103 protein-coding genes and 1 tRNA gene (2 of these 104 running past the window's edge) are annotated in these 115,343 nt (G+C 43.9%); 66 read left to right on the top strand and 38 right to left on the bottom strand.

The genetic code is table 11. The features are described from left to right. From ECHVI_RS11765 to ECHVI_RS11745, 5 genes are all read right to left on the bottom strand, one after another. On the bottom strand, positions 1 to 1,295 hold the 5' portion of the coding sequence (locus tag ECHVI_RS11765; RefSeq protein ID WP_245553297.1) for a family 20 glycosylhydrolase. It extends 922 nt beyond the left edge of the window; only the first 1,295 of its 2,217 coding nucleotides appear in the window; its start codon is at positions 1,293 to 1,295; its stop codon lies off the left edge, out of view. 179 nt (positions 1,296 to 1,474) lie between these two features. Continuing rightward, positions 1,475 to 3,874: a glycoside hydrolase family 3 N-terminal domain-containing protein gene (locus ECHVI_RS11760; protein ID WP_015266215.1), complete on the bottom strand. Its 2,400-nt coding sequence runs from the start codon at positions 3,872 to 3,874 to the stop codon at positions 1,475 to 1,477. Positions 3,875 to 4,450: 576 nt separating this feature from the next. Beyond that, positions 4,451 to 4,533, bottom strand: a tRNA-Leu gene (locus tag ECHVI_RS11755). Positions 4,534 to 4,649: 116 nt separating this feature from the next. After that, entirely contained in the window at positions 4,650 to 5,102 is a 453-nt protein-coding gene (locus ECHVI_RS11750) for a GNAT family N-acetyltransferase (RefSeq protein WP_015266214.1), read from the bottom strand. Beyond that, on the bottom strand, positions 5,102 to 5,563 hold the full coding sequence (locus tag ECHVI_RS11745) for a GNAT family N-acetyltransferase (RefSeq protein WP_015266213.1): 462 nt from the start codon (positions 5,561 to 5,563) through the stop codon (positions 5,102 to 5,104). Before ECHVI_RS11745 ends, ECHVI_RS11750 begins: the two co-directional genes overlap by 1 nt. Before the next feature lie 255 nt (positions 5,564 to 5,818). On the opposite strand from ECHVI_RS11745, the gene dinB reads away from it, so the two are divergent. Further along, a complete protein-coding gene (dinB, locus tag ECHVI_RS11740) occupies positions 5,819 to 7,015 on the top strand; it encodes a DNA polymerase IV (protein WP_015266212.1) in 1,197 nt (398 codons plus the stop codon). Positions 7,016 to 7,113: 98 nt separating this feature from the next. Continuing rightward, positions 7,114 to 7,896, top strand: a complete 783-nt coding sequence (locus tag ECHVI_RS11735) for a DUF3050 domain-containing protein (protein WP_015266211.1) — start codon at positions 7,114 to 7,116, stop codon at positions 7,894 to 7,896. Between the two features lie 225 nt (positions 7,897 to 8,121). On the opposite strand, the gene ECHVI_RS11725 is transcribed toward ECHVI_RS11735, so the two are convergent. Next, complete coding sequence (locus ECHVI_RS11725; RefSeq protein ID WP_015266210.1) at positions 8,122 to 9,255, bottom strand: MraY family glycosyltransferase; 1,134 nt, start codon at positions 9,253 to 9,255, stop codon at positions 8,122 to 8,124. A 488-nt stretch (positions 9,256 to 9,743) separates the two neighbouring features. On the opposite strand from ECHVI_RS11725, the gene ECHVI_RS11720 reads away from it, so the two are divergent. Further along, on the top strand, positions 9,744 to 11,204 hold the full coding sequence (locus ECHVI_RS11720; RefSeq protein ID WP_015266209.1) for a S41 family peptidase: 1,461 nt from the start codon (positions 9,744 to 9,746) through the stop codon (positions 11,202 to 11,204). Between the two features lie 60 nt (positions 11,205 to 11,264). Here ECHVI_RS11720 and ECHVI_RS11715 read toward each other — a convergent pair whose 3' ends face one another. From ECHVI_RS11715 to ECHVI_RS11705, 3 genes are read right to left on the bottom strand one after another with little or no spacing between them, the layout of a single operon-like run. Then, positions 11,265 to 11,975 (bottom strand): tetratricopeptide repeat protein, encoded by a 711-nt coding sequence (locus tag ECHVI_RS11715; protein ID WP_015266208.1) that lies wholly within the window; start codon positions 11,973 to 11,975, stop codon positions 11,265 to 11,267. An 11-nt stretch (positions 11,976 to 11,986) separates the two neighbouring features. After that, positions 11,987 to 13,417: a CCA tRNA nucleotidyltransferase gene (locus tag ECHVI_RS11710; RefSeq protein ID WP_015266207.1), complete on the bottom strand. Its 1,431-nt coding sequence runs from the start codon at positions 13,415 to 13,417 to the stop codon at positions 11,987 to 11,989. Next, positions 13,414 to 13,881, bottom strand: coding sequence for a hypothetical protein (locus ECHVI_RS11705; RefSeq protein ID WP_015266206.1), 468 nt, complete (start codon positions 13,879 to 13,881; stop codon positions 13,414 to 13,416). The genes ECHVI_RS11710 and ECHVI_RS11705 overlap by 4 nt, the downstream gene beginning before the upstream one ends. Positions 13,882 to 13,953: 72 nt before the next feature. On the opposite strand from ECHVI_RS11705, the gene ECHVI_RS11700 reads away from it, so the two are divergent. The 8 genes from ECHVI_RS11700 (at position 13,954) to lepB (ending at position 22,492) form a co-directional block, all read left to right on the top strand. Further along, positions 13,954 to 14,217, top strand: coding sequence for a hypothetical protein (locus ECHVI_RS11700; protein ID WP_015266205.1), 264 nt, complete (start codon positions 13,954 to 13,956; stop codon positions 14,215 to 14,217). A gap of 241 nt (positions 14,218 to 14,458) precedes the next feature. Next, entirely contained in the window at positions 14,459 to 16,081 is a 1,623-nt protein-coding gene (locus ECHVI_RS11695; protein ID WP_015266204.1) for a CTP synthase, read from the top strand. A 58-nt stretch (positions 16,082 to 16,139) separates the two neighbouring features. Then, positions 16,140 to 17,936 carry a membrane protein insertase YidC gene (gene yidC, locus ECHVI_RS11690; protein ID WP_015266203.1) on the top strand — a complete coding sequence of 599 codons (1,797 nt, stop codon included), beginning with the start codon at positions 16,140 to 16,142 and terminating at the stop codon, positions 17,934 to 17,936. A gap of 381 nt (positions 17,937 to 18,317) precedes the next feature. Beyond that, positions 18,318 to 19,097 carry a ParA family protein gene (locus ECHVI_RS11685; protein WP_015266202.1) on the top strand — a complete coding sequence of 260 codons (780 nt, stop codon included), beginning with the start codon at positions 18,318 to 18,320 and terminating at the stop codon, positions 19,095 to 19,097. Between the two features lie 15 nt (positions 19,098 to 19,112). Then, positions 19,113 to 20,042 carry a ParB/RepB/Spo0J family partition protein gene (locus ECHVI_RS11680; protein WP_015266201.1) on the top strand — a complete coding sequence of 310 codons (930 nt, stop codon included), beginning with the start codon at positions 19,113 to 19,115 and terminating at the stop codon, positions 20,040 to 20,042. 109 nt (positions 20,043 to 20,151) lie between these two features. Continuing rightward, positions 20,152 to 20,676: a DUF5683 domain-containing protein gene (locus ECHVI_RS11675; RefSeq protein WP_015266200.1), complete on the top strand. Its 525-nt coding sequence runs from the start codon at positions 20,152 to 20,154 to the stop codon at positions 20,674 to 20,676. Between the two features lie 5 nt (positions 20,677 to 20,681). Continuing rightward, positions 20,682 to 21,404, top strand: a complete 723-nt coding sequence (dapB, locus tag ECHVI_RS11670; protein ID WP_015266199.1) for a 4-hydroxy-tetrahydrodipicolinate reductase — start codon at positions 20,682 to 20,684, stop codon at positions 21,402 to 21,404. A gap of 17 nt (positions 21,405 to 21,421) precedes the next feature. Then, positions 21,422 to 22,492 (top strand): signal peptidase I, encoded by a 1,071-nt coding sequence (lepB, locus tag ECHVI_RS11665; protein ID WP_015266198.1) that lies wholly within the window; start codon positions 21,422 to 21,424, stop codon positions 22,490 to 22,492. Between the two features lie 104 nt (positions 22,493 to 22,596). On the opposite strand, the gene ung is transcribed toward lepB, so the two are convergent. Then, positions 22,597 to 23,259: a uracil-DNA glycosylase gene (gene ung, locus ECHVI_RS11660; RefSeq protein WP_015266197.1), complete on the bottom strand. Its 663-nt coding sequence runs from the start codon at positions 23,257 to 23,259 to the stop codon at positions 22,597 to 22,599. A gap of 71 nt (positions 23,260 to 23,330) precedes the next feature. On the opposite strand from ung, the gene apaG reads away from it, so the two are divergent. Further along, positions 23,331 to 23,717: a Co2+/Mg2+ efflux protein ApaG gene (apaG, locus tag ECHVI_RS11655; protein ID WP_015266196.1), complete on the top strand. Its 387-nt coding sequence runs from the start codon at positions 23,331 to 23,333 to the stop codon at positions 23,715 to 23,717. Further along, positions 23,717 to 24,493, top strand: a complete 777-nt coding sequence (locus tag ECHVI_RS11650; protein WP_015266195.1) for an O-methyltransferase — start codon at positions 23,717 to 23,719, stop codon at positions 24,491 to 24,493. The genes apaG and ECHVI_RS11650 overlap by 1 nt, the downstream gene beginning before the upstream one ends. On the opposite strand, the gene ECHVI_RS11645 is transcribed toward ECHVI_RS11650, so the two are convergent. Then, complete coding sequence (locus ECHVI_RS11645) at positions 24,487 to 25,086, bottom strand: methyltransferase (protein ID WP_015266194.1); 600 nt, start codon at positions 25,084 to 25,086, stop codon at positions 24,487 to 24,489. The two genes, ECHVI_RS11650 and ECHVI_RS11645, sit on opposite strands and share 7 nt — an antisense overlap. 42 nt (positions 25,087 to 25,128) lie before the next feature. Here ECHVI_RS11645 and ECHVI_RS11640 point away from each other — a divergent pair, with 42 nt between their 5' ends. From ECHVI_RS11640 to ECHVI_RS23660, 5 genes are all read left to right on the top strand, one after another. Further along, positions 25,129 to 26,049 (top strand): coiled-coil domain-containing protein, encoded by a 921-nt coding sequence (locus ECHVI_RS11640; protein WP_015266193.1) that lies wholly within the window; start codon positions 25,129 to 25,131, stop codon positions 26,047 to 26,049. Between the two features lie 436 nt (positions 26,050 to 26,485). Next, positions 26,486 to 26,857 carry a 30S ribosomal protein S6 gene (rpsF, locus tag ECHVI_RS11635; RefSeq protein WP_015266192.1) on the top strand — a complete coding sequence of 124 codons (372 nt, stop codon included), beginning with the start codon at positions 26,486 to 26,488 and terminating at the stop codon, positions 26,855 to 26,857. Then, positions 26,854 to 27,105 carry a 30S ribosomal protein S18 gene (rpsR, locus tag ECHVI_RS11630; protein WP_015266191.1) on the top strand — a complete coding sequence of 84 codons (252 nt, stop codon included), beginning with the start codon at positions 26,854 to 26,856 and terminating at the stop codon, positions 27,103 to 27,105. Before rpsF ends, rpsR begins: the two co-directional genes overlap by 4 nt. A 45-nt stretch (positions 27,106 to 27,150) precedes the next feature. Next, positions 27,151 to 27,594, top strand: a complete 444-nt coding sequence (gene rplI, locus ECHVI_RS11625; protein ID WP_015266190.1) for a 50S ribosomal protein L9 — start codon at positions 27,151 to 27,153, stop codon at positions 27,592 to 27,594. Positions 27,595 to 27,690: 96 nt separating this feature from the next. After that, on the top strand, positions 27,691 to 27,837 hold the full coding sequence (locus ECHVI_RS23660; RefSeq protein ID WP_157501360.1) for a hypothetical protein: 147 nt from the start codon (positions 27,691 to 27,693) through the stop codon (positions 27,835 to 27,837). A gap of 97 nt (positions 27,838 to 27,934) precedes the next feature. Here ECHVI_RS23660 and ECHVI_RS11620 read toward each other — a convergent pair whose 3' ends face one another. Then, on the bottom strand, positions 27,935 to 28,183 hold the full coding sequence (locus ECHVI_RS11620; protein WP_015266189.1) for a hypothetical protein: 249 nt from the start codon (positions 28,181 to 28,183) through the stop codon (positions 27,935 to 27,937). 194 nt (positions 28,184 to 28,377) lie between these two features. On the opposite strand from ECHVI_RS11620, the gene ECHVI_RS11615 reads away from it, so the two are divergent. From ECHVI_RS11615 to pfkA (ECHVI_RS11595), 5 genes are all read left to right on the top strand, one after another. Beyond that, entirely contained in the window at positions 28,378 to 29,358 is a 981-nt protein-coding gene (locus tag ECHVI_RS11615; protein ID WP_015266188.1) for a GSCFA domain-containing protein, read from the top strand. Positions 29,359 to 29,373: 15 nt separating this feature from the next. Next, a complete protein-coding gene (locus tag ECHVI_RS11610; protein ID WP_015266187.1) occupies positions 29,374 to 31,410 on the top strand; it encodes a thioredoxin domain-containing protein in 2,037 nt (678 codons plus the stop codon). Positions 31,411 to 31,415: 5 nt separating this feature from the next. After that, complete coding sequence (priA, locus tag ECHVI_RS11605; RefSeq protein WP_015266186.1) at positions 31,416 to 33,938, top strand: replication restart helicase PriA; 2,523 nt, start codon at positions 31,416 to 31,418, stop codon at positions 33,936 to 33,938. Positions 33,939 to 34,170: 232 nt separating this feature from the next. Beyond that, positions 34,171 to 34,557, top strand: coding sequence for a methylglyoxal synthase (locus ECHVI_RS11600; protein ID WP_015266185.1), 387 nt, complete (start codon positions 34,171 to 34,173; stop codon positions 34,555 to 34,557). Then, complete coding sequence (gene pfkA, locus ECHVI_RS11595) at positions 34,547 to 35,533, top strand: 6-phosphofructokinase (RefSeq protein WP_015266184.1); 987 nt, start codon at positions 34,547 to 34,549, stop codon at positions 35,531 to 35,533. Before ECHVI_RS11600 ends, pfkA (ECHVI_RS11595) begins: the two co-directional genes overlap by 11 nt. A 74-nt stretch (positions 35,534 to 35,607) precedes the next feature. On the opposite strand, the gene tamL is transcribed toward pfkA (ECHVI_RS11595), so the two are convergent. Together tamL and ECHVI_RS11585 are read right to left on the bottom strand one after the other, a co-directional pair. Next, the gene (gene tamL, locus ECHVI_RS11590; protein WP_157501357.1) at positions 35,608 to 37,914 is read right to left on the bottom strand and encodes a translocation and assembly module lipoprotein TamL; all 2,307 of its coding nucleotides are present in this window, start codon (positions 37,912 to 37,914) and stop codon (positions 35,608 to 35,610) included. Further along, a complete protein-coding gene (locus ECHVI_RS11585; protein WP_015266182.1) occupies positions 37,904 to 42,961 on the bottom strand; it encodes a translocation/assembly module TamB domain-containing protein in 5,058 nt (1,685 codons plus the stop codon). Before ECHVI_RS11585 ends, tamL begins: the two co-directional genes overlap by 11 nt. A gap of 288 nt (positions 42,962 to 43,249) precedes the next feature. Between ECHVI_RS11585 and miaB the strand changes: the two genes are divergently transcribed. The 8 genes from miaB to ECHVI_RS11545 all read left to right on the top strand — a co-directional run bounded on the left by miaB (position 43,250) and on the right by ECHVI_RS11545 (position 50,465). Beyond that, positions 43,250 to 44,710, top strand: a complete 1,461-nt coding sequence (gene miaB, locus ECHVI_RS11580) for a tRNA (N6-isopentenyl adenosine(37)-C2)-methylthiotransferase MiaB (protein WP_015266180.1) — start codon at positions 43,250 to 43,252, stop codon at positions 44,708 to 44,710. Between the two features lie 22 nt (positions 44,711 to 44,732). Continuing rightward, positions 44,733 to 46,034 (top strand): sigma-54 interaction domain-containing protein, encoded by a 1,302-nt coding sequence (locus ECHVI_RS11575; RefSeq protein WP_015266179.1) that lies wholly within the window; start codon positions 44,733 to 44,735, stop codon positions 46,032 to 46,034. Then, positions 46,027 to 46,563, top strand: a complete 537-nt coding sequence (locus ECHVI_RS11570) for an LptE family protein (RefSeq protein WP_015266178.1) — start codon at positions 46,027 to 46,029, stop codon at positions 46,561 to 46,563. Before ECHVI_RS11575 ends, ECHVI_RS11570 begins: the two co-directional genes overlap by 8 nt. A gap of 40 nt (positions 46,564 to 46,603) precedes the next feature. Next, complete coding sequence (locus ECHVI_RS11565) at positions 46,604 to 47,458, top strand: hypothetical protein (protein WP_015266177.1); 855 nt, start codon at positions 46,604 to 46,606, stop codon at positions 47,456 to 47,458. Between the two features lie 12 nt (positions 47,459 to 47,470). Continuing rightward, the gene (gene secG, locus ECHVI_RS11560; protein ID WP_015266176.1) at positions 47,471 to 47,845 is read left to right on the top strand and encodes a preprotein translocase subunit SecG; all 375 of its coding nucleotides are present in this window, start codon (positions 47,471 to 47,473) and stop codon (positions 47,843 to 47,845) included. Positions 47,846 to 48,017: 172 nt separating this feature from the next. Further along, complete coding sequence (locus ECHVI_RS11555; RefSeq protein WP_015266175.1) at positions 48,018 to 48,989, top strand: sterol desaturase family protein; 972 nt, start codon at positions 48,018 to 48,020, stop codon at positions 48,987 to 48,989. 317 nt (positions 48,990 to 49,306) lie between these two features. Then, positions 49,307 to 49,606, top strand: coding sequence for a hypothetical protein (locus ECHVI_RS11550; protein ID WP_015266174.1), 300 nt, complete (start codon positions 49,307 to 49,309; stop codon positions 49,604 to 49,606). Positions 49,607 to 49,787: 181 nt separating this feature from the next. Further along, a complete protein-coding gene (locus ECHVI_RS11545) occupies positions 49,788 to 50,465 on the top strand; it encodes a hypothetical protein (protein ID WP_015266173.1) in 678 nt (225 codons plus the stop codon). A gap of 142 nt (positions 50,466 to 50,607) precedes the next feature. On the opposite strand, the gene ECHVI_RS11540 is transcribed toward ECHVI_RS11545, so the two are convergent. Further along, complete coding sequence (locus ECHVI_RS11540) at positions 50,608 to 51,315, bottom strand: hypothetical protein (RefSeq protein WP_015266172.1); 708 nt, start codon at positions 51,313 to 51,315, stop codon at positions 50,608 to 50,610. 219 nt (positions 51,316 to 51,534) lie between these two features. Here ECHVI_RS11540 and ECHVI_RS11535 point away from each other — a divergent pair, with 219 nt between their 5' ends. The 4 genes from ECHVI_RS11535 (at position 51,535) to corA (ending at position 55,101) form a co-directional block, all read left to right on the top strand. Next, the gene (locus ECHVI_RS11535; protein ID WP_015266171.1) at positions 51,535 to 51,813 is read left to right on the top strand and encodes a co-chaperone GroES; all 279 of its coding nucleotides are present in this window, start codon (positions 51,535 to 51,537) and stop codon (positions 51,811 to 51,813) included. 51 nt (positions 51,814 to 51,864) lie between these two features. Beyond that, complete coding sequence (gene groL / locus ECHVI_RS11530) at positions 51,865 to 53,496, top strand: chaperonin GroEL (protein ID WP_015266170.1); 1,632 nt, start codon at positions 51,865 to 51,867, stop codon at positions 53,494 to 53,496. Between the two features lie 203 nt (positions 53,497 to 53,699). Beyond that, positions 53,700 to 54,095, top strand: a complete 396-nt coding sequence (locus ECHVI_RS11525; protein WP_015266169.1) for a response regulator — start codon at positions 53,700 to 53,702, stop codon at positions 54,093 to 54,095. Beyond that, on the top strand, positions 54,079 to 55,101 hold the full coding sequence (gene corA / locus ECHVI_RS11520; RefSeq protein WP_015266168.1) for a magnesium/cobalt transporter CorA: 1,023 nt from the start codon (positions 54,079 to 54,081) through the stop codon (positions 55,099 to 55,101). The genes ECHVI_RS11525 and corA overlap by 17 nt, the downstream gene beginning before the upstream one ends. Here corA and gloA2 read toward each other — a convergent pair. Beyond that, positions 55,098 to 55,487 carry an SMU1112c/YaeR family gloxylase I-like metalloprotein gene (gloA2, locus tag ECHVI_RS11515; protein WP_015266167.1) on the bottom strand — a complete coding sequence of 130 codons (390 nt, stop codon included), beginning with the start codon at positions 55,485 to 55,487 and terminating at the stop codon, positions 55,098 to 55,100. The genes corA and gloA2 overlap by 4 nt on opposite strands. A 372-nt stretch (positions 55,488 to 55,859) precedes the next feature. On the opposite strand from gloA2, the gene ECHVI_RS11510 reads away from it, so the two are divergent. Next, entirely contained in the window at positions 55,860 to 56,588 is a 729-nt protein-coding gene (locus ECHVI_RS11510; RefSeq protein WP_015266166.1) for a DUF6089 family protein, read from the top strand. A 25-nt stretch (positions 56,589 to 56,613) separates the two neighbouring features. Here ECHVI_RS11510 and rfbA read toward each other — a convergent pair whose 3' ends face one another. Together rfbA and ECHVI_RS11500 are read right to left on the bottom strand one after the other, a co-directional pair. Continuing rightward, the gene (gene rfbA, locus ECHVI_RS11505; RefSeq protein WP_015266165.1) at positions 56,614 to 57,471 is read right to left on the bottom strand and encodes a glucose-1-phosphate thymidylyltransferase RfbA; all 858 of its coding nucleotides are present in this window, start codon (positions 57,469 to 57,471) and stop codon (positions 56,614 to 56,616) included. Between the two features lie 177 nt (positions 57,472 to 57,648). Continuing rightward, positions 57,649 to 59,088, bottom strand: coding sequence for an alpha-L-fucosidase (locus ECHVI_RS11500; RefSeq protein ID WP_041738583.1), 1,440 nt, complete (start codon positions 59,086 to 59,088; stop codon positions 57,649 to 57,651). A gap of 334 nt (positions 59,089 to 59,422) precedes the next feature. Between ECHVI_RS11500 and ECHVI_RS11495 the strand changes: the two genes are divergently transcribed. Further along, positions 59,423 to 60,184 carry a creatininase family protein gene (locus tag ECHVI_RS11495; protein WP_041739744.1) on the top strand — a complete coding sequence of 254 codons (762 nt, stop codon included), beginning with the start codon at positions 59,423 to 59,425 and terminating at the stop codon, positions 60,182 to 60,184. 47 nt (positions 60,185 to 60,231) lie between these two features. On the opposite strand, the gene ECHVI_RS11490 is transcribed toward ECHVI_RS11495, so the two are convergent. Continuing rightward, complete coding sequence (locus ECHVI_RS11490; RefSeq protein ID WP_245553488.1) at positions 60,232 to 62,394, bottom strand: glutamine synthetase III family protein; 2,163 nt, start codon at positions 62,392 to 62,394, stop codon at positions 60,232 to 60,234. A 238-nt stretch (positions 62,395 to 62,632) separates the two neighbouring features. Here ECHVI_RS11490 and mtaB point away from each other — a divergent pair, with 238 nt between their 5' ends. Both mtaB and ECHVI_RS11480 read left to right on the top strand, forming a co-directional pair. Continuing rightward, positions 62,633 to 63,952 (top strand): tRNA (N(6)-L-threonylcarbamoyladenosine(37)-C(2))-methylthiotransferase MtaB, encoded by a 1,320-nt coding sequence (mtaB, locus tag ECHVI_RS11485; RefSeq protein WP_015266160.1) that lies wholly within the window; start codon positions 62,633 to 62,635, stop codon positions 63,950 to 63,952. Between the two features lie 157 nt (positions 63,953 to 64,109). Next, positions 64,110 to 64,463, top strand: a complete 354-nt coding sequence (locus tag ECHVI_RS11480) for a DUF805 domain-containing protein (RefSeq protein ID WP_015266159.1) — start codon at positions 64,110 to 64,112, stop codon at positions 64,461 to 64,463. 3 nt (positions 64,464 to 64,466) lie between these two features. Here ECHVI_RS11480 and ECHVI_RS11475 read toward each other — a convergent pair whose 3' ends face one another. The 4 genes from ECHVI_RS11475 to lpxK all read right to left on the bottom strand — a co-directional run bounded on the left by ECHVI_RS11475 (position 64,467) and on the right by lpxK (position 69,530). Further along, entirely contained in the window at positions 64,467 to 65,711 is a 1,245-nt protein-coding gene (locus ECHVI_RS11475; protein WP_015266158.1) for an ABC transporter permease, read from the bottom strand. A gap of 166 nt (positions 65,712 to 65,877) precedes the next feature. Further along, complete coding sequence (locus ECHVI_RS11470; RefSeq protein WP_015266157.1) at positions 65,878 to 66,489, bottom strand: MiaE family protein; 612 nt, start codon at positions 66,487 to 66,489, stop codon at positions 65,878 to 65,880. A 70-nt stretch (positions 66,490 to 66,559) separates the two neighbouring features. Then, positions 66,560 to 68,398 (bottom strand): putative porin, encoded by a 1,839-nt coding sequence (locus ECHVI_RS11465; RefSeq protein ID WP_015266156.1) that lies wholly within the window; start codon positions 68,396 to 68,398, stop codon positions 66,560 to 66,562. Between the two features lie 64 nt (positions 68,399 to 68,462). Further along, positions 68,463 to 69,530 carry a tetraacyldisaccharide 4'-kinase gene (gene lpxK / locus ECHVI_RS11460; RefSeq protein WP_015266155.1) on the bottom strand — a complete coding sequence of 356 codons (1,068 nt, stop codon included), beginning with the start codon at positions 69,528 to 69,530 and terminating at the stop codon, positions 68,463 to 68,465. 44 nt (positions 69,531 to 69,574) lie between these two features. Between lpxK and ECHVI_RS11455 the strand changes: the two genes are divergently transcribed. The 3 genes from ECHVI_RS11455 to ECHVI_RS11445 all read left to right on the top strand — a co-directional run bounded on the left by ECHVI_RS11455 (position 69,575) and on the right by ECHVI_RS11445 (position 72,445). Beyond that, entirely contained in the window at positions 69,575 to 70,675 is a 1,101-nt protein-coding gene (locus ECHVI_RS11455) for a Nif3-like dinuclear metal center hexameric protein (RefSeq protein WP_015266154.1), read from the top strand. A 3-nt stretch (positions 70,676 to 70,678) separates the two neighbouring features. Continuing rightward, the gene (locus tag ECHVI_RS11450; protein ID WP_015266153.1) at positions 70,679 to 71,455 is read left to right on the top strand and encodes a zinc ribbon domain-containing protein; all 777 of its coding nucleotides are present in this window, start codon (positions 70,679 to 70,681) and stop codon (positions 71,453 to 71,455) included. 564 nt (positions 71,456 to 72,019) lie between these two features. Then, entirely contained in the window at positions 72,020 to 72,445 is a 426-nt protein-coding gene (locus tag ECHVI_RS11445) for a hypothetical protein (protein WP_015266152.1), read from the top strand. Here the strand turns inward: ECHVI_RS11445 and ECHVI_RS11440 are convergent. Further along, positions 72,426 to 73,058: a histidine phosphatase family protein gene (locus ECHVI_RS11440; RefSeq protein ID WP_015266151.1), complete on the bottom strand. Its 633-nt coding sequence runs from the start codon at positions 73,056 to 73,058 to the stop codon at positions 72,426 to 72,428. The two genes, ECHVI_RS11445 and ECHVI_RS11440, sit on opposite strands and share 20 nt — an antisense overlap. A 157-nt stretch (positions 73,059 to 73,215) precedes the next feature. Between ECHVI_RS11440 and ECHVI_RS11435 the strand changes: the two genes are divergently transcribed. From ECHVI_RS11435 to menD, 3 genes are read left to right on the top strand one after another with little or no spacing between them, the layout of a single operon-like run. Then, positions 73,216 to 73,641 carry a hotdog fold thioesterase gene (locus ECHVI_RS11435; RefSeq protein ID WP_015266150.1) on the top strand — a complete coding sequence of 142 codons (426 nt, stop codon included), beginning with the start codon at positions 73,216 to 73,218 and terminating at the stop codon, positions 73,639 to 73,641. After that, complete coding sequence (locus tag ECHVI_RS11430; protein WP_015266149.1) at positions 73,641 to 74,843, top strand: chorismate-binding protein; 1,203 nt, start codon at positions 73,641 to 73,643, stop codon at positions 74,841 to 74,843. Before ECHVI_RS11435 ends, ECHVI_RS11430 begins: the two co-directional genes overlap by 1 nt. A gap of 7 nt (positions 74,844 to 74,850) precedes the next feature. Beyond that, positions 74,851 to 76,533, top strand: a complete 1,683-nt coding sequence (gene menD, locus ECHVI_RS11425) for a 2-succinyl-5-enolpyruvyl-6-hydroxy-3-cyclohexene-1-carboxylic-acid synthase (RefSeq protein ID WP_015266148.1) — start codon at positions 74,851 to 74,853, stop codon at positions 76,531 to 76,533. Between the two features lie 8 nt (positions 76,534 to 76,541). On the opposite strand, the gene ECHVI_RS11420 is transcribed toward menD, so the two are convergent. From ECHVI_RS11420 to ECHVI_RS11410, 3 genes are all read right to left on the bottom strand, one after another. Then, positions 76,542 to 77,156, bottom strand: a complete 615-nt coding sequence (locus ECHVI_RS11420) for a Uma2 family endonuclease (protein ID WP_015266147.1) — start codon at positions 77,154 to 77,156, stop codon at positions 76,542 to 76,544. A gap of 78 nt (positions 77,157 to 77,234) precedes the next feature. Beyond that, positions 77,235 to 78,527, bottom strand: a complete 1,293-nt coding sequence (locus ECHVI_RS11415; protein ID WP_015266146.1) for a serine hydrolase domain-containing protein — start codon at positions 78,525 to 78,527, stop codon at positions 77,235 to 77,237. Between the two features lie 70 nt (positions 78,528 to 78,597). After that, positions 78,598 to 79,431: a 1,4-dihydroxy-2-naphthoyl-CoA synthase gene (locus ECHVI_RS11410; RefSeq protein WP_015266145.1), complete on the bottom strand. Its 834-nt coding sequence runs from the start codon at positions 79,429 to 79,431 to the stop codon at positions 78,598 to 78,600. 226 nt (positions 79,432 to 79,657) lie between these two features. On the opposite strand from ECHVI_RS11410, the gene ECHVI_RS11405 reads away from it, so the two are divergent. The 5 genes from ECHVI_RS11405 to ECHVI_RS11385 all read left to right on the top strand — a co-directional run bounded on the left by ECHVI_RS11405 (position 79,658) and on the right by ECHVI_RS11385 (position 85,314). Next, positions 79,658 to 80,746 carry an AMP-binding protein gene (locus ECHVI_RS11405; RefSeq protein WP_015266144.1) on the top strand — a complete coding sequence of 363 codons (1,089 nt, stop codon included), beginning with the start codon at positions 79,658 to 79,660 and terminating at the stop codon, positions 80,744 to 80,746. 121 nt (positions 80,747 to 80,867) lie between these two features. Further along, positions 80,868 to 82,193, top strand: a complete 1,326-nt coding sequence (locus ECHVI_RS11400) for a cytochrome ubiquinol oxidase subunit I (protein ID WP_015266143.1) — start codon at positions 80,868 to 80,870, stop codon at positions 82,191 to 82,193. 3 nt (positions 82,194 to 82,196) lie between these two features. After that, complete coding sequence (locus ECHVI_RS11395; protein WP_015266142.1) at positions 82,197 to 83,222, top strand: cytochrome d ubiquinol oxidase subunit II; 1,026 nt, start codon at positions 82,197 to 82,199, stop codon at positions 83,220 to 83,222. 526 nt (positions 83,223 to 83,748) lie between these two features. Then, a complete protein-coding gene (locus ECHVI_RS11390; RefSeq protein WP_015264071.1) occupies positions 83,749 to 84,645 on the top strand; it encodes an IS982 family transposase in 897 nt (298 codons plus the stop codon). 231 nt (positions 84,646 to 84,876) lie between these two features. Continuing rightward, positions 84,877 to 85,314 (top strand): hypothetical protein, encoded by a 438-nt coding sequence (locus ECHVI_RS11385; protein WP_157501354.1) that lies wholly within the window; start codon positions 84,877 to 84,879, stop codon positions 85,312 to 85,314. Positions 85,315 to 85,404: 90 nt separating this feature from the next. Here ECHVI_RS11385 and ECHVI_RS11380 read toward each other — a convergent pair whose 3' ends face one another. Continuing rightward, positions 85,405 to 85,920 carry a gamma carbonic anhydrase family protein gene (locus ECHVI_RS11380; protein ID WP_015266140.1) on the bottom strand — a complete coding sequence of 172 codons (516 nt, stop codon included), beginning with the start codon at positions 85,918 to 85,920 and terminating at the stop codon, positions 85,405 to 85,407. A gap of 148 nt (positions 85,921 to 86,068) precedes the next feature. Here ECHVI_RS11380 and ECHVI_RS11375 point away from each other — a divergent pair, with 148 nt between their 5' ends. Both ECHVI_RS11375 and ECHVI_RS11370 read left to right on the top strand, forming a co-directional pair. Beyond that, positions 86,069 to 86,791 carry a YceI family protein gene (locus tag ECHVI_RS11375; RefSeq protein WP_015266139.1) on the top strand — a complete coding sequence of 241 codons (723 nt, stop codon included), beginning with the start codon at positions 86,069 to 86,071 and terminating at the stop codon, positions 86,789 to 86,791. Between the two features lie 79 nt (positions 86,792 to 86,870). After that, the gene (locus ECHVI_RS11370; RefSeq protein ID WP_015266138.1) at positions 86,871 to 88,112 is read left to right on the top strand and encodes an anthranilate synthase component I family protein; all 1,242 of its coding nucleotides are present in this window, start codon (positions 86,871 to 86,873) and stop codon (positions 88,110 to 88,112) included. 5 nt (positions 88,113 to 88,117) lie between these two features. Here ECHVI_RS11370 and ECHVI_RS11365 read toward each other — a convergent pair whose 3' ends face one another. The 6 genes from ECHVI_RS11365 to ECHVI_RS11340 all read right to left on the bottom strand — a co-directional run bounded on the left by ECHVI_RS11365 (position 88,118) and on the right by ECHVI_RS11340 (position 98,005). Further along, positions 88,118 to 90,559 (bottom strand): exopolysaccharide transport family protein, encoded by a 2,442-nt coding sequence (locus ECHVI_RS11365; protein ID WP_015266137.1) that lies wholly within the window; start codon positions 90,557 to 90,559, stop codon positions 88,118 to 88,120. Positions 90,560 to 90,562: 3 nt separating this feature from the next. After that, entirely contained in the window at positions 90,563 to 91,363 is an 801-nt protein-coding gene (locus ECHVI_RS11360) for a polysaccharide biosynthesis/export family protein (protein ID WP_041738578.1), read from the bottom strand. A gap of 176 nt (positions 91,364 to 91,539) precedes the next feature. Beyond that, positions 91,540 to 92,586, bottom strand: a complete 1,047-nt coding sequence (gene rfbB / locus ECHVI_RS11355; RefSeq protein WP_015266134.1) for a dTDP-glucose 4,6-dehydratase — start codon at positions 92,584 to 92,586, stop codon at positions 91,540 to 91,542. Positions 92,587 to 92,688: 102 nt separating this feature from the next. Further along, positions 92,689 to 93,729, bottom strand: coding sequence for an NAD-dependent epimerase (locus ECHVI_RS11350; RefSeq protein ID WP_015266133.1), 1,041 nt, complete (start codon positions 93,727 to 93,729; stop codon positions 92,689 to 92,691). Between the two features lie 212 nt (positions 93,730 to 93,941). Next, complete coding sequence (locus tag ECHVI_RS11345; RefSeq protein WP_041739741.1) at positions 93,942 to 94,886, bottom strand: PorP/SprF family type IX secretion system membrane protein; 945 nt, start codon at positions 94,884 to 94,886, stop codon at positions 93,942 to 93,944. Between the two features lie 32 nt (positions 94,887 to 94,918). Next, the gene (locus tag ECHVI_RS11340) at positions 94,919 to 98,005 is read right to left on the bottom strand and encodes a T9SS C-terminal target domain-containing protein (protein ID WP_015266131.1); all 3,087 of its coding nucleotides are present in this window, start codon (positions 98,003 to 98,005) and stop codon (positions 94,919 to 94,921) included. 329 nt (positions 98,006 to 98,334) lie between these two features. On the opposite strand from ECHVI_RS11340, the gene pfkA (ECHVI_RS11335) reads away from it, so the two are divergent. Both pfkA (ECHVI_RS11335) and ECHVI_RS11330 read left to right on the top strand, forming a co-directional pair. Further along, positions 98,335 to 99,309 carry a 6-phosphofructokinase gene (gene pfkA / locus ECHVI_RS11335; protein ID WP_015266130.1) on the top strand — a complete coding sequence of 325 codons (975 nt, stop codon included), beginning with the start codon at positions 98,335 to 98,337 and terminating at the stop codon, positions 99,307 to 99,309. 2 nt (positions 99,310 to 99,311) lie between these two features. Then, entirely contained in the window at positions 99,312 to 99,647 is a 336-nt protein-coding gene (locus tag ECHVI_RS11330; RefSeq protein WP_015266129.1) for a hypothetical protein, read from the top strand. On the opposite strand, the gene miaA is transcribed toward ECHVI_RS11330, so the two are convergent. Continuing rightward, entirely contained in the window at positions 99,632 to 100,549 is a 918-nt protein-coding gene (miaA, locus tag ECHVI_RS11325) for a tRNA (adenosine(37)-N6)-dimethylallyltransferase MiaA (RefSeq protein ID WP_015266128.1), read from the bottom strand. The genes ECHVI_RS11330 and miaA overlap by 16 nt on opposite strands. A gap of 50 nt (positions 100,550 to 100,599) precedes the next feature. Here miaA and ECHVI_RS11320 point away from each other — a divergent pair, with 50 nt between their 5' ends. From ECHVI_RS11320 to ECHVI_RS11300, 5 genes are all read left to right on the top strand, one after another. After that, complete coding sequence (locus tag ECHVI_RS11320) at positions 100,600 to 101,346, top strand: response regulator (protein WP_015266127.1); 747 nt, start codon at positions 100,600 to 100,602, stop codon at positions 101,344 to 101,346. 1 nt (position 101,347) lies between these two features. Continuing rightward, on the top strand, positions 101,348 to 101,731 hold the full coding sequence (locus tag ECHVI_RS11315; protein WP_015266126.1) for a response regulator: 384 nt from the start codon (positions 101,348 to 101,350) through the stop codon (positions 101,729 to 101,731). Between the two features lie 19 nt (positions 101,732 to 101,750). Continuing rightward, positions 101,751 to 102,029: a hypothetical protein gene (locus ECHVI_RS11310; protein ID WP_015266125.1), complete on the top strand. Its 279-nt coding sequence runs from the start codon at positions 101,751 to 101,753 to the stop codon at positions 102,027 to 102,029. Between the two features lie 108 nt (positions 102,030 to 102,137). Further along, positions 102,138 to 102,899, top strand: a complete 762-nt coding sequence (locus ECHVI_RS11305; RefSeq protein ID WP_015266124.1) for an MBL fold metallo-hydrolase — start codon at positions 102,138 to 102,140, stop codon at positions 102,897 to 102,899. Positions 102,900 to 102,901: 2 nt separating this feature from the next. Next, complete coding sequence (locus ECHVI_RS11300) at positions 102,902 to 104,470, top strand: NFACT RNA binding domain-containing protein (protein WP_015266123.1); 1,569 nt, start codon at positions 102,902 to 102,904, stop codon at positions 104,468 to 104,470. A gap of 944 nt (positions 104,471 to 105,414) precedes the next feature. Here the strand turns inward: ECHVI_RS11300 and pyk are convergent. Further along, positions 105,415 to 106,851, bottom strand: coding sequence for a pyruvate kinase (gene pyk, locus ECHVI_RS11295; RefSeq protein WP_015266122.1), 1,437 nt, complete (start codon positions 106,849 to 106,851; stop codon positions 105,415 to 105,417). Positions 106,852 to 106,870: 19 nt separating this feature from the next. Continuing rightward, positions 106,871 to 107,299 (bottom strand): IPExxxVDY family protein, encoded by a 429-nt coding sequence (locus ECHVI_RS11290; protein ID WP_015266121.1) that lies wholly within the window; start codon positions 107,297 to 107,299, stop codon positions 106,871 to 106,873. A gap of 151 nt (positions 107,300 to 107,450) precedes the next feature. On the opposite strand from ECHVI_RS11290, the gene ECHVI_RS11285 reads away from it, so the two are divergent. From ECHVI_RS11285 to ECHVI_RS11265, 5 genes are all read left to right on the top strand, one after another. Continuing rightward, complete coding sequence (locus tag ECHVI_RS11285; RefSeq protein ID WP_010855324.1) at positions 107,451 to 107,687, top strand: acyl carrier protein; 237 nt, start codon at positions 107,451 to 107,453, stop codon at positions 107,685 to 107,687. A 22-nt stretch (positions 107,688 to 107,709) separates the two neighbouring features. Continuing rightward, a complete protein-coding gene (gene fabF, locus ECHVI_RS11280; RefSeq protein ID WP_015266120.1) occupies positions 107,710 to 108,963 on the top strand; it encodes a beta-ketoacyl-ACP synthase II in 1,254 nt (417 codons plus the stop codon). 7 nt (positions 108,964 to 108,970) lie between these two features. Beyond that, entirely contained in the window at positions 108,971 to 109,714 is a 744-nt protein-coding gene (gene rnc / locus ECHVI_RS11275) for a ribonuclease III (protein WP_015266119.1), read from the top strand. A 90-nt stretch (positions 109,715 to 109,804) separates the two neighbouring features. Continuing rightward, positions 109,805 to 111,658 carry an NAD(+) synthase gene (gene nadE / locus ECHVI_RS11270; protein WP_015266118.1) on the top strand — a complete coding sequence of 618 codons (1,854 nt, stop codon included), beginning with the start codon at positions 109,805 to 109,807 and terminating at the stop codon, positions 111,656 to 111,658. 32 nt (positions 111,659 to 111,690) lie between these two features. Further along, on the top strand, positions 111,691 to 112,794 hold the full coding sequence (locus ECHVI_RS11265) for a prolipoprotein diacylglyceryl transferase (protein WP_015266117.1): 1,104 nt from the start codon (positions 111,691 to 111,693) through the stop codon (positions 112,792 to 112,794). Here ECHVI_RS11265 and yidD read toward each other — a convergent pair. After that, complete coding sequence (gene yidD, locus ECHVI_RS23310; RefSeq protein ID WP_015266116.1) at positions 112,791 to 113,012, bottom strand: membrane protein insertion efficiency factor YidD; 222 nt, start codon at positions 113,010 to 113,012, stop codon at positions 112,791 to 112,793. The two genes, ECHVI_RS11265 and yidD, sit on opposite strands and share 4 nt — an antisense overlap. Before the next feature lie 52 nt (positions 113,013 to 113,064). On the opposite strand from yidD, the gene ECHVI_RS11255 reads away from it, so the two are divergent. Further along, the gene (locus tag ECHVI_RS11255) at positions 113,065 to 114,549 is read left to right on the top strand and encodes a BamA/TamA family outer membrane protein (RefSeq protein WP_015266115.1); all 1,485 of its coding nucleotides are present in this window, start codon (positions 113,065 to 113,067) and stop codon (positions 114,547 to 114,549) included. A 77-nt stretch (positions 114,550 to 114,626) separates the two neighbouring features. Beyond that, on the top strand, positions 114,627 to 115,343 hold the 5' portion of the coding sequence (locus ECHVI_RS11250) for a PorV/PorQ family protein (protein ID WP_015266114.1). It continues 111 nt past the right edge of the window; the window shows 717 of its 828 coding nt (coding positions 1-717); it begins with the start codon at positions 114,627 to 114,629; its stop codon lies beyond the right edge, outside the window.

The raw sequence follows: 115,343 nt of genomic DNA, 5'->3' as shown, positions 1-115,343 counted from the left end.
ATATCCACGGTATATACTTTACGGAGAGTGCTCTTATCCGGGGCATAGTCAAAATAAAGCCCTCCACCCACAGGGCTCATGATAAGGTCATTGCCATTATTAGCCGCGGTGAACGGAGCATCCTTTACCCAACTACGCCAATACATCACATGGGCGGTAGGACTAATGCCTCCGGCCAAAGCATCATCCCAAACGATGAGCTGTTTGCCTTTCGATTTCACATAGGCTTCCATGTGGTTAACAAAGTAGCTTTGGAGCTTGTCCACATCCTCAATGCCATGGTCCTCCATCCATTGTTTGCACATGGAAGTTCCCCAAAACTCCCTGTCCACCTCATCAGCGCCAATATGAACATATTCACTTGGGAACAATTCCATCACCTCATCCAACACGCTTTCGGCAAATGCATAGGTACTTTCCTGACATGGATTGAGCGGGCTGCTAAACAATTCCCCCCAGTCTGTCTTCTGGTCGCCCGTCAAATACGGATAAGCCCTAACGGCAGCATTCATATGGCCCGGCATATCGATTTCAGGAATCACTTCAATGTGCCGCGCTGCAGCATAGGCAATGATTTCCTTCATTTCTGCTTGGGTATAAAAGCCTCCATACACTTCTTTACCATCCACTTCTTTGATATTCCAAGCATCGATTTCCATATCCGGATTGGTTTTAGCTCGTTCCCAACAGATGGAATCGTGATTGTTAAACGTCCTCCACGCCCCTATTTCGGTAAGTTTTGGCAATTGTTTGATCTCCAGCCGCCAGCCTTGGTCATCTGTCAAATGCAGGTGCAACTTATTAAAATGATAACGGGCCAGGCGATCTATAAATTTCTGGATATATTCCTTCGTAAAAAAATGGCGGGCCACATCAATGTGCATGCCTCTCCACTTGTATTTTGGGGCATCTGCTATCTTTACCGCTGGCAGGGACAGTGGTCCTTTTTCCCTTTTCTCCAACTGCACTGGAAACAATTGCCCCAAGGTCTGGATGCCCATAAAAAAGCCTGCATTGGTGCTTGCCTCTATCAACACTTGCGTTGGTGTGATCTCCAAGCGATACCCTTCCTTATGATCCAACGCATCCGAATAAGCCAAAACGATTCCTCCTTCTTCAGCCGTATGGGCTTCTAGCCGTTGAGCCGTCAGGAGTTCTTTGAGAAACGCCACTTCATTGGACAGGTCTAATTTGCCTGCCTTTACCACGATGGCGGTGGAAGCCGTCAGCTGAAACTCCCCTTGTCCTGCCTCCAATTGAGCAGGGAATGGAATGATCGGGAATTGCTTTCCCATGTCCGGAATAGACTGAGCAAAAGATCCCGACAAAAGAAGAAAAAGACCGCAGAATAAATAAATTCCTTTTAACATATTACAACTAATTACTGACCAAAGAGGCTTTTCCCAAAGGAATGCATTCCCATAGCTGTCGGCCTGGCCAAACATTCACTTTTTTTTATCCTTATCAAACCAAATCACTCCAAGATAAATTTCCCTTCCAGACGGATATCCCTGGAAGAACGGCCTACCAACACCTGAAAACTTCCGGGCTCCACTAACCAGTTCATATCCTGTCCAAGAACCTGCAGGTCTTCAGCCGTTAACATAAACGTGATTTTGCTGGACTCCCCAGCCGGCACCATCACCTTTTCAAACCGCTTCAGTTCTAGCAAAGGCCTTACGGTACTGCCAGCTTCATCCCTGACATACAGCTGCACCACTTCTTCACCGTCTACATTGCTGATATTGCTCACTTGAAAGTGTACCCTTACCGTGGGGGATCCTGCCATTCCGGAAGCCGTGACTTCCAGGTTATCATATTCAAAATCCGCATAGCTCAAGCCATGCCCAAAAGCATACAACGGCTCAGCACTGCCTTCCACATAATCGTGCCGCTTTGGATTCCGGTAGTTATAAAACACCGGTAATTGCCCAACAGACCGTGGCACAGAGATGGTCAATCTTCCGGAAGGATTGTAATCCCCAAAAAGCACATCTGCAATGGCATTGCCTCCTTCCTGTCCTGGATACCAAGCATCGACAATTGCCGGCACATGTTCATCTATCCAGTTGAGGTTTAGCGGACGTCCCTTGATCAATACCACCACAACAGGCGTACCAGTGGCCTGAACAGCTTGCACCAATTTGAGCTGATCACCCAACAGGTCCAGTGTCATCCGGTCAAAACCTTCCCCACTCTCCATATCACTGATCACCTGACCTTCTTCCGCCTCACTGACTTTCGCCGCTGCGGTTTCTTCATATTCTGTATCAAAGTCCCGTGCACTTGATCCGCCCAGCACCACTACCGCCACATCAGACCGAGCGGCCAAAGATGCTGCTTTGCCAATTTCACTTTGGGTGGTATCACGGATAGCACATCCTTTGACATAATTCACCCGAACATCCTTGCCTACTTTATTTTTTATCCCTTCCAAAACCGTCACCACATTTTCATTCGGCTGGGGAGCGGTATAGTCTCCTAGCTGGTTATACGTATTATCGGCATTCGGGCCGATAACTGCTATGCTATTTACCTTTTTCCGCAAGGGAAGAAGATCATTTTCATTCTTTAAAAGCACCACGGATTCACGGGCTACTTTTCGCGCCAACGCAATGTGTTTGGCTGATCTTACGAGGCTTTCTGCCTTTGAAGGATCCACATAAGGATTTTCAAAAAGCCCCATATCAAACTTCACCTTCAACACCCGGCGTACGGCTTCATCCAACACCTCTTGGGAAACGCCACCAGCCTGAACAGCCGCCAAGAGGTTCTTCCCAAACCCATAACCGCCCAAATCCGAATCCACTCCGGCATTAATGGCCAATTGTGCCGCTCCTTCTGCCGTTTCTGTCACATGGTGACTGCCACGCAGACCGCTAATGCTGCCCAAATCGGAAACTACAAAACCATTAAATCCCCAATCATCACGGAGGACATCATTTAACAAATGTCCGTTGGAGGTACACGGCACACCATCGATGGAGTTATAGGCTGTCATGACGGAAAGTGCCCCTTCCGCTACCGCTGCCTTGAATGGGGGCAAATAACTTTCATGCAGCTCCCGCTGCCCCACACTTACGCTGGTCCCATTATGCCCCCCCTCGGGCACCCCGTAGGCTGTGAAATGCTTTAGCGTTGAAATCACATTTTTTCCAGATGCAATGCTCTCCCCTTGAAACCCACTCACCATGGCCCTTCCCATCTGGCTATTGATATAGGGATCTTCTCCGTATGTCTCCTCCACACGAGACCACCGGGGCTCTCTCGCCAGGTCCAGCACCGGCCCATAGCCAATATGTCCTCCCTGCAGCCTGGCCTCCAAAGCAATCGCTGCCGCCATCTCCTGGATGAGCGCAGGATTCCACGTGCTTGCCTGACCGATGGAGGTAGGAAAAACCGTCGTGCCTATGGCCATGTGCCCATGCGGACATTCCTCGGCCAACATCATCGGAATTCCCAAACGGGTATTTTCAAGGACATATTTTTGCATGGCATTGGTTGCTTCCGCTGCTTGCTTGGGGTTCAGGCCCGTGACCAATGTCTTCTGTGTCCAGGGATCTGCTCGCAAAGTCGCCCACAGCATACCGATATGTTGCTGCTGCACCGCCTCTTCAAAGGCTTTGCTGACCTTGACATGATCGTCCCTTTTTTCATACATCTTCCATCCAAGCAAGGTAGACAGCTGCCCCACTTTTTCCTCCAGTGTCATCCTGCCCAAAAGGTCTTCCACCCGTTGGTCCACCGGAACAGTGGCCTGTTTGTACAAAGGCTCACTTTCCTCCTGCCCATAGGCCAAAAATGCCATCCCTAGGCACATAAACACAAACAACGGATATTTCAGTAATGACGAAAAGCTAAGATGTCTCCACATAACGATAAAGGGGATTAAATCAGGTACTACCTTGCAAATAGAATAACGAGGCCTCTATTTAGTTATTTTTTTAAAAAAGTAAAACCATAAAATTAAAAATATTAATACAAGTTTTCAATCTCTGTGTCAAAAGAAACCGAATGGAAGTTTTTTACCCTTTTCGAAAGAAAACAAAAACATCAATATTAAACTAAGGCACGTGCACTAATAGCTAAATCGATTTTTTATTCCTGACAAACCCTCGTTTGCAACGAGCGACTTACCGAGCAAGGCATTTGTAATGCGCTTGGAAATTCATCATGCACCACGCTTCTCGGGATTTGCCATCCTCCTTTAACCGGATTATAAATCCGAACCATTTGGGAGCCCTTTGGGGCTTTTGGCCTTTTTATTAAAATTATTTTAAGCCACGGATAAAAGGGATGAACACAGATTTGCAATACCTTAAGCTTCCTATCTGTGTTTATCAACGTTCATCCGTAGCCAAATAGAAACCAAAAAAGAACATGTTTCCCTCTTCTGCCTAGCTCCAAAAAACACAAAAGGCCCTTCGGTAATTACCGAAAGGCCTTTTTGTGCGCACGAGAGGATTCGAACCTCCACGCCCATAGGGCACCACCCCCTCAAGATGGCGTGTCTACCAGTTTCACCACGTGCGCAGGATAGGTTTGCAAAAGTAGAAAGATATCCTTTTTACTCCAAGGGATCAATCAACATTTATTCTTCAAAAAATCTTTGGTTATTTATGCAGGCCTGATAATCAGGCTGGTTCTCCCTAAATCTTTTTTTCCATGATAATTCTATGGTCCTCCGGCTTGTCCCGCTTGATCAGCTCGGTAATCATAAACCCTCGTTTCAGCCCAAACCGAATCATGTCGCTGTGGATGTTCCTGGTTTTGAACACCAGCTTTTGATAGCCCGATTTCTTCGCCCAGTCGGTCTGTACTTCCGCTAGGATTCCCGCTATGCCATTGCGCCGAAATGCCGGCAACACTCCCCCCATCCAGGAATAAAAGGTCTTTTCGTCCGTGGCATAGCCCACCTTAAACCCCACGAGCTTCCCCCCATACTCGGCCACCAGAATCAAATGGGGATTACTCTTCAACCGCTCAGCATAAGCTTCGTCCCCATAAGGCTGCTCAAACTCCGGTATGGCCACGCTCAGGGAGAGCACTTCTGCAATGGTGCCTCCCCGAATTACGATTTCTGGTTTCTCCTGGTTTTTCATCAAAGGTCTATTTCCATTTTAATATCACACCGGGCATATTTCCCTGCTTCGGGTACCACTTCTCTAAATCCCATTTTTCGGTACATATTGATCGCAGGGATCAGCTTTCTGCTGCTATAGAGCACCACTTTGCGGCCTCCCATTCCCCTGGCTACCTCCAAGATGGCCATTGCCAGGGCCCAACCTACCTTCTTGCCCTGAGCTGCAGGAACCACTCCCATTTTGGTCATTTCATAAACGCCGGCAGCATGCTCCTTTAAGGCCACGGTACCTACAATCTCCTCCTCCAATACCGCAAAAATCACCGCACCGCCTTTATCCAGCAAATTCTCTTGGGGATTTTCCAAAACGGCTATATCAACCGGTTCCAAGGTGAAATGTTCATTGATCCAAGCCTTGTTGATTGCTTCAAAATAAGGCTGCAGCGTAGGAGTAAAAGGAATAATACGAATAGCTTCCATATATCAAATCTAAAAATAATGGATAAAACATACCTCTCCAACATCCATCATAGGTGAATAGTTGCATTCTAGTAAAGTTATCCATAACCCTATTTGGTCAAAAACCGTCCAGCATTTTTATGACACCATTTCCCTTTTCCCTACAAAAACACTTCCTTTCTAGCCCTCAAAAAGACAGTAAGTGTCCCAATACCTTGGTGGTTACACTTGAGAAGTTTATATAATAAACTTAATTTTATTCATAATATAAACGTTATGGTCACTGCAAATAAACGAAGTATCGTCCATATGGACTTGGACTCATTCTTTGTTTCCGTCGAGCGCCTTTTTGACAACAGGCTTAAGGGGAGGCCCATTCTCATTGGCGGCACCGGAGATAGAGGCGTCGTGGCTTCATGCAGCTACGAAGCCCGCGTGTACGGCATCCACTCGGCCATGCCCATGCGGACCGCCAGACAGCTCTGTCCTGAAGCATTGATCATCAGGGGCGACAGTGAACGCTACAGTCAAAAATCCCATGAAATCACCGAGATCATTCGCGAAAGCGTTCCCTTATTCGAGAAATCCTCCATTGACGAGTTTTACATTGATTATTCCGGAATGGACCGTTTTTTCGGCTGTTTTAAAATGGCCCACGAATTGCGCCAAAAAATCATCAAGGAAACAGGGCTTCCCATTTCATTGGGGCTTTCTGAAAACAAAACCGTATCCAAGGTAGCCACTGGAGAAGCCAAGCCCAACAACGAAAAAGAGGTTCCTTATGGCAGTGAAAAACCTTTTTTGGCCCCTCTCTCGATAAGAAAAATCCCGATGATCGGCGAAAAGACTGCCCACAGCCTCTACGGAATGGGGGTAAAAAAGATCCAAACGCTGCAAACCATGCCACAAGAACTGCTGGAAAGTGCTTTTGGCAAAAACGGAAAATTACTATGGAACAAGGCCAATGGGATCGACAAAAGCCTGGTAGTGCCCTATTCTGAAGCAAAATCCATCTCTACCGAAAACACCTTCAGCCAAGACACCATTGATGTAAAAATGCTCGAGGCCACCTTAGTCGCCATGACCGAACAGCTGGCAACCAAGCTGCGCAAAAACCATCAACTCACCTGCTGCGCAAGTGTCAAAATCCGCTATTCGGATTTTGACACCCATACCATGCAACAACGTATCCCGTACACCGCAGCGGACCACACCCTTTTGCCGGTAGTCAAGGACCTGTTCAGAAAACTTTACAACCGCCGAATGCTTATCCGTTTGATAGGCATCAGGTTCAGTGCCCTGGTACATGGGCATTACCAGATCAACCTTTTTGAAGACACAGAAGACAGCATCAAGCTCTACCAGGCCCTGGATCGTATCAATGTAAAATATGGAGAAAAAACCGTTTGTAGGGCTGTAGGCATGAGCGTAGGAAGCAGAAATTTCAATCCTTTCAACGGAAACAGCCATTAGCACCGTTCTTTTTCGTGCCTTATGTTTGGACCAATTAACTTTTCACTAATTTTGCATGGAATTAAGAACACTATTGCTCCGATCATCCTTAAAACCCTATGGAAGAAATAAAGCACATCGAAACTGCCTTAGCTCCCCTCAAACGTAAGCTATCACAGCATCCCTTATATCAACAACTAAGCTCTTTAGAAGACATCAACACCTTCATGGAAGACCATGTCTATGCCGTCTGGGACTTTATGTCCTTGCTGAAGGCGTTGCAGCGGGAGCTTACCTGTGTAGCGGTCCCCTGGCTTCCCGCCCCCAATCCCAGCGTGGCCAGGTTTATCAATGAAATCGTATTGGGTGAGGAAACTGATGTAAATGAAAAAGGGGAAACCAAAAGCCACTTCGAAATGTACCTGGATGCGATGCACCAAACAGGTGCCCATACACCAAAAATCCAACATTTCACCTTTTTGCTATCCCAGCAAAAAACGGTAACAGAAGCCCTTGACACGGTGGGGGCGGATATAGCGGTGCAGGATTTTGTCAATTTCACCTTTAAAGTGATTGCTACAGGAAAGCCCCATCTCATTGCTTCGGCCTTTACTTTCGGCAGGGAAGACTTGATTCCAGACATGTTTATCGAGATCACCAAAGAAGCAGAACAAAATGACAACCGCTCGTACAGCAAACTCCTTTATTACCTCAACAGACATATCGAACTGGATGGAGATGAACATGGACCACTTTCCATGCAAATGATCGCTGAGCTCTGTGGCGACGATTCCGAAAAATGGACGGAGTGTTTGGATACTGCCAAAGCAGCACTTCAACACCGTTTACAGCTTTGGGATAGCATTACCGAAAAGATCAAAATGAAACAAGCCTTAGTTTAATGCCCCAAGAGGAGAAAAGGCAGTGCATTCCTTTTGGGTGCGGATGCGGTATGGCAAGACAGCCATCACAGCAGCATCAAAACAAGCATATTACTTGACCTTCTTTCTGCATTAAGCCTGAAGGCAATACCGTTTAAGCTCGCCCCTTTTCCATTCTACATTTGCCTCGGAACGATGACCATGATGATGGAATTTAACCTGGGTTTTGCCTTCGCCGCATTCAACTTAAACAGGCTCTTCTTTTAACTCTCGTCTTTTCTCTTGTTCACTTGCTGTGGCCAATACTCCCGGAGATTGTCGAGCGATCCTTTTCACCTTTCGCAGGGTTACTGCATCCAACGTCATGCACAGCACCACTACTGTCCCCAATACCATCGGTAACAACACATTGTCCGAAAAATCAGCCATGGAAACAACCATGCATAAAAACAACAGTTTAATCCCCCCTAAAACCAGTGCTACCTGATCATGACGCAAGCCTGACCTTAACAAAAAGTGATGTACATGGGACTTGTCAGCTGCCATGGGAGGTCTTCCTCTTCTTACGCGCTTGACCATCACCCTCAAAGTATCAAAACAAGAAACCAACACCAATGCCAGGCCCGCAGTGATGGGCGCTTCAAATCGCATAAAATGGGCAGGTGAAAGTATTTGGCCATTAGCCTCGACGAAAAACACACTGAGCACCGCTAGTATAAAACCCAATGTCAGGGATCCGGTATCTCCCATAAAAATTTTGGCCGGATGCCAATTATATACCATAAATGCCAAAACCCCTCCAGAACAGGCCAAAGCAATCATTCCATAAGTAAGAAATCCTGCCGCGAGAAACCATCCTCCCAAAAACAAAAAGGAAATCAAACTCAACGTTCCCGCTAGACCGTCCAGGCCGTCCACCAAATTGAAAGCGTTGGTAAGCCCTATTATAACAAAAATCGTCAGTGCATAACTCACCCAAACCGGCAGCTCCTCTATGCCCAAAAACCCATAAAAACCACTCACTCTGATATCTCCCAAGACCACTACCAAGCCAATGGCCAAAAGCTGCCCCAAGAGTTTTTGCATTGCAGTCAATTCAACCAAGTCATCCCTTAATCCTACCAAAAACATCACCCCGAACCCCATCATTAAAAAACGGACATCTGACCATTGCTGCCAATCCATGGTGATGACAAGGCTCATTAACATCGCGATTACGATCCCAATACCTCCCATGGAGGGTATGGCTTCCTTATGGATCTTTCTGCCTCCAGGAACATCCAGAATATTGGTTCTTTTGATTACTTTGATAATGACGGGAATGATTAATAACCCGATAAAAAAGGCTATTGGAATGGTAGAGAGTTGAAACATATACATGCACTTGGTTTAATAAAGACGATATTCTTTTCGCGGGTGATACTTATATCTTTTTGCCAACTACTGTGCCATTAAATTTAAAAATCTTCCTACTCCGATAGAACACGAAACCCATTCCATTTTATAAATTGTAGGGCTGTAGAAGTTTTACACAAACATTCTACACATAGTAGATTCTTTTCCGAAAAAAATTCGGATTACACACATTTTCAAGTAGTTTATTCCTTTTATCCTTTGCAAATTTACCACTGCTTTGCAGTTAATACAATACCCTTTTTGGGGTATTTTTCGCGACCATATAATTTTTCAGGAATATTCCCCCCCTAAAAACCGCCATCGCTGCCTATACAAGCACTTATTACTACGCACAAAAATCACTGCTGATTTTTGTTTTTTTTACGTATGCTATATTATGATATCTTTATATGTCTTATATTGACTTAATGCAGAAGCTATATTTGGAAAAGTAGAAATTAAATTTAGCACTTATGAAAATATTTACTACATACCGCTGGCTAATTGCCCTAGTATTTATGGCCAGTTTATCCATTTCATGTTCAGACCGAGAAATGGAACCTAATCCAAAGCCAGACAATGGCCCGGAACCTACTGAAGACCCCGATGTGGTCATTAACGAATGGATTCAAGCCGTGATGGAGGAGGTTTATCTTTGGACAGATACCATGAATGATCCCATTTCTTTGGATGCTGATCCCGAAGCATATTTTGATGCCTTATTGGTAAACCAAGATCGATTTTCAGTGATTTACCCCAATTATGAAGAATTGGTGAAGCGCTTGGAGGGCGTCCAAAAAGAAGCTGGATATCAATTTCAATTGGTTCGCGCAAGCAGTAACTCCAATGACGTATTTGGTGTCATCACCTATGTAAAAAAAGGAAGTCCAGCCGAACAGGCCGGCTTAAAAAGAAATGACCGTTTCTTCGAAATAAATGGTATCCAGATAACGACTACCAATTATTCCTCTTTGATCCAAAGCACCGGAGAAGTCCATACATTGGACATCAGACGGCTCAATAAAGACAATGGACAATTTGAAATGCTCGCAGAAGCCCCTTTGTCTCTTTCTGTGGTAGAATTAGCCGAAAACCCCATCCTTTTGGACAGCATATACACTTTAGAAAATAAAAAGATCGGATATCTCGTATACAACTTCTTTGCTCCCGGTGAAGAGTTGGAATCAGAAAACATCCGCTACGGCGTATATGACCAACAACTTGAAGAAATTTTTGCAGCATTCAAGTCAAATGGAGTAGATGAATTGGTACTTGACCTGCGCTATAATGGCGGTGGATACACTTCCAGTGCCGTGCATCTGGCCAGTCTTATTGGCAAAGGCATTACTAACCAAGACATCTTTTACTACACCCAGTACAATGATTTGGTACAATCCTATTATCAACAGACCTATGGCACTGATTTTTTCAATACCAAGTTCGTTGATAAATCCCAAAACATAGGAAACCAAATATCCTCTGGAAAGCTTTATGTGCTCGCTACGGGCAATACTGCTTCTGCAAGTGAACTGATCATTAACGGATTGAGGCCTTATATGGATGTGGTGGTCATTGGCGAAACCACCTATGGAAAAAATGTAGGCTCCATCACCATCCAAGACACCGAAAACGAGGAAAATGAGTATGGCCTCTTACCGATTATTTCGCAAAGCTATAACAAAAACGACGAATCTGATTACGCCACGGGCTTTGTTCCTGACATCACATCTGATGAATTTGCGAACAACTTTAACATTCTGCCCCTGGGTGATGTAAACGAGGAAATGTTAAGTGATGCAATTGACGCTATTTTCGGTAACACTACCGGAGCAAATGCCCGTACCTTTACAGGCGAATCGCTTAAAGTAGACAACAGTATCCGACATCAATTCAGGTTTGGCCAAATGATCGAACCAACCCCTGAGTTTAAGTAAATCCAGGTAAAAAAAAGCCCGGGCATTCTCCCGGGCTTTTTTTGTTTGATGCTCTTTATACTATTTATTCAGATCACTAAGATTTTTCTTGGCAATCGCGAATTCCGGTTCATTTGCCAAGGCTGCTTCGAATGCTGTCTTGGCTTCTGAAGTAGCGCCTTGATCTTTGTAGATCAAACCTTTTAGATTTAATGCCGCCGCTTTCATGCTTACATCCTGTGTGGAATTGTCCTCAAGAGGGAAGGTCAGCTTTTGCTCTTCAGATTTATTGTTCTTCACCAACATCTCCACCGAATTAAGCGCCTCATCATACTTCTTAAGGGAATACTGTAAGTAAGCCGTTTTATACAAGCTGAACATATCTCCAGACAATAAATGTAGAGATTCAAAGTGCGGTAAGGCCCTGTCCAGCGCCCCTAATTGCTCCAAGGAATATGCCGCTATCTCCAGTGCGGGAATGTTCTGGTCATCCACCTTCAGGATATCAAGGGCCACCAGTGCGGCTGAGCTAAACTGCTCCATCTCATAGTACAGTGAAGCCAAGAGCTCTGCATAGCGTGGATTTTCAGGATTTTGCACAATCAACTCATACAACTTGTTTTTAGCTACAGAAGGATCATTGTAGCGCAAAGCCATTTGGTAAATCCGCAAAGCACCCTGATCTTTAACCGCTTTGCTACTGTCTTTTACTGCAGTGGTAGTAGAATCCTGGGCCTTTACACCCAAACAAATCATAAACAGCGCCAAGGCTGCGATTTTAAACTTATTCATACGCTTAATTACTAATTTTCCTTTTTGGTAATACCTTTTGCTTTGGCCAGTCTATACATTAACTGTATGGCCTGGTCTTTATTGTTTTCAATTTGGCCTTCTAATATAGCCTCTTTTATTTCTTCCTTTAGCTCTCCCACTATTTTTGATGGTGACAAGCCAAATATTTCCATAATCTCCTCCCCGGATACGGGAGGTTGGAAATTTCTGACATGGTCTTTTTCTTCGACCTCCTGAATTTTCCGCTCCACTTTATCAAAGTTGGCCAGAAAACGCTTTACCCGGTTAGGGTTCTTGGAAGTCACGTCCGCCCTGCACAGCTTCATCAGGTCATCTACGTCATCACCAGCCTCATACAGCAGTCTTCTTACCGCCGAGTCGGTCACCTTATCATTGACCAATGCAATGGGCCGCAAATGCAATCTTACTAATTTCTGCACATATTTCATGCGCTCATCCATTGGTAATTTCAGCTTTCTGAAGATTTTCGGGGTCATCCGAGCCCCTTTATCCTCATGCCCGTGAAAAGTCCAGCCTACTTTCTTATTGAAGCGCTTGGTTGCTGGTTTGGCAATATCGTGCATGATGGCCGCCCATCGCAACCATAAATTATCCGTGGTGGTGCTGACATTATCCAGTACTTGTAACGTATGGTAGAAATTATCCTTATGGGACTTGTCCCCCACGGAATCCACCCCCTGTAAATCCACCATTTCCGGAAAAAACTGATGAAGAAGTTTACTCACAAACAACAGCTTAAACCCATAACTAGGCGTTTCTGAAAGGATAATTTTATTAAGTTCGCCAATAATACGTTCACCGGATATGATTTTCAGCCGCTCGGCATTCCGGATAAGTCCATCAAATGTCGCGGGCTCGATATCAAAATCAAGCTGTGCGGCAAAACGAACTGCCCGTAGCATTCTCAGCGGATCGTCAGAAAAGGTCGTATCCGGATCCAGTGGTGTCCGAATCAGTTTTCTTTTCAGGTCCCTGACACCATCAAATGGATCCACCAATTCACCATAATTGGCCTTGTTAATGGAAATGGCCATGGCATTTATGGTGAAGTCGCGGCGTTCCTGATCTTCTTGGAGCGTTCCATCCTCCACGATGGGTTTCCTGGAATCGTGTCGGTAGGACTCTTTCCTCGCCCCCACAAACTCCAATTCCCAATCCTCCAGCTTGATCATGGCCGTACCAAAATTCTTGAACACGGACAACGGAACATGCTCCCCAAAAGAAGCTGCCACCTCTTTGGCCAAGGTTATTCCGCTGCCCACGCAGACAAAATCAATGTCCTTGGCTTTTTTATTTTTCCTTTTCAGCAACAAGTCTCGTACAAATCCCCCTACCACATAGGCTTCCAAGCCTAACGCATCCGCACACTCGCCTACTCTTTTGACCACTTCAAACGGTGCTATTTCTTTGGTTAAGTTCATTCCCCTATTTTTACATCTCCATCTGCACTCAGAAAAAGTCTTTTTACATCATTTTGGAACAAGGGGAACTTCTCAGAAACTTTCCCGATAGCTTCCTCTTCCTTTCCATGCTGGACCACCAATGGCCTGCTAAAACTAAAAACGATATTGTTCCAAAACCCCTTTTTCAAGATCCCGAACTTCACCTTAGCCTCATGGACGGGTCCTTGCTGCAGCAGGTCACTGGCCCAGGAAGTATACACGGTAGGTTTGGTGGCAAATTCAATTATATCAAGTGCGATTTCAGAAAATTGTCCCGCCAATGCCCTTATCTGAAACAGGTCCACCAGCAGAAAAATGGCCTTCGGATCATCCGTCTCCTGAAAATGCTCTGGAACGATCAATTGAACCGGTTTCCCGCTTCCCTCCAGAACACAGACACGTCCCTTTTCCCTCAATTCCTCAACAATGGTCTTTACTTCCATTCCTTCTTTAGTTTTATTGAACGCCAAAATTAAAATACTTTATGAAGTAGTCCGTATTTTTTTTGCATTTACATGACCATCTCCTTCAGAAAACCTCTCGACAACATTTTTCCAAAACAATTCAATGAAGATACAAATATTTTACCTATCTTTGCACTTCAATTTGGATCAGAACAAAAATTTGAATACGATATGGCAGTTACTACATTAAAAAGAAAAGCGAGAAGAAACAGGCAAAGACAGGTTACCCGTGTAATCAAGATCAAACAGCTTAACGCTAAGCCTGTAATCAAGAATGTGGATGTGGAAGAGCTTAAGAAAGAGTTCTCAAAATAATAGTGCCACAAGTGCATATCAAAAGAGGCCATCTACTTCGGTAGGTGGCCTCTTTTGATGTGTAACCACCTAATTATCAAACACTAATTAATCCATCAGGCATCTAAAATGTCCGTCAGAAGGTTTATGGGGCCATTACGAGGGGAAAACAAAATTTTAATCCAAACCTCCTCCCTCAAGTCAATAATTTTATTTAATTTTGAGCCCCATAGGAATTCAAACAAAACATTATAACATTCTTATGGCATCACCCACTAAGTATATCTTTATTACAGGGGGAGTTACTTCTTCATTAGGCAAAGGAATCATTGCTGCATCTCTGGCAAAACTGCTTCAGTCCAGAGGATTTAAAGTTACCATCCAAAAATTCGACCCTTACCTGAACATTGATCCAGGTACGCTCAATCCTTATGAGCACGGCGAATGCTTCGTCACGGAGGACGGCGCAGAAACCGATTTGGATCTGGGGCATTATGAGCGTTTCCTGAACACCAACACTTCTCAGGACAACAATGTGACCACGGGTAGAATTTACAACAACGTCATTACCAAAGAACGAAAAGGAGAATTCTTGGGAAAGACGGTTCAGGTGATTCCGCATATCACGGATGAAATCAAAAACAGTTTTTACAAGCTTGGGGAAGAAGGAAATTACGATGTCGTCATCACCGAGATTGGCGGCTGTGTGGGGGATATCGAGTCCCTTCCGTTTATTGAAGCGGTGAGGCAGGCACGATGGGACTTGGGACCCAATAATTTCCTCGTCGTCCACCTTACGCTCATTCCATACCTTTCCGCTGCCAAGGAACTGAAAACCAAACCTACCCAGCATTCGGTAAAACAACTGCTAGAGGCAGGGATCCAGCCGGACATTCTGGTATGTCGTTCCGAACACCACCTTCCGCTCGATGTAAAGAAAAAGCTAGCGCTTTTCTGTAACGTACAGCTAAACTGCGTCATCGAAGCCATGGATGCCGAAACCATTTATGATGTCCCGCTTCATATGAAGAAGGAAAAGCTGGACGAACGGGTGATGACCAAACTGAAACTTCCTTCAAAGTCCGACACGAAGCTGGAACTGTGGAAAGAATTTTTAGGCAGACTTAAAAACCCTACACAAGAAGTCAATATCGGCTTGATCGGGAAATACATTTCCTTGCCTGATGCCTATAAATCCATCATCGAATCCTTTACCCACGGAGGAGCGGCCTGCGAAACCAAGGTCAACCTTTCCCTGATTTCTTCAGAGGAAATCGAAAAAGAAAACGTAGCGAAGAAGCTGGCGGAACTTGACGGGATCCTTGTAGCACCTGGATTTGGAGAGCGGGGACTTGAAGGTAAGCTGGAAACTGTTAAATTTGCCCGTACCAATAAAATTCCGTTTTTCGGAATTTGCTTGGGAATGCAAGTAGCGGTGATCGAATTTGCCAGAAACGTCCTTGGTTTGGCCGATGCCAACTCCATAGAAATGAATCCCGAGACACCGCACCCGGTGATTTCGTTAATGGAAGAGCAAAAAAACGTGGAGCAAATGGGAGGTACCATGCGACTGGGCTCCTATCCTTGTGAACTCACCAAGGGCACCAAGGTAAGTGCTGCTTATGGCAAGGCCAAGATACAGGAAAGGCACAGGCACCGCTATGAATTCAACAACGATTACTTAACACAATATAAAGAGAAGGGAATGGTGCCGACAGGCATCAACCCGGAAAGTGGCTTGGTAGAGATTGTAGAGCTAAAAGACCATCCATGGTTCGTAGGTACACAATTTCACCCAGAATATAAAAGCACGGTGCTGAATCCGCACCCACTTTTTGTACGGTTTATCCAAGCCACCCTGGACAATAAAAAGAACAATAACTAAAGCAAAATACATCAAAGGGCTTTTATTGCCCTTTGATGGTTTTCTGAATTAAATAACTATGGATAGAAATCAAGCGACAGGTCTAATCCTTTTCGCAGCCGTGCTACTGATTTACTCATTCTTTTTCAGTTCTCCAGAGCCGGTCACAGATGAGCAAAGCACTACCTCCACTGAAGTACAGGATGATAGCGCTTCAAAACAGACTGCTGAACCCTCCACCCCAGCACTTCCAGACAGTGTCAAAAATCTACAAAACCAACAGCAATTTGGTGAATTCTCTTCCTTGGTAGAGGGAAAAGAGGAATCGGTAGTACTGGAAAATGAACTTGTAAAAATCACCTTTTCTAGCAAAGGCGGTGAAATAAAAAGTGTCGAATTAAAGAACTATAAGACCTGGGCCAAGCAACCATTAATCTTAATGGATGAGCAGAGCGCCTCGATCGACTACCAAATTCAGACCAACAAAGGCCCTATGAGCCTAAACCAATTTTACTTTGTTGGAGAAAAAAGCACTGTAACGGTAGACGAAACACCTGCCCAGCAATTGACTTTCAAGGCTACGACCGCCTCGGGCAGCATCACCAGAACCTACACCCTGCCTGATGGCAAATATGTGGTCGATCAACAGATCAAGACCAACGGGCTTAGCAGTCTCTCAGACCAACACATTAATGTCCTATGGGAAGATCGCTTAAAGAAGCAAGAAGCGGACATCAGTGAATCAAGACGTAAAACGTACGTAAACTTCTACACCACTGAAGGAGATTATGACTACCTGAGTGCGTCATCAGATGAAGATGCGGAACGACCCAGCGAGCCGATCAAATGGGTAGCTTTCAAGCAGCGCTTTTTTACCGCAGGCATCATTGCTCCGGATCAGTTTACGGAGGTAAGCTTGGAGCAGACTGTTCCTACGGACACCATGTCGGTCAAAAACATGACCGCCAGCCTTTCCCTGCCATTGGAGAATGGTCAAGCTAGCAATAGCTATTATTTTGGGCCAAACAACTATAAAATCCTAAAGAAGGTCACGCCAGATTTTGAAAAGAATGTGGACATGGGCTATTTCTTTGTAAGCTGGGTAAACAAATACATCATTGTCAACCTTTTCCACTACTTGGAAAAGATCATCAGTAATTATGGTGTAATCATTATCCTGATCGTATTCATCATCAAACTGTTTTTGTTCCCACTGACCTACAAGTCTTACATTGGCATGGCCAAGATGCGGGTAATCAAACCGGAAATTGATGAGCTAAAGGAAAAGTATCCTGATGACCCTACCAAGCAGCAGCAAGAGCAGATGAAGCTTTTCAGTCAGCTTGGTGTAAGCCCTATCAGCGGCTGTCTGCCAATGATCTTACAGATGCCGTTCTTGTTTGCCATGTTCTTTTTCTTCCCAAATTCCATCGAACTGCGCCAAGAGAGCTTCCTGTGGGCACATGACCTGTCCACATATGATTCCATCATAAACTTGCCCTTTACCATTCCTTTTTATGGAAGTCACGTCAGCCTGTTCACCTTGTTGATGACGGTATCCCAAATCGTATATACCCGATTCAACAACCAGCTGACAGCTGCACAAGGCCCTATGAAGAACCTGGGCTATATCATGCCAGTAACCTTTATGTTTGTATTGAACTCCTACCCTGCGGCATTGAGTTTTTATTACTTTGTTTCGAACATGGTTACTTTCGGCCAGCAAGCCATCATCAAGCGATTTGTGGATGATGATAAAATCCGTGAGAAAATCGAGAAAAACAAAAAGAAAAACGCCAATAAAAAGAAGTCAAAATTCCAGCAACGGTTAGAAGACGCCATGAAAGCAGCCGAAGCAAACAAAAAGAAAAAATAAAAGGGATTTAAATCCTAATTCAAAAGGTGGCCTTCAAAAGCCACCTTTTTTTGAATCATCTTGGTGACATTTTATGATAGTAGAGGCTTTTAGAGCGTTATAAATCAAATCGTTAAACCTATCCACATGCCATTGTGGAAAACAAACTATTTCATGTAAGGATTAAACTTATATCTTTGTGTTGCGTGAAATTAACATTTTGGAAGAGATGTAGCGACATGGTTCTTGAATAGCAAAACAATACGTGTTTTGTTTAAAAGGAAGAGAATTCTTAAAAACAACGGTTAAATTACCCGTCTCGGGAATTCTTAAAAAATGTAAATCTCGCTGTATTCGAAATGTTTATGCTTAATATTGACCAAAAATCACTACTTGACACCAATGGGAAAAATCGTAGCTATCGCCAATCAAAAAGGAGGAGTGGGAAAAACGACCACCGCAATGAACCTTGCTGCCAGTCTGGCGGTACTGGAATTTAAGACGTTGGTCATTGACGCTGATCCTCAGGCCAATACCACTTCCGGATTGGGACAAGACCCTAAAGAAATCGAAAACAGTATTTATGAATGTATGGTCGATGGGGTGGACATTTCCTCCATTGTCATCAAAACTGAAATCGACAACCTTGAGCTGGTTCCTTCCCATATTGACTTGGTGGGTGCAGAAGTAGAAATGATCAATATAGAAAACAGGGAAGAAAAAATGCGGGAGGTGGTAGAACCTTTAAAAGACCAATATGATTTTATCATCATAGACTGTTCTCCATCTCTTGGGCTGATCACGATCAATGCCCTCACCGCTGCCAATTCTGTCATTATCCCAGTGCAGTGCGAATATTTCGCATTGGAAGGTTTGGGCAAGTTACTCAATACCATAAAAATTATCCAAACCCGGCTAAATCCCGACTTAGAAATAGAGGGGATATTGCTGACCATGTATGATGTTCGTCTTCGTCTATCCAATCAGGTGGTAGAAGAAGTCCAGATGCATTTCAAGAACATGGTCTTTAATACGATCATTCCTAGAAACGTTAAATTGGGGGAATCGCCAAGCTTCGGACTTCCTGCAATTGCTTTTGATGCAGAAGGTAAGGGAGCACTGTCTTACCTAAATCTCGCCAATGAAATCGCAGAACGTAATGGATTGGTAAAAATGAATTAACATCTCAGAACAATTATGGCTGATAATAAAAAAACCACAACAAATAAGAAAAAAGCATTGGGAAGGGGCCTGGGGGCTTTGCTGCAGGACTCTCCAAACAAAGAGCCCAAAGATGAAGTCCAAGAGCAGGCTCGCCCTGAGGCAGGAATTTATGAGATCCCTTTGGATGAAATCCAGGTCAATCCCTATCAGCCAAGAACCCACTTTGACAAGGACGCATTACAGGAACTTGCGGACTCCATCACCGTTCAAGGTATCATCCAGCCTATCACGGTAAGAAAACTCTCCGATAACGAATACCAGTTGATCTCCGGAGAAAGGCGTTTTCAGGCTTCCAAGCTTGCCGGCCTCACCATGGTACCTGCCTATGTCAGAACGGCCAATGATCAGCAAATGCTGGAAATGGCCCTTATTGAAAACATCCAGCGGGAAAATCTAAATGCCTTGGAAATCGCCCATTCTTATCAGCGGTTGCTTTCCGAATGTGAACTCAAGCAAGAACAGCTTGGGGACCGCGTGGGAAAAAACAGGACGACCGTAAACAACTACCTTCGTCTGCTAAAACTTCCACCGGATATCCAGGCGGGCATCAGAGACAAAAAAATCTCCATGGGCCATGCCCGAGCATTGATCAATGTGGAAGATGTGGACAAGCAGTTGGCCATTTACCGTAAGACCCTTGAGGAGGAACTCAGTGTCAGAAAAGTGGAAGCTTTGGTAAAAGCACTCCATGAGGATGGTGAAGAAGAAAAAACCATTTCCAACAAACCAGACCTGGATCCCGTAAAGAAATACGAACTCGGAAAACTCCAGCAAAAGCTTGCCTCCCACCTGGGCACAAAGGTCAGCCTCAAAATGGATCATAAAGATAAAGGAGAAATAAAAATTCCTTTTGGCTCTACCGATGACCTGAATCGCATTTTAGAAATTCTAGAGATCATTTAGTGTGCACCATATTGCCCTCACGCATATTACTGACCAAAACATCAAGGCAATAGTTTTTCATGTTAAAACTATTGCTGTTTTTGTTTTATTTCTCCTTTTCCAAAGCCCCGTGCTTGGTCAGGAAGTAAGGGCTATTGCGCCAGACTCCACAGAGCAGGTCGAAATCAACATCAACAAGGACGACATCAAAGACCCCAAAAAAGCAGCACTTCTATCCGCCATCCTCCCCGGTGCAGGACAGGTATATAACGAGAAAATGTGGAAAGTTCCGATTATTTATGGTGGAATCATCACTACTGCTTACTTTGTAGAGTTTAATAACAGACGATATCAAATATTCAAGGAGGCCTTGACCATCTACCGAGATGATGACGAAAGTACCGACAATATTTTCCCGAACCTGAACGAAGATGGGCTTATCAGGAATGTCGACTATTGGCGACGAAACCGAGATGCCTGCTATTTGATTTTTACGGCCATTTACGCGCTCAATATCGTGGACGCCCTAGTGGACGCCCATTTATCCGGCTTTGACGTGTCAAATGACCTGACCTTTAAATTAGAACCTTCTGTAGAACCCACCTATGCAAGTAGGAATGCAATAGGATTATCATTTAAAATACAATTTAAATAACCGAAATGAACATATTGATTTTAGGCTATGGCAAAATGGGCAAAATCATTTCGCAAATTGCCGAAGAAAGAGGCCATACCATTGCCGCGAAAATTGACGAAAGCAACATCCATGAACTTGATAAACTGGATACCACCAAGGTAGACGCGGCCATCGAATTCAGTCAGCCTGATGCAGCTGTACAGAACCTCTCATGGGCGATCAAGCACAATATCCCTGTAGTCTGCGGCACTACTGGCTGGCTCGATAAAAAACCAGAAATCGAACGCCTGACGCTATCCAATGGCGGCGCATTTTTCTATGCCTCAAATTACAGCATCGGCGTAAACATCCTGTTCAAAGTAAACAGCTTTTTGGCCAAAATCATGAATGAGCAGCCAGCATATACGGTAAAGATGGAAGAGATCCATCATACTGAAAAGAAGGATGCCCCTAGTGGTACGGCCATTACCTTGGCCGAATCGATCATTGACCGAGTGGACAGGGTAAAGCGTTGGGATCTGGACAAAGATGTGAACGGTAACGAACACAGCCTCCCCATCACCGCCAAGCGGATCGATCCTGCTCCGGGAACGCATATTGTGACCTACCAATCAGAAATCGACGATATTGAGATCAAACACACCGCTCATAGCCGAAAGGGCTTTGCGCTTGGCGCAGTTTTGGTAGCTGAGTGGATCAAAGACAAAAAAGGTGTACTGTCCATGGACGACTACCTTACCTTCTAATAAATCATTGAAAAAACATGAGTTCAGAAAAAAAGAAAAAAGGCCCTGTTAGGGAGTGGTTGGACGCGCTGGTTTTTGCAGTCATTGCTGCCAGTTTAATAAGATGGTTATTTTTAGAGCCATTTACCATCCCTACGGCCTCCATGGAAAAGTCCCTTTTAGTGGGTGATTTCCTATTTGTGAGTAAAATGCATTATGGTACCAGAACTCCCCAAACGCTACTGCAGGTACCACTTACCCATCAAAAAATCTGGGGAACGGATATTCCTTCCTATTCTGATGCCATCCAGCTGCCTTACTACAGGCTGCCGGGATTTAGCGGTGTAGACAGAAACGATGTCGTGGTTTTCAATTATCCAACGGAATTTGAACATCCCGTGGACCTGAAAACCAACTATATTAAGCGTGCAGTGGGCACCCCTGGTGACGTCATTGAAATTCATGATGCCCAGCTCTCCGTCAACGGCACACCTGCTCAAAACCCTGAGGGGATGCAATATTCGTATGATGTTGTCCCTAGCAGAATGTTGAACGCGGAATTCTTTGAGAAATTTGACATCAATCAGGACTCATTCCACCCCTACAATGGCCTATATGTGGTGTTCACCACTCCGGAAATTGCCAAAAAACTGGAAGAATCTCCCGTCATCAAGGAAGTTAACCTTCGGGTGTATGAGGAAGGAAATGGTGATCCTGAAATTTACCCTGACGGCGCATATTATGGCTGGAACAGGGATAACTTCGGCCCGCTTACCGTACCGGCAAAAGGCTGGACGATCGATTTGACAGCAGACAATGTTCGCCGTTACGCCTTTACCATCCGTCATTATGAAGGCATCGAAAACCTTCAGATAGAAGCCAATCAGCTTTTCATTGATGGCAAAAAGCAAGACACCTACACCTTCAAACAGGATTACTACTTTATGATGGGTGACAACAGGCATGATTCCCTTGACTCCAGGTTTTGGGGATTTGTTCCGGAAGATCACATCGTAGGCAAGGCGTGGTTCTTATGGCTGTCCCTTGATAAGCATAAGAGCATGTTCAGCAAGATCCGTTGGGAGAGGTTCTTTAAAGGGATTGACTAACCATTTGATAAATAAATTCCAAACCAACAAAAAAGGCGGGAAGCATCGATAGCTTTACCGCCTTTTTTGTTCGATTTTTAGTGCTTGATCGTTTCCTGCAGCCCTCACCAGTTGATTGGTGTCATTCCACGTTGACGCAGGTAATCATTGGCTTTGCTAAAATGCCCACACCCTAGAAACCCTCTATGTGCTGAAAGCGGACTTGGATGGGGTGCATGCAGTTTGAGGTGCTTTTGATCAGAGATAAAAGCGGCTTTTTTTCGGGCGTAGGCTCCCCAAAGCAAAAATACCAGCCCCTCCCTTTCTTCGGCCAGCTTGCTGATCACCGCATCGGTAAACTCTTCCCAACCTCTCTTTTGGTGGGAACCTGCCTTATGCGCTTCCACGGTAAGAGTGGAATTGAGTAGCAGCACGCCCTGCGCTGCCCATCGCTCCAAATTCCCATGCGAGGGAATATCCACGCCAAGGTCTTGCTTTAATTCCTTGAAGATATTTAGCAGAGATGGCGGAAAAGGCACACCTTCACGGACAGAAAAGGAAAGGCCATGGGCCTGCCCTGGGCCATGATAGGGATCCTGGCCCAATATTACCACTTTCACTTTATCAAAAGGACAATGGTCAAATGCATTGAAGATCTCACCTCCTGCAGGATAAACCTGCTTTTGTTGGTATTCACTTTTTACAAATGCCGCCAGGGAATCAAAATAGGGCTTTTCAAATTCATCGGATAATTTCTCTTTCCAGGAAGAAGCTATTTTAACGTTCATTTAGACTATTTCTCTTGAGAATTCATAATAAACCCTTAATTTCGAACAAAAATCCCTTTAGAAAAAATATAATGGTAACGGCAATTACAGAAGGCATCAAAGTAAGTGTGCAAGCTACTTACCAACCGGAGTACTCTAGTCCGCATCAGCACCACTATGTCTTTACATACAAGGTTACCATCGAAAACAACAGTCCTAATACCATCCAGCTCTTACGAAGGCGCTGGGAAGTAGCAGACGCCGGCCAAAAGTCTCGCATCATCGAAGGCGATGGCGTGGTCGGCCAACAGCCTATTTTAGAGCCGGGCTATGCGCACCAATATGTCTCCGGATGTAACCTTAACTCCGGCAAGGGAAAAATGAAAGGCCATTATTTTATGGAGCGCATCCAAGATGGCAAAACCATCACGGTCACCATTCCTGAATTCCAACTCATCGCAGACATCTTCCACAACTAGTGTTTGATCAAATCCATCCCTTTTTCGCCTATCTTCGCTATTTTCTGCTCAAAGTGGACCGCCATTCGCTTCAAGCCCCTTATGCTTACGAAGTGTATGAAGGCTTGAAAGAATATGCCAAAACCCATCGCTCACCAGCACTGGAATCCAAGCGAGAAAAACTGCTGGCCAATCCTGCTAAAATCACCATTCAGGATCACGGAACCGGCTCATTACGATTGAAAAATCCTTTGAGGAAGATTGCTGCCATAACCCGTCACAGTGCTAGCAAACCTAAATTCTCCTTGCTGTACCAATACTTTTGTTCGCTCACGCCCGCCCAAACAGTGCTGGAACTTGGCACCTGTGTGGGGATAACCACGGCATACCTTGCCCAATCCACCCAAGGAAAGGTATACACTTTTGAGGGTGCGGATGAACTGGCTGAAGTCGCCAAAGGCACCTTTGGAGCATTTCCAGAAATTCACTTGATAGCCGGCAGGATACAGGAAACGTTGCCCGAGTTTCTCCAAAAAGTCCCTGGTGTGGATTTCGTCCTGATGGACGCCCATCACAATTATGAAGCGACGATCTTCTTTTGGAAAACCCTGCTTCCTGCACTGCAAAAGACCAGCGTGGTAGCTATCGGCGACATTCACCGCTCCAAGGAAATGGAAAAAGCCTGGAATGAGCTCAAATCCCATTCTTCCGTCACCATGAGCATGGATTTTTACGAATGTGGTATTTTATTCTTCAAGGCCGGACTAAAAAAGCAGCACTACATTTTACATTATTGAGGCTTAGCAGGCCTTTTCGCCACAAAGAAAAGTTCGCTTCCTGCCCGTGGCTTGATAGAATTATAGCAAGGCTCCATTTTGAGGACATCCAGTTCTTTTGTAAAAAGGTTTACATACATCTCCTTATCTCCACCGAAGGGCGGGCCATCCCTTTCAAACAGTATGTCAAAAAGCACCCCCACGAGCCTTCCCTCCGGTTTTAAGAGTTGTGCCATTTTTTTAACATAATCATTTCGTAGATTTGGGTGTAAAGCACAAAAGAACGTTTGCTCCAAAACCAAGTCATATTGGCCACGGTGGTCAAAAAAGTTCTCATGGTGCAGATTGGCCGAAGGAAACAGCGGGTATCGCTGCTGAAATCGCTTGAGAGGTGCATTGGCAATATCCAAGGCATGGACATGCTGAAAGCCTTTTTGGAAGGCATATGCCACTTCATGAGCATTTCCTGCGCCCGGAATCAAAATCTCTACCTCATAATCGTGAAGTTGGTCTAAATATTGCTTTAATGGAATGGTTGCTTCACCGGCATCCCAGCCAATTTGATTTCGCTGGTACCTGCCAAGCCAATAGTTTTCGTCAAGTGAAGGACACATGGTTAAAATTTGTTTGCACTAACTGACTAATACACAATACATATGAGCACTAATATACCCGAAGAAAAGTCATCAAGAAATGGAAAGGGGAAAAACATTCTGATCATTGTTTTACTTCTCTTGGTAATCTTCAGTGGCATTAAGCTGTACTTTGACAGTGTAGACAAGTCACAAAAGACGGAAGAAATCCTCATCCTTTCCGAAGAGAACAACGACCTCAATCTTCGTATTGACAGCATGGCTTACCAACTGGACCTCCGGATCAATGAAATCAAAAAATTGGGAGGAAATGTCGACTCACTCGTTGTCCTTAAGGAACAACTACTTGCAGAACGGAACACTGAGCGCAACAGAAGTGCTGCAGAAATCAACCAGCTCAATGAAAAAATCGATAGTTTCTCGGGTGTTCTGACCGAGAAGGATTCTGAAATCGAGAAGCTGAAGCAAGTAAACCAACAGCTTTTCACGGAAAACCAAGACCTCAAAACCTCAAAGGCTGAAATCGAAGATTCAATTGTGCAGCTAAACCTTCAGCAAGAAAAACTGGAAGAAAAGGTAAGCATTGCCCAGAAGCTTCATGCCGAAAACATTACGGTAGCCGCGGTCAATTCCAGGGGGAAAGAGCGGGAAGGATCTTTTCGTAACCGTCATTTGGAAAAGCTGAAGATATCATTTGACCTGACCGAAAACAACGTGGCAGAACCTGGCGCTAGGGATATATTCGTGCAGGTAGTCGCCCCGAACAATCAGGTGATCTTTGACATTGCCAAAGGCTCCGGAACCTTCAGCATTGATGGTCGAGAAGAGTTTTATACAGCCAAACAGGCCATCCTGTATGACAACTCGAAAAAGAGTCTCATTTACCTTTACCAAAAAGAAACCGATTACCCAGAAGGAAAATATGAGGTAAAAATCTATTGTGAAGGATTTAATATTGGCAACGAATCTTTTGAAATCAAGTAACAGCGCTTAACAGTTTGACATATTTAATTTTAATCGTCACCTGCAGCTTTTTTAGTCTGCAGGTGATTTTTTTGGCCAGACAGGTAAACACCAGTGCCACAGACATTAGGCATCAAGCAATATTTCTGTAAGGTGATAAATTTAGTGATCGGAACAATGATACGCCGACAAGACCTCAGGCACAACGCAACTATACATTCCTTTCTATGCAGGACCTACATGCACTTGGTGCCTTTGAGACGTTGTGGAAATTTTTTAATATTGATTTTGCCATGACGTAAAACTGGCAGCCCCAACATTTCCACTTGATCTAATATTAGGAACTGCCCTATTTCAAGCGACTTGTTTATCAACTAAATGCTTTGGGTTTTGATTTATTGAAATAAACCTTTAATTTTGCGATCTGTTTAATAATTACAAAAAAACAATAATTAAAATGTTCCAAAGAAATTACGAAACGGTATTCATTTTAACTCCCGTTTTGTCTGATGTTCAGATGAAGGATACCGTTGACAAGTTCGTGAACTTGTTAAAAGAAGAGGGGGCAGAAATTATTAATGTTGAAAATTGGGGTCTTAAGAAGCTAGCCTATCCAATTGAAAAGAAAAGCACCGGTTTCTACGTAATGGTAGAATTCAAAAGCTTGCCTACTTTGATCAAGAAGTTTGAAATCGAGATCAGAAGGGACGAGAAAGTAATGCGTTTCTTGACGACTGTATTGGATAAGCATGCGATTGCCTATGCCGAGAGAAGAAGAAAAGGTGAATTCAACAAAAAAACTGAAACTAAAGAGGAGGCTGCAAAATGACACTTAAGAACGAACCAATCAACAGAGAGCAAAATAAGAAGAAGTACTGCCGATTCAAGAAAATGGGCATCAAGTACATCGATTACAAAGATCCTAACTTCTTATTGAAATTTGTAAACGAGCAAGGTAAAATCCTTCCAAGAAGATTGACAGGAAACTCTGCGAAATACCAGAGAAAAGTGGCAAACGCCATTAAGAAAGCCAGACATTTGGCCTTGTTACCTTATGTAACTGACGGATTGAAATAATCCGGCCCTGTTCTATTCAATACTTATTAAATTTAGACAACTACAATGGACGTTATCTTAAAAACAGACATAAAAGGACTTGGCTATAAAAATGATCTAGTTACTGTAAAATCAGGATACGGAAGAAATTACCTTATCCCTCAAGGTTTTGCGGTATTGGCCACAACTTCTAACAAGAGGATCCTTGAAGAAAACATCAAGCAAGCAGCTCATAAAGCGGAAAAAATCAAAACTGAAGCGGAAGAGCTAGCGGCTAAAATCGAAGGTATCAAACTCGAAATCAAAGCCAAAATCGGTGATTCCGGAAAAATCTTCGGTAAAGTAACTACCCTACAAATTTCCGACGCCCTAGCAGAAAAAGGAGTGGAAGTAGATAGAAAGAAAATCGCTATCAGCTCTCCAGTAACCGGTGCCGGTGAATATGTAGCTGAAGTAGACCTTCACAGAGAAGTAAAAACAGAAGTTAAATTCGAAGTAGTAGCAGAATAAGCGACCATTTCGACTTGACATACCTAATTAAGGCTATCCACTTTTGGGGATAGCCTTTTTTGGTTAAATCCCCTCAACCAACCTGAAAATAGCGGATTGAGTAATACTTCTGGGGAGATGAATGTTGACATGTTTACCGGCAAGGTCAGTCGTCCCGTAAAGATGTTCAGGATCTACCTCCACCAAAGGCAGGTAAGTACCAAATGGGCAAAAGCTGCCCGTATCATCGCACAAGGGCAATAAGATTACTCGCTCCAAGTACCATGGGACGGATGGATCCTGAAAAACAATATCACCGTTAACCTAGGCCAGGTTATGAAGGCGTGACACACCTCTAAAATCAAGCTGAGGCAACCTTCTCCAAGTCCGCTAGCAACTTTTTAGATACTGCCCTGCTGTTCTTTTCCTTTTCTGCCTTCAGGGCGCCAAGTGCCGCTGAACTTTTTTCTATCAGACCAATGGGATTCTGGTCATACCGATAACTCCCCAAGCACCACTGCAATTCTGCGATGAGTTGATCTTGGATTTTAAGCTTTTGTAATTTCTCGACAGTTGCCTCTACGGTTTTCTCTAAAGTAAGTGTTTTCATGGACATTGAAATTTGATTGTAATTCCTTACCTGTTACCTGATAAAAGTAACCCTGCAAAAACATATTATCAACAATACCGATTAATATTTACTGAATCATTAATAAAATTAATTATACGTAAACAATTTCATAATTTTACTTTGATCTAGAAGGGATTACTCGATCATTGGCACAATTTCGTTAATTTCGTTCTATGCAATTACAAACCAATTTTGACATTCCCCTAACCCCCTGCCCTATCGATCACTCAGCTCCGATACTTAGCATCGGATCCTGTTTCAGTGCAGTTATGGGGCAACATTTAGCGGAGCGGAAATTCAAGGTGCTAAACAACCCGTTCGGCACCCTTTTCAATCCCCTGTCATTACTCCATCTTCTGGACATTTCCTTGGGAATAGAGGCTTTTTCAGAAGCACTGTTTTTAGCTCATGACGGCAGACAATTGCATTATTCTTGCCATTCCGCGCTATCGGGAAAAAATAAAGATGACCTAAAAGCCCTACTGAAAACACGATGCCAAACCACCCAAGAAACCCTATCCAAAGCTTCTTGGATGATCATCACATTTGGCACCGCCAATATCTATGAGCATCGCGCTTCGGGAAAGATCGTTTCCAGCTGCCACAAACAACCCGCAAAGGAATTTACAAAAAGAACGCTTTCCTTGGATGAAATAACCAAGGCCTTTTCGGCCACCCATGCCCACCTAAAAGCGACCAATCCTGATCTGAACATCCTGCTGACAGTGAGTCCGGTAAGGCATATCAAAGATGGCATTCCCGAAAACCAACTCAGCAAATCCATTTTAAGGGTTGCCTGTGATGAATTGGCCAAAGCGCATAAAAACATCCACTATTTTCCGAGTTATGAAATCATGATGGACGAACTTAGGGATTACCGATTCTACAAAGAGGACCTCATCCATCCTACCAAACAGGCTGAGGCGTATATTTGGAAAAAATTCAGTAAGAGCCACCTCTCCCCTTCAGCACTGCAGTACGCCGAAAACATCATGGATATCAAACGAGCCTTGGCCCATAAGCCCTTTAATCCTTCAGGGATCGCACACCAAAAGTTCCTTCAAAATCTTCTTAAAAAAATGGAACGAATGCCGGCAGAATTTGATTTCACCAAGGAGATCAAAGCAGTAAACGAACAACTTCTTTCTTTTTAACCAAACCAATTTTCCATGTCCCCAAAAGCCAACCATCTTATTGACAGCCAAAGTCCCTATTTACTTCAGCACGCCTATAATCCGGTCCAATGGTACCCTTGGGGACCAGAAGCCCTCGATAAGGCCAAACTAGAAAACAAGCCCATCATTGTCTCCATAGGGTATTCAGCCTGTCACTGGTGCCATGTAATGGAACATGAGAGTTTTGAGGATGAAGCGACTGCCAAAATCATGAACGCGCATTTTGTCTGCATCAAAATCGACCGGGAAGAAAGACCTGACCTTGACAACATCTACATGGATGCCGTCCAATCCATGGGGCTGCAAGGGGGGTGGCCGCTTAATGTTTTCCTGATGCCAAATCAAAAACCTTTTTATGGAGGCACTTACTTTCCTAACCCCAACTGGAAAGGGTTACTCCAAAACATTGCCGAAGCCTATGCAACCCACCATGATGAGTTGGCCAAAAGTGCTGAGGGGTTTGGGAACAGCATCAAATTAAAAGAAAGGGAAAAATACCGCTTAGCTGATGATCCCAGTAGGCTGACCGCTGAAGACCTGACCCATATGGCGCAAAAAATAGCCAGCCAAATGGATCCACAATGGGGTGGGTTTAACCGTTCTCCTAAATTCCCTATGCCAGCTGTATGGGACTTTTTGCTGCGCTATGCCGCGTTAAAAGGAGATGCTTCTTTAATAGAAAAAGTACTTTTCACCCTTACCAAAATCGGCATGGGCGGCATTTACGACCACCTTAGAGGAGGATTTGCCCGCTATTCTGTAGATAGTGAATGGTTTGCGCCCCATTTTGAAAAGATGCTTTATGACAATGGCCAATTGCTCTCGCTGTATGCTAAAGCCTTCCAGCTCAGTGGAGACGCATTGTTCAAAGAAAAAATCAATGAAACCGTAAATTGGCTCCAAGCAGAAATGCTTCAGGAAGAAGGAGGGTTTTATGCTGCCCTTGATGCCGATAGCGAAGGGGAAGAAGGCAAGTTTTACACCTGGACCCACGATGAACTTGAAAGCATGTTAGATGATGAGGATGCCTGGTTTTATGAATGCTTTAACATCAGCGAAAAAGGAAACTGGGAGAAAGGTGTCAATATTCTTTTCCAGACCCACACTTATGAAGAAATCGCCCATAAACACGGATTGGAAGAGGAGCAGTTGGCCCAAAACCTAAATGAGGTCAAAGAGCGCCTGTTAAAAATCCGAAACCTACGCACGCCTCCCGGCTTGGATGACAAGGTGATCGCAGGCTGGAACGGTTTGACCATTTCAGGATTGGCACAGGCCTATTGGGCTACTGCGAATCCACTTGCTAAATCACTGGCCATCCAGAATGGGACGTTTATCTTGGATCACATGCTCAAGGGGGAGCAGCTCTACCGTTCCTACAAAAACGGAGAAGCTTATACACCGGCCTTCTTGGAAGATTATGCCGCCATCATCCAAGGATTCATCCACCTCTATCAATTGACCTCCGAACCTCGATGGCTTCTAGTGGCCAAGCGTCTGACGGCATTTGTCTTGGAGCATTTCTTTGATGAAGACGACGGGCTTTTCTATTTTAACAACCCTGACTCAGAAACACTTATTGCCAATAAAAAGGAGATCTTTGACAATGTCATCCCTTCTTCAAATGCCCTTATGGCGACCAATCTCCATCAATTGGGACGGTATTTCTATGAAGACCGTTACCTTGCACTGTCCAGGGACCTGCTAGGGCTGATGCGTAAATTGCTGCTTTCAGACCCTGCATTCCTTAGCCAGTGGGGCAGTCTTTACCTGTCCGAATATGTGGGCACCCCGGAAGTAGCGATCGTCGGCAAAGGAGCCGCATCGCTAGCAAGTGAACTATTGCAAGCCTCCCCTGCCCTAAAAGTCATTGCAGCAGCAGAAAACAAGTCAGAAGACATTCCGCTTTTGGCCGATAAAGTAGCAGATCAAAATGGAAATGCCTTAATTTACGTTTGCTTTGACAAAACCTGCCTACGTCCTGTGGCGACCGTGGCAGAAGCAATTGACCAATTCCCAACACTTAAATAATTACCTTGGAAGACCTTTTTGGAGATAGCATACCCCTTGATGAAAGTACCCATCCATCTACGTTTGCAGATGTGATTCTTCCTGTCCCCATTCCTCGGATGTTCACCTACCGCATCCCCCGAACAATGGAAAAATCCATCGGCATCGGGCATCGGGTTATTGTGCAGTTTGGCCGCAAGAAAGTCCTTACGGGAATTATCGGAAAAGTCCATCAAAAGCCGCCAAAAGATTATGAGACCAAGGCGATTCTGGAAGTCCTGGATGATCAGCCGGTGGTCAATCCCCTTCAGATAAAATTTTGGTTTTGGATGGCTGAATATTATTGCTGCCAGATCGGGGAAGTGATGAATGCAGCCCTGCCTTCAGGGCTAAAACTGAGCAGTGAAAGTAAAATCCAATTGAACCCAACCTTCGACCCAGAGGCTTCTGATTTCCCGATAGACGACAGAGAGCAAATCATCTTGGATGCTTTGGAAAAAAATGACGCCCTCACTTACGAGGATTGCGGGAAACTTTTGGGCATTAAGTCCAGCTACCAAATCATCAAAAGCTTGGTCATCAAAGAGGCGGTATTGGTATACGAGCAAGTCAAGGAAAAATATGCCCCAAAAGTAGAAAGCAGGATAAAGCTCAAAGCGCCCTATTCCACCTCCAAAAAAGCCCTTGAGGCATTATTTGACCAGCTAAGCAAGAACACCAAGCAAGAAGAAATCCTTTTAAAATTCCTTCAGGAAATCCCGGTCTTTCATGCCCCGGAAAGGAATGAAAAAGGCCTGGAGAAAAAGGTCATTACGGATGCTGGACTCAGCCCCAGTTCCCTGAAAACCTTGATAAAGAATGACATTTTAGAGGAGTTCAAGGTAATTGTCAGCAGGTTTGAGAACCTGCCCTCTGACGACCGAGAAATTAAACTTGCAGATTTCCAGGAGGAAGGACTATCCAGCATCAAGGAGCAATTTGACCAAAAGCAGACCGTGCTGCTGCATGGGATCACTGGAAGTGGCAAAACAGAAATATACATCCACTTGATCCGTGAGGTATTGGACAGTGGCTCACAGGTATTGCTGCTGCTGCCGGAGATTGCCTTGACCACCCAGATTGTCAGCAGACTCCAAAAGGTCTTTGGTAGTGAAATGGGCATTTACCATTCCAAGCATTCCGACAATGAACGCGTGGAAGTTTGGCAGGGCGTTTTGAGTGGACGTTTTTCGTTTGTGGTCGGCGTGAGATCGGCCATTTTCCTTCCCTTTGACAGCTTGGGGATGATCATTGTCGATGAAGAGCACGAGCCATCCTACAAGCAATTTGACCCAGCGCCGCGTTTTCAAGCTCGGGATGCGGCCATCATGCTATCCTGGCTGCACCAATCCAAGACCCTCCTTGGCAGTGCCACCCCTTCCTACGAGTCCTTCTACAATGCCCGCACCCAAAAATACGGTTACGTTCACCTCAGCAAGCGCTTTGGAGAAGCTCAGCTGCCTGAATTTCACGTGGCAGACATCTTGGTAGACAAGAAGAAAAATCTGCTCAAACTGGATTTCACACGAATTATGCGCGAAAAAATCCAAGAAGCCCTGGACCGTCAAGAGCAAATCCTCATTTTCCAAAACCGGCGGGGCTATGCTCCATATATGTCCTGCGAGGAATGTGGATGGATCCCGGAATGTGAGCATTGCGATGTCAACCTTACTTATCACCAGTACAGCGAAGAAATGCGCTGCCACTACTGTGGCTTTAAGGAAAAGGTGCCCCGGGCTTGCCCTGCGTGCGGAAGCCACAAGCTGACGACAGTAGGCATTGGTACGGAGCGCTTGGAAGAAAGCCTTTCTTTACTCTTCCCCGAAGCCAGGGTAGGGAGAATGGACTTGGACACTACCAGAAGCAAATATGCCTATCAACGTATCTTCGATGAATTTTCCTCCGGGAACCTCGACATCTTGGTGGGCACCCAAATGATCACCAAGGGGCTGGATTTCGACCGGGTCACGGTAGTGGGCATCGTGGACGCTGACCGTATTTTGTACTTCCCGGATTTCAGATCTGGGGAACGGGCCTTTCAGCAAATCACCCAAGTGGCCGGAAGGGCTGGAAGGCGAAATCGTCGCGGAAATGTGGTCATACAGACCAGAAGGCCAGACCATGAGGTTTTCGAAAAAGTTATCCAAGGAAACTTTTCGGAATTTTACCTTACCGAGATGGCGGAGAGAAAGCGTTTTTTCTATCCCCCCTTTGTCAAAAACGTCAAAATCACTTCAAGGCACAAAGAAGCAAAGGTAGCGGAAAAAGCCGCCATAAACCTGGCCAATTTACTCAAGGATATCCCTGTAAAAAAAATCATCCTTGGTCCCGAGAGGGCTTTGATCGGAAAAATCAAAAACCAATATTTATTCGATATCTACATCAAGCTGGACAGAGCTGGCAACACCCCTGCCATTTTCAAACATGAAATGGGCAAAATCCTCTTTGAACTCAACACACAAAAAGCATTCAAATCGGTTCGTTTTGTGGTGGATGTGGATCCGTATTGATGGATAAAAAGGTTACTGAAATGGCGGCTTTTCCCGGTGTTGAAATAATATGGAGACCTTCCCATTGCTGATAAAGGAAGATGGCTGCTCGGTTTTGTTCGTCGCTTGCTCAGAGGGGTTATCGGTTCCTTGAAAGGTTTAGCCATATCATAATGATCTTAGCCATATAAACCTTGAACAAAATCTTATATTTTTTATAACTTTAGGCCATCAACCTATTAAACAAACGATAATGAGAATAGCTTTAATCGCCCATGACGGAAAAAAAGCTGACATGGTACACTTTCTTAGTGGATTTAAGGACCGGCTCTTGGAAGCTGACGTAAGCCTATTTGCCACGGGAACTACTGGATCCCACATCGAAAGAGCAGGATTTGAGGTAGAAAAGCTGATGTCTGGCCCGTATGGTGGCGATGCACAAATAGCGGCCATGGCGGCCGAGAAAAAACTAGATCTGGTCATTTTTTTCCGGGATCCACTGGATAAACACCCCCATGAACCGGATGTACAGATGCTGATGAGAATCTGTGATGTGCACAATATCCCTTTGGCTACCAATTTGGCCTCTGCAAAACTGATGTTCAAACAAATAACAACCGATTTACAAGATGGAAAGTAAAGCGATAACCAAAATCGGTGTACTGACCTCAGGAGGTGACGCGCCGGGAATGAACGCCGCCATTCGTGCGGTAGTGCGCTGTGCCTTTTATTATAATTTAGAGGTTTACGGTATTTACAGAGGATATGAAGGCATGATCCAGAACGATATTCGTCAGCTGAACAGCTCTGATATCGCCTATGTTTTGGAGCGGGGAGGTACGTTTCTAAAGTCTGCCCGAAGTGCGGAATTCAGAACACCGGAAGGTAGAAAAAAAGCGTATGAAAACCTTCAGCAACATGGCATAAACGGCCTGGTGGTGATCGGCGGAGACGGTTCCCTGACAGGTGCGCACCTTTTTTACAAGGAATTTGGCATTCCGGCCATCGGACTTCCGGGCACCATAGACAATGACCTTTCCGGTACCGATAATACCATTGGCTTTGATACTGCCTGTAACACGGCCATTGAAGCCATCGATAAAATCAGGGATACGGCCACGTCTCACGATCGACTTTTCTTTGTAGAAGTAATGGGACGGGATTCCGGTTTCATTGCCATAAACGCCGGCATCGGCAGTGCAGCAGCAGCCACACTGATTCCTGAAAAGAAAATGCCAGTGGAAGCATTGATCGATCGCCTAAACACCCGTGCCAAAGCTAAAAAGCAGGCAAACGTAGTGATTGTGGCCGAAGGTGGAAAAAGTGGCGGAGCCCTTGAAATTTCCAAAAAAGTAAAGAAATACCTGCCCAATTACGATATCAAAGTCACGATACTCGGTCACCTCCAACGGGGTGGTTCTCCCACGTCATACGACCGTGTGCTCGCCAGTAAACTTGGCGTATCAGCAGTGGAAGGACTGATGCAAGGAAAATGTGATGTCATGGCCGGCGTCATCAACAATAAAGTCGTCTATACCCCTATCAAAAGGGCCATTGTAGATGACAAGGAAGTGGACGAAGAAGATTTCCGAGTAGCCAAAATCCTCTCTACTTAAGCCATAATGGTTGTAGAATTGTCAATCCGCTTCATCATTGTCATGAACGAACAATTCTACAACCCTTCTCCTCCCTAGAACGGGTAGCCAATTGCAAAATTGAAAATAAAGTTTTCTCGTCTCCAATCTCGGTCAAATGGCTTAAATTCATTTTGCCATCGCTCTCCTTCAGGCAACCAAGGCTTTCGCAATGGGGAAGCAAAATCAAACCTGATGACGAAAAACTCTATATCTATCCTTAACCCTACCCCCGTACCTACGCCGAGTTCACTTGCCCATTTCCCTGAAAACTTACCTCCCGGCAAGGCTTCATTTTCGTTCATCAACCACACGTTACCTGCATCCACAAACAGTGCCCCTTTCAGGTAAGGCACAATGGGGAAGCGATATTCAATATTTCCTTCCAATCTAATATCACCTGTTTGTTCAAAATAAGATTGGTTATTGATAGAATCAGGCCGATAAGATCCCGGACCGAGGGACCGGATACGGAAGGCCCTCACACTATTTGGGCCACCTGCGGAGTATTGCTTCACATAGGGTAAGGATATGGAGTTGCCATACGGCACCCCTACACCTCCAAAGAGACGTGTAGCCAACACCTGATCTTCACTCAGCTTTAAATGATATCGAAAGTCCAAATCGCCCCGGACATATTGGGCGTATTCCATGCCGAAAATCTTGTTGGGCTCTTCAATAGTGCCTTTTCCATCAAACGCTCCAATCAGGTTACCTGCCATATCAAGTGAAAAACCTGTAAATATTTTATGCTTCCGGAACTTGTCCCCGAGTTGGTTGTAATTAAAGGTATAATTTAACCCGGCAATAAACTGCTGCTCAAAACTCTTGGCCAAAAACGGGTTATCATCCAATATCTCCTGAAAATCTGACGTCACATCTGACAGGCTCACCACACTCAAACTGATGGGATTGATTTCATGGTAAACAAACCGGTTTGCATTCCAGTAATACCCGTAGCTGGTAGATACATTGTTTAGTCGATACAGCCCAATTCTATTGATCGATTGTACCCCGAGACTGATTTTGGTTTTGGGCACAGAATATCGGAAACGGTCTTGAATCTGGGAGGGAAAGATCACTCTCGGAAAAATCAAATCCCCGCTTAAGCCGATATCATACGTACTTAAACCGGTCCTGTCTCCTCCTGCAATCTGCGTTTCATAGCCAAAGTTTGCCGAAATATTCAAGGTTTCACCGCCCTTAAACAAATTCCTGTTTCGATAAGTCAGCAAAATAGAAGGACCAATAAAGTTATTGGATTTTGAAATTCCCTGGAGTTCGGCGCGGACAGACCTTTTCTTCAAAGGCGAGAGGTAAATATCCGCATCCAGCCTTCCCCCCTCATCCAAAGTCACCGAATCGACCTCTTCATAGCGTAAATTGACATAGCGGTAATTTCCAATGGAAGATAATCTGTTGGAAGTAAACCGGGACTGTTCCGAGCTATAAATTTGCCCCTTTTTGATCAAAATATATTTTTCAAGCAAATCTGGTCTGAAAGTCAACTCATCTTGGATAAAAGCGATATCCTCTACAAAAGTGGTGTCTTGGCTGCTCACTTCTTCCTCCACGGTATAATTAGGGTAAACGCGGATATCATTAACGGTATAAGGCACGATGGCTTTCTTTGGCACTCCCGCTTTTAACCGCAAAAACAGGTCAAATTTGCGCTCATCATAATTGTTCGTATCCGCTTCAAATATCAGGTAATCCGCATTAAAATTATAAAAACCTCTTAGCTTAAGCGCTTCATCTATTCGCGTCCGCTCATTCTTAAATGCCTGCAGCTCAAACCTCGTACCCGGCTGTAATTCTGAATCCTCCAAAATTTCATTCATCTGCTTTTGGATGGGCAAGCTATCCCCCTCAAGGGTCAATTTTTCCATCAGGTAAGGTCTGCTGACGTCCACCTGATAGGCCATTCCCAGAAATTTCCCTTTGCCTGTGGTCTCACTACTGGACGAGGCATAGAAAAAGCCATTGTTTTCCAATCGATTTAGCAAAAGTTCTTCGGTTTTGGAGGCATTCACTTGGCTAAAATAGACCGGTTCTTGCCCAAATTTCTTATTCATGAACCGATTGAAAAAACCCGGCTTCTCCTGGGTACCCTTGTAATGTGCCCACAAACCAATGCGCATCCCCAAAAACTTACTGTTAGGCTCAGGACGTATCATTTCATGAAGCCGGCTTTGGATCACTTCAAGGGTCTTTTCGTTTACGTGTTCTTTATCCTCCGTGGTAATTTTTAAAGTCGCACCGGTATAAAGCTGCTCTCCCTCGGGGATGTACTTCCCCACCCCGCAAGAACTCAAAGCGGCCAATAAAAAAATCATTGGGTATTTAAAGCATTTACTCATCATGGTTTTCCTCATTTTTACCATCTACAGCCTCACGTTGCTTGGCTTTTTGTTCACTTTCGCGCTGTATCCTTTCTTCGCTTTTCCAAAAATTCTGGAATTTGTTGAATTCCCTGTTTAGAATAAAGGCAATTCCTGTGACGATTACCTGTCCATCAATTATACTTTCGAACTCATTTTTTCTAAACCCTCGCAAGCGGTACCTACCACTTTCGGTGAGTAAATATTCGATATTGACATTCCCAAACACTGCCCCGTCATTTTGGGTATCCTGGTTAGAACTCTCCAGTTCCATTTCACTTCCCACCTGCACGATCAATCGATCGTCAAAAAGCCTTTTTTGGGCACTTACATTTAAATTGGTCTGTGCCCCTTGGTATCCTTCATAGCTGTCCAAATCAAAACTGAGTTCAAAACCTGAATTGCCCAACACATTGCTGGAAAGTGCATTTAACTGACTGGATAGCATTTGGCTGACACTGGATCGTGCCAAACCTGCCGTTCCTCCTCCGGTCCCATCTCCGCCGGTAGCGGGCATAAACTTTTGAAGCACCAATAAGGAAAACACCTGCCGGTTCAATTCTCCTTCTTCTTCATTGACCTGTTGGATTTTGGAATACACATTTCCCCCGAGGGCTCCTTGTTCATCTTCCGGCATATCCAATTGGAAAAATATCTGAGGCCTGAGCAGTTCTCCTTCTACATTCAGGTAAACAATAAAAGGCAGTCGTTCCTGATATTGGGTGGATACTTCTGAACTGACGCCGGAAATCTGAGTAGCCATCAAATCACTGGCAGAAGTCCTCACATCATAAGATGCCGTAATATCCATGTCTGCATCCATGGGATCCCCTTTCCAAGAAATGGTACTGCCTTCTACAATGTTAAATTTCCGTGAAACCAAATTATAGAGGCTCATTTCATAATGTCCTTTGGACAGTTCATAGATACCCGAAAGGTTCATCCGCCCGTTGGGCTCAATGTTTAAGTTCAGGTCTGCCTCTCCTGCGATCATCAGGTTATCACCGGATCGCTCATCCACGATCACCCTGAAAACAGCATTCGGATCCACCTTTAACAATGCCTCTATTTCCATTCCGGTAAATGCTGATTCGGAATTTTCCATGTCCCGTTTCGTCAGAATATCATTTGGATTGTCCCGGTCCACGATGAGCACTACGCCTTCTCGCTCCACCACTTCCAACTGCGTTTCGGGGATGACAAAAGTAAGGTCAGTGCCTTTATTGACCTTTAAATCCGCCTTTACGATCGGAAGGTTCATGTCACCGGTAATCTTAACATCTGCATTGATATTGGACTTCCCGTAAAACAAGTCATTATCCTCACGGGTGGAATTGAGCACTTGGAAGTTTTGAGCCGTAAGCTGCAGGTCAAACGCCGGATTGGCCATATCCGCTGTCCCGACCTCTCCATTCAGCGTAAAACTATTGCCATCGGCATCTTTGAAACTATATTGGTCAAAGTACACCCCTTGGTCGTCCACGCGAAGGGGCTGTGTAGGCAGTGTGAACTTTGAATTCAACATCTTCACCACCAGGGAAGCCGCTTCAAAACTAAAAGCACCTTCATATTCTGGAGCAGCAGTGGTTCCACTGACAGCCAAATTTCCATGTAGATTCCCTGTGGCCTCCCCAAACTGATCAGGCAGGAGTTTTTCGAGCACTTTTAGCTGTAGCTCGTTTAAATCCAACTTTAAATTTAAATTGGCTCCTTCTGCACTGGCCTGATAATCTCCTACTACATCCAGGTCGATTTCCTTGTCCTTCAAAGCGAGGTTAAAGTCATAGGACTTGGTATCTTCGGACTTTGCCCGGAGGGCCAAATTCCCCAACTCCACATCCATGGCCTTCATCTCTGAAATATCCATATCAGCCACAATACCTGTGGCCCCAAAAGGATTCTCTACCACAAAATCTCCATTTAACTCGCCTCCAAGCAACAACTGATCCGGGTTGAGCAAGCTCATAAAGGTGCTAAGCCGAAAATCCTCAAAAGTAATCCCTACTTGATCGGCAACGCTTTCATTTAGTTCATTGCTGAAGGTGAGGTGCTGCCCTTCATGGACAAAACTAAAATCCCTGAACTTCAGCAGGGCATCTGAATAAGACACCTGATTGGAGGCTGGCACCTCCCATGCTTGCCTGTTCAGGACCAGTCCTTCGGGAACCACATGCAAATGCATCGTATCCCCGACATAATCTACCTCAGCATCCACAAAATAAAGCAACTCTGATTCGTCATAGGATTCAAAATTCAGATAGAGCCCTTTTCCTCTAACGTTTCCTTCGAAAGAAGTCTTTCCCATGGCCAAAGGAGAAGCACTAAGTCCCGCAAAGCCTACATCGAAAACCATTTCCTGCCCGTCACCGTCGACATCTACCAAAAGGCTATCCAACGTCATCTCATTATACTGCACAAAAGGCAAGCTAATGCTGGCTTGAAGTTGCTTTTCTTGCTCCCTGAACTTGACCATAATATCCATGGAATCCATCTGATCCAATCCTTCCAAAAACACCTGATCCAACACGGGAGCCGGTTTAAAGGCCATTTGAAAATCCAAATCTACCGGTTCCCCGGAAAGGGTGTCCACCACCGTTGAATCCACCAAGACGGAATCTTTCAAGTATCCTTCAAAGTGGTGCTGCAATCCTGCCGAAATATCCGCAGGAGAAGAGTTTGACCGTAAATAGCCATTGAGCATCATACTGCTTATGGTGACACTTGTGCTATCTGGCCGCACGGCAGCTTTTAAATCCAATTCACCAAGGGGAAAGGATCGATCATCGTACACGACCAATCCATCGTTCACCTGAGTGGTCACGTCGAAGTGAGCTGGATTCCCCCTAAACGCTGCCTGCAGCTTTAGGCGGGTACGAATATCTTTTGCGGTCAACCCCAGGTTTCTGAGATTTGCCCCTTTGAGGTCCAGCGCTGCTGTGTATTGTGCATCCACAGAGTCCAGCAGCACCCCTACCTTGAGCAGCATGTCCAGGTTTTCATCCGTAAAAGCAGCATTTACCGCTCCCTCTCCGTCTGTTAGCTGGCCATCCAACGACAATCCAGAAAAATCATAATCATTATATGACAACTGCTCAAATGTACTCTTCAAGGTGGCATCCAGTTCTTCCATGGTACTTCCACTACCTGAAGCATCGATATTAAATGTCAACGTGCCAAGCCCCTGTCCCGGCAAGAGTTTTTCCATCAACAGCTGCTCCCCCTTTACTTGGACGTCGAAAAACAACTGCTCTTGATCCATGTATTTAGCATCGGCAAAAAGGTTACCATCCGATGTTTCTACAGCTGCTTGGGCCACGAGATCGTCCAGCTTTCCTTTTATGGAACTGATTAAAGCAATCTGATCAGGAAAGCGTACCCCGTATGCCGCTTCATCCAAAAATGCAATTAAGTCCTCTCTGGTACTGTGAAATTGGACATCCTTAACATCCATTTGGAGATTTTCAGGATCCACCGCTTGCTTTAGTGCGCCCTCCAGCTTGACATGGGTCGTTTCTCCCCAATTTAACCGGGTTTTACGAATACGCATGTCAGCCATACTTCCCTGAACATGTAATTGTCCGGTAAAGTCTTTTTTGTTTACCTCCTTCATAAGCGTATCCGCTCTCAGATCAGGCGCAAAATAATATGCATCTTTTCCACTTAAGCGAATGTTGGGAAGCTGAACGTCAAATCCCGTTTGATCCGGATGGTTTATCAGCTCATCCATGGATTGGAAAGCCAAGGAAATGTCTCCACCTATCGCACTGTTTCCAGTAGCGATTTCCAGTTCTTCAATCGTCACATCGGTATCGGTTACCCCTGCCTGAAACCCAAATTCCTTCAATTGAAACCCGCTGGCCTCCGTAAAGTCCAATCGGTCCAGCACCATTCCTGCTCCTCCATCCTTGAGGTAAATTTGAGAAGCCTGTAAGTAAAAATCTGATATCGCCATTGCTTCTGGATTAAACGCGCCAGGGGTAACTTTCTCATCCCCAAGGGTCATTTCGAACCGATTGCGCTCCAGCGCGATGGTATTGACGTCCACGATCCAACCAGGCCACTGAAAGGGGGCTTCTTCTGCAGGCTCCGTGGCCACCTCTTGATTTTCGGAAGTGGTTTTTGGCAATTTCAATGCTATATTGGAATCTAACAATTCCATTGTTTTTAGATGGATCTTTTGGGCATCAAGGTCTGCCTCAGGAAGCTCCACCAATAGCTTGCCCAAGGCTACATTGGCCGCTATTTCATCAGGTACCGATTCATAATTGGCTTGGATGTTTTCCACTAAAAACCGGTCCACGATGACCACTGGCATAGGTGAAACAGCGGTTGTGTCTTCCTCAGAGGGAGGAAAAGGTTTGGTTTGGGAATAGCTGGCTGAAGTATTCCGGAATTGAAAATCACGGATATAAAAGGCCATCTTGTTCAGATCAACCCGCTCCATCTCCAAATGGATTTCACCTAGGTCGACCTTGGCAGCCAATCCCATCACACCATCCTGATAGGCTATATTAAAATTTCTGAAATCCACAGGGCCTAAATCTACTTCAGGCATGGGCCCTGACGCCTCCACAGTATCTGTCTCCACCGTGGATGTGGAATCGCTGGAAGCAAATGCCTCCATTAAGAAATCAAAATTGAACTTACCGTTTTTCTCTTCCCTGACCACATTGGCCGTCAGGTTTTCCCATTCCAGTTTGGTCACGTGGATGGCTCCATCTTGGATAAGGGGCCATATTTCCACGCCAGTTTCCAATTTACCCGAATAGACGAGGGTATCGCCCTTCAGATCCTCCAGGTAAAGTCCTTCTAAGAACACATTGCCAGTAAAGGTGACATAGAGCTTTTCGATGGCCATCTCCGTCTGGGTTTTACCCTTCACATAATTGACGGCCTTGCCCACAATAATCTCCTGCCCCCAAGGGCTTCTAATAAAAAGCAAAGCACCTACAATAAGTACCAGTAATACCAATAGTATTACTTTAAATACCTTGAAAAATTTATAAAGCACCTTTTTTAATTTATCCAATTGTATCCTTTTAGTTCGCTTAGTAAAGATAATAAGTAAAAGTCTTCTTTAATGAAAAATGTTTTCATGTTGATGCCAAAAACAACGCATAAGAAGAATAAGTCAATTTTCATGCTAATCCAAGAATATTTCAAAAAAATTACCGTTAACCTCCGCAGCATCAACCCTTTTCCTCTTCCCCTTCATGGAGCGTCCTATCCTTAAACTTAGTAAAGATTAACACGTAAAACCCTGTCATTTTGTCGGTATTTTATTAATTTCGCATCTCAAATTGATTGAACGCGAGATATGGAGAACATAATCAAGGATATCGACATTCTTCCAGCTGAAGAGGCGCAGGCATGTGAGTTTAAAACCACAGAAGAGGAGAATACCGGAAAGCAAAAAAAATTATACATAGAAAGCTACGGCTGTCAGATGAATTTTTCTGACAGTGAGATCGTCGCATCCATTATGAAAAAGAATGGATTCGATACGACTTCAAATTTCGAACAGGCAGATGTCATCTTTCTCAACACCTGTTCCATACGGGAAAAGGCGGAGCTTACCGTCAGAAAGCGACTGACGCAGTTTAACACCATCAAAAAGGCGCGACCAGACCTCACCATTGGGGTACTTGGATGCATGGCCGAGCGGCTTAAGGACAAGCTGCTGGAGGAGGAGAAATTAGTGGATGTGGTAGTAGGCCCTGATGCCTACCGGGACCTGCCCAACTTGGTAAAAGTGGCCGAGGAAGGCGACAAAGGAGTCAATACTTTCCTTTCCCGTGAAGAGACCTATGCAGACATTTCACCTGTCAGGCTAAACACCAACGGGGTAAGCGCCTTCATTTCCATAATGCGAGGCTGTGACAACATGTGCTCATTCTGCGTGGTCCCTTTCACCAGAGGCAGAGAAAGAAGCCGAGACCCGCATTCCATCGTCAAAGAGGCACAAGAGCTGTTTGACAAAGGGTATAAAGAAGTGACCTTGCTAGGCCAAAACGTGGACAGCTACAAGTGGTCACCAGAAGAAAACAACAAAGCCCGCCTTAACAAGCAGGAAGAAGACGTCAGTGAGGTGATCAATTTTGCCAACCTACTGGAAATGGTGGCAAAAGTAGCTCCCCAACTGCGCGTAAGGTTTTCCACCTCCCACCCAAAAGACATTACGGATGAGGTGTTGTATACCATGAAAAAATACGACAATATCTGCAAATACATCCACCTTCCTGTACAAAGCGGTAACAGCCGTATACTGGACCTTATGAACAGGACCTATGACCGGGAATGGTACCTCGAAAGGGTGGCCAAGATCCGCGAGATCCTGGGGCAGGAATGTGGTATTTCTTCGGATATGATCGCTGGTTTTTGCTCGGAAACGGAAGAAGAGCACCAAGAGACCTTAAGCTTAATGGACATCGTAAAATACGATTTCTCTTACATGTTTTTCTATTCCGAAAGGCCAGGCACCCTTGCAGCCAAGAAGTATGAAGACGATATTCCTTTGGAGACAAAAAAACGCAGGCTTCAAGAGATCATTGCGAAGCAAACCCAGCATTCCCTGGAAAGAAACAAACTGGATTTGGGACAAACCCAGGAGGTATTGGTAGAAGGGACTTCCAAACGTTCGGAAGAACAACTTAAAGGTCGAAATTCGGCCAACAAAGTGGTGATTTTCCCAAAAGGCAACCACAAAAAAGGAGATTATGTCCGTGTAAAAATCGTGGATTGTACGGCCGCCACCTTATTTGGCGAAGTGCTTTCCTAAACCACTAAAGCCCCTGAAATCTATGATAACAGACGCGGAAGTATTATCCATTAAACAGCGTTTTGGTATAATCGGCAATAGCCCCCTGCTCAATCATGCCATTCGCGTAGCCATGCAGGCTGCGCCAACGGAAATGACGGTGCTGATCACTGGTGAAAGTGGAAGTGGTAAAGAGTCCTTTTCCAAAATCATCCATTCGATCAGTACGCGCAAACATGGGAAGTTCATTGCCATCAACTGCGGTGCCATTCCAGAAGGCACCATTGATTCAGAATTGTTCGGTCACGAGAAGGGTTCCTTCACCGGCGCACACGAAGCGCGGAAAGGATATTTTGAAGTGACCGATGGTGGATCCATCTTTTTGGATGAAATAGGCGAAATGCCCCTGGGCACCCAAGCAAGATTGCTGCGGGTATTGGAAAACGGTGAATTTATCAAAGTAGGTTCTTCCAAAGTCCAAAAGACCGATGTCCGTGTCATCGCTGCCACCAACGTCAACCTTATCCAAGCAGTAGAAAAGGGTAAGTTCAGAGAAGATCTTTACTATCGCCTGAACACCGTGCCCATTTTCGTCCCTCCTCTTAGGGAAAGAGGCGACGACATCATCCTCTTATTCCGGAAATTCACCACTGATTTCAGTGAGAAATATAACGTAAAACCCATTTCCCTAGACGGAGAGGCAAAAGAACTCCTTAAAAAATTCCCCTTTAAAGGAAATATCCGGCAATTGAAAAACTTGGCCGAGCAAATTTCCCTGCTGGAGGAGGACCGGGATGTCAATGCCATCACGCTGGCAAAATATTTACCGTCCACAGAATCCAATTTACCGGCCCCTTACACCGGTGGTGGACAAAAGGGCGAATCATCTTCTGATTTTTCGGAGCGGGAGATCCTGTACAAAGTGCTCTTTGACATGAAAAAGGACATGACAGAGCTGAAAAAGCTGGTGCTCGACACGTACCAGTCCGGCGGGATCAATCAAAACATCATCAAAAAGCACTACTCGTTGTTTGAAGACATGGACACTTCTGTGTCTTTTGATGATACCTCGTCCAAGGAGTCAAGTCCCGCATCCATGCCCATTGTATTGGAATCGGGGAAAATCTCCAATCAACATGCCCATTCTGAAGAATATGATGATGAAATCGAGGACATTATTCACGAAGAGGATGACCATTCACTTTCCATCGAGAAGAAAGAAAAAGAACTGATCATAAAAGCGCTCAGAAAACATAACAATAAACGTAAATATGCGGCGCAGGACCTGGGCATTTCGGAACGTACCCTTTATCGAAAAATCAAACAATATGACATCAATGAGTAGATCAAAGCTCATGTTTGCGTTGGTACTATGCCCACTGATGCTGCTTTGGGGCTGCAAAGTAGAATATAGTTTTACCGGCACTAACCTGGATTATAATGTAACCCAGACTTTCTCGGTGGCCAATTTCTTCAACGATTCCGGCGGTGGCCCTGCCAATATGGGGCAAAACTTTACCGAATCCCTGAAAGATTATTTTCAGCGAAACACCCAGTTGGAGTTGGTCCAGACCAATGGTGACTTGCAATTTGAAGGAGCCATCACACGGTATTCCCTCACCCCACAGGCCACGGTCTCCACCACCGATCCCAACCAACCTGATCGGGCCGGTCAAATGCGCTTGACCATTGCTGTGGAAGTCAACTATATCAACCTGAGCGATGAAGAGCAGGACAGTAAAAAGACCTACTCCTTCTATCAGGACTATGACCCTCGGAGTACTTCGGTCCTCGCAGTGGAAACTGACCTGATAGATACCATTTTTGAAAACATCATTCAGGATATTTTCACCTCTACTGTGGCAAATTGGTAATTTTATTTAAATTAGGTAACCAACCAAAAAAATCTGACTTGTGAACGCAGCCCAGTTTTTAAATATCATCAAAAAGCGTAACGCTTTAGAGAAGGAAGATTTCAGGTCATTGCTGAAGCTCCATGAAACGTTTCCGTATTTTTTGGTCCCCAAGGTACTGGCTGCCAAATACGAGAAGAAAATATCCAAGGGAGAATCACAAGAACTCCTGCACTGGGCAGCTGTCCAAAGTCCGGACAGGGCTTGGCTCAAAACGCTGATCGAAGGAGACATTCATTTCGCTCCTCCTGTATCCCCTGAGCCAGCCAAAGCAACACCTGCACCCCAGCCTTCTAAGGATACGACCCCTGAGAAGGCCGCCCCTACTGCAGAAGACGCTCCTGACAAGGCAGCTTCTCAACAGCCTTCGGGGTCGGACCGGACTGAGATCTTGCGCAAGCTGGAAGAAAACCTGAACAAATTACGGCATGCCGAAGCAGACAAAAAAACTGAATCGGATAAAGAAACTCCTTCAAGTGGTGCAAAGGCCCCGAAGAAAAAAGCAGTAAAGAAAAAAGACCCAAAGAATGACGACCTGATTGAAACCATTCGAAAAAAGGAAAAAAAGGTCATCAAAGACGCCAAAAAGCAAGAACAGCTGGACATAATCAAAGCTTTCAGCAAAAAAGAGATCAAACTGGCGACCATTAAAGAAATAGAAGATACCGGCCAAAACACTGATCTTTCCAAAAACAGTACGCAGCTGTCCGACAAGTTACTTTCGGAATCCTATGCCAAACTATTGACGAAGCAAGGCAAAAAAGCCAAGGCAATTGATATTTATCAGAAATTAAGCTTGAAGTTTCCGAATAAAAAAGCTTATTTTGCGAACTTAATAAAAGAATTAAAAGATTAACTTCATTAGCATATGTACACTTTACTTATCAGCATCATTATTGTTTTGGCGGTTATCTTGGTATTGGTAATCTTAGGTCAAGATTCCAAAGGTGGTGTTGGTGCTGCATTTGGCGGTGGAGCCTCCCAAATCATGGGCGTCACCAAAACAGGAAACATATTGGAGAAAGCCACTTGGGTGTTGGCCATTTCCATATTGGTACTTTCACTGGGTACTTCAGCATTTTTGGAAAGCAATGGCAGTGGATCCACTGAATTCTCCTCTCCAAACATTGAAAGTGCCAAGGAACAAATGGTCGCTCCATCCTTCGGTGGAGATGAAAGCATTCTTCCAGCTGAAGAGGGAAGTACAGAAGAATTATCCGTGCCTGCAGATAGTGCACAATAATCAAAGCTAAAAAGCATAATTCACTTGGCCCGGTCATCAACCGGGCTTTTTTGTTTGGCGATTACGATTGTGTGAATAAATGTTAATATCCGTCCAAACATTTGTTAAACCACATTTTTAGCTTTATCTTTTAGTTTATTCCATAATTTTAATCACTTATAATATCGATTTTATGTTTGAGAACTATAAGACCCTGGAGGATATAGGTGCTACAGAATGGCCAAACATTATCCTTTGGGCAGCCCCGGTAATGTTTGCATTGGTGTTTGCAGAGTGGGGATTGAGTATTTATAAGAATAGGGACTCTTATGACGGCAAGGATTTTTTGGCAGCATCGTCCATTGGATTGATCAATGTGGGCATCAGTGCCCTGATCAAAGTCGCCTTGTTCTCTGCTGTATTGTTCTTCTGGAACATTGTCCCTTGGAAAATCCCGCCGACTTGGTGGTCTTTCATACCTTGTTTTATTGCCATTGATTTTGCTCGTTATTGGGCGCACCGAGTGGCGCACGAGCAGCGCTTCTGGTGGGCTACTCACGTGACACACCACAATTCAGAAAAATATAACTTTTCGGTTTCTTTCCGATTGAGCTGGACGCAGCACATCAAGTTCATCTTCTTTATTCCGGTGGTCATGATTGGTTTTGACCCCTTCGTATTCTTTATATGCCACCAGATAGCTGTGCTTTACCAGTTTTGGATCCATACGGAATACATCAAAAAACTTCCGGCGCCGATTGAATACATCTTTACCACGCCGTCTCACCACCGTGTACATCATGCCAGTGATGAACACTACCTGGACAAGAACTACGGTTCTACCTTTATCATTTGGGACAGGATATTTGGCACCTTTATGGCAGAAGGTGAGACCCCAAACTATGGCATTACCAAGCCGGTAAACAGCTATAACCCTGTTACCTTGGTATTCCACGAGTGGTATGACATCGTCAAAGATCTCAAGCAAGCCGAAAACAAGAATGAAGCCTTTAAAATTCTCTTTGGCAAACCTGGAGACGAAGTGATCAAAAACCGCGAGCTAAAAAGACAGGAAAGAGAAGAAAAAGCTCAAAAAGTGAACTCCCCATCGCCAGCTCCCATCCTGACGGAAAAGGAACCCTCACTGCTCCAAAAAGAAAATTAAGCAACTTAAAGCCCGGCAATCGTCGGGCTTTTTTTTATGACAAAAGTCATATTGCGTATATCTGCGTACTAGATTTTTAGGAAAACGCACAAGGACAGCACATATTAGAAGAGAAACAACGGATTACTTTTAAGCTCTTCTACTATGAAAAAACATACAATTTACTTTTTCTCCTTGATCATAACGGGAACTACAGCAATGATCTCCTGCCAGGATAATGGTCAGGTAGAAATCGAAAAAAAAAAACAGAGGCGGTAATAACCACCCCGTCAGATGCCCTAGAATATGAAAGAAAACTTGAAGACCTGGCTCTCTATATGGGAGAAGTATTTAAGGATCCAGATGTAAGAAAGGAACTTTTTGGTTTTGCCGAGCTTAAAGGAAATGCAGGAGAAGTACAATATAACCTCCGTCGGCTATTTGAAGAAGAACCCGACCCTGTGAGCCGTAAGCAGTCCGCCATCGTACAGGCGTTTAACAGGAATGCTACCAACAGTAGCGTTGCAAGTGAGGCATCCATTAATATTGACAGTCTAAAAACCTTTATCAACCAACACGATATTGGCGTAATAGCTCCCTATCTGGCTGAAACTTTTGATCCGGACTCGCTAAGTTAAAAACTGAAAAACACGCCTATCTGCTGTTCAATGTGAATTTTGACCGATGCGCCACCTTGGCAGAAACCACTTCGGATGGTGGATATGGATTACAGGAAGGGCATCAAGTCTATCATTTCAACGGTTTTTCCTTTTACCTAGTACCGGAAATAAGGGAGTAATCATCAAAACAACATCAATTATGAAACATCTCTTAACACTAGTCATCCTATTGACACTGGCCCAAGCGTCAATAGCCCAATCAAACGAAATCGGGATAAAAACCGGTGTGATCGGCATGGACGGAACCGGAGACTGGGGATACAATATCGAATTTAACTATGAAAGGAAAATCGAGCGGTTCCCTATATTATCCATCGGTATTGACATGGGCTTTGGGAAGCAAAATGACTTCCCCGATTACTTTGACAAATCGTTTATGTTTGCTGAAAACAATGATGTCTCCACTAAGGTAGATGAGCATATCCGAAGTCTGTCCGCTGAAGAAATCGGAGGCTTTGGAGGCAGCGGATATAACGTAAATTACCTCAGGATTCTTGCGAAGTTCAGGGTAATATCCCTGAAGGGATTTGAGCTCAGGGCCTTTTCGGGCATATTGATCCGGGACGAAAACTTCGTTGACTTCAGTTTATATCAACATACCATAAACAATGAAGGCTTTATAGATGACTACCGATCTAGTTTCCGAGTACAAGATGACATCACGCTTGGATGGCCGCTCGGACTGGAGCTGAAAAAACAGATCATCCCAAAGCTGAAGCTTAGCTTGGATGCCCTCTACGGAATTCCATTTGACCGAAACCGTAAAGGCCTCCCTGTCAACCTCTACAGCAGGATCGGTATTAGCCGGATGTTTTGAGCCAAAAATAAATCATACTATCTGCTGCATTTCGTCTTTAGTCGCAGTATTAGAACGGTTCTTGGGAGAATTTAGAGTTGGCTCCGCCTATTTTGAGCAGTACCTGGAACCACCTTCCGGCACTTTTTATTTGAATACAATTCTAAGCAATCATCCTGAGCAGGATACGCTTACTCACGGGGAGCAGGCTTTCCTCCAAAGGCACCACATTACTGCTGTGCACCCTCCAGGTGGCCGGATTGGGGAGTTGCTGATTGGACCTGGCAAGGTCCAGCTTGATCTGCTCATAGGTATGAACGAGTGATTTGGTCTCTTTGCGCAGAAACGAAAAAGCGATGCCTCGGTACTTTTCAAAACTGTTTTCGAACAGTTTCATTTGATAGCTATAAATAAATACATCTGCTGATTTTTCCAGGGTAATGAACACATACCCTTCCCGTTGGTAAAGGGGTGAAAGCCCTACCGGCTCCACTTCCAAGTTATCCTCGATAAAATCATAAATGCTCTTTCCCTGCTCGATCTGTTTGCTTATTTGTGGGATGGAAAAGGCAATGATCTCATCCAATGCTTTCATCAATTCCCCTTCTCCCGTCACCTGTTCTTTACGGAGCTTGACATTTTTATGATCGATTCCCACTACCCGTTTGGGAAAAGCACTTCGCAGCCCATCCTTATTGGTCTCGAGCTCCCGAAGCTTATGATAATGCCGAATCAAATCCGCCAATGGAGGATAAAGTTTGACATCTCCAAAATGCTGCTCAACTTCTTTTAAGTAGGCCAACAACAGGTACTTTTTGTATTCAAAATCGATCCATCCTTCCGAGATCCAGTTATCCGAGAGCATTTTCATAGGCATGTTTTTTTATCAGAATTTAACAAAAAACTGACAAAAATGACAATATCAAAAAGTAAAATTGTCATGAACAGCCTTTCATTTCCGATGAAATGGCTTAAAAAAATCAAGATTCAAGACTTTATGTCATAGAAAAACGGCATTAATCCATTGGCACAAGAAATGATAGAAAGGAATAGGAATCAATGAACCAAACTTTATAAAATCAATACTATTATGTCAAAAGTGAACATCACACCACTAGCAGACAGAGTTCTGGTAGAACCTGCTGCTGCTGAAGAAAAAACAGCTTCTGGACTTTACATTCCTGACACTGCCAAGGAAAAACCCCAAAAAGGCACTGTCGTAGCTGTAGGCAATGGTAAAAAAGATGAACCACTTACTGTTAAAGTGGGAGACACTGTATTGTATGGCAAATATGCCGGTACAGAACTTTCCGTAGAAGGGGCTGATTATTTGATCATGAGAGAATCCGATATTTTTGCGATTCTTTAATCACTCGCTTTAATCGTTTATTAAACAAGAAAATCTAAAAAAGTAACAAAAATGGCAAAGGAATTATTTTTCGATACCGATGCAAGGGAAAAGCTGAAAAAAGGCGTAGACGCTCTTGCAGAAGCAGTAAAAGTAACATTGGGACCAAAAGGTCGTAATGTCATCATTGACAAAAAATTCGGTGCCCCTACCATCACCAAAGATGGGGTGTCTGTAGCGAAAGAAATCGAACTGGAGGAGCCTATCGAAAACATGGGTGCCCAGCTCGTTAAAGAAGTAGCTTCCAAAACTGCTGACAATGCAGGTGACGGTACCACTACCGCCACCGTATTGACCCAATCCATCTTCAACGTAGGCATCAAAAACGTAGCTGCCGGCGCCAATCCAATGGACCTCAAAAGAGGTATTGATAAGGCCGTAGCTGCTGTAGTAGCTGAGCTAAAAGCTACCTCCAAACCTATCTCCACTTCCAAGGAAATCGCGCAAGTGGGTACCATCTCTGCCAATAACGACGAGGAAATCGGCAACATGATCGCTGATGCCATGGACAAAGTGGGCAAAGACGGCGTAATCACCGTAGAAGAAGCCAAAGGTACGGAGACAGAAGTAAAGACAGTTGAAGGTATGCAGTTTGACAGAGGCTACCTTTCTCCTTACTTCACTACCAATACCGAAAAAATGGAAGCGGAACTGGAGAATCCATACATCCTTATCTATGACAAGAAGATTTCTTCCATGAAGGAATTGCTTCCTGTCCTTGAGCCAGTAGCTCAGTCAGGCAAGCCTCTTTTGATCATCGCTGAAGATGTGGATGGTGAAGCCCTTGCTACTCTAGTAGTGAACAAAATCAGGGGAGCACTGAAAGTAGCAGCTGTAAAAGCTCCTGGTTTCGGTGACAGAAGAAAAGCAATGCTGGAAGATATCGCCATCCTTACAGGTGGTACTGTAATCTCTGAAGAAAGAGGTTACAAACTTGAAAATGCTTCCATCGAGTATTTGGGTACTGCCGAGAAGGTAAACATCGATAAGGATAACACCACGATCGTCAATGGTGCCGGTGAAAAATCCACTATCGAAGCAAGAATCTCTGAAATCAAAACTCAGATCGAAAAAACCACTTCTGACTACGACAAAGAGAAACTGCAAGAGCGACTTGCTAAGCTTTCTGGTGGTGTGGCCATCTTGTACATCGGTGCAGCTACCGAAGTGGAAATGAAAGAAAAGAAAGACCGTGTAGACGATGCCCTTCACGCGACCAGAGCCGCTGTGCAAGAAGGTGTAGTAGTCGGTGGTGGTGTAGCCCTCATCAGAGCCTCTTCTGCCCTTGACGGACTTAAAGGCGAAAATGACGACCAGGACACTGGTATCAACATCATCAAGCAGGCGATAGAGTCTCCATTGAGATCCATCGTGGCCAATGCCGGTGCTGAAGGTTCTGTGGTGATCAATAAGATCAAAGAAGGAACCGGTAACTATGGCTATAATGCCAGAACAGATAAGTTTGAAGACCTGTTTGAAGCCGGTGTAATCGACCCAACCAAGGTTACCCGTCTAGCGCTTGAAAATGCCGCTTCCATCGCAGCCCTACTACTTACTACCGAATGTGTGGTAGCGGATGTGAAAGAAGAAGGCGGCCAGCCAGCACCTCCAATGGGCGGCGGCGGAATGGGCGGCATGATGTAATAAATGAGCCGTTTACGCTATATTCAATACAAAGAGAGCAAGTTTATTGCTCTCTTTTTTTGTTTACCAACTTACGTTACCTGTAAATATTCATGACAAAAGTCAGTAAAAACAGATTATACATTTTTTTTTGAAACTTAAAATATATCCGTATCTTACTTCTCATTGGTAAAATGGAACTATTAAATTTTAAGACCCGGTTGATGCTCGCATTTGATTCAATTGTTTTAATAGATGACGACCCTATCAACAACCTGATTAACAAGAGATTACTAGGAAGACTAAACTTATGCGACGAGATTGCGGAGTTTTTGGAAGCTAAAGATGCTCTTGAAAAGATCAGGGAGTTGGACAACGAAAAGAAATTACTGATCTTTCTGGATATCAACATGCCAGTAATGAACGGGTGGGATTTTTTGACACAATATGACTTACAATGTCCCAAGCGGGAAGACATCATCCTTATGCTCTCTAGTTCCATTGACTACCAAGACCGCAAGAAATCAAGAACTTTTGAGGCGGTAAAAGGGTTTATTGAAAAGCCACTGACCAATCAAAAATTATTTGAAATATTGCCTGAATATGTCAAAAACGAATGATAAACCTGATTCGCTGACACCAAAGCCGATATTGGAGCTTTACTCTTTTGGTGAGCAGCATTTCGAAAAACACCTCATTCAAGACCTTGATGCATTAAAGCCATTTTTAGAAAAGAAAGACCTAAAGTTCTGGTTAAATATTAGCTCCATTCATGACAGCAATTTAATTCTAGAAATTGCAGACCTTCTTTCCATCCACCCTATGGTAATAGAAGACATTACCAATACCTCACAAAGGCCAAAAATAGAAGAGTTTGATGACCATATCTTCGTTTTGGTAAAAATGCTCTATTCTAAAAACAGTATTTCGGAAATTCAAACGGAACAGGTAAGCATTCTTTTTGGTCAAAACTACATCCTTTCTTTTCAGGAAACTCCCCAAGATATCTTTGACAATGTGCGGATCCGATTGGAAAACCCTAAAGGAAAAATGCGGAAGCTGGGCTCTGATTATTTCACATACGTATTGGTGGATGCCATCATTGATGAATATTTTGGGATACTGGAACTGATCAGCGATACAGTAGAAAAATACGATGATCAGATTCTACAAAACAAATCCAACATTAACCTCAACACCATCCACCATCAACGAAAGACACTTCGAAGAATCAGAAGTAGCATATGGCCCTTACGTGAACTGATTTCCATTTGGAAAAAGTCAGAACATCCGCTCATCAAGCGTAAAAACATGACCTATATAAACGATATCTATGAGCATACCATAGAGATCCTAGAAGGACTGGAGCTACAGCGGGAGACCATGAACAGTTTAGCAGAACTATACATGACCCAACTGAGCATCAAGCAAAATGAGGTCATGAAAACCCTAACCGTCATTGCCACTATTTTCATCCCATTGACCTTTATCGCTGGTATTTACGGGATGAACTTCAAGTTTATGCCTGAACTGGAATGGAAATATAGCTACCCTACGCTCTGGTTAATATTCATCCTTATTACCGTGATGATGATCAGGTATTTTAAACAAAAGAAATGGTTTTAGTCCTCGTATAGCTCGATAGGCAAGCCATCTGGGTCTTGGAAAAAGGTGAATCGCTTGCGCGTAAATTGATCTACCCTTATGGATTCTACCGCCACTTGTTGTGATATGAGTAAGCTGACAGTTGCATCTAAATCATCCACTGCAAATGCTAAATGCCGCAATCCACATGCCTCTGGCCTGCTCACCCTTGCAGGCGGTGCTGGAAATGAAAAGAGCTCAATGACATATTGGTCCCCGACACCAAGATCAAGCTTATACGATTGACGATCTTCCCGGTAAACCTCCCTTAATACTTTTAGCCCTAATATTTCTGTATAAAACGCTTTAGAATGCTCATAATCAGAACAGATTATGGCGATATGATGAACAGATTTTAGAAACCCCATAGTTCTTTTTATAAAATGACATGCACTACTTCAATCAACACTTTGTGGAACCCTCATTTCCGCATTAACGTTCCTTATCCAACAAATTAGCGATTCCTTTCCCTAGGTCAAATCTTCCGCAGCAGGGTTTACAAAAAAAACTCTTTACAGCCTCCTTTTTCTTCCACCTTTGTAAGCTATGGCCGCCAAGTTAAGCTTTTTGGTCAAGACGTCAAATTCCACTTTCAATGTAATGCTTGCTCACATGAATAGGATTTTGATTTACCTTAATATGCAATATTCCATCCCATCTTTAAATTGGTACAAAACTTGTTTTAGTTAAAATTCATTCAAAAATTTAGTAACTTCCCTTAAAACCCAATCCTTATTCTCATGGCTGCTAAATGCTTACTTATCCTTACTTTTTTCTCCCTCGCCCTTACAGGTTCACTTACGGCCCAGAATTTTTACAAGGAACGCATCCCTAGGGTATACACCTTGACCTTGGCAGGAGGACCTGCTTCCATGTACTCTGACAATGGCGGACCTTATAGAAAATTAGACTTTCCCATTTTCGGTTCGGTAACCTTATCTGCAGCAAAAAAGGTTTCCCATCGGATAAACCTAAGAATTTCCGCAGGCTATCAACATGTAAGCAGTAACATGGAATATATTGCCGAAAGGGCTTTTGAATGGGGCGAAGAGAACAAAGCTTATGCCTTCACTGGAAACGCGTTTTACGCAGATTTTATGCCCGAATTTTATTTTCTTCCCTATGAAACCCATATCGAACGCTTTCGGGTCAATGGATACGCAGGAGTCGGACTAGGTTTTATGGCAATTCCAGAAAAACAAGCTTACGCTTACCCAAACGAAACAGAGATAACGATTATCAAAACCACACCTACTGCTTTATACATTCCCATTAGATTGGGAGGAAGCGTAGCATTTGGCTCCAATTGGGACATCGGTTTTGAAGCCAGTCTCTTTGCTACACTATCGGACGAACTTGATGGTAATGCCGGCAGCAATCAAGCAAACGACATGCTCGTACAAGGGCAATTTTTTGTAAAACGCTACCTTTCCCCTTTCCCTTTTTGGGAGAAATGGTTTGACAAATAAACTGAAATCGCTTTTATAAACACCCTCAAATAATCCCTTTCAGATAGGTTCCATATCCGCTTTTCCCAAGCTTCTCGGCTTGTGCCAGTAATTGTTGCTTAGTGATAAAGCCTTTGTGATAGGCGACTTCTTCGACACAACCAATCTTAAGCCCTTGCCGCTCCTCTATCACCTCCACAAACTGTCCTGCCTGTTGCAAAGACTGGTGTGTTCCCGTATCCAGCCAAGCTGTGCCTCTGCTAAGGATCCCTACACTTAATTTACCCTCTTTTAAATAGGCATTGTTTACATCCGTAATTTCAAGCTCCCCTCGCGCACTGGGCTTAATCTGCTTAGCGATTTCGACCACCCGGTTATCATAAAAGTACAAGCCAGGAACTGCAAAATTAGACTTGGGAGCTTGAGGTTTTTCTTCAATGCTGATAGCCTTCTTATTTTGGTCAAATTCCACCACGCCATAACGCTGAGGATCATTCACATGATAGGCAAAAACCACCCCACCTTCAGGATCGGTATGTTTCAGCAAAGTTTCTTGTAATCCAGAACCGTAAAATATATTATCACCCAAGATCAAGGCTACTTTATCATCACCAATAAATTCCTCACCGATCACAAATGCCTGCGCCAAGCCTTCTGGTTTTGGCTGAATGGCAAAGGTAAATTCACACCCCAAATGACTCCCGTCTCCCAACAGTTTCTTGAAAGCATCCGCGTCCTCGGGAGTGGTTATGATCATGATTTCCCGAATCCCCGCCATCATCAAAACGGACAATGGGTAATAGATCATCGGCTTATCATAGACAGGCATAAGCTGTTTACTCACTGCAATGGTCAATGGATAGAGTCGGGTCCCGGAACCTCCGGCTAAAATGATACCTTTCATATTAAAAATATTTCTTTTGTGTTTACGAAGATAAGGCTTACAACTTGCAATTACGAGCCTATGCCCAAACATGACAAAAAATAAGCCAAAGCCCGTATAGTCCTCTAGTTAAAACACAAAAAAAGCCCGAAGGGAATCCTTCCCCCCAGGCTTTGACCCTAATAAATATCTTTGTACCTATTGAAAGGTAAAGACGATAGCGTCTTTTTGTGTTATGTTATTTCTGATCTTTTGGGGGATGGTCACCACTACCTCACCAGCTGTTTTAGCAATGCGAAGTGATTTCCCGCCGTCCAAAAGTGTCACTTTCTTACCTTTAACGTCTTGCTCATCGGACCATGACACAGTGTTAGGGATTTCCATCCCCTCCTCTATCAGTACTATCGCGTACTTCTCACCTTGCTTACCTTGGGTGAAGTAAACGTTGTCATCCTGGTAGTAGGTCACCGTTCTGGTTCCGTAAATCGCATCACCGTTCACCTCCAACCAATCTCCGATTCCCTTTAACCGCTTCACATCTTCATCAGGAAGGAGTCCCTCTGGAGAAGGGCCTACCCCCAACAGAAGACTTCCGCCTTTGGCCACTACTTCTACGAGGGTGTGCACTACCTTATTTACAGACTTGTAATTTTGATGCTCATGATAGCCCCATGCATGACCGAGGGTCATACATGACTCCCATGGCACATCCAACTGCTCCTTTGGGATACTTTGTTCGGGCGTCTGGTAGTTTTCATACGGTCCATGAACCGTCCGATCCACCATCAGAATTCCCGGTTGTGCTTCACGGGCCATCCTGGCTATTTTTGGCATGTCAATATCTTGACTCCACTCCGGTATCCTCGCTCCCCATGCCCGCACTTCATCATTCACCGTTTCCAGCGGCCGCACCCAGCCCCCATCAAGCCAAAGGATATCTACACTTCCATAATCATGCATCAATTCACTGATTTGATTATAGGTGTATTCCTTGAACATATTCCACCGCCACTCATTTTTGCGGATGTCATAATTGTTATTCCGGTCAGCAGTAGCATACTTATCCCACCAGTAATATTGGGAGTGCCAATCAGGCTTTGAGAAATATGCACCAATCATAAAGCCCTTCTTTCGGAAGGCCTCAAATACGTGCTTGGCTACATTCGCCTTAGGATGGTTTTTAAAAGGACCAGCCGTGATTTTATAATCTGTCTGCTGAGTATCAAACATATTAAAACCATCGTGGTGCTTGGTAGTAAACACCAAATACTTCATTCCAGCCGCATCAGCAGCATCTGCCCACTGATCCGGATCAAAATCTACTGGATTAAATTCATCCTTTAATCCCCAATACCAATCCTTAAATTCATGATATGAGACCGTGCTATCCCTGTTGATCCAATCTTCAGAGCAAAGTGCCCAAGACTCTATCATCCCTGGGACTGCATACACTCCCCAATGGACTATCATTCCAAACTTTAAATCTTGCCATTTATCAAGCTTGGCCACCACTTCAGGGTCTGTAGGAGCCTCATAAACACTCGACTGATGGTGAAGATTATCCTCCTGTGCGATTGCTCCATGAGCAGCACAGAAAAACATCAATCCCCCAATTAGCCTTAGTGTTTTTCTTATCATGTTAGTTCGATTAGGAATTTAGCCCGTGTTTATTTTCAGAAATAAAAGTACAACTTATAATCTATAATTGAAAATTTTAAAAAAGATTTAATCATTTCAGAAACATTTACGAATTCACCCGATTTAATTTTTATATCTGCCTTACAAAAAAAGCCAGCGAAGGAAGTCAAAAAACCAACTGAAAATCATTATATTATTACCATGGTTTAGGAAAGCCGCCTGTAGCTTTCTATTCAAATAACCTGATAGCCTTTCGTAACGGGCATACCCTATCAGCATTACCCCATTTTACTTTGAGATAAGTCAATTAATACTAAACCATTGTTACAATATGATGAGACCATACATTCTTGCCGAATCAAACTGGAAAGACCTAAAACATGCCAATATCGATTTAGCCATCCTTCCATGGGGAGCTACAGAAGCGCACAACTACCACTTACCTTATGGAACGGATAATTATGAAGCAGAGGCAATTGCTGCTGAAGCCGGACGTTTGGCTTACGAAGCAGGGGCACACATCACGGTACTTCCCTGCATTCCTTTTGGGGTCAACACAGGACAGGCAGACATTTTTTTGGACATGAACCTCAATCCCAGCACCCAGTTGGCCATCGTAAACGATGTTGTAGAAGTCCTGCATCGACAAAAGGTCAGGAAATTACTTATTCTAAACAGTCATGGAGGAAACGACTTCAAAACAATCTTACGGGAATTGGGGCTTAAGTATCCTGACATGTTTTTTTCTAGCTGCAATTGGTTCAAGGCATTGGACAAAAAAGCGTATTTCGAGATGGACGGAGACCATGCAGATGAAATGGAAACGAGCCTTATCATGTATTTACATCCTCACTTGGTACGGCCGCTTGATGAAGCAGGAGAAGGAGAAGAACGTGAATCATTGGTAGAAGGCATCAGGGAAGGCTGGGCATGGTCTGAGCGAAAATGGTCCAGGGTCACCAAAGACACCGGTATCGGAAACCCCAAAAAAGCCTCATCGAAAAAAGGCGAACGTTATTTTAAAGACCTCACCGAAAAAATCAGTAATCTTTTCATTGAACTGGCAGCATTAAACCAGTACGATCCTTACAAATAAAAAAGCCGGGCAATACCCGGCTTTTTACTTTATTTTCCTGTTCTTGATTATCTCAAGAACAACATTTCTCTATATTTCACTAGTGGCCAGAACTCATCGTCCACGAAAAGCTCAAGCTTATCTACAGAGTATCTGATTTTCTCAAAGAAGGCATCTTTTACATCTGTGCTATAACCTTTCGCTCTCTTAGCTATATCCTCTTCTTTGTTCAGTCTTCTTCTGGCATCGATCATCGCAGAAACATTTTCTTTGATAGCTTCGATGTGCTTACTGATTTCATTGATGGTATCAATGGCCGCTTTGGAATCCAGTCCAAGGCTCTTAAGCCCGTTAGCGTTTTCAATCAGCTTGGTTTGATACTGAATAGCAGTAGGAATCACGTGGTTCAAGGCAAGGTCTCCCATCACCCTTGACTCGATCTGAACTTTCATGATGTAATTTTCAAGACGGATTTCATGTCTTGCGTGAAGCTCCGTAATGTTCATTACATTGTGCTTCTCATACAGCTCTGAGGTTGCTTTCGCTACCAATACATCCAGCGCAAATGGCGTGCTCTTCAAGTTGGAAAGCCCTCTTTTTTCGGCTTCTTTTTCCCACTCTTCAGAGTAACCGTCTCCTTCGAATCTTACTTTCTTGCTTTCTTTGATGTATTTTCTCAATACATTAACGATGGCGATTTTCTTCTCTTTTCCACCTTCGATTTCAGCTTGAATGTCTTTGTACATCAACTTCAAGGTATCTGCAGCGATCACGTTCAAGGCAGTCATCGGGCCAGCTACGTTTGAAGAAGAGCCTACTGCTCTAAACTCAAATTTGTTGCCGGTAAATGCAAATGGAGAAGTCCTGTTTCGGTCGGTATTATCCAAGATGATCTCTGGAATCTTGCTGATACCAAGCTTCATGTACATATTGTCACCTTTCTCGATCTTGATATTACCGTTTTTCTCAAGCTCGTCCAATACCGCAGTAAGGGTAGATCCCAAGAAAACAGAGATGATCGCCGGTGGTGCTTCATTGGCTCCCAAACGGAAGTCATTGCCCGCTGAGGCGATACTTGCTCTCAAAATGTCCGCATGGTCATGAACAGCCTTGACAGTAGCCACCAAGAACGTTAAGAACTGAAGGTTCTCTCTGGCAGAATTACTTGGCTGGAACAAGTTCACACCAGTATCAGTGATCAATGACCAGTTGTTATGCTTACCACTACCGTTAAGACCTGCGAATGGTTTTTCGTGGAACAACACTTTCAAATGATGTTGGTCCGCCACTTTATCCATCAGATCCATCAACAATTGGTTGTGGTCTGTAGCTTTGTTTATTTCTTCAAATACCGGGGCCACTTCAAATTGCCCTGGAGCCACTTCATTGTGACGCGTAGACACTGGAATGCCCAATTTCAAGGCTTCGATTTCGAAGTGCTTCATGAAAGCCTTCACTCGGCCAGGTATAGAACCAAAGTAGTGATCATCCAACTGTTGGCCTCTGGCTGGATTATGACCAAATACAGTCCTTCCTGCCATTACCAAGTCAGGTCTTGAGGCATAAAGCGCCTTATCGATCACAAAGTACTCTTGCTCCACCCCTAGTGATGGATTTACTTTTTTCACACTTCTATCAAACAATTGGCAGATAGGAGTGGCAGCAGCACTAACGGCCTCTACAGACTTCAGCAATGGGGTTTTATAATCCAATGCTTCTCCTGTATAGGACACAAAAATGGTTGGAATGCACAGCGTGTTCTCAAAAATGAACATTGGAGAACTAGGATCCCAAGCTGTATATCCTCTTGCTTCAAATGTTGTTCTTATACCACCATTAGGGAAGGAAGAAGCATCTGGCTCTTGCTGAACCAATGCTGAACCTTTAAATCTTTCAATCTTTGCGTGCGCGTCAAAGAACGTATCGTGTTTCTCAGCGGTAGACCCAGTAAGTGGCTGGAACCAGTGCGTGTAGTGGGTCACTCCTTTTGACAAGGCCCATGCTTTCGCCGCTGTAGCTACTTCTTCTGCACTTGAGGTATCAATTTTTGATCCCTTTTCGATTGCTTCGCTCACTTTTTTATACACGGAAGGAGCAAGCGCATCTTTCATTTTGGATAAACCGAACACTTCGGAACCAAAGTAATCGGAAATTTTACTGGATGGAGCCTCAAAAGGTACATTTCCTCTTGATTGTACCATCATTAATGATTGTTGTCGTAAAGTTGCCATGTTTTAATAATGTGGTTTAAAAACAGTAGCGAAGATAAGCAAAAATCTGAAATAAAAAGAAAAATCGTATTTTTTTACACCAATCTTTAAGAAAAAGACATTAATTCGAGCAAAAAAGACACAAATCCACACAAATACATGCGAATTCGCGTAAATTCCTCATTATTAACACAAAATTGAAAACTGGAAGAATATCCTTAAATTTGCAATTCAATACACTAAAACTAGGGGGACCGCTGTGAAAAAGGTAGCATTTTATACATTGGGTTGCAAATTAAATTACTCTGAAACTTCCACCATTAGCCGGCAATTTGAAGAAAAGGGCTATAAAAAGGTGGGATTTGAAGATACGCCCGACATTTTCATCATCAATACCTGCTCGGTGACGGAGAATGCAGACAAGAAGTGTAAGAAGATCGTTAAAGAAGCTAAAAAAATATCGCCCAATTCATACGTGACGATCATCGGGTGCTATGCCCAACTAAAACCAAAGGAAATTTCGGAAATAAAAGGAGTAGATGCAGTGCTTGGCGCTGCAGAAAAGTTCAGGTTGATTGAACTGCTGGATGGATTCGCCAAGGAACAAGAAACCAAAATCCTGGCCTCAGAAATCCAGGAAGCCACAGCATTTAACAATGCTTTTTCCATGCATGATCGCACCAGAACATTCCTGAAAGTCCAGGATGGCTGTAATTACGGCTGTGCATTCTGCACCATCCCCTTGGCAAGGGGGAAAAGCCGAAGTGACAGCATCGAAAACATTCTGAAATCAGCCCGGGAAATTGCCGCTACGGATGTCAAGGAAGTCGTATTGACAGGTGTCAATATCGGAGACTTCGGTATTCAAGGAGGAAAGAGGAAAGAAAAGTTTGTGGACCTTGTTCAGGAACTTGACGAAATTGAAGGGATTGACAGGTTTCGCATTTCATCCATTGAACCCAATTTGCTCACCAATGAAATCATAGAGTTCGCTTCCCGATCAAAGCGATTTGTGCCTCATTTCCATATCCCACTTCAATCCGGCAGCAACACCATCCTGAGAAAGATGGGCAGGCGATACCTTCGTGAGCTTTATGTCGATCGGGTTTCGAAAATCAAATCCTTGATGCCACACTGCTGTATTGGCGTGGATGTTATCGTTGGCTTCCCTGGAGAAACCGAAGAGCTTTTCCTAGAAACCTATAACTTCCTAAACGAGCTTCCTGTATCTTACCTCCATGTGTTCACGTATTCTGAAAGACCTAACACGCGGGCGACAGAAATGGATGATGTCGTCCCCATGAAAGTCCGAAACCAACGTTCCAAAATGCTACGGATCCTCTCTGAGAAAAAAAAGAGACTGTTTTACGAACAAAACTTAAAAGGAACCTTCGATGTGCTTTTTGAAGAAGACATCGATAACGGGATGATGCACGGCTTTACCGAAAATTATGTTCGGGTGGCCGCTAAATATGATCCGCTCCTCATCAATGAAATCAAGAAGGTGACCCTCTGGGAAATCAATGACAAGGGCACTGTAGATGCCGTCGAACCAGAGATTGTTTACGAACAACATTAATTATCATAAGCCATTATCCTCGCTTCTCTAAACAAAACCATCAGGAAGAAGCGAGGATAACCGGGCTTTTCACCATACAGATTCTACTTTTTAATGGTTATTTAAACAAAAACAACTTTTTAACGGTATAGTATTTAAGACCGTAACCCAAATAGCCATGAAAACCATTCTTGAACCCACAGGAAGAATTACCAGAAGGAAGTATTTGTTACTTTTCGTACTCTTCTATTTCATCAATCTCTTGTGCATCATGTTGATCTACGAGTCAATGGAAGCTGAAAACTGGCTCACCTTTGTTATTTTTGGCATTTTACTGATCACCACCATTGTTTTGCTATTGGTACAGGCGATTAAGCGACTTCATGACATCGGGATGGATTGGAAGTATGCGCTATATTTATTGATCCCACCTCCAATCAACTTGATTGGATTTGTCTACTTGGCCATCAAACCTGGCCACAACGGCACCAACAAGTATGGACCGGATCCTAGAAAAACGGACATCGTCTAATCTTTACTCATAACGGAGTGCTTCGATGGGATCTAGTTTACTGGCCTTGATTGCCGGAATTACACCGGATACTAGCCCTACTAAAACACAGATCATAAAGGCCAGCAGCATCCAAAGCCATGGCACCAAAAATCCTCCAGGCCCCACAAAGCTGGCCACGATATTTCCAATTCCCATACCGACAAGCACACCAAAAACTCCTCCCATGATACAAATGACAATCGCTTCAATTAAAAATTGCTGACGGATCCTTTTGGGGGTGGCTCCAAGCGCTTTCCGGATACCGATTTCCCGGGTTCTTTCCGTAACGGAAACCAGCATAATGTTCATCAATCCAACAGAAGCGCCCAATAAGGTGATAAAACCTATCCCAAAGCCACCGATCCTCAGATAACCGGCCACTTCCTCTAAACTTTCTCCAACATTATTGGACTTGACCACTTCAAAAGAATCCAGCTCCCCCACCCTATCTTCACGAACTTTCCGCATGAGCCCAGTAGCTTGTCCCATTTCATATTCCATTTTTGTGGGATCTGACGTCGAAACGGTGATGGTGTACCAAAACCCGCCCGTTTGATCCAGCCTGGAAGCATTTTCCACAGGAATTAATATAGTACGGTCGACTCCCGAATCATTCCCCACGGATCCCTGCTCTTCCAACACCCCAACGATCGAATACCGGTTTCCAAAAAAGGAGACATAAGCTCCGACCGGATTCTCGTGGCTTTTAAAAAGCAATTCTACGATCTCGCTGCCGATGAGGCACACATTGTTTCCATATTCGATTTCCACATTACTAAAATTCCTCCCTTCTTCAATATTTTGCCCTTTGATCAGCACGTAATTTTCATCCACTCCAATGATCCTGACATTCGGATTAGTGATTTCAGAACCTCTCTTCACCTCTGTAGATCCACTTACCCGTGTGGAAACGGTGGCCATTCCACGGGAGCTATAGCCTTTCCGAAAATCTAAGGCATCCTTATAACTCACCGGCTTAAATTGCTTTTCGGTCACCCCGGATCGTGTTACCCGCTGTCCAGAAGTGTTTTTGGAACGTACATCGAAATTATTGGCGCCAAGACCACTGAAGCTCTCCTCAATCTGCGCTTTCATCCCATCGATAGCCGTTAGCATCCCCACCAGCGCGGTTATCCCGATGGCAATGATCAGCCCAGTCAAAATCGTCCTTAACCGATTGGACTTGATTGACCTTAACGCTTCTTTAATATTTTCGAGCAATTCCATAAAATGTTCGATTTAGGACAAATCCCGTTTTTAATCTAAAAATCAGCCTTATATTATCAATAAAATAAACCAATGGCAATAATAGCTAAATAAAAATATTCTCACACATATGCTCCAAAAAGGTCACACCTCTTCAGCCATTGGTGCTAGCAATACCTTCCACTGTTCAGTGCATCCTGTCTGGCCGTATCTCAAGTTCCTGAAGTACTTTGGCTTCATGGGCAAGCCATTCCTTCCATCGCTCATCTACTTTTTCGGGATCGTGGTAATACTTGGCCAAATCAATGAAATTAACATAATGCCCCGCTTCAGAAACCATCAGTTCGTAATAAAATTGCTGTAATTCTTCGTCTTCAATGTTTTTCCAAAGCAGTTTAAACCGCTCACAGCTTCTAGCCTCAATCAATGCATTCATCAGCAAATGCTCCGTTAACTGCGCCATTTTGCTGCCACCCTTCTGAATAAACTGGCTTAACTTCACCACATACATATCCTTTCGAGGCTTTTCAAACTGAAATCCACGCTTTCTGATCTGCTCCATTACCCTTTCAAAATGCGCCCATTCCTCGGCCACCACCGGGGTAAGCACATCCACTAACCTGTCCAAATTAGGATAGCGTACAATCAACGAAATACAGGATGATGCTGCCTTTTGTTCGCAATAGGCGTGATCCACCAAAATATCCTTCAAATTCATCGATGCTATATCCACCCATCTGGGGTCAGTAGGCAGCCGAAGGTTCAACATCTTGTTTTTGGTTCGCTCTTCCCAACTCATTTTTACGGTATTTGGTCTATAGTATCTCCAAAGCCTCAAACATCAAATTCAGCTTAGGCCTAAACAAACTTTAATCAAAGAAATACCAGCTGATCCCTAAGTCGAGGGAACCTTTGAGGCCGGTATAATAAGGGGTCACAAAATAACCTTGTTCTTGCATAAACCCGCTGTTCAGGTGATTATACCTAAACAGCACCCTTGTCCTGTTAATCCTCAGGTCCACGAAAGCATCCAGCACCGGATAGGCATAAACATCAAAATCATCCTGCAGGTAAAACTGCTGGTTCGCAGGCATGTAAGCCTCTGCATTATAACTGCTTTTATACCTGCCCTCCACACCAAACTGGATGTACAAATTTTCATCAAACATAGGGCCGTCAAAAAACAACCTGCTGCGTGCATACAAATCAGGAATCCTGAATACATCTGCAGCCTCTCCCGTAATGGCGGTATAAATCACTTCACTCTGCCATCTCAGCCTCTTCCAAAAAGTCAAATCCGCCTGAATCCCTGGGATAACCATAAAAGCACCACCATCTGCTTGTGTGGCTTCCTGGTTCTCATCAAAGTACACATAATTATTTACCCGATTGATGGTAAGACTGGGCCTTATAGAGACCTTGGCAAAATCTGCCTTGATAGTACCTTTGATTTGATCGACGCCGATATTGGAAAAGCTATTGGTCCATGAATAATGGTTTCCACGGTACATCTCCTGCATTGCTGTAGGTTTATAGGAAGCTTTCGTATAACTCAACTCCAGAAATGGAGAATGAAAATAACCGTTTATGCGGTATCCACTCGGGATCAAATACTCCCCATCTGCCTCAAAGGACCATTGATCATTGATCTCCCCACGCAGGGCACCTCCAATATAAACTTCATTGAACTTATAATCACTGTCAAATTCAGGACTGGTAAACTTACCTGTTCTGAATTTGACAAAAGCATTATAATAGACGGGGCCAAAGTCCCCTTTAAATCCGGCTTCATTGCGCACCTCGGAAAAATGGTGGTAATTGTAGGTACTGTCCTCATTAATCAACCTGGGCAAATCATGGTAATTAAAGAATGAAGAATCATTTGTGGTCAGGTCCGTAAAAAACGACACCCCTTGCTTTTTCTTGTCAAACACATGATAAACCTCCCATCCTTCTAAGATATTGTATTGATGGTAAAGGTGATAGTCCTGCCTGATATCTGTCGCCTCACTGTTGCTCATCCAGACTTTAGAGTCTTCGTAGGTAAAATACAGGGATGTGGTGTCCACCGTTGGGGGAATAATCCCTCCACTTTCATACACGTTATGATGCATCCTCGAAAAATTGGCCAGCAAGAAGTATTTTTCGTCCTTGGAATGATAGTTTGTATGGAGTGAATATGAAGTCTGCTCCACCATATTATCGTCACGGGCATTTGGATTTAAGGTCTTCCTGGCCTTGATGGTGTTAAAATTAAAACCAATGTTCCACCTCGGGTTCACATTTCTGGCAAAGGCCACATTTAGCATATTTCGATTACCTCCACCATAAAAAGCCTCTAATTTGGTGTAAGGGGACTTGGTGTCAAAATAAAGCATGCTGTCCGGTGAGTGGTAATATAAATCATATACACTAAAGCCAGATGTGGTTCCTATCAGCCCAGGCAAGGTGTAATAAACCGGCTTGGCAGCACTACCGATATTCGCTAAACCTTGGTACTTGTGACCACTTTTAAATACAGGCTCAAAATTATGGAACCCTGTCAACCCCGTATCAAGCGGCGTTTTTTCCATCTTATTAAACCTAAGGTTCTTCTCCTGAAAATAAAGGGTAGTGGTGGGGCCATAGACCATTTTGGTAGAGTCATCGATCAATCCTCCCCGCTGTGGTTCTTTTTCTTCGTCCTGATTTTCACCACCTTCCCTCATGCGCGTTTGGGCAAGAGCGAGTTGATTAAAACATAAAATCGATATAAATAAAACAAATAAGTACTTAAACTTCACGCTGATAACCTTTATTTCTGATGGCCTTGGTTACATGTTCCAATAAGGTGTTTTTTTCTTCTTCCTCCATTTTCACCTGAACAGGTAACGCAAAAATCGGAATTTCCTGTAAATATCTAAGCAATTTATCTGCTTTAAGTTTGACGGCATCTTTCTCAGTGGTAAGGAGTACTGGAGCCTTAGCTTGATGCACTTTAAATCGAGCTACAATTTTTTCCATATCCCGTTCGGTATAATCATGGTGATCACTAAACTCAATGGTCTCCAGCAACTGAAACATTTCTCCCACCTTTTTTTTCAAAAGGTCATTATTGGCAATACCACTGAGCAAAATGACATGTTCGATTGACGCTTCTTGGTAATTTCTGACATCATAGGCTCGACCATACTGTAAACCGGCAAAAAAGACAGGGCAATTTTCTGGAGCATAGGCTGATATGCTTTGTCTATAATGCGCTTTCGTCGCTTCATCCAGCCCGTCGGGACATTTGGTAACCACCACAGCATCAGCACGATTAGCACCACTTCGGCTTTCCCTTAACATGCCCATGGGCACTACATGATCATTAAAAAAGGGCCGCTGAAACGTCGTAAGCAACAAGTTAAAATCTCCCTTGACATAGCGATGCTGAAAAGCATCATCCAAAATCACCAATTCCGTATCAGGCCGTGCAGCGATCATCTGAGGGATCGCTGCGATCCGCTGCTCCCCCACGGCCACCGTAATTTCATGGCCAAATTTGCTGAAAATCTGAAAAGGTTCGTCTCCAATTTCCTCCGGTTCAGTGGTCTCATTGGCCAGCAAATAGCCATTAGTCTTACGGCCATATCCCCTGCTCAGGGTGGCCACGGCATAATGATCCTTGAACCCCTTGATCAAGAATTCCACCATGGGCGTCTTCCCGGTTCCTCCCATGGACAAATTGCCCACCACCACAGTAGGCACCTCAAAAGCCACACTCTTCTTCATCCCACTGTCAAACATCCTGTTTCTCAGCCGGGTTATTCCATCGTATAACAATGAAAAAGGATACAGTAAAAGATGATAAGGGCGCATTGCGTATTTTTTTTTACTTTTGATCAAACGGTAAACACAAATATATGGTTAATTTGATTAGTGACGTAGTCGCTTACTTGGAAAGCATCGCACCACCTGCCTTTCAGGAATCTTATGACAATGCACAATTGATCACTGGAAATCCTGCCGATGAAGTGACCGGAATTCTCTGCAGCCTGGACGTGACCGAGGAGGTGGTCCAAGAGGCCATCGACTTAAAATGCAACCTCATCGTCGCTCACCACCCGATTATCTTTAAAGGGCTCAAAAGCCTCACTGGCAGGGATTACGTAGAAAGAACCGTTATCAAGGCTATCAAAAACAATGTCACCATTTACGCCATTCACACCAACCTGGACAATATCCACACTGGTGTCAACAAGCGCATTGCTGACAGATTGGGACTCAGCAACACTCAGGTTCTTGCTCCCAAAAAAGGAATCTTAATGAAATTGACGGCTTTTGTCCCCGTGGATGACACCCAGCAAGTCCTCAAAGGGCTTTATCAAGCAGGAGCTGGATCCATAGGTGAGTATAGCAACTGCAGTTTTCGGATAGAAGGAACGGGGACATTTCTCCCATCGGACCATGCCAATCCTACTATTGGTCAAAAAGGAACGGCTGAAGAAGTCCGGGAAAACAGGATAGAAGTCATTTTTCCGGCCTATCTCCAGCACAAGATCATACGCGCCCTCAAAACCGCTCATCCATACGAAGAGGTTGCCTATTACCTGCAACAAACGGAAAACGAACACCAAGAAGTGGGCTCCGGAATGATTGGGGAACTGGAATCGTCCATGTCAGAAAGTGATTTTCTACAGCACCTCAAAAGTGCCATGAACCTCAATGTCATTAAACACACCGCCCTTAGAAATCGTCCAATTAAACGGGTAGCCGTATGCGGTGGTGCGGGCATATTTTTGCTGAGCGCAGCCAAAAGGGCAAAGGCCGATATTTTCATTACGGGGGATGTAAAATACCACGAATTCTTTGACTCTGATAATCAGATAATTATAAGCGATATCGGACATTACGAAAGTGAAATCTTCACAAAAGATTTATTATTAGAGATATTGTCACAAAATTTTAGTAATATTGCACTCTATTTGACAAAAGTCATTACGAATCCCATAACTTACGTATAGTACATGGAAAGTACAGTCGCACAGAAACTTGATGCCATTTATAATCTTCAGAAATTAGATTCCCGCTTAGATGCAATTTTTAAAATTCGGGGAGCTCTTCCAGAAGAAGTTCAAGATTTAGAGGACGAAATAGCAGGCTACGAGACAAGGTTAGAAAAATTCAACAATGACATCGTAGCGCTTGAGGACGAAATCAAGAAGCATAAAGAGGCTATCAAGGACTCTGAAAAGCTCATCAAGAAATATCAGGATCAGCAGATGAACGTCAGAAACAACCGTGAGTACGACGCCATCACCAAGGAATTGGAATTGCAAGACCTTGAAATCCAAGTTTCCAAAAAGAAAATTGGAGAAGCTGAGATGAAGATAGAAGGGAAGAAAAAGGACCTAGATGATCTTCAGGAAGTTTTGAAAGATCGCAAGAAGGACTTGGACACCAAAAAAGAAGAATTGGATACCATCGTCGCTGAGAGCGAATCCGAAGAAAGCAAACTGAAGGCCGAACGGGAAAAAGCTACCAAGAAAATTGAAGACAGGCTATTAAAATCCTATAAGAAAATCCGTGCCAATGCCAAAAATGGCCTTGCAGTAGTAGAGGTCAAAAGAGGTGCTTGTGGCGGATGCTTTAATATCGTCCCTCCACAGCGGCAAGCCGATATCAGGGAAAAGAAAAAGCTTATCGTCTGTGAACACTGCGGAAGAATCCTAGCGGATGTAGCGGATGAAATAGAAGACGAAACACTTCCGAAGAAAAAAAGAAGTTCAAGAGCCAAAAAATAAATTAAAGCCCGGTTTTACCCGGGCTTTTTTATTTCCCCTATTTTCCCACTTGCCTAGGATCAATCAATATTTCGGGGGCGAGAGATTTTGTTATTTAGGGGGATATTGATTCGCCACGAAGGCTCAAAGGCGCAAAGCAATTATTAATGACTTTCTGTGTAGATTATAGCATCCACTTCGTGTCTTGGGTACATTTTATTTAGCCTGGGTTTTGCCATCAATATAGGCTTAATTCCTGCTATTTTGCATCAAGTCATATTTATGGGGAGATGAGCACGGATTTACAATACCTAAGCTTCCTATCTGTGTTTATCAACGTTCATCCGTGGCCAAATAGAGACAAAGAACATATTTACCCATCGATAATAGACTAGCCCCCAACTTTTCCGCTTGATCCAAAGCTTCTCTCCTCCATTTTGCTCTTGAGGTAAATGAAAAATCAATCTCGCTACATTACTTGATAGATCAGCCCCACAATTATTTACTGATTACCAGAGGATTATTTTTTTCAATTTAGTACAAACTGATATTGAAAACCATTGAATATTTTTATATCTTACCAAGATGAAGCATTTGATATTTATACCGCTATTCACCCTTTTAGTAACGGTAGGTTTCTGCAAAAACCCAGAAGATAAAACATTCGTCGTAATCTTCAGCAAGAAGGAATTAAAAGAACTTAAATCCAGTGCTGAGTACATTGAACTTAGCTTTATGGAAGATTACAAAACCAAAACCTATACGGGCAATTCCGACGCCGTCATTTACATCAACGTTCCCAATTGTGATTTTGACAAATGCCAAATCGGAAAACGGTTGGTGCAGATCAACAAAACCACTTGGAAGCCCCTCCAAGAAGTAGCCTTCAGGATCATCGACCTAAGTGAATCAAAGGAAAACTTTCAGGAGCTATTGGTTTCCTTCAATGATCAAGTATCAGAAAAAGAATCCAACAAAAATAAGGGTAAAACTATCCAATCAATCCTTTAACTTTTAGGTGCTGGACGTTATTGTACCGATCCAATAGAAACTCACCGTTTTCCTTTACCGTCAGCTCATAGTACCCCAAGTTATGATGCTCAAAAATATCCATGAATCGCAAATCATACTTGAGCATTAAACTAAGCATCACCCGCATGGCTCTTCCGTGCATGCAGATCAAAATGGTTTCCCCATCTTGAGCCAAGATATGGTCCAAGCCGCGCTTTAGCCGCGCATAAACCATGTTTGGTGATTCTCCTCCTTCGATCGAAAAATCCAACTCCCCATCAGCCCATTTTTCCAGCATTCCCTGGTAATAAGAATGCTCATCCTTACTCATCGGTACACCTTCATATTTTCCCCAACTGATTTCATTGAGATCGGGTAAGGCTTCATAAGGAGTGCCATTATCCAGAAATCTTTCTATTGACTGCCTGGTACGCTGCAACCCAGTATAGTAGATCCTATCAAACTTAATATGCTTATGGGCTTCATAAAAAGCGGCAGCCTGCTTTTTTCCGGTCTCGTTGATAGGAGCATCGATACCGCTTCCTTGCACCACACCTTTAAGATTATAATCGGTCTGCCCGTGACGGACGAGGTATATTTTTTTAGTACTCAAGATTCTGTATTTTTGTTATCGATTTCTAAAGAATGGTTTTCTGGTCACTTGGGCTTGAAACGCTATCACATCCTTGGGAATCACCTTTTATGTATTTCACGAAAATCCAAAAAGGTCATAATTTCAATTCAAAGAAAACGTTTTTATTTCAAAAAACATGATATTTCCCAAAAACCTCAGCCTTGATACCTTAAATCAGTTTGGCAAAGGAAATATGTTAGAACACTTGGGGATTGTGTTCACTAAAATCGGTGATGACTTCATCGAGGCGACCATGCCAGTGGACCAAAGAACAAAACAACCCTTTGGTTTGTTACATGGAGGAGCGAGCGTGGTATTGGCTGAGACCTTGGGAAGTGTGGCGTCTTCGTGCTGTGTAGACCCCGCAAAACAGTATTGTATTGGCTTGGACATCAATGCCAATCACATCAAAGCAGTCCGTGATGGCCTGGTCAGGGGAATTGCCACGCCTATCCACCTCGGGAAAAAGACTCACGTGTGGGAAATAAAAATTTTAACAGAAGAAGACCAATTGGCCTGTATCAGCCGGATCACCATGGCTGTGCTGGATAAAAAATCATGATGCAAACAACGACCGCAAGACCCTACCTCATCACCCAGGAAGAAATACTGGACAGATGGCTGTACCGTGCCTTGGAAGGCGGTTTCCAAATTGCCATTTGGCGGGCTCCCAAATCAAACAGTATCCAGCTCATCTTAGACCAAACCAAGGTAATTAAGCGGGTAAACCTGGAGCTGGAAACCCTACCGCAAGGTTTTATTGCACATCCGTTTGCGGATCAGGAAGACCAAAAGGCCCTGTTTCTGGAAGCCTCGGACTATTATAAATTTGACTTGGCCAATCCTGCTACCGATTCGGAAGAAGAGTGGTTTCAAAAAACAACCTTACCTCCGGAGCAATTAAAAAAACAAGTCAATCGCTTCTTGCGATCAGCACAGCCTGAAAAAGATTGTGCAAGCTCAGCCTCCACTGCCAAATCTAGTTTTATTGCATTGGTAGAAGAAGGCATCCGAGCCATTCAAGCCGGCGAGTTATCGAAAGTTGTCCCGGCAAGGATCCAAAAAGTCCATTTAAGGGAAGATTTTGACCTGGCAAAGACATTTTTGGAACTATGTACCTTGTATCCTGATGCCTTTGTGAATTTCTTTCACATCCCCAAGGTGGGCACTTGGCTAGGCGCTACTCCCGAAATTCTGATTAAAACGGAAGGGCCCTATTTTCAAACCATGGCACTCGCCGGTACGCAAAAAGCCGAAGGGGAAAACCCTGTAAAAAACGCAGCCTGGAAGCAAAAGGAGATTGAAGAGCAAGCCATGGTCAGTCGATATATCGTCAATAATTTTAAAAAAATCCGACTGCGGGAATACGAGGAAAATGGCCCCAAAACAGTTCAGGCCGGTAACCTATTACACCTAAGGTCAGACTTCAGGGTAAACATGGATGCCACAAACTTCCCACAACTCGGGTCTGTCATGCTGAAACTTTTGCACCCCACTTCAGCTGTCTGCGGCACACCAAGGGAGACCTCGATGAAGTTCATCTTGGATCATGAATCGTTTGACCGATGCTTCTTTGCAGGCTTTATCGGTCCAGTGAATATCGAAAACCAAACCGCCATTTATGTCAACTTAAGAACCGCCCAGCTCATCAACGAAGAAGTACTACTATACGCCGGTGCAGGCGTTACCGCTGATTCAATCCCCGAACGGGAATGGGAAGAGACTTCGCTAAAATGTGACATTATCGGAAAATTCATTCAATAGAATCAACTTGATTATCCAGCCAATTATCGATTTAGCGGCAATTTTTGCCAGAAAGGGTATCAAAAACGCCATCCTTTCTCCTGGCTCTAGGTGCGCACCTTTGACCTTGGCATTTGTCAGACACCCTGACATCCACTGCAGGACCATTTCAGACGAGCGTTCAGCGGCATTTGTTGCCTTGGGCATGGCACAACAGCTCAAGAAGCCAGTGGTATTGGTTTGTTCCAGCGGTACGGCTGCCCTAAACTATGCCCCCGCAATTGCAGAAGCATTTTTCCAGCAAATCCCCCTGATTGTCCTCACCGCGGACCGTCCCCCTGAATGGATTGACCAATGGGATGGGCAAACCATCCGGCAACAGGCCATTTACGGAAGGCACATTAAGCAATCCTATGATTTCCCCGATCATTTTGGGCATCCGGATATCACTTGGCATGCGCACCGCATCGGTAATGAAGCTGTCAATGAGGCTACTGGGTTCCCTGCCGGGCCCGTTCATGTCAACATCCCCATTAGGGAACCATTTTATCCCGAAAGCCAAGATGAGTTTGATTTTAACCGCCCCATTCCTATTGTAAACAAACTGGAGTCCGCTACACATCTCAGCAGCAGCGCATTGGCAAATTTCAAAAATGAATTGGCGAGATTTAAGAGGGTTGTTATCATTCCTGGCCAGCAAGCATCCCATCAGCACACCTTGGATTTACTGAACGAACTGGCTACCCAACATAAAGTGGTCATCATCAGTGACACCATTTCGAACATGCAATCCAGCAATACCATCACTTTTCATGATCAGTTATTGCCGGTAGTGGATCACGGCGCCTTCTCACCGGATCTGATCATCAGTTTTGGAAAATCCATTATTTCTAAACCACTGAAAAATTTCCTTAGAAGCTCAGGAGCGGAGCATTGGCACATTCAGCCCGCAGGCTATTCTCCGGACACTTACCAAGGGTTGGCCAAGATCATCCCTTCGACCGCACAGGAAATACTGCGCATTTTAGTGGAATCTACCCTCACCTTGGACGGGGAATTTCACCAACGCTGGCATCAAGCAGACCAGGCGATGGAAAGGGCTTTGAAAAACACGCTGGAAAAAGCTCCATTTGGAGAGTGGAAGGCTATTTACAACGTCCTAAACCATCTTCCGGAGACATCAAAATTACACCTTGCCAACAGCATGGCCGTTCGATATGTGAATTTTCTAGGAGCACGGAAGCAAGAAATAATCTGCAACAGGGGCACTAGCGGCATTGATGGCTCCAACTCCACAGCCGTAGGATGTACCTTTACCACCAAGGAATTTGTGACCCTGATCACGGGGGATATGGCATTTTTCTATGACAGAAATGCTTTTTGGCACAATTACACCACCAATAACCTACGGATCATCCTTCTCAACAACCATGCTGGCGGCATCTTTAGGATCATTAACGGCCCCAACAAACAGCCAGAACTTGAAGAGTTTTTCGAAACCAAACAATCCCTGAATGCAGCGCATTTGGCTATGGATTTTGGTTTTGGCTATCTACCAGTAAAATCAGAAGAAGAGTTGGATGCTGCCCTGATGGATTTTTACCACCCTTCCGTCAAACCTAAAATCATCGAGGTATTTTCTGACAGTGCCGAAAACACCGCCATCCTGAACACGATAAAATCTAACCTGAGAAATTTCATGGACCAGTAAAACAAGGATCATTTGATCTTGGCAAAGAAATCCTCCAAATCCAACTCAACCCCTTCGACAGCTGAGGAGCGGAACACCATTCCACTGGTCATCAATTGTGAAGGAACATACTTTCCTTTTACCAGCGTGTAAACCAACAGGGTCTGCTCATCAGGATGAATAATCCAATATTCTTTAATGCCGCTTTCCTGATACAACTCATACTTGTGCTGGAGTTCCAACCGGTTATTGCCCGGTGAAAGAATCTCCACGACCAAGTCCGGTGCGCCGATACATCCGCGGTTATCTAATTTCTCCCGATCACAGATCACGCACAAATCAGGCTGGACAACCGTAAAAATATCCTTATCCGCCTTGGACTGCTGTGGAAGCCGCACATCAAATGGCGCTGAATATACCTCACAATGATGGTTTTTTAAATTGTCTGTCAGTAAGTAAGCCAATTCATATGAAATCTTCTGATGAATTCGGGAAGGGGCGGCCGCAGCTTTCTTGAACACCTTCCCTTTGATCAACTCCACCATCTCTTCCATCTGCCAGGTCAGGTAGTCTGCATAGGAATAATGACCATATTCCACATCCGGCTCAGTGACCTTTTTGTTCTTTCTCTCCCCCTTTTCCATATAGAAATTTACTAAAAAATCCATCTCAGCACAAAAACACCTCCCGGCCTCTTAGGCTGCATCCGTTACCTTTTTTTATCAATCATCTATGGCTGCCCCTACCATTTGACGGAATTTCCAGCCAGTTTGATCATCGACAGGCTCTTGTGTTTGTTTCATGAGCACCCCGATAACTTGTTCCTTAGGATCAGCAAAATATTGGGTATTGAAATAGCCTCCCCAGTCGAAGGTCCCTTCGCTTCCCATGCCTCCAGAAGCTTCTCCCTCAGCAGTCACCACGCCAAAGGCCAAACCGTAATATTGGCCATCGCCTCCAAAAAGGGCTCCTGTTTGGTTGCCCATGATGCTTCGTACCGTGGTACGGCTCAACAGCCTGACTCCATTGAGCTCGCCACCATTCAGGTACATTTGTAGAAACGTCGCATAATCCTTTGCTGTACTGCTTAAGCCCGCACCTCCAGAAAAGAAGGTCTTGGCGCCCTTTACAGGGTACTCGGTATCATAAAAAGTCACGGGATAAGGCTGCCATTCTCCGTTCATTTTGTGCTGAACGGTCACGAGTCTGTCCGCCTTATCTTCAGGAAGGTAAAACCAAGTGTCTTCCATCCCTAAGGGATCGAAAATGTGTTCCTTTAGAAATTCATCATAGGGCTGTCCCGAAATCACCTCCACAAAATACCCTAGCACATCCAGCCCCTCACTGTAGGAATATTGTTCCCCTGGAGTAAAATGCAAAGGCAGTTCGGCCAATTTCCGTACACTCTCTCCAATGGTGATCGGCTTCGTAGTAAACAGGTCTGTTATACCTGCCTTATGGTAAATCATTTTCATGCGTTCATCCCTGTCGATCACACCATATCCCAGTCCTGAAGTATGGGTGAGCAAATGGCGAATGGTGATTTCATTATCCGCTGGAACCGTCGTATAGGTCGTATCTGCATACTTAAAACCAGCTAAAACTTGCGGATCCTCAAACTCCGGAATGTATTTGGATATCGGATCATCAAGCTGAAACTTCCCCTCCTCCCACAACATCATCACCGCCGTGGATGTAATGGCTTTGGTTTGAGATGCGATTCTGAAAATAGAATTGGTTTCCATTTTCTCGCTTGCTTGGTTATCAGCCTGCCCAAAAGCTTCATGATATACGATTTTTCCATCTTTGGCGATGAGGGCCACCGCTCCAGGGATATTCCCTTTGCTGACTTCCTCCTGAAGCATATTGGAGATCTTCTTCAAGCGCTCATCGGACATGCCAACGCTACGGGGAGCTGCTTCAGATAGCTCGGGAGAATGCTGGCTACTCTTGGTCTGGGCATTTACTGAGGCCATTGCCATCCAACAAACTATGGCGATATAAATTCTTTTCATGGTGCTAACGGTTTTAGGAACATGTATGCTTGCTACCTGGATCGGTAGCAAGCAAGGTTTGGCTAATTTCTCAAGGTATCCATTTGATGTCCTTGAAGTTTGGCTTTCTTTTTTCCAAAAAGGCATTTCTTCCCTCTTGTGCCTCTTCGGTCATATAAGTTAACCGTGTGGCTTCACCGGCAAAAACTTGCTGGCCCACCATTCCATCATCAGTTAAGTTAAAGGCAAACTTCAGCATCTTAATGGAAGTAGGTGACTTGGCAAGAATTTCCTGAGCCCATTCATAAGCAGTATCCTCCAACTCATTATGCGGAATGACAGCATTGACCATGCCCATCTCATAGGCCTCTTGGGCTGAATAATTTCTGCCGAGGAAGAATATTTCCCTGGCACGCTTTTGTCCTACCATTTTGGCCAGATAGGCAGACCCGTAGCCTCCATCAAAACTGGTCACATCAGCATCCGTCTGCTTGAAAATAGCATGCTCTTTACTCGCCAAGGTCAAGTCACAGACCACATGCAAACTGTGGCCTCCCCCAACAGCCCATCCGGGTACCACCGCAATGACCACTTTTGGCATAAAACGGATCAATCGCTGCACCTCTAGGATGTTTAAACGGTGCATGCCATCATCGCCCACGTACCCCTGATGTCCCCTGGCCTTTTGATCGCCACCGCTGCAAAAAGAATACACTCCGTCCTTTGGGGAAGGCCCCTCGGCAGACAAAAGCACTACGCCTATGGACGTGTCCTCTCGGGCATCCACAAATGCCTCAAAAAGCTCACTGGTCGTTTGGGGCCGAAAAGCATTCCTTACTTCAGGCCTGTTAAAAGCTATCCTGGCTACTCCATCGCATTTTTTATAGGTGATGTCCTTAAATTCTTTTACTACTTTCCACTCCATATTTTTATTGATTTATTGCGACATAAATTATCTATGCAAGATAATAGCAACTGAGCGATTAAGCATATAAAAAACGGATAAAACAACTCTTGGTGTACTTGCCTCCTTATTGCTGATAAAACCGCTGATGTAACACATCCATTGGACTTCCGCTTTAGGAAGACCATGATGGCTATGGAGAGTCCTGCAATATTTGATTACTTTTGCATAAACTTCAGTAAGGCTCATGGGCAAAATCATCATTGGAACGTCTGCCGTCAGCTTCGAGGCAATCAAAAAAGGAAATTGGCCAAATGAAAGTGCCTATATCGAACAATCCTTGGCTTTCTGCCAAGCATGGCTCAACGGGGAGGAGCACTTTCAGCTGCAAACCTCTGGATCCACGGGTAATCCCAAAAAGATCAATGTCAAGCGGCAGCAAATGGAATTTAGCGCAGCAGCTACCGGGCAGTTTTTTAACATTCCAGAAGAAGCCAATTTGCTCTGCTGTCTAAACACCCGCTTGATCGCAGGCAAAATGATGCTCGTCAGAGGTATGGAATGGAACAGCACCATTTATTTGGAGGAACCTTCGGGAACACCTTTGGCCAATTTTGACCAATCGGTGACCTTTGATTTTGCCGCAATGGTGCCTGCACAAGTGGAAAACTGCATCAACCATCCCATCGAAAAGGAAAAACTAAACCATATCCGACAACTGATCATCGGTGGAGCTCCACTAGCCCAAAACCTTCAAAGGGAAGTCGCGCTGCTGGCCTGTAACACCTATCAAACCTATGGTATGACGGAAACCGTCTCGCATATAGCCCTCGCCAAAATCACCGGAAACCCTCCCCTAAACTATCAAACGCTTCCCGGTGTGGTGATTTCTACCACTCCGGATGCCCGACTGGTGATCGATGCCCCTATGGCCGATGCGGTACTCACCACCACGGATATCGTTTCCTTGCCTCAGCCCAATAGGTTCATTTGGCAAGGACGGGCTGATTTTACCATCAATTCCGGCGGCATCAAGATCCAACCGGAACAGCTGGAGATAGCTATCCATCCCATCATGGCCATCCACTTGCCCGGAAAACGCTATTTTATCGCAGGGGCTCCTCATGAAAAATGGGGGGAAGAGGTGGTCTTGATTGTGGAATCTGCTCGTATTTCAGCCTCCAAAGAAGAGCAAATCAAATCTGAAATTGCGGCAAAAGTCTCAAAATACGAACGCCCAAAAAACCTTTACTTTTTAGATAATTTTATAGAAACCCCTTCTGGCAAAATCAAACGAAAGGCCAACTTAAACCAGGCTTTAAATAAAATCATTTGACATAAAAAAACAGGTTAAAAGTCATATTTAAATATTGATTCATTATCTTATCTGAGCAAACTTAAATCAGCTAATCGCGTAAGTAAAGGCAGGGTTTTAACAATTTTTAACCTATTCGCATATGGATGATCTTATGGCCGCGAGGTCGCAAATGGCACTCTCATTGGGATTTCACATCATCTTTGCCTGTATTGGCATGATCATGCCGTTTTTGATGGCTATTTCCCATTATAAATTTTTAAGGTCCGGAAAGGAAAAATACAAAGTCCTCACCAAAGCCTGGAGCAAGGGAGTAGCGATCTTCTTTGTGACAGGCGCCGTATCCGGGACGATGCTTTCCTTTGAGTTGGGATTGCTTTGGCCGGAATTCATGAAGCATGCCGGACCGATTTTCGGGATGCCATTTTCCCTCGAAGGGACCGCCTTCTTTATCGAAGCCATTGCCTTGGGCTTTTTCCTTTATGGTTGGGAAAAATTCAATCCTTGGTTCCATTGGTTCACCGGAGTGGTAGTGGGGATCAGCGGCTTGGCTTCTGGGATTTTGGTCGTAGCGGCCAATGCCTGGATGAACTCCCCTGCTGGCTTCGATTACGTGAATGGTGAATACCTCAATATCGACCCCATGGCGGCCATGTTCAACGACGCGTGGTTTACCCAAGCCCTTCACATGATCTTGGCAGCTTTCGTGGCCACTTGTTTTGCAGTGGCCGGGATCCATGCTTGGATGCTTACCAAAGGCAAAAACAGTCCTATCCATAAAGCTGCGCTAAAAATTTCTTTGACCATCGGTGCTGTAGCCGCCATTCTTCAGCCGATCAGCGGCGATCTCTCCGCAAAAGACGTGGCAGTGCGCCAACCCGCCAAACTGGCGGCAATGGAAGCCCACTTCAAGACGGAAACATCCGCACCGCTGATCATTGGTGGCATTCCTGATGAAGAAAACCAAACGGTCAATTACGCCATTAAACTCCCCGGAGCCTTGAGTTTTTTGGCCCATGGTGATTTTAATGCATCAGTCACTGGCTTGGACCAAATCCCCAAAGACGAACATCCCCCGGTCACCGTAACACACTTTGCCTTTCAGATCATGGTCGGCTGTGGCATGCTGCTGATGCTTACCGGTATCGTTTGGCTCTTAGGGCTTTGGAAAAACAAACGGTTCATTTATTCAAAAAGATTTTTGGGTCTGATCGCTTTGCTCACGCCGTTAGGCTTCATTGCTGTGGAAGCAGGCTGGTTTGTCACTGAAGTGGGAAGGCAGCCGTGGATCCTCTATGGCATCATGAAAACCAAGGAGGCTGTCACACCCATGCCGGGAATCGTCTATTCCTTTATTTTATACGCCGTCATCTACCTTTCCCTGGCAGGGATTGTCTCGCTATTATTGGTAAGACAAATCAAGAACCTTGATCAAAATCCTGATTTATCATTACCCTCAAACACCTGAAATATGCTGTATGTAGTCATCGCTTTTCTATACCTGTCGTTATTATTTTACCTCCTTTTTGGCGGGGCGGACTTTGGAGCGGGAATCATCGAACTTTTTTCGGGGCGATCATTAAAGGAACGAACCCGACTCCTTACATATCAGGCCATTGGTCCCATCTGGGAAGCGAACCACATGTGGCTGATCATTACGATCGTTATTTTATTTGTGGGTTTTCCTGAAATTTACACCTTGGCCTCGGTATACCTCCACATCCCCCTTTCTTTGCTTTTGATTGGGATCATCGCACGTGGAACTGCCTTTATTTTTCGGCATTATGATGCGGTAAAAGACCACTTCCAAAAAGTCTACAACCTGATTTTCGTCTATTCTTCTTTTATGACCCCATTTTTCCTCGGCATATTGGCGGGCACCGCGATTTCTGGACGCATAAATCCTGAAGCCACCGATTTTGTTTCGGCTTACCTAAGCCCTTGGCTGGGTTGGTTTCCACTGTCTGTAGGAGTCTTTACCGTCGTAATCTGCGGTTTTCTTGCAGCCGTTTACCTGATTGGGGAAGCCAATAATAACGAAGACAGGGATCTTTTCCGTCAGAAAGCTTTCCGCATGAACATCTTAACCGTCATCACAGGAGGCTTGGTGTTTTTGGTCGGTGAATGGGAAGGTATCCCGCTTTTCACTGAACTGATCAACCACCCCGTCGGTTTAGCGGCATTGGTCTTAGCGACCTTGTCCCTGCCTGTGACATGGTTGCTATTGAAAAAGAAAAAAGTATACTGGCCTCGGGTCTTGGTGGGATTTCAGATCACCATGATCCTGATTACGCTGATGGCCAGCCAACATCCTGATTTTATTGTGCTTCAGAACAGCACGATCAGTCTGGAAAATGCAGCAGCAGGTGAAAGTACTATATTCGCACTGGGCATGGCCCTGCTGATCGGAAGCCTGTTTATTCTTCCCGCACTATTTTATTTGATTTACAGCTTTCAAAAACAACCTATCTCAGTAAAAAAACCACTAAAACAATAAACCTACCTCCCATAAAAACCTACAACAAAGGATACTCAAAACAACACAAACAGTAGTATTCCATTTATTAATGATAATTTTGGGGGTTTATTCTTTTTTTTATACTTGCCACGTACCATTTGAGCTCAAAAACGAGTGCAAGGTGCCGAAACCTTTTGAACTGAGAATTTTAAAGCTAAAAGGAGTTTTCTTTTTTAGGCTTTTTTAACTGTTAATCAACTTTGTTTTATCTAAAATTAAAATCATGAAAGAACTACTTTCTTACTGCACTAGATGTGTTTAAATCAAACTATTCCTTCCCTACTAACCTGAGTTCGATTAATAATTCCCCATAAATTGTCCGCCAAGAAACGTTCAAGCAAGAATAACACAAAAATTAATGTTAAAATTTATTTTATAAAAAAATTCACATATATAGATAATATTTTCTATGTATTTAATTAAAAACTATAATTAGAAACATAGAAAAAGCCATGTTTTTTCGTTATATTAAAGTGTTGAAGTTCAATACATTAACTACTAAAACATGACCTTAACTGACTCCAAAATTACCGAAATTTTCTATCTTATCGATGAATTCTGCATCCAATTTGAAAAATCCACTGAAAAACATATTCTTGGAAACAGGCCCAAGAGAAGGCCCAGAATGAGCCTGAGCGAAGTCATTACCATTATGGTGATGTTCCATACCGGGGGATTCCGAAACATGAAACACTTTTATCTCTATTTTATCAAAGTCCATAAAAAACACCTTTTCCCCCAGACCGTTTCCTACAACAGGTTTGTTGAACTGATGCAATCCGCCACCCTTCCGATGACTATATTCCTGAAAACCTGTTGTTTAGGAGAGGGGACAGGTATTGCGTTTATCGACTCAACTCCGATCAGGGTATGCAAAAACAAAAGGATAAAAAGGAACAAGGTTTTCAAAGATATTGCCCAGGTGGGCAAATCCACCATGGGATATTTCTTCGGCTTCAAGCTCCACCTGGTCATCAATGACAAAGGGGAGCTGTTAAACTTTGTGGTCACCCAGGCCAATGTTGATGACAGGGAGCCGCTTAGGAACAAAAGTTTCGTAAATAACCTAAAGGGGAAATTATATGCGGACAAAGGCTATGTTTCAAAGGATTTGACCGAATTGTTGTTTTCAGACGGGCTTCACCTAATTGCCAATATTAGGAATAATATGAAGAATGTCCTTATGGAAATGAAGGACAAAATCATGCTCAGAAAACGATCTGTTATTGAAACGGTAAATGATGAATTGAAAAACATGTGTCAGATCGAACATTCCAGGCACCGCTCTTTTGGAAATTTCATCACCAACATGATTTCAGGACTCATTGCCTACTCATTTTTCCCTAAAAAGCCCGCAATCAAATACCAAACAGTCCAAACTAACCAAATAGCCCTGTTTTAAAATCGAACTCAGGTTACTAAATAATTTTGACCAATGATTACAAAAATTAACCTCTTCGCGTTATTGTTGTTTCTAACATCAATCAGTAACGTTGTATTTTCACAAGAAAGAAAACAAAAACTTCAAGTTGAAGCCGGGCCTGTTTTCCATTTTAACAACCTAAATGAAGATAAATACTCATTCTTAAAAGCAGGAGAAAGTATTGGGACAGAAAAACTCATTGGAATAAATATGAAGTTCACCATTCCATCATCCTTAGAGTATTTAGACTACATCGCAGGTACAATATATGAAAAGGATGCTACTACCTATTCTGGAGGATGGTCCCAAGGGAATGGAAGCCATTATAAACTTAACGGCGGAGGAGTGTATGCGGGAATCAGCCCGAAACTGAAAGGCAAGCATTTTGGCTTGACCAGTGAATTGGCCGTCGGGATTTTCACTTACAAGGAATATATTTCTGTCGTCAGGGATAGAAGCAATCCCCCCGTAGATTTTCATGAACGAAATTCTTCCGCTGGATTGGGGGCACTGGCTTCTGTAGGTGCTTATGCCCGATTTGGACGATTCGGTATCAATCCAAATTTTAACATGGTCTTCTCTGGAGGAGGCAATTCCAGCTTTATATTCTATGGACTTACTTTGCCTTTGACCATTTCCTTTTATTGATGGATCATTTTAAAGGGATCCTTTGACGGGATCCCTTTGTTTCCTTTTTTCTCCAATACCCTAAGGAGCAATATAAAAACACCCTATCCATTAATCCTCCTCATACCAAGAAGCATATTTAGGATAGTTCTCAGCAGTGCGTTTGATGACCGCCATCATTTCTTCACCGGTATCTTTGACCTTTTTGGCGGGAATTCCAGCATAAATGCTGTTGGCTTCCACCACCGTCCCGGCCAAGACGATGGCTCCTGCCGCCACTACTGCCCCACTGTGCACGACGGCATTGTCCATGACCACTGCCCCCATGCCAATCAGTACATTATCGTGGACGGTGCACCCATGAACGATGGCATTGTGCGCAATGGACACATTGCTTCCGATATAGGTTCCAGCCTTTTGATAAGTACAATGGATAATGGCTCCATCTTGGATATTGGTATGGTTTCCGATGACGATTTCATGAACATCTCCCCGGACTACTGCATTAAACCACACCGTACACCCTTCCCCCATTCGCACATCACCTACCACGGTGGCATTATCTGCCAACCAGCATTTCTCCCCAAATACCGGAACCTTGCCATTTACCGATTTTACTAGTGCCATATAACTTTTCTAAGTATTTTTTCGTTTTATTCTCAAACATTTAACGATCAAATCTAGTTTTTTTAATGACAATGTGAACCTTTTTTTCTAATTTTAAATTTACATGTATATACATCTAATACACGCAACATTTTAAGACCAAACAGTTATGAAATTAATCAAAACTACCGGCCTATTTCTAGCAAGTGCCCTTTTGATGGTGGCTTGTGGCCAAAAGAGTGAAACCGTAGAAACTTCTGAAGCACAAGAAGTAGCCGAAGCAACAGGCAAAACGGTTGCCGTAGATCCTTCCGCAAGTGCAGTTTCTTGGACAGGATACAAGCCTGCGGGCAAGCATTATGGAACAATTCCTGTGACTGCAGGCGAAGTGACCATTGAAGGCGATGCCATTACCAGTGGTAATTTCACCTTTGATATTGCTGCCCTTAAAATCGGCGATATGGAAGAAGGCACAGAAAATTACGGCAAGCTGCATGGCCACTTGCAATCACCAGATTTCTTCGATGCTGCCAATCACCCTACGGCTACTTTTGAAGTAACTGCAGTAGAGCCTTTTACTGCTGATGCTACAATCGAAGACAAAGAGGAATTTGAAACGGAATTTACCCCTAACAGCCTGAGTGAGCAGATGGTGGAAAACCCTACCCACTGGATCAGCGGTAACTTGACCATGAGAGGAACTACTAAAAACATCAAGTTCCCTGCTGCTGTCAGCATCAACGACGGTGTGATCTCAGCTAAAGCTGGTTTTAACATCGATAGAACCGACTGGGGCTTGACCTATAGCGACGAAAGCTCTGTAGCCGACAAAGCGAAAGATAAATTTATCTATAACACGGTAAATGTAGGCTTTGAAATCAAAGCTGACTAATAGCCGATTGACATTATTCTTAAAAGAGGAATTTGATCAAATTCCTCTTTTTTTATGCCCTTTCCTTTAATTTTGGTTCATGAAGTATGCGAACACCGGGGAATTCCCTCTGCAAAAAGAATGGATCGAAAAAGCACTGCACTGGGCATCAAACCATTTTGCCTATGTCAGTTACCATCATCATAACGACATTTCTTATCCGCACCAAGGGTTTACCCATGTGCTGTTTGCTGGACAACACTCCGTCGCTTGGAATGACATGGACGCCCACTCCGGTCCCAAAGCGGGAATTCTTAGCTATGACCTTAAAAACAAATTTGAAAGGTTAAAGAGCCAAAACCCTTCACTGGTCAATTGTCCCGAGACATGCTTTTTCTTACCGGAATTGACCATCCTCTTTCACGAAAAAACCCTTGAGATCAAATCCGCAGCTCCTGATCGCCTTTTTGAGGAAATCCGAGACTACCAACCTGAAATAGTCTCCCAAAAAATCGCTCCTGTTCAGGTCAAGACCAGTAAAAGTGAGTACATCCAAACCGTCCGTAACATTCAGGAACATATTCGTCAGGGCGATATCTATGAGATGAATTACTGCATTGCCTTCGAAGCAGTGGTAGAATCGATCAATCCAGTTCAGGTTTTTCTTGATTTGGAGAAAAAATCTCCCATGCCCTTTGCGAGTTTTTTTAAATGTCAAGACCAGTATCTCGTGGGAGCCTCTCCCGAACGCTTCATCAAAAAACAGGGGCTCCAGATCACAGCCCAACCTATCAAAGGTACCATCCAAAGGGGGAAAACTGCTGAAGAAGATGCGAACTATAGAGAATCTCTTCGCCTCAGTGAAAAAGAACAGGCCGAAAACCTGATGATCGTAGACCTCATGCGTAACGACCTTGCCAGGATCGCTGAAACAGGCTCCATAAAAGTCGAGGAGCTTTTTGGCATTTATCCTTTTCGGCAGGTCTATCAAATGATCTCCACCGTTACCGCTACCCTGCGGCCAGGCACTTCCTTTACAGAAATCATTGCCAACACCTTTCCCATGGGTAGCATGACCGGTGCACCCAAAATAAAATGCATGGAATTGATCGATCGCTATGAAAACTTCAAAAGGGGATGGTTTTCAGGAGCTCTTGGTTTTGTGGACGAATTCGGGAACCTAGACTTCAGTGTGGTCATCCGGAGTATTATCATCGACACCAAGTCCAAACACCTATTTTTCGCCGCTGGCAGTGCCATCACTTTCGATGCTGATCCTGCATACGAGTATGAAGAATGCCTGCTAAAAGCCAAAGCCATCCAAGAAACCCTACGTTCCTAATCTCCTCAACTCCTAAACTTGTCCAGCATCCTTCCCATCCAGCCTTTTTGGGAGTGCTCTGGGTCATCATCGTAATATCCGGAATAATGTCCTTTTTTGATAAAGGAATAATTGTAGCCATAGCCGTAGTTGTAACCACCGAAATCATTCCCGTCAGCCTTCACGGCATTAAAAACCCCATAAAAATTATCCACTTGACCATTGTCAAATAGGTCATTGATCATCAGCAAGTACTTCTTTTGGGTATAGTCCTGCCTCACGATGTAAAGATTGACATCCGAAAACCGCAATAAATCTTTCGTCTCAGACACCAATGCCAAAGGAGGCGTATCCAAAATAATGACCTCAAACTCCTTTTCCAGCACATTCATCAACTCACTCAACTGAGGCTTCAACAAGAGTTCTGAGGGATTTGGGGGCACGGGGCCGGAAGGGATAAAATATAAATTATCATGATCAGTCTCATGGATAATAGCTTCTTTCGATGACTTTCCGACCAAATAAGAAGAAAGCCCACTCTTATTGCTGACGCCTACATATTGGGCTATTCTTGGCTTTCTTAAATCCATCCCCAGCACACAAGTCTTTTTGCCACTCAAAGCCATGGCAGCGGCCAAGTTTAAACTCACGAAAGTTTTTCCCTCACCAGAGACACTGGATGTAACCAATATACGCTTGCATTTTTTATCACTGGCAATGTAAAAAAGTGCTGAGCGCAGGGACCTAAAGGATTCCGACGCAATGGTTTTGGGATACTCTGCCACCAGCATATTGGTCTTCTTCTCACTATATCCGATGGTGCCTAACAGCGGCATTCTGAGGGCGCCCTTCAGCTGTACCTGATCAACGATTTTGTCATTGACAAAGTCGTAGAACAAAATAAGTCCAAGAGGCAAAAGAAGGCCTATCGCTAACGCCATTCCGTAATTATTGGCTTTCTTGGGAAAAATAAGACTCCCTTTTTTAGCGTAATCCACTACAGAAATATCCGACACGTTGGAAGCTTTGGCAATTCCGACTTCAGCCCGTTTTTCCAACAGGTAGTTATAAAGGTTTTCCCTTAGCTTAAACTCTCTGAAGATGTTGGCAAAATTGGACTCGGCTTTTGGCAGCCTTGAAAACTCCCGATCGTAAGTAGCCAGTTTTTTCTCCGCTTCTTGCTTTTTCTTTTCTGTATTGGCCACCAGATTTTTGATGTTTTCGAAGATATTTTCCCGTAATCGAGCGATTTGTTCATCCAATTTTTCTACATCTGGATGATTTTCATTCACCACAGAAAGCATCCTTTTTCTTTCCATGGAAAAGGTCATCAGCTGCTGGGTCATACTATTTAACGAAGCATCGGTAATGCCCATCATAGATGGCGCAATGGTTTCGCTGAAATCACCATCTCTTTCTGCTAAGTACGCTTCTAGTGATTTATAGTACTCCAACTCAAAAACCATTTCCTGAAGTTTTTCTTCTAACCTCTGAATCTTGGTCAGCACCCCTCCATATTCAGAGTCCACATCCAGCATTTTGTGGTCTACCTTAAAATTCAGCATCCTCCTTTCTGCCAATTTCAAGGAATCCTCCACCACATACATCTGTTCCTCTATGAACTTAAGGGTATTTTCAGCTATCTGATTTTTCTTTTCCAGGTCATGCTCCATATACGCATTCATCAGCGCATTGACATAATCCCTTCCCTTCTCCACTACTTTAGTACGTAAGGTCACTTGAAGTACCGACCCATAATTGTTTTGGGGACGTACAGCAATCGCATTCGAATAATAATCTACCAACGAAGAAGGACTATGAATAACAAACGACAGCTTTTCCCCTACTTTCATCGAGGCAACTTTGTTTACCACAAATTTCGTCTTTGGAGATGCTATAACCTCTTCAAACCGAAAGGTTTTTCCTAAAATGCCTGTGTCGTTTGATATCGATTTCTGTGACGAAAAACAATTAAAAATGCCATGGTCAGGTGTACCTAAAGTAAAGGTATCTTCCCCCACCACGGTTAGGCTGATCAGGCCATGCTCCTGCTGGGCATGATCCCAGTCCACATCTACCTTGATGGGGGATTTTTGGTATAGCTCGATCTCCTTGATCTTGGTGTAAGCAAAATAGCTCACATCAAAATGCACCTTCTCAAGTGCCTTTGCCGCCAAATTTTTGGACGTGAAGACTAACATGTCATTTTCCAACGTACCCGGGTTCTCGAAAATGTTGGAGCGATCAAGGATCCTCACTTCTGGGCTCGGAGCAGCATTGATAAGCATGCTCCCTCTGACCTCATATTTCTCTACCGTATACCGATGATACATAAAAACACCGGCCAAAAACACCATCATACTGATCAGGTATATTGGCCAGAACCGGAGATACTTTATCAGGTAATACTTAATATCTACCGGCTGATCTTCCTCCTCAAACTTCGGTATGTCAAACCCCTCTCTCATGCACTAGTCTTTCGTTAAAGCCACAAAGAACAACACTGCCGTCACCAAACCAATCGCCAACTGCAAGGTAGTGGCGATATTATTGGCATCCCCCACCTGTCGAATGGACATTGGCTGTAGGTATAGAATATCATTGGGTTGTATAAAATAATAAGGTGAGGCCAATAATGCCCGGTCATTAAGATTGATCTGGTGAATTTTGGTTCCACCATCATATTGCCTAATGAGGAACAATTCATTCTTTTTGGCCAGGATATCACTTTCTCCGGCCAAAGCAATGGCATCAAAGATCGTAGCCCTGTTCTTATAGATCACCTTGGTACCTGCACTATTAAACTCTCCCATGGTGGTAAACCTTATACCGCCCGTTCGCAGTCTTACGTAAACTTCCTCCTTAAAATACTGGTTGATTTCTGCCTCAATCTTAGTTCGAGCAGCTTCCTCTGTCAGTCCAGCTATTTTGATTTTACCAAGCTTAGGTATCCTTACGGTACCGTCCTTATCAATGGAATATCCAGTAAAATAAAATGGATCGCCACTATTATTACCGCCTCCACCTCGGGCATTTCGGGCACCTTGGTATTCAAATACTTTGGTCAGCTCCTCATCAGTAGAAGCGAAATCAATATCCACGATATCAAACGGCTGAAGGATATATTCATAATCTACCTCCGCATAAGGAATAAACTCATCAAGATCAATGGGATCCTTATCGGGCAAGTTCTGTAAATAATTCAAGCGCTTATTACTGACGCATGAAATCATTAACAGTGCTATCGATATAGTTAATAGCAATTTATTCATTCAAAACTAGGATTGTACTATGTTGGTTGGTGATATATCAAACCAAATATACTGAAATATCCAAGTTATGAAAACGCAAATAACATATATGAATTTCAAAAAATAGCATCAACAAAAAAGGATAGTCAAACAACATATTTAACTATCCTTATAAATACTTCTACGTGAAAAAAATATTATTCGTAATGCTCCTTATAGTAATTTTGGTAATCGCCAGAGGTGACACTTTTTAGCCAGGACTCATTGGACAAGTACCAATCCACCGTTTTTTCAATGCCTTCCTCAAATTGCAATGAGGGCTTCCAGCCAAGTTCCTTTTCAAGTTTGCTGGCATCAATGGCATACCTTAAGTCATGCCCCGCACGATCTTTTACAAAAGTGATTAACTTTTCAGAGGTTCCTTTTTCATTGCCCAGTTTTCTATCCATTATCTCACAGAGCAGTGTCACAATATCGATATTTTTCCACTCATTCCACCCGCCGATATTATACGTCTCACCTGATTTTCCCTCATGGAAAATCACATCAATAGCAGCAGCATGGTCCTCTACATATAACCAATCCCTGACATTTTCGCCTTTACCATATACCGGAAGGGATTTTTGGTTTTTAATATTATTGATGCACAATGGAATCAGCTTTTCAGGAAATTGATTTGGCCCGTAATTATTGGAGCAATTACTGATCACCGTCTTCATCCCGTAGGTATTGGCATAAGCTCTTACAAAATGATCGGAAGAGGCCTTGGAAGCCGAATAGGGGGATTGTGGGTCGTAAGCGGTGGTTTCTAAGAAAAAGCCTCCATCGTCCAGAGAACCATAAACCTCATCAGTAGACACATGATAAAACAAATGATCCTCCAAGTCTTCCCAAAAAGACTTTGCTGCATTCAATAGGTTTACCGTTCCTATCACATTGGTTTTGACGAAGGCCAAGGGGTCTGAAATGGACCTGTCCACATGGGATTCCGCGGCCAAATGAATCACATCGGTAACCTGATATTTTTTAAATACATCTACCAACCCCTTCTCATCCAGAAGATCGATTTTCTCAAAATAGTAATTGCCTTTATTTTCTACTTCTTTTAGATTCTCCAGATTCCCGGCATAGGTTAGGCTATCCAAGTTTACGATGGTATAATTCGGATATTTCGAAACAAATAACTTCACGACATGGCTTCCAATAAAGCCTGCTCCACCGGTAATTAAAATTGATTTCTGCATGGATTTTAGGTATATGCTTTAAAATTAAGGTTGGTAACTTTTGCAGGAGCAACCCTGCTTACAAATCTACAACAACCAAAAACAATACCATAACACTCTTCCTTATACTTGGTAATAATCCCGATACCAATTGACGAAGTTCGCCACCCCATCCTCTACTCGGGTATTGGGTTTATAGCCTGTAACCTCAGAAAGGGCCGAAACATCCGCATAGGTGGCCGGAACATCCCCTGGCTGCATAGGCAACATCTCCAAAACCGCTTCTTTACCTGTGGCTTTTTCAATTGCCCTGATGAAATCCATAAGGTTAACGGACTTAGAATTTCCTATATTAAAAAGCCTATAGGGAGCACCGGAAAGGTCTTCCTTATCTCCTTCCTGTTGCCCTTTTGGAGGGACCAAAGCCGTTCGATAAACACCTTCCACGATATCGTCCACGTAAGTAAAATCACGCTTCATCTTCCCATAATTAAATACCTTCAGTGGCTTGCCATTCAGGATAGCTTTCGTAAAAATAAACAGGGCCATATCCGGCCTTCCCCATGGGCCATAAACCGTGAAAAAACGTAATCCAGTAGTAGGCACACCATATAGGTGGCTATAGGTGTGTGCCATCAATTCATTGGACTTCTTGGAGGCAGCGTATAAACTTACAGGATGATCCACATTATCCGAAGTGGAAAATGGCATCTTTTTATTCGCTCCATATACAGAGCTGGACGAAGCATAGACCAAATGTTTTACTGGATGATGCCTACAAGCTTCCAGCAAATTCACAAAGCCCACAATATTTGCATCTACGTATGCCCGAGGATTCTCTAAACTATACCTTACACCGGCCTGCGCGGCCAAATTCACTACAATATCAAAACGCTCTGCCTCGAACAATGCATTCATTTCATCCCCATCCTCCAACTTCATTTTCACAAATTCAAAACAGCTTTTATCCGTCGAAGCTACCTTTTGGTGTTCGCTGATTGGTGCATCATCTATTCCAAGGTCTTTTAATCTTGCCAATTTAAGATTTACATCATAGTAGTCATTGATACTATCAATACCGACCACTTGGTGCCCTTCTTGTAAAAGCTTTTTTGATAACCCATGTCCAATAAATCCAGCAACTCCAGTTACTAAAAATTTCATATTGTCTTTTCTTTATCTTTTAGGCTCCCAGCGGAACATCTTTTCACTTCACCCATTAACATATTAAAACAAATATATTAAAAAGTATTAAACATTAAAATAAATGCTTTTTGTAACAAAACTTTTTAACACATTTGTCCGCTAGCGACATGCGAATATAAAAAAAACGTCCTTGGAATAGAACGTTTTTTTAGGTTTGATATAAACGGGGATTACCACATTCCAAAAATTCCTTTTCCATAGTGATCAAACAGCCTAACAGAGGCCATAAACTCATGAGTACTCCCGTACATCTTCGACTGCCGTCGGGTGGCCATCTCATAGCTGTACCCAACGCTGACCCGGTTCATCAAAAAACCTGCCTGAAGGCCCGTCGAATAATCCACTCGATGTCCTACACCTATCCAAACGTGTTCCATAAAAAGCGCCTTTACATTAAACTCGGCATTATATGGCAAGTCTTCCTGAACACGGTATAGTACATTTCCTGCCATGCCGATTTGCTCGCTCACTTTTCCCCTATACCCCGCCTGAACGTTATGGCTCATGGGTCGCTCATTGTAAAACCCGTCCCCTGATGAAATTTTTCCTGCGGCAATATTTTGAACCGCATACCCCACATAGTATTGGCGATGCCTCAAGGCCATGCCAAAATTAAAGTCCAAGAACTTCATCTCTGCAAATCCCCCCAAATACTGGGAAAGCGAAGGGTCATCAGACTGCTCTGGAGTCAATGCCATGCCATCCAATTCCGTGTTTTGGTATTTCACTCCTATCCCCAATCCCAAGTGGTGTTTTTCGGACAAGCGAATACGATTGGAATAATTAAGCAGTAATTCCGTCTCGGTAAAGGCGCCATGTTTGTCATACATGACGGAAAGCCCAATGGCATTTCGACCAATGGACGGCACACTGTCATTTCCCCCCATCTGGGCAAAATCACCTTCCACACTACCATATACCGTTTTGGGAGCACCATCAATACCGCCCCATTGATTCCTGACAATGCTCCTTGCACTGCTCCCTTCCAAGCCTACCATTGCTGGATTATAATAACTTTGGAGAGCATTAAAATAACTAAAGTACTTTCGGCTCTGACCGTATCCTTGGCTTAACAATGCGGTCGTTAACAGGAATATAAATAGAATTCTTTTCATGTCGTTGCTTTTCATGGTCACCACTGTTGGAATTAGTTTCTGATAAGGTTTAAGACTCCTCTTCGCTTCTGCCGTTCTTCCCCTAATTCGATCACATAATAATATGCTCCCACGGGCATATCCCCGCCTTCATACCGACCATTCCATCGCTCTTCAGGATTGTACGTCACAAAGACCATCTTACCACTCCTTTCAAAAATCATCAACTTCACCTCACCATAAAAACGTAATGAGGAAACTCCCCAGTCGTCATTTATCCCGTCTCCATTGGGGCTAAACACGTTACTAATCTGCAAGTCATCCAAATCAGGCTTGGACCGTGTAATGGTGAAAGTCTTGGAGATGCTATTTCCTACCCTGTCGGTGCTGCTTACCGTAATGACAAATTCCTGCTGGCCATCAGGCATGTCTGCCGGTGACCAAAACAACCTGTCTCCTAACAGATAAAAATATTGCTCATCCTCATTTTCACCCACAAGAGCATAGGTATGCTGATCATCATCTTCATCTACTGTTGTCAATATGCCCAATGGTGCATTGGGATCATCCTCTACCGAAAACTCATCATCACTTAGTAATATATCCTCAGGCAGTGATTTCTCATCTACCATTATCGTCAGGCTTGGCTGCTGATCACCGGTATAGCTGTACTCATCCCCCAATTCCAAAACACCCCCATTTTGATATATCCCAGGTGTCATTTCATCATAATGCTGTATGTCCCATACCACATCTACCATGGCAGTGGCTCCGGAAACCAAAACCACTTCTACCTGATCTGGCACAGGAAGAACCTCCGGCAAGGTCCCCCACGTCACCGTCAACACCTCAGGATCTACTAAGGAAGCAATGATATTGCTTTTCAAGGTAATGGTGAATTCATACGTTGTTTCATTTCCCGCCTGATCTACTGCCGTCACTGTTATGGGGTGGGGCGTTTCATAACCGCTGAGGACGGTGCCCGCTGCAGGGTTTTGGGCCTGCATGGCCACTGTACAGTTATCCGAAATGGTCAACAACTCAAGATAATCCGCAAGCACATGTTCCCCAGATGCATCCACATACACATCGATGTTCGCTGCCGTTCCAGTGACGACAGGAGGTGTATTATCCATTATCACTACAGATGCGGTCAATACCCTTACAAAGTCTTGCGCTCCGCTCACGGTGATTTCTACTTCATTGGTTCCTACATCCGCACATCCAAAGACCGACTTGCTGAGCTCAAAAGTAAAATCCTCCATGGTCAAACAGGTTCCGCTGATTCCGGTAACCAACTGATCCACGGAAACTTCAGCCTCTCCATTCTCATCCAATGCCATTTCCACATTTTCTACGGTAAAAGAAAGGTCATTGCTAAGGGTCACGGTGACTATGGCGAGCTTCTCTGCTACGTTACCGGCTGCATCAGTAGCGGTAACCGTGACTTCATTCTCTCCCAAGTGATCACAGGTAAATACTTCGGTATCAACGGCGAGTACTATTTCTTCCGCTGAGGTAAAATTATCGCTTACCCCCTCCACAAGAGAGGACACCGTTACTGAAGCTTCTCCGTTCGCCCCCAAATTAACCTCTTGATTAACCGTGGTAAGTTCAGGACCAGTTAGATCTAATGTCAGTAACATACTATTACTTGCCTCACTAGGGTTACATTCCCCATCACCTGCTGTGGCAGACAATTCATATTGCCCCTCCTCCCACGCTAAGGCGGTCGCATCATAGGACCAAAGGCCATTTTCATCAGTCATCGCCTCTCCTACCTTATCGCCATTTACAAGAAGGTTCACTGTCATATTCGGCTCAGCCGTTCCCGTAACGGAAATGGCAGCAGTATTCGTGATTTGGTCACTATCGGAAACCCCTGTATCCGGACTTACACCTGTCACTTGCGGCGGCGGCGGGGCTGATCCGTCTATTAAAATATTATTCTCCGCTGGAATCGCCGCGTGGTCCATTCCTACATCGGTCAATTCATTTCCAGCTTGATCCTTAATCCCTTCTCCATGGAGTGTTAAAGCCCTCACGACAATACCGTTTTCGTCCTGATTTCCCGAAACTACTGCGTAATTAAAGACCAAACTTTCCGCGCTACTTTTTTCGGCATCCAAAGTGGCAGTCACCTCCCCTGAATCCATTACCACGTTTAACACCACCCCTGCATCAACCGTCACGGGCTCACTCATGGCCAACGTGAATGTCATCACATTGGCCCCGCAAACTGAATATGTACCCTCTTCGGGCAATGTCACTGCTGATACGATTGGACGGATTCCATCTACCAAAACACCCGAAGTATCCGGAAACTGGTCAATGGTAAGATCGGCAGGTTCATCTTCACTGTCCACGACACTGGCTCCTTCTAACGCCACCGCTCCAGTGAATGCCACGCCATCCCCATCCAAATCACCTTCTTCTACAGTATAACTAAACACCAATTCATCAGAACCAGACCCTGATGTATAGGTAGCCGATACAGTCTTATCACCAATCAATAAGGTCAGTGCAGGGACACCTCCATTGACCCAAACGGGCCTGTTCAGCGTAAGAACAATAGACACCGCATCACCAATACCGTACACGCCTTCAGGCACCACTTCCATGTCGGTGATGACAGCCGGAACATTTTTGATCTTAATGATTCGGAATTGATCAGCACTTTGGTTTCCATCGGTATCAAAAATAGCATAGGATACCACCCTATCTTCTGTATTTGGAAAGCGCGAAACATTATTATAGGTCACCTCCCTAAAAATCCGCTGGTACACAGAGAAATCAGCTTCACCCGTAATGGTCAGTTCGCCACTGGTAAAATTATAATTTACCGTGAGGCCACTATCATTGGCCAAATCCACCACATCAGGGCCGATGTTAATTATTTCATTGCCACCATCCAACAGGTTGGTAAGTTTAACGATGGCTTTAGAGGCTTTTGGTGAATCCTCATCTGACACTGAAACCGCTCCATCAATGGTTACAGCGCCTTCTCCAGGCTCAAATTCCGTATAGCCCGGGGTAGTGTTGATTACTGGTGCAGCCCCGGCCATTGCCTTATCAGAATTTGGATAGGCAATACCGTACAGCATTACACCAATAATGCTAAAGAGTAGTGTTCTTTTCATATCTTCTCGTGTCTGGTCTCAATTAACGCAGTCTATAATTTTACAAAATCCACATAAATAGGTTTCAAAAACACAAAACTATATTTATATGAAATTAAAAATTATAAAATAAAATTTTACTAAGTAGGTGTAAAACAAATATAATAAAGCATCAACCCTTAAAAAAAAAATCACCAGAAAATTGTATTTTTAACCAATTAATTTTCCATGAACACATAGGCCATCACTATTGGCGATGGCACAAACGAGACAAAAGAATTATCCAATTAATTACAATTCCATTCATTAATGCTTAATTTTGGCTCACTATAAAACCTATAATTAAACCGATGAAGAAAATTGCAGTATTAACCTCGGGTGGCGACGCACCTGGCATGAATGCTTGCATCAGGGCTGTCGTCCGTACCGGGATCTTCCATGGGATGGAAATGTACGGAATCATGTACGGCTACGATGGCATGATCAATGGCGAGATTCAAAAAATGGAATCCCATGCAGTAAGTAATATTGTCCAGCGTGGAGGTACTATCCTTAAATCTGCCCGTAGTGAAAAATTCCGCACCAAAGAAGGCAGAAAAATAGCTTACGAGCAATTACAAAAACATGGAATTGAAGGATTAGTGGCCATTGGTGGAGACGGTACTTTTACTGGTGCCAAGGTATTTTATGAGGAATATGGGATTCCCACTATCGGCTGCCCAGGCACGATAGACAATGACATATACGGCACCGACTTTACCATTGGATTTGACACCGCCATCAATACTGCCTTGGAAGCAATCGATAAAATCCGGGATACTGCTGCCGCTCACGACCGCATCTTCTTTATCGAAGTAATGGGTAGGGACAGTGGCTATATCGCCGTGGAATGTGGACTCGGAGGAGGAGCAGAAATGGTCATGGTACCTGAAACCAAGACCACTCTCCATGAGGTAGTAGAAAAGCTCAAAGGCTCCCGTAAAACGAAGACCTCCAGCGTTATCGTCGTGGCAGAAGGTGACGAGGAAGGCAGTGCTGCCGAAATCATGGAAAAGGTCAAAAACATCATCAATGACGACACCAAAGACTTCAAAGTAACCACACTCGGCCATATCCAACGGGGAGGAAACCCTACCGGTAAAGACAGAATGTTGGCGAGTAGATGTGGCATGGCCGCCGTAGAAGGACTCATGAACGGACAAGCCAACTGCATGGCCGGTATTATCCATGATGAAGTGGTATATACTAGCTTTGAAGATTGTATCACCAAAAGCAAACCCTTAAATAAAGACACCTTAAAACTTATCGAAATTTTAAGTATTTAAGCATGGGTTTTTTACCAATAATACTCACCTCAGCAGGCTTTATATTACTCTTTGGCATGGTGGTCAGTTTTAGCATCAAGCAAAAAAGAGAACAATATAAAGCTGCTTTGTTGGGGCTTCGAAAAAACCTTGAAACAGCCCTCCATCGCGAATTGGGGACCGATCTTACCGATGTGGAAAAAGGAATTCAGCACCTGCTCACCACCGGCCATCCCGAAGCCTCAGCCGTTCAGCGTCAGCTCGGCCGGACCAAGCTCCTAAAACACCAGTACAATCAATTGATCCAGACCAAGCCGTATAGTCTTGTAGCCAAATTCACGGGTCAGGGGCCCATTTGACCTTCGACATAAGTGACTACTTGTTCATACTCATCAGGCGAAAACCATTTCATTTCTTCATCCCTTCGAAACCAGGTCATCTGTCTCTTCGCATACCTTCTGGAGTTTCTTTTGAGCAATCTTATGGCCTCTTCTTTATCATAGTTACCTTCCAAATAGCCAAATATTTCAGTATAGCCTACCGTCTGCAAGGCATTCAATGACCGCAGTGGAAACAATCTTTCTGCTTCCTCAAATAACCCCGAGGCAATCATGGCATCCATGCGCATATTGATCCTGTCATAAAGCTCTTCTCGTTCTCGCCACAAGCCAATTTTAATTACTTGAAAAGGCCTCTTTGCATGCCCTCTATTGCGATAGCTACTAAAAGGCTTACCGGTTCCTAAAGTAACTTCACATCCCCTGATCAACCGTTGCGGATTATGGATATCCACTTCCTTGAAATAATCAGGGTCCAATGCAGCAAGCTTGTCCTGCAAGGCTTTAATGCCATTTTCTTGATAAAATTGATTGAGGGATTTTCGTATTTCGGGATCTATATCCGGAATCGGATCAAAGCCATTGCAAACGGCATCTATATAAAGCCCTGACCCACCAGTCATAATCACCACATCATGGGTTTCAAATAATTTTTCCAAAACCTGCAGGGCGTCCTTTTCAAATCTCCTTACGTCATAATCCTCGTAAACAGACAGATTATCCACAAAATAATGAGGCACATCCTGCATTTCTGCAGGTGAGGGTTTGGCCGTACCAATATTCGTTTCTTTATAGAATTGCCGACTATCAGAACTTATGATAGCAGTTTTAAAATTTTTGGCTAGCTTTATGCATAAATCAGTTTTGCCTACGGCCGTAGGCCCAGCTACCACTAGAAGATATTTATCATTTTTCACCAACAACCTTCACATAAATTTAGGGAACCAATGGCCCAAAATTAGAGGATTAGGTCATGGAAAACAAAAGGATATTAATAGTAGACGATAACAACCTAAACAGAAAAGTTTTTGAAAACATCATCTGTCACAATTTTCCGTTTTCATCAGCTGAAAATGGACAGGAAGCTATTGACAAAATAAAAAGCGAAAATTTTGACCTTATCTTAATGGACATTCAAATGCCCATTATGGACGGCATCACTGCCCTTAAAATCATCAAAGCTGAAGGGCTTACCGCTGCACCGGTCATCGCCATATCAGCTTACTCTGACCAGACAGACCGGGATTACTTTTTATCTGCAGGTTTTGACGACTTTATCGATAAACCTGTAAAACCCAAGGACCTACTGGAGAGCATCAGCAATCATCTTCACAAAAAATCCCTGGAATCATCCATCCATTCGGCCCATGACGACCATGACATACTGGACCAAAAGGTATACAACCAACTGAAAAAATACAACACAAATGAAGATATCAAAACCGTCTATGAAGACTTCTTTGAAGAAGCGCAGACGCTTTTGGATGAAATCAAATTGATAATTGATGATGGAAAATATTCAGAAATTGATGAAAAACTTCATATATTAAAAGGAAACTCTGGTACCTTGGGAGCAAAGATATTGTTTAAACACGCCAGTATTCTGGAGCAAAAATTAAAAGACTCAAAATATAATGGTATTATTGAAGATTATTTAACATTGCAAGAACAACTCAAGGTATTCAAATCGCATTTGAAAGAATTAAACAACCTATCTTAAAATGAGCGAGAGCAAAAAAGTTTTAGTAGCTGAAGATAGTTCGGTTATCATCAACCTGACAAAAAATGTCCTTTTGTTTGAAAATTATGAAATTACCGCTGTGAAGAATGGTAAGCAAGTATTGGATAAACTGGCGGAAGCAGATTACGACCTAATTCTCATGGATATAAACATGCCAAAAATGGATGGTATCGAATGTACCAAAGCCATCAGGGCTCTTAGTGACCCTAAAAAAGCTGCCATTCCTATCATAGCCATCACCGGCAACTACAAAAACTACACCATGGAGGATTTCAAACAAGCTGGTCTAAATGACTACCTGCAAAAGCCCTTGGACTACGATCTCCTATTGTCCACCGTCAAAAAACATCTTGGACCGAAATAATCCTTATTGAATTTTCCTGATGGCAATAAAGTACACAAAAACTTATCTGGATAAAATAGAAAGTCTTTTTGCTGAATCGGACTATATGCTTCGGTATGAAAAGGGGAACTTTAAGTCTGGGTACTGTATCTTAAAAGACACCAAAGTCGTAATAATCAATAAATATTACACGTTGGAAGGGAAAGTCAATACCCTAATCGATATTTTGAAAGAGCTTGATTTCAACCCTAAGGAATTCAAAAACAAAAAAAACCAAGACTTCTATGTAGAGCTTCAACAGACTGAATTAAAGCTCTGATCACAAAAAGCCCGCTGTGTGCTCAGGGCCTACTTTCCATATTTATGGCTATCTCACTTATTTTCTATGCCAGCGGAAAGCAAAAGACTCAAGAACAACGAAAAACAAATGAAAGTTACTTTTCTAGGAACAGGAACATCACAAGGCATCCCCGTAATCGGCTGTAAATGCGAAACGTGCAGTTCAATCGACTTCAGGGACAAACGACTTAGAAGTTCCATCCATCTGAAAGTAGACGACAATAGTTTTGTAATCGACACTGGCCCCGATTTCAGGGCGCAAATGCTCCGTGAAGGCATCAACGAGTTGGATGCTATCATCTATACCCACGAGCATAAAGACCACACTGCCGGCATGGATGACATCAGGCCGTTTAATTTCATGCAGATGAGAGACATGCCACTCTATGGCACTCCTGCTGTCCTAAACCAACTCCAACGGGAATACTCATATGTATTCGCCCCTAAAAAATACCCTGGAGTTCCCCAAGTAGTCACCCATGAAATCAGCAACCAGCCGTTTGAAGTGCTAGGAACGACATTTACCCCCATTTTGGTCATGCATTATAAGCTTCCAGTATTTGGTTACCGTATAAAAGATTTTACCTACATTACCGATGCAAAATACATTGCGGAAGAAGAGCTTGATAAAGTGAGAGGAACAAAAATCTTGGTACTAAATGCCCTTCAAATCAAGGAACACCTCTCTCACCTCACGCTTTCTGAAGCCTTGGAGCTTATTGATATTATCAAACCAGAGAAAGCCTATCTCACCCATATCAGCCACAAGCTTGGCACCCAGCAAAACGTAGAAAGCAAACTACCGGACAATGTCTTCTTGGCCTATGACGGCCTTACGATCAGCCTTTAACCATGCACCTGAACTACCATTTCTTAAAATACCTCTGTCCAGAAGTGGAACGCGTCCTGAACGGGCTGGAATTGAGCATTTGTTTCTCCCAGCACCGTGACGAACTTGTTTTGGGTTTCGCGAACAATGAACGATCCCATTACATACGGGCTAACCTCAGTCCTTCCAATACGTGCATCTGCTTTCCAAAAGACTATAAAAGGAGTAAAAAAAACAGTGTAGACCTGTTTTCTGCCTTACTGGGAGACCAAGTAACAAGTGTTCGTGTGCTATCTTTTGAAAGGGCGTTTAGGATTGATTTTAAAACGGGCAGGACCCTGCTCTTCAAACTTCACGGCAACCGGTCAAACATCCTCCTTTTTGATCAAACCAAGCAAGCATCTGCTATTACGCTGTTCAGAAATGAATTAAAGGAAGATCATAATATTCTATTAGGTGATCTGGAAAAGAACCTTGACCTGTCGCACGAGGAATTTATCAGACAAAATGGAAAGGCTGCTACTTTTCTGCCTACGCTTGGAAAAATCCCCCGAGAATGGCTGAAATCCCATGGCTACATTGAGGCAGACCTTCCCCAAAAATGGCAGTTGATGCAAGAAATGATCGACATGTTAAACGCACCATTGTTCAGCATCGTCAAAAAGGAGCATGAATACCAATTTACGCTGCTCCCAGCCAACTCCCCCGTATACACTTCTGCAAATCCACTAGAGGCTTGTAATGAATACTTCCAATACACCGTAGTCCATCAGGCATTTGAGAAGGAAAAAAACCACTTGGTAAAAAACCTGGAAGACCAGAAAAAAAAGACATGGGCATACCTGAACAAGACCGCTAAAAAATTAGAAGAACTGAAAAGCAGTGCTCCCCCTAGTCAGGTAGCTGACATCATCATGGCAAACCTTCATCAAATTCCACACGGAGCAGAAGAAGCCCGCCTATTTGATTTTTATCAAAACAAAGAGGTGACCATTCCTCTAAAAAAAGGTGTTACGCCACAAAAACATGCTGAAAACCTGTACAGAAAATCCAAAAACAGGAAAATTGAAGTGCAGCAGTTAGAAAAAAACATTAGTGAGAAGGAGGAATATTACCTAACACTGGAATCATTGCTAGAAGAGCTAGCCAGCATAAAAAATTTCAAGACATTACGAGATTTCTCTAAACACCATCAACTATCCTCCAAGACCAAAGAATCACAAACCAACCTACCTTTTAAACGGTTTGATATCGATGGTTTTGAAATTTTAGTGGGCAAATCCGCTAAAGCGAATGACCAAATGCTCCGATATTACAGTTGGAAAGACGACATGTGGCTCCATGCCAAGGATGTGGCGGGATCCCACGTCATCATCAAATACAGGTCTGGGCAAACCATCCCCCAAAACACCTTGGAAAGGGCCGCTGAATTGGCCGCTTTCTATTCCAAAAGCAAAAACGAAACCTTGGCTGCGGTGATATACACCCCTTGCAAATATGTCAGGAAAGTAAAAGGATCTCCTTCTGGTGCCGTAATGGTCGATCAGGAGAAAGTACTCATGGTCTCTCCAAAGGGACCCGTCGGGAATTAGATCTCAGTTTAGCCATCCAGCCTTGAAACACGAATTCACTTCTGTACGAGCTATAATTCTGAGGGAATGCACTTTCATAATTACCGGCTCCATCTGCCATCGGCATGGAATAATTGGATCAAGCAGAAAAGATGGAGGGTAGCCTATTTCGATGGGTAAATATGTTCTTCGCCACCTTTGGTGGCTATTTTGCTACGGATGAACGCTGATAAACACAGATAGGATGATTAAGAAATGGCAAATCCGTGTTCAAATCTTTTATCCGTAGGTTACATGACTTAAAAGTTTACGATGCCCATGCCTTTGGCTTTGAAGAGGACTTCTAGGCCAAGCTTGGATTCATCCAGTTCATAGATGAAATAGCATCCTTTTAAATAAAGTTGCCCTCAGCAATATTGCTTGATCCGTGGTATGGTGTATGATGTAAAGTCAAAAGCCAGAGGTTGTCTCATAAGTCCTCGTCATTACGATTCCGATGGATATCGGAAGAAGCAATCTCGTCATACGTGCAATGAAAGTACATCGAGATCACTTCACTCCGCTCGTGATGACGGATTATTTATTTATGAAACAACCTCGGCACATTCATAGCCATGGGTGAAGCCCATGGTAAATTAACCCATTCAACGTTTTCCGTTTAACCCGCATTGACCGCCCTATTTTCCACAACTTCCCGTTAAAGCCCAATCGAGCAGATGGAGGAAACCCATCGTTTTAGCGGTGTGAAATTTTCTTTCATAAGAACATATCAAAAATCATCCCCCCAGAAATATTGCTTGATCCGAATAGTTGGAAACCCACAGATTGTCCCCAGCCTTTTTCCTTGATCTTTCTCCTATCACCCAGTAAAATAAAATAGCATCGAGCCTACACCCGATGCTATCTGTTATGTCTTGCTAAAAAACCAGAAGAGGTTAATTAGGCTGTATTCAAATTACCCCTGACTATTCCACCATGTGGATTTTCAACATATTGGTCTTTCCTTTATTTTGGAGCGGCATACTTGCCGTATTGATCATGATATCACCGACTTTCAGATGACCTTTTTCCTTCAACGTGTCTTGGATAAAGGTAATGGTATCATCGGTAGATACTTGCTTGCCCTCGAAGAAATAAGCCGTCACGCCCCATACCAAGCTCAACTGTGTGATCAAGGTCTTATTGTGGGTAAAGACAAAGTTTTTGGCAAATGGCCGATGAGAAGCGATTCGGAAAGCAGTAAAGCCTGATGCAGTAATGCCCACAATGGCCTTTGCGTTTACATTTTTAGACAGCCCTGAAGCCATCATGATGACATTGTTGCTCACGAAATATTCGCTTGACTCTGGGATGTCGTATAGGTAATGGTAAACATCCGAATTCTTTTCTACATACTGGATTACTTTGGTCATGGCTTCCACAGCATGAACAGGATAAGCCCCTGAAGCTGTTTCAGCAGACAGCATTACGGCGTCTGAACCGTCCAATACGGCATTGGCTACATCATTGGTCTCGGCACGGGTAGGACGCGGATTTTGGATCATGCTCTCCAGCATTTGCGTGGCGATAATTACCGGCTTACTGGCTTGCTTGCATTTTTCAACGATTCTTTTTTGCCATAACGGCACCATTTCCATGGGCACTTCCACCCCTAGGTCTCCACGTGCCACCATGACACCATCGGTCACTTCGATGATTTCATCGATATTATCCAGGGCTTCAGGTTTTTCGATCTTTGCGACGATCTTACATCCCTTCCCTTTAGCTTCAATTCTCTTTTTTAGGTCAATGATGTCCTCGGCAGAACGCACGAATGAAAGGGCAATCCAATCCACCTCATTATCCAAACCAAAAGCCAAGTCTTCCACGTCCTTTTCTGTCAGGGAAGGCGCACTCACCTTGGTATTGGGAAGGTTGATGCCTTTTCTGGACTTCAGAATACCACCATGCACCACCGTACAATTAACATTTTTGCCGTCGGTGCTGTTAACGGACACCTCTAAATTACCATCATCAATCAGGATTCTGTCACCGGGGACCACATCACGGGGAAGGTTTTGGTACACCGTGCTCACGAGTGATGGTGTCCCCACTACTGGCTCATTTGTAATGGTTATCGGATCACCTTCTTTGATCTCCACGCCATTGTTCTCTACTTCACCTACTCGGATCTTAGGGCCTTGCAAATCTTGCAAAATTCCCACGTTCCATCCGTAATCCTTGTTGATTTTACGGATCAGTTTGATCACTTCTGCGTGCACTTCATGGTTTCCATGGGAAAAATTCAGCCTAAACACATTTACTCCGGCCTTTACCAGCTCGGTAAGCGTCTTTTCGTTATTAGAAGCCGGACCAACAGTGGCCAAAATCTTGGTTTTCTTATTCGCGATGGATAAGTTCATGGTTTATATATTATAATATTTAATAGGTTAATAGGTTCTCCTTTGATTTCAGCTTAGTCACATCCAGCCTTACTACATTCTGGACATAGCTGCTTTGTGACAGCTGACCTATACAGTGATTAAGGTTAGTCTCCTGGGTGAAATCCTGAAGTAGGAGAAAATAATCCATAATCTTTAATTCTGGCACAAGATACAGTGTTTGTCCCGAATCTGAAAAAGAACGGTTCTTTAATAACTGAATATAGCCATGATCTTTTTCCAAAATATACCGGGAAATAATTAGCCCTGGCCGATTTAAGAAATCCAATTCAAAATCACCGATTTTTATCATCCTGATTCCCAAGGAACTATTCACCACCCAGGCCATCTTGTAGTCCTTTAAAGGAGCTACCAGCCCTATGAGATCAAATTCATAATCGTGTTCTACTTGGAGTTTTGTTTTCCTCATGAAGGAAGGATTTTTAAAACAACAAAATTAAAAATTATTGGTCAACTTCAATGTTTCACCGGAATATCTTAAATTTAGTTAACGGTTTTTTTTGACATTAAGGTATTAAATATATTTCTTTGCGGAGTGTTTTAACTAAACTAATCACAAAATGTCTGAAATTGCACAAAAAGTAAAAGCCATTATCGTGGATAAGTTAGGCGTAGAAGAATCTGAAGTAACTCCTGAAGCAAGCTTCACCAATGATCTTGGCGCTGACTCTTTGGATACGGTTGAGCTTATCATGGAATTCGAAAAAGAATTCAACATTTCTATTCCAGATGACCAAGCTGAGCAAATCGGCACTGTAGGTCAAGCTGTAAGCTACCTGGAAGCAAACGTAAAATAATTTAACTACTCAAAATTCATTTATGAATTTAAAAAGAGTTGTAGTAACAGGTCTAGGCGCCCTCACGCCATTAGGCAACACCGTCCCAGAGTACTGGAAAGGTCTTGCTAATGGTGTGAGCGGTGCTGCTCCTATTACTAGATTCGACGCCTCCCAATTTAAGACGCAATTTGCTTGCGAGGTCAAAGGCCTCGACATTGAGCAATTTATTGATAGGAAAGAAGCCCGTAAAATGGATCCTTTCACCCAGTATGCAGTCATTGCAGCTGAGGAAGCCATGAACGACTCTGGGCTGGACCTTGATAAGATAGATCTTAGCAAGGCCGGTGTGATATGGGGCTCTGGCATTGGAGGCTTGAAGACTTTTCAGGACGAAGTAGCCAGTTTTGCTACAGGTGATGGAACACCTCGTTTTAATCCGTTCTTTATTCCCAAAATGATCGCTGATATCAGCGCAGGATTTATTTCCATGAAATATGGTCTCCAAGGGCCGAACTTCGTGACCGTATCAGCGTGTGCCTCGGGCACCAACGCACTGATCGATGCTTATAATTATATCCGATTGGGCAAAGCAAATGTCTTTGTTTCCGGAGGTTCTGAAGCGGCCGTCACGGAAGCCGGTGTAGGAGGTTTCAATGCGCTGAAAGCACTTTCCCAGAGAAATGACTCCCCGGAAACTGCCTCCCGCCCATTTGACAACGACCGTGATGGTTTTGTCCTTGGCGAAGGCGCAGGAGCCATTATCTTGGAAGAATACGAACACGCTAAAGCACGTGGAGCCAAAATCTACGCAGAAATCATCGGAAGCGGCATGTCTGCAGACGCCCACCACATTACCGCCCCTCACCCTGAAGGTGTCGGTGCAGGCAATGTGATGAAATTCGCGCTGGAGGATGCTGGAATAAAGCCGGAAGAGGTAGATTACATCAATGTACACGGTACATCCACTCCATTAGGGGACGTAAGTGAAATCAAAGCCATTCAACGTATTTTTGGCGATCATGCTTACGACCTGAATATCAGCAGTACCAAATCCATGACTGGCCACCTTCTGGGTGCCGCCGGGGCCATTGAAGCCATTGCTTCCATTATGGCCATCAACCATAATTTGGTACCGCCGACCATCAATCACTTCACCAAAGATGAAGCGTTTGATGAAAAGCTGAACTTGACTTTCAACAAGGCTCAGGAGCGGGAAGTAAACGTAGCTTTGAGTAATACCTTTGGATTTGGCGGACACAATGCATCTGTCATTTTCAAAAAATTAACTGAGTAAACCGACCTTGAAAATATTTCGAAAACTCAGATTACACGAACTACTTTATAACAAAAAAGATAAAAGGCTTGCTGCTGCCATCAAGTTAATGGTCGGCAGCAAGCCTTTGAATTTATCTTTATATAAACTGGCCGTGCGCCATTCCTCTGCTGCAGAAGAAATCAAACATGGCGTTAAAGCTTCTAACGAGCGCCTGGAATTTTTAGGTGATGCGGTGCTGGGAACTGTCGTGGCAGAGCACCTTTTCATGAAGTTTCCTTATCGGGACGAAGGCTTTCTTACGGAGACGCGGTCACGAATCGTCAACCGGGAATCGCTCAACCGGGTAGGACAAAAAATAGGTCTTTCCAACATCGTCGAATCCGACCTGTCCGATAAAGGCTTATATTCGCACAAATCCATTTATGGTGACACCCTAGAAGCCCTCGTGGGTGCGGTATACTTGGACCGAGGATATATTTTTTGTCGTCAATTTATCCTGAGCAAGATCCTTTCCCCTTACTTTGACCTTGATAATATCATCACCACAGTCACGAACTTCAAAAGTAAGATCATCGAATGGTCGCAAAGGGAGAACAAGGAGGTAGAGTTCTTTCTGCAGTCCGTTACCGGAACGCAGCGATTTAAGGAATTTACGATCGAACTGAAGGTCGAAGGAGAGGTTTTCACCGAAGGAAAAGGGCCTACAAAAAAGAAAGCCGAGCAAGAAGCCGCAAAAAATGCTTTCGAAAAACTAAAATTGGCCTTATAGAACCCTATATTTGCCACTTATGTTAATTGGTTTTGAACGAACTTTCCACCTGCATCACAGGGAAAGTCACCTTCAAACTTACCTTGCTATATGTCAATCTTGAAAATAGGTGGAGCCACCGTCAACCAAACCCCACTGGACTGGGAAGGCAACCTCAAAAACATCACGGATGCCATCCAAGAAGCCAAATCACAGGGCATCGAACTTTTGTGTTTTCCCGAATTGGCCATTACAGGTTATGGCAGCGAAGACTTATTCCTGAGCCGATGGTACCCTGATAAATCATTAGCCCAGCTCCAGAAACTGCTTCCCTATGCTAAGGATATCACCATTTGCATAGGGCTTCCTGTGCGAATCGGAGAAACGCTCTACAACTGTACCGCTGTACTGGAAAACCAGAAAGTCCGTGGCATCATGGCTAAGCAATTTCTGGCTATCGATGGGGTACACTATGAATTTCGCTGGTTTAGCCCTTGGCAGGCCGGAAAGATGACCACCTTGGATTTCTTTGGTGAAAACATTCCTTTTGGCGATATGGTCTTTGATAAAAAGGGGATCACCTACGGTTTTGAGATTTGCGAAGATGCTTGGCGCGGAGACCTTCGCCCAGGGTACCGATTGAAGGACCGGCATGTAGACTTGATATTTAACCCGAGTGCCAGTCATTTTGCCATGGGGAAAAGCGCCCATAGAGAGGACTTGGTCACCGAAAGCAGTATCGCTTTAGATGCCACCTACTTTTATGTGAACTTATTGGGAAATGAGGCCGGCAGAATGATCTTTGATGGAGAAATCCTCGCAGCTCAACATGGTAAATTGCTCCTCAAAAATCCACTCCTTTCTTTCAAGCCTTATCAGGTACGTGCATTTGATTTCGACAAGGATGCCATTCCTCATGAGGAAGCTGTTTCAGAGCATGATAAAAATGAGGAATTTACCGCTGCTGTTTGCTTGGCGCTGTTTGATTATATGAGAAAAAGCAGGAGCACAGGTTTTGTACTTTCCCTAAGCGGGGGAGCCGATTCTTCCTCCATCGCGACACTGGTGGCCGAAATGGTCCATCGTGGCATTCACGAGCTGGGGCTAGATGCTTTTTTAGAAAGGGCACATATTTCACAGCTATCCTCTACAGAAAATTCGACAAAGGCCGTTGTCCAAAAAATCCTTACCACGGCCTATCAAGGCTCAGACAATTCTTCAGCGGATACCCTGGAGAGCGCACGGTGTTTGGCAGAAAGCTTGGGCGCTACTTTCTATGACTGGAAAATTTCCACAGAGGTAAGTTCTTACACCAAGAAGATCGAAACTGCCATTGGTCGCCAGCTCACTTGGGACCAAGATGATATTACCCTGCAAAACATCCAAGCCAGGGTCCGTGCACCAGCAATATGGATGCTCGCCAACCTCAATAACGCCCTCCTCTTGGCCACATCAAACAGAAGTGAAGGGGATGTAGGTTATGCTACCATGGATGGAGACACCAGTGGCAGCATCTCTCCTATCGCCGCAGTGGACAAGGATTTTATTTTACAATGGCTGCAATGGGCTGAAAAACACCTAGGCTACAGTGGTCTTCATAAGGTCAATGCTTTACAACCTACTGCAGAGCTCCGACCCCAAGAGCAACACCAAACAGATGAACAGGACCTTATGCCCTACCCGGTGATTGTGGAAATCGAGCGACTGGCCATTAGGGATCGCCGAAAACCAGCAGACATTTACCTGATCCTAAAACAAGAACTTGATATTTCTCCCGTTCAACTAAAAAAGTATATCCAAAAATTCTTCAGGCTTTGGTCCAGGAATCAATGGAAACGGGAACGCTTGGCTCCATCTTTCCACTTGGATGACTTCAATGTGGATCCTAAAACTTGGTGTAGGTTTCCCATCCTATCGGGAGGCTTCACAGAAGAATTACGTGAATTGGACCGTTTAGATGAATAATAAAACTATCTTAGCAGAAACTAACTAGACCAATGATCAGCACAATTTTAGATTACGTAGTCTGGAGTCCCAACCCAGCTGTTTTTCCTGGTTTTGATCGCATCAGATGGTACAGCCTTTTATTTGCCTTGGGCTTTATCATTTCCCAGCAAATCGTCATTTATATCTTCAAAAAAGAAGGGCACGACGAAAGATTAGTGGATAAGTTAACCATCTACATGGTTCTGGCCACCATCATTGGTGCCCGTTTGGGGCATGTCTTGTTTTACGAACCCGAGAAGTACCTCAGTAACCCGATCGAAATCCTTAAGGTCTGGGAAGGTGGCCTCGCCAGTCACGGTGCTGCAATAGCCATCTTAATAGCCCTGTGGCTTTATGTGCGTAACACTCCAAATCAGCGCTACCTTTGGGTAGTGGACCGCATTGTCATCGTGGTCGCGATGACGGGGGCATTGATCAGGTTTGGAAACCTAATGAATTCTGAAATTGGCGGCAAGCCTACCGGAACGGACAATGGCTTTGTCTACGCCCATAGCACTGAAGAGATCCTCGGCACCCTTAATGTCCCAGTGGAGCATGTTGCTGCCTATAAACCGGATGACCGATCAGGAGAACTGCAAGGCAATGGACAGGTGCCCGTGAATATTGACATTAAAATCAAAAAAGGGAACTACCAAGAAGCTGACCTCAGAAAAACCTTGGAAAACGATGTAAAATACGTCCTGACCAAGTTTAACAGCACTGAAAAATACATGGCTGAGCCAACGGACTCCCCTTTGGACTATGACTTAAAAGATGAAGGGGATCACTACCTGGCCACTGTCCGTACCTTTGGGCTTGCGAAGCACCCCACACAAATCTATGAATCCATTTCTTATTTTGTCATTTTCTTAATTCTATACTCCCTCTGGCGTAAATACAAAGCAAGACTGCCGGATGGGCTGCTGTTGGGCCTATTTCTGATTTCCGTTTTTGGAATGCGGTTTGTTTGGGAGTTTTTTAAAGAAAACCAAGTAGACTTTGAAGAGAACCTTGCCCTTAACATGGGACAGACCCTGAGTATCCCATTGGTTCTGGGAGGGATATTTCTGGTCATCAGGGCTTTAAAAATCGGCAATCCAACCCAAAAACACTAGGGAACGGGATCATGGCCATGGCCTCCCCAAGGATGGCAACTGGCAATACGTTTGATCCCTAACCATCCACCTTTGATAATGCCATGCTTGAGAATGGCCTCTTTGGTGTATTGACTACAAGTGGGCGTATACCTACAAGTACCCGGAAACATCGGCGAGATCAAGTATTGATAAAACAACACCGGAAAAATTGCTATTTTTCTTAAAATAGTTTTCAAGATTTAGTTCATTTGAATTAAAAGGCCAAAATATAAAACAAAGTTCCACAACGTGAAACAAATCCGTTTTTCGATACCGCAAAAGTACATCAAAAAGGCACGGTTATTACTATGCTTCTTTGGTTTGGTATTGATTCACGGTACACGAGCACTGGGACAAGACGGAGATAGTACCGCCCAAACCGCCAACTCCCTCCAAATCCCCGAAAAAGTAACGGTCAACAATGTCTTTATCATTGGCAATGAAAAAACCCGAAAAAACATCATTCTCAGGGAAATGGACGTCGCTCCCGGAGTGGTGTACGACTGGGAGGAGTTCTTGGCCATGATCAAAACCGATCAGCAACGGATTTATAATCTGCAGCTCTTCACTTCTGTAGAGATCACCCCGCTTTTTGTGGAAGACGAAGAAGTAGAGCTGCTTGTTTCGGTAAAAGAGCGCTGGTATGTAATCCCCAGTATTATTTTCGACCTGGCTGACCGAAATTTCTCCGAATGGTGGATCAATCAAAACAGGGACCTCTCCCGCGTAAACTATGGGCTAAAACTTAACCATAACAACGTGGGAGGCCGTAATGAAAAACTACGGGTCATGGGCCAGCTGGGCTTCACCCAAGCTTTTGACTTGGTATACAGCATCCCCTATATTGACAAAGACCAAGAACATGGCCTGGCACTTCGGGTCAATTATAATACCAACAAGACGATTGCTGTCAAATCCGCTTATAACAAGCAAGTATTTTACACTAATGAGGAAGAGGAAATCTTAAGGAAGAATATAGGCGCCACGGTCCAGTACACTTACCGGGGCAACTTTTATAACTTCAATTACCTCACCCTCGGGTTCAGCAACACCAAAATCCATGAGGATGTATTGACCCAAAACCCTAATTATTTTCTAAACGACAGTACGCGACAAAAGTATTTTTATGCCTCCTACTATTTCAAGCACGATCGAAGGGACAATGTAGCCTATGCCACTCAAGGGGAACTGATCAACGTAGGTGTGACAAGGTATGGCCTCTTCACCAATGATGACGTCAACGAAACCGAAATTTCCCTGATTGCCAACAAGTATTTCAGATTTAACGACAAAACTCACTTCGTTACCGGCATTTCGGCTTCCAGCTACCTTAGCTCTAGGCAACCATATACTTTGGTCCGGGGGATTGGTTATGCTCCTGATTTTATAAGGGGATATGAGATCAATGTAATCGAAGGGCAGCAAACCATCATTCATAAAAACAGTTTCAGGTATAAGCTGCTGGACGTAGCATATGACATCTCTAAGCTCATCCCCATTGAAGAATTCAGTACTTTTCCAATCAGGGCGTATATAAGTGCCAATTTTGATCATGGCTACGTCAATGACCGTAACCACATCCCTGAAAATGTAGCCCTTACCAACACCTACTTGTACGGCTATGGCCTGGGATTAGACCTTGTCACCTTCTACGATCAAGTATTCCGGTTTGAATATTCTGTAAACAGCCAGCAGGTGGGCAGCTTCTTCATCAACATCAAAGCCCCACTTTAAAAGACGATATTTTTATTTCTTCATCATTTTTTACAGTTTAATTCAAACACATTTTTTAACTGTTTATTTTCACTATTATGAAGTTTATTTTATATGCTTTTTCGTGTATTTTCCTTGTCAGTCCTTATTTCAGCTATGGACAGCATGGTTCGGAGATTTTTGCGAAAGGCGCTAGAAGCTATGGAATGGCCCATGCACATGTGACACTATCTGATGCATGGAGTATTTTCAACAATCCCGGTGCCATGGGAAGGGCAAGTACTACTACGGCCGTAGTGGGCTACGATCACCGATTAGGATTAGATGAATTGACCACCTTGGGTGCAGGGGCGGTTATGGCTACGGAAAAAGGAAATTTTGGCATCGGACTATCACACTATGGCGGGGAGTTATTCAATCAACAAGCCGTCGGAATAAGCTATGCCAACCAAATGGGCATCGCCAGCTTTGGCATCAAAGCGACTTATCTACAGACCAATATCTCAGGCTATGGCAGAAATGGAGTGCCTGTCTTTGAATTTGGCGGGACGGCTGTACTCGGTCCTCAGCTTACCTTTGGAGCGCACATCTATAATTTTTCAAGGAGCCAATTGAGCAGGGATTCGCAAGATTACCTCCCCACCATTGTAAAGGTGGGGCTCTCTTATAGACTTTCAGGAAAATTGCTTATTGGATTGGAGGCTGAAAAGGACATTCTATTACCGGCAGTGGCCAAGTTTGGATTGGAATATAACTTTATCGATCGCTTCTGGGCGAGATGTGGCGTTCGTACCAACCCCTCCAATCTCCATTTT

This window comes from Echinicola vietnamensis DSM 17526, from assembly GCF_000325705.1.
Taxonomy (GTDB): domain Bacteria; phylum Bacteroidota; class Bacteroidia; order Cytophagales; family Cyclobacteriaceae; genus Echinicola; species Echinicola vietnamensis.
Note: the sequence above shows the minus strand (reverse complement) of the source record. Positions and strands in the feature narration are given on the sequence as shown.

What these genes read in the sequence shown, in the direction of transcription:
- ECHVI_RS11715 (WP_015266208.1), bottom strand. Translation starts at nt 11,975, where the DNA reads ATGAATAAGTTTAAAATCGCAGCCTTGGCGCTGTTTATGATTTGTTTG.
- ECHVI_RS11750 (WP_015266214.1), bottom strand. Translation starts at nt 5,102, where the DNA reads ATGAAAAACCAGGAGAAACCAGAAATCGTAATTCGGGGAGGCACCATT.
- ECHVI_RS11480 (WP_015266159.1), top strand. Translation starts at nt 64,110, where the DNA reads ATGAAAACCATTCTTGAACCCACAGGAAGAATTACCAGAAGGAAGTAT.
- ECHVI_RS11760 (WP_015266215.1), bottom strand. Translation starts at nt 3,874, where the DNA reads ATGTGGAGACATCTTAGCTTTTCGTCATTACTGAAATATCCGTTGTTT.
- dapB (WP_015266199.1), top strand. Translation starts at nt 20,682, where the DNA reads ATGAACATATTGATTTTAGGCTATGGCAAAATGGGCAAAATCATTTCG.
- nadE (WP_015266118.1), top strand. Translation starts at nt 109,805, where the DNA reads ATGTCAATCTTGAAAATAGGTGGAGCCACCGTCAACCAAACCCCACTG.
- ECHVI_RS11405 (WP_015266144.1), top strand. Translation starts at nt 79,658, where the DNA reads ATGGGCAAAATCATCATTGGAACGTCTGCCGTCAGCTTCGAGGCAATC.
- ECHVI_RS11455 (WP_015266154.1), top strand. Translation starts at nt 69,575, where the DNA reads ATGGTTAATTTGATTAGTGACGTAGTCGCTTACTTGGAAAGCATCGCA.
- ung (WP_015266197.1), bottom strand. Translation starts at nt 23,259, where the DNA reads ATGAACGTTAAAATAGCTTCTTCCTGGAAAGAGAAATTATCCGATGAA.
- dinB (WP_015266212.1), top strand. Translation starts at nt 5,819, where the DNA reads ATGGTCACTGCAAATAAACGAAGTATCGTCCATATGGACTTGGACTCA.
- ECHVI_RS11695 (WP_015266204.1), top strand. Translation starts at nt 14,459, where the DNA reads ATGGCATCACCCACTAAGTATATCTTTATTACAGGGGGAGTTACTTCT.
- rpsR (WP_015266191.1), top strand. Translation starts at nt 26,854, where the DNA reads ATGACACTTAAGAACGAACCAATCAACAGAGAGCAAAATAAGAAGAAG.
- ECHVI_RS11475 (WP_015266158.1), bottom strand. Translation starts at nt 65,711, where the DNA reads ATGGAATTGCTCGAAAATATTAAAGAAGCGTTAAGGTCAATCAAGTCC.
- ECHVI_RS11610 (WP_015266187.1), top strand. Translation starts at nt 29,374, where the DNA reads ATGTCCCCAAAAGCCAACCATCTTATTGACAGCCAAAGTCCCTATTTA.
- ECHVI_RS11645 (WP_015266194.1), bottom strand. Translation starts at nt 25,086, where the DNA reads ATGTGTCCTTCACTTGACGAAAACTATTGGCTTGGCAGGTACCAGCGA.
- ECHVI_RS11315 (WP_015266126.1), top strand. Translation starts at nt 101,348, where the DNA reads ATGAGCGAGAGCAAAAAAGTTTTAGTAGCTGAAGATAGTTCGGTTATC.
- ECHVI_RS11385 (WP_157501354.1), top strand. Translation starts at nt 84,877, where the DNA reads ATGAAGTTCACCATTCCATCATCCTTAGAGTATTTAGACTACATCGCA.
- ECHVI_RS11285 (WP_010855324.1), top strand. Translation starts at nt 107,451, where the DNA reads ATGTCTGAAATTGCACAAAAAGTAAAAGCCATTATCGTGGATAAGTTA.
- rfbA (WP_015266165.1), bottom strand. Translation starts at nt 57,471, where the DNA reads ATGAAAGGTATCATTTTAGCCGGAGGTTCCGGGACCCGACTCTATCCA.
- ECHVI_RS11710 (WP_015266207.1), bottom strand. Translation starts at nt 13,417, where the DNA reads ATGAACTTAACCAAAGAAATAGCACCGTTTGAAGTGGTCAAAAGAGTA.
- rplI (WP_015266190.1), top strand. Translation starts at nt 27,151, where the DNA reads ATGGACGTTATCTTAAAAACAGACATAAAAGGACTTGGCTATAAAAAT.
- ECHVI_RS11305 (WP_015266124.1), top strand. Translation starts at nt 102,138, where the DNA reads ATGAAAGTTACTTTTCTAGGAACAGGAACATCACAAGGCATCCCCGTA.
- ECHVI_RS11435 (WP_015266150.1), top strand. Translation starts at nt 73,216, where the DNA reads ATGATATTTCCCAAAAACCTCAGCCTTGATACCTTAAATCAGTTTGGC.
- apaG (WP_015266196.1), top strand. Translation starts at nt 23,331, where the DNA reads ATGGTAACGGCAATTACAGAAGGCATCAAAGTAAGTGTGCAAGCTACT.
- ECHVI_RS11555 (WP_015266175.1), top strand. Translation starts at nt 48,018, where the DNA reads ATGTTTGAGAACTATAAGACCCTGGAGGATATAGGTGCTACAGAATGG.
- ECHVI_RS11420 (WP_015266147.1), bottom strand. Translation starts at nt 77,156, where the DNA reads ATGGAAAAGGGGGAGAGAAAGAACAAAAAGGTCACTGAGCCGGATGTG.
- ECHVI_RS11375 (WP_015266139.1), top strand. Translation starts at nt 86,069, where the DNA reads ATGAAATTAATCAAAACTACCGGCCTATTTCTAGCAAGTGCCCTTTTG.
- ECHVI_RS11345 (WP_041739741.1), bottom strand. Translation starts at nt 94,886, where the DNA reads ATGAAAAGAATTCTATTTATATTCCTGTTAACGACCGCATTGTTAAGC.
- rfbB (WP_015266134.1), bottom strand. Translation starts at nt 92,586, where the DNA reads ATGCAGAAATCAATTTTAATTACCGGTGGAGCAGGCTTTATTGGAAGC.
- ECHVI_RS11570 (WP_015266178.1), top strand. Translation starts at nt 46,027, where the DNA reads ATGAGTAGATCAAAGCTCATGTTTGCGTTGGTACTATGCCCACTGATG.
- ECHVI_RS11680 (WP_015266201.1), top strand. Translation starts at nt 19,113, where the DNA reads ATGGCTGATAATAAAAAAACCACAACAAATAAGAAAAAAGCATTGGGA.
- ECHVI_RS11620 (WP_015266189.1), bottom strand. Translation starts at nt 28,183, where the DNA reads ATGAAAACACTTACTTTAGAGAAAACCGTAGAGGCAACTGTCGAGAAA.
- lpxK (WP_015266155.1), bottom strand. Translation starts at nt 69,530, where the DNA reads ATGCGCCCTTATCATCTTTTACTGTATCCTTTTTCATTGTTATACGAT.
- ECHVI_RS11380 (WP_015266140.1), bottom strand. Translation starts at nt 85,920, where the DNA reads ATGGCACTAGTAAAATCGGTAAATGGCAAGGTTCCGGTATTTGGGGAG.
- ECHVI_RS11370 (WP_015266138.1), top strand. Translation starts at nt 86,871, where the DNA reads ATGAAGTATGCGAACACCGGGGAATTCCCTCTGCAAAAAGAATGGATC.
- rpsF (WP_015266192.1), top strand. Translation starts at nt 26,486, where the DNA reads ATGTTCCAAAGAAATTACGAAACGGTATTCATTTTAACTCCCGTTTTG.
- ECHVI_RS11495 (WP_041739744.1), top strand. Translation starts at nt 59,423, where the DNA reads ATGAGACCATACATTCTTGCCGAATCAAACTGGAAAGACCTAAAACAT.
- lepB (WP_015266198.1), top strand. Translation starts at nt 21,422, where the DNA reads ATGAGTTCAGAAAAAAAGAAAAAAGGCCCTGTTAGGGAGTGGTTGGAC.
- tamL (WP_157501357.1), bottom strand. Translation starts at nt 37,914, where the DNA reads ATGATGAGTAAATGCTTTAAATACCCAATGATTTTTTTATTGGCCGCT.
- ECHVI_RS11600 (WP_015266185.1), top strand. Translation starts at nt 34,171, where the DNA reads ATGAGAATAGCTTTAATCGCCCATGACGGAAAAAAAGCTGACATGGTA.
- ECHVI_RS11720 (WP_015266209.1), top strand. Translation starts at nt 9,744, where the DNA reads ATGAAAATATTTACTACATACCGCTGGCTAATTGCCCTAGTATTTATG.
- fabF (WP_015266120.1), top strand. Translation starts at nt 107,710, where the DNA reads ATGAATTTAAAAAGAGTTGTAGTAACAGGTCTAGGCGCCCTCACGCCA.
- ECHVI_RS11535 (WP_015266171.1), top strand. Translation starts at nt 51,535, where the DNA reads ATGTCAAAAGTGAACATCACACCACTAGCAGACAGAGTTCTGGTAGAA.
- ECHVI_RS11615 (WP_015266188.1), top strand. Translation starts at nt 28,378, where the DNA reads ATGCAATTACAAACCAATTTTGACATTCCCCTAACCCCCTGCCCTATC.
- ECHVI_RS11415 (WP_015266146.1), bottom strand. Translation starts at nt 78,527, where the DNA reads ATGAAAAGAATTTATATCGCCATAGTTTGTTGGATGGCAATGGCCTCA.
- ECHVI_RS11745 (WP_015266213.1), bottom strand. Translation starts at nt 5,563, where the DNA reads ATGGAAGCTATTCGTATTATTCCTTTTACTCCTACGCTGCAGCCTTAT.
- ECHVI_RS11390 (WP_015264071.1), top strand. Translation starts at nt 83,749, where the DNA reads ATGACCTTAACTGACTCCAAAATTACCGAAATTTTCTATCTTATCGAT.
- ECHVI_RS11575 (WP_015266179.1), top strand. Translation starts at nt 44,733, where the DNA reads ATGATAACAGACGCGGAAGTATTATCCATTAAACAGCGTTTTGGTATA.
- pyk (WP_015266122.1), bottom strand. Translation starts at nt 106,851, where the DNA reads ATGAACTTATCCATCGCGAATAAGAAAACCAAGATTTTGGCCACTGTT.
- ECHVI_RS11365 (WP_015266137.1), bottom strand. Translation starts at nt 90,559, where the DNA reads ATGAGAGAGGGGTTTGACATACCGAAGTTTGAGGAGGAAGATCAGCCG.
- corA (WP_015266168.1), top strand. Translation starts at nt 54,079, where the DNA reads ATGTCAAAAACGAATGATAAACCTGATTCGCTGACACCAAAGCCGATA.
- ECHVI_RS11350 (WP_015266133.1), bottom strand. Translation starts at nt 93,729, where the DNA reads ATGAAATTTTTAGTAACTGGAGTTGCTGGATTTATTGGACATGGGTTA.
- ECHVI_RS11705 (WP_015266206.1), bottom strand. Translation starts at nt 13,881, where the DNA reads ATGGAAGTAAAGACCATTGTTGAGGAATTGAGGGAAAAGGGACGTGTC.
- ECHVI_RS11320 (WP_015266127.1), top strand. Translation starts at nt 100,600, where the DNA reads ATGGAAAACAAAAGGATATTAATAGTAGACGATAACAACCTAAACAGA.
- ECHVI_RS11360 (WP_041738578.1), bottom strand. Translation starts at nt 91,363, where the DNA reads ATGAATAAATTGCTATTAACTATATCGATAGCACTGTTAATGATTTCA.
- ECHVI_RS11700 (WP_015266205.1), top strand. Translation starts at nt 13,954, where the DNA reads ATGACCATCTCCTTCAGAAAACCTCTCGACAACATTTTTCCAAAACAA.
- ECHVI_RS11400 (WP_015266143.1), top strand. Translation starts at nt 80,868, where the DNA reads ATGGATGATCTTATGGCCGCGAGGTCGCAAATGGCACTCTCATTGGGA.
- ECHVI_RS11300 (WP_015266123.1), top strand. Translation starts at nt 102,902, where the DNA reads ATGCACCTGAACTACCATTTCTTAAAATACCTCTGTCCAGAAGTGGAA.
- ECHVI_RS11410 (WP_015266145.1), bottom strand. Translation starts at nt 79,431, where the DNA reads ATGGAGTGGAAAGTAGTAAAAGAATTTAAGGACATCACCTATAAAAAA.
- miaB (WP_015266180.1), top strand. Translation starts at nt 43,250, where the DNA reads ATGGAGAACATAATCAAGGATATCGACATTCTTCCAGCTGAAGAGGCG.
- ECHVI_RS11525 (WP_015266169.1), top strand. Translation starts at nt 53,700, where the DNA reads ATGCTCGCATTTGATTCAATTGTTTTAATAGATGACGACCCTATCAAC.
- ECHVI_RS11290 (WP_015266121.1), bottom strand. Translation starts at nt 107,299, where the DNA reads ATGAGGAAAACAAAACTCCAAGTAGAACACGATTATGAATTTGATCTC.
- ECHVI_RS11395 (WP_015266142.1), top strand. Translation starts at nt 82,197, where the DNA reads ATGCTGTATGTAGTCATCGCTTTTCTATACCTGTCGTTATTATTTTAC.
- ECHVI_RS11330 (WP_015266129.1), top strand. Translation starts at nt 99,312, where the DNA reads ATGGGTTTTTTACCAATAATACTCACCTCAGCAGGCTTTATATTACTC.
- gloA2 (WP_015266167.1), bottom strand. Translation starts at nt 55,487, where the DNA reads ATGGGGTTTCTAAAATCTGTTCATCATATCGCCATAATCTGTTCTGAT.
- pfkA (WP_015266184.1), top strand. Translation starts at nt 34,547, where the DNA reads ATGGAAAGTAAAGCGATAACCAAAATCGGTGTACTGACCTCAGGAGGT.
- ECHVI_RS11450 (WP_015266153.1), top strand. Translation starts at nt 70,679, where the DNA reads ATGGAAAGTACAGTCGCACAGAAACTTGATGCCATTTATAATCTTCAG.
- ECHVI_RS11340 (WP_015266131.1), bottom strand. Translation starts at nt 98,005, where the DNA reads ATGAAAAGAACACTACTCTTTAGCATTATTGGTGTAATGCTGTACGGT.
- ECHVI_RS11685 (WP_015266202.1), top strand. Translation starts at nt 18,318, where the DNA reads ATGGGAAAAATCGTAGCTATCGCCAATCAAAAAGGAGGAGTGGGAAAA.
- ECHVI_RS11725 (WP_015266210.1), bottom strand. Translation starts at nt 9,255, where the DNA reads ATGTATATGTTTCAACTCTCTACCATTCCAATAGCCTTTTTTATCGGG.
- ECHVI_RS11540 (WP_015266172.1), bottom strand. Translation starts at nt 51,315, where the DNA reads ATGAAAATGCTCTCGGATAACTGGATCTCGGAAGGATGGATCGATTTT.
- ECHVI_RS11550 (WP_015266174.1), top strand. Translation starts at nt 49,307, where the DNA reads ATGGGAGAAGTATTTAAGGATCCAGATGTAAGAAAGGAACTTTTTGGT.
- yidC (WP_015266203.1), top strand. Translation starts at nt 16,140, where the DNA reads ATGGATAGAAATCAAGCGACAGGTCTAATCCTTTTCGCAGCCGTGCTA.
- ECHVI_RS11510 (WP_015266166.1), top strand. Translation starts at nt 55,860, where the DNA reads ATGGCTGCTAAATGCTTACTTATCCTTACTTTTTTCTCCCTCGCCCTT.
- ECHVI_RS11500 (WP_041738583.1), bottom strand. Translation starts at nt 59,088, where the DNA reads ATGATAAGAAAAACACTAAGGCTAATTGGGGGATTGATGTTTTTCTGT.
- ECHVI_RS11545 (WP_015266173.1), top strand. Translation starts at nt 49,788, where the DNA reads ATGAAACATCTCTTAACACTAGTCATCCTATTGACACTGGCCCAAGCG.
- ECHVI_RS11265 (WP_015266117.1), top strand. Translation starts at nt 111,691, where the DNA reads ATGATCAGCACAATTTTAGATTACGTAGTCTGGAGTCCCAACCCAGCT.
- ECHVI_RS11465 (WP_015266156.1), bottom strand. Translation starts at nt 68,398, where the DNA reads ATGAGGGAAGGTGGTGAAAATCAGGACGAAGAAAAAGAACCACAGCGG.
- pfkA (WP_015266130.1), top strand. Translation starts at nt 98,335, where the DNA reads ATGAAGAAAATTGCAGTATTAACCTCGGGTGGCGACGCACCTGGCATG.
- ECHVI_RS11735 (WP_015266211.1), top strand. Translation starts at nt 7,114, where the DNA reads ATGGAAGAAATAAAGCACATCGAAACTGCCTTAGCTCCCCTCAAACGT.
- ECHVI_RS11310 (WP_015266125.1), top strand. Translation starts at nt 101,751, where the DNA reads ATGGCAATAAAGTACACAAAAACTTATCTGGATAAAATAGAAAGTCTT.
- secG (WP_015266176.1), top strand. Translation starts at nt 47,471, where the DNA reads ATGTACACTTTACTTATCAGCATCATTATTGTTTTGGCGGTTATCTTG.
- ECHVI_RS11470 (WP_015266157.1), bottom strand. Translation starts at nt 66,489, where the DNA reads ATGAGTTGGGAAGAGCGAACCAAAAACAAGATGTTGAACCTTCGGCTG.
- groL (WP_015266170.1), top strand. Translation starts at nt 51,865, where the DNA reads ATGGCAAAGGAATTATTTTTCGATACCGATGCAAGGGAAAAGCTGAAA.
- ECHVI_RS11640 (WP_015266193.1), top strand. Translation starts at nt 25,129, where the DNA reads ATGAGCACTAATATACCCGAAGAAAAGTCATCAAGAAATGGAAAGGGG.
- ECHVI_RS11490 (WP_245553488.1), bottom strand. Translation starts at nt 62,394, where the DNA reads ATGGCAACTTTACGACAACAATCATTAATGATGGTACAATCAAGAGGA.
- ECHVI_RS11445 (WP_015266152.1), top strand. Translation starts at nt 72,020, where the DNA reads ATGAAGCATTTGATATTTATACCGCTATTCACCCTTTTAGTAACGGTA.
- ECHVI_RS11430 (WP_015266149.1), top strand. Translation starts at nt 73,641, where the DNA reads ATGCAAACAACGACCGCAAGACCCTACCTCATCACCCAGGAAGAAATA.